Source organism: Vibrio sp. NFR, assembly GCF_027587095.1.
In the GTDB taxonomy this organism is placed as follows: domain Bacteria; phylum Pseudomonadota; class Gammaproteobacteria; order Enterobacterales; family Vibrionaceae; genus Vibrio; species Vibrio harveyi.
Window position 1 is genome coordinate 230,687 of sequence record NZ_JAPPTN010000003.1, and the last position, 114,805, is coordinate 345,491.

Here is a 114,805-nt window from a genome sequence, read left to right on the forward strand (position 1 = left end):
GAAAACTTCGACACATTCAAACGTCTACATCCTGCATTTGCAAACCTGAAGAAAGAAGACATGGTGAAAGCTGGTCTTTCTATCCCTCTTCACCCAGGTGCAGTGAAATACTACAAAGAAGTAGGTCTGCTTAAGTAAGCAACTACTGACTTCAAGCTCAGGCAGAAACGGATCGCTTTCTGCCTGATTGAGTATGCTGGCGGGACAGCCCCATCAGCATACTTTGTTCAATTTGCTTTATGCAATCTGCCGATTTCTTTCGGAAGTCGCGCTCATACCTAAGAAAAAGAAAACGCACCTTTACCACTCTCATCGTTCAATGAGTTTAAGGGTTATCGCGGTTCAATCGAAAGCAAACTTCGCTCTATTCACTACACTGTTATAGCGAAGCGAGGTTCTCGAAACACAAAACAGACAGGACCATCAATAATAAGGAAAAAGTACATGGCGACGAACAACACTCCGTCACAAGATGTGCAAGAGATGGTGGCTCAGGCAGACACAGGTGCGCGTAGCCCAATGGGCTTGCAAGGTCGAATCCTATGGTTCGTACCACTGTGCTGGTCGCTATTTCAATTATGGTATGCCTCTCCGCTACCATTTATTTTTAATTTTGGCGTACTCAATGACACTGAAGCGCGAGCAATTCATTTAACTTTTGCTACTTTTCTCGCTTTCACTGCTTATCCAGCAATGAAAAACTCTCCGCGTGATCATATCCCTTTGATTGACTGGATATTGGCACTAGCGGGCAGTTTTGCGGCAGCTTACATTTATATTTTCTACACTGAGCTTGCCGGCCGTTCAGGCGCACCAACCACTGTCGATATCGTGGTATCAGTCACTGGTATGGCATTGTTGCTTGAAGCAACACGTCGTGCACTTGGTCCCCCTTTGATGGTCGTTGCAGCCGTATTCCTGACTTACACCTTCGCTGGGCCATACATGCCAGATGTTATTGCTCATAAAGGCGCAAGCTTAAACAAAGCGATGTCGCATCTGTGGTTAACAACAGAGGGTGTATTCGGCGTGGCGCTTGGCGTATCAACGTCTTTCGTATTCTTGTTCGTACTGTTTGGTGCCATGCTAGAGCGCGCAGGTGCTGGTGCTTACTTCATCAAAGTTGCTTTCTCACTGCTTGGTCACATGAAAGGTGGTCCAGCGAAAGCCGCAGTGGTTGCATCAGGTCTATCCGGTCTAGTTTCAGGTTCATCCATCGCTAACGTAGTAACAACAGGTACGTTTACGATTCCATTGATGAAGCGAGTTGGCTTCCCTGGAACAAAAGCGGGTGCTGTTGAAGTTGCAGCCTCTACTAACGGTCAGCTCACACCACCTATCATGGGTGCAGCGGCATTCTTGATGGTAGAGTACGTCGGTATCTCTTACGTTGAAGTCATCAAAGCTGCTCTACTTCCAGCACTGATTTCTTACATCGCCTTGATTTACATTGTTCACCTAGAAGCATGTAAAGCTGGCATGACAGGGCTTCCTCGTCGCCACAACCCAACAATGCTACAAAGCCTATTGTCATTTACTGGCACTATTCTCGGTTTGTGCGTTATCAGTGCCTTGGTTTACTACGGTGTGGGTTGGACTAAAGACGTATTTGGCGATGCTGCTACAACCATCGTAACCATCGCGTTATTAATTGCTTACGTCGGTCTGGTGAAGATTTCAGCCAACCACGCCAAAGATGGTGCAATCGAAATTGATGCGGAACTCACTGAGGTCCCAGATCCAGGTCCAACAATTAAATCTGGCTTACATTTCCTATTGCCTATCGTCGTACTGGTTTGGTGTTTGACCGTTGAACGCTTTTCTCCGGGTCTATCGGCATTCTGGGCAACGGTATTCATGATCTTTATCTTGCTGACGCAACGCCCATTGATCGCATTACTGTCAAAACAAGGTGACTTGGTTGAACAAACTAAAGACGGCTTTGTTGACCTCGCAGAGAGCTTGGTGTCAGGCGCACGTAACATGATCGGTATCGGTGTCGCAACAGCAGCGGCAGGCACTGTAGTTGGTGTGGTCACCCTTACTGGTATTGGCTTGGTGATGACAGACTTCGTCGAGTTCATCTCTGGCGGTAGTGTCATACTCATGCTGCTGTTTACTGCGGTTATCAGTTTGATTCTGGGTATGGGTCTGCCAACAACTGCCAACTACATCGTTGTATCAACACTAATGGCACCGGTTATCGTAACTCTGGGGGCAGCTCATGGCTTGATCATCCCACTGATTGCGGTGCACTTATTCGTGTTCTACTTCGGTATATTGGCTGACGATACCCCTCCAGTAGGTTTGGCTGCATTTGCAGCTGCTGCAATTGCCAAGTCAGATCCGATTCGTACTGGTATTCAAGGCTTTACCTACGATATTCGGACTGCGATCCTGCCATTTATGTTCGTCTTCAACACTCAACTTCTATTGATGGGGATCGACACTTGGTGGCACTTAGCGCTGACCGTAATCTCTTCAATCATTGCCATGTTGATTTTCTCTGCGGCGACGCAAGGTTGGTGGTTCACACGTAACAAATGGTGGGAAACGGTCCTACTATTAGTATTAACGTTCTCTTTCTTCCGCCCTGGTTTCTGGTGGGACATGCTCTACCCAGCGAAAGTTCTTTCCCCTGGTGTTGAGATAGCTCAAATCACAGAAGGGCTAAATGTAGGAGAATCCCTAGAGTTACGTGTCGCTGGTGAAAACTTAGAAGGCGATTACATAGAGAAAACGGTACGTCTTCCGTTCGAAGATAAAGCGGCAACCGCTGAAGAACGTATTTCTTCAATGGGTCTAATGCTGACCGAGAACGACGGCAAAATGATCGTAGACATGGTTGAATTTGGCAGCCCGGCAGAATCTTCTGGTATCGACTTCGATTGGGAGATCAAATGGGTAGTTCAAGACGCCGATCGACCGATGAAAGAGTGGGTATTTATCCCTTGTTTGATGATTTTGCTGGTACTTGCCCTGAACCAAAAACGTCGTGCTCGTAAGGAACAGTTGAGCGCATAACCGATTTGGCCTCGAGGATACGGGGCCTTAATGAGAGACATTGAATGTACAAACAAATTCTTGTTCCGGTTGATCTAAATGACCAAGGCTTTTCTGACCGCGCCGTTGAATTGGCGGTATGGCAGGCGAAGCAAGCCAATGCTGAAGTGCACCTGCTGACAGTATTGCCAGGCATCCATATGTCAATGGTCGCGAGTTACTTTCCGAAAGATGCCGCTGCAAAAATGAAGCAAGACGTAAAGCAGCAGCTAAAAGCGTTTGCTGATCAGCATATGGACGACGAAGTGATTTACAAAGTGCATGTTGCGGAAGGTAAAGCTTACGCAACCATCTTAGATTACGCAGAACGTTTAGGTGCAGACCTTATCATTATGCCAAGCCACAAACGTTCGAAGATCAACAAAGTGATGCTGGGCTCTGTAGCGAGTAAAGTAGTAGAGAACTCACCAATCAACGTTATGGTGGTGAAGCCTCAAGGCTAACGCGCTCATTCAAACTCAAAATGAAAGAAAAGGTTGATGCTCGCATCAACCTTTTTTCTGTCTTGGGCTAATTATCTCGCTGCTTTGACAAAAGCCTTCAATGCTTCGCTGCAATGTTGAGCATTGAGTTCGCGAATTTTACCCGACGCTTCTACCTGACCACCAGCAACAAAAGCAAAGTGGCTGGCGATGGCTCTGGCATCACTCAAATGGTGCGTGACCATCAATACCGTAATGCCGCGTTCAGCAGCCAACTGTTTAACCAGTGTCAGCATCTCTTCACGCAGCACTGGGTCTAGTGCAGAAAAAGGTTCGTCGAGTAACCACATTGGATGCGGTTGAACAAAACAACGCGCAAGAGCAACACGCTGGCGTTGACCGCCAGAAAGATGTTCAGGTAAACGGTCCAGATACTCAGCAACACCCACTTGCATTGCTGCTTGCTCCACAAGAAGCTTTTGGTCTGTCGTGAGCTTTAACCCCGGATGCAAACCCAAACCGATGTTGTCTCTTACTGAAAGATGAGCGAACAGATTGTGTTCTTGAAACAACATTGAAAACGGACGCAGATACGGCTCTTTACTCACGATAGATGTGCCATCAACCAAGATATCGCCTAGGTCAGGATTAATGAATCCAGCAACCAAAGCGAGCAACGTTGATTTACCTGCACCGCTCGGTCCCATCAGCGACACGATTTGTCCGCGTTTAATCTCTAAATCAAAGCGAAATAGCTCACGTTGATAGGTGTACTGAACATCATCCAACACTAACATTATGCTTTCCCCTTTGTTTTTAATACTTTTTCAATCAAAGCAAAACAACCTACGCTGAGTAACAATAAAGTAACGGATACTACCGCTGCCGCATCCATTTGATAACTGCCCAGTAGTTGGAATAGATACAGCGGTAAAGTTCTAAACTCTTGCCCACCAAACAAGGCAATCGCACTTAAGTCACCAATCGCAAACATAAAGCTGATGGCAAAAGCATGTGCAAATGGCTTGCGCAGTGCTTGCCACTCCACGACTTTAAAACGCTGCCAACCGCGCATCCCCAAACTGGCGCACACGTACTGATATTGCTGCTCAATGTGCAACATGGGTTGAGATAAAGTTTTAATGACATAAGGCAATGCCATCAAGCCGTTAACCAAAATAACGACAAAAAACGCTAAGCTGAATACATCGGTAAACGATCGTAGTAACAGGAACAATCCCGTACTGATCACCAATCCCGGCGTTACTAAGATAATGGTTCCGATAAGCTCGATTTGGTCGGCGCGAGTGTTTTTGCACTGCAATCGCCAACGTCGGCTGGTCAGTAAAATCGACACGCCAGCAGCAACAGCAAGAGAGCTAGCGAGAACAGCGACTTTGATTGAATTAAGCAACGCGGACCAAAAACGCTCATCGGTCAATACCGTCCCAACTTGTTGGTTGATCCCACTGAACACCACCATCAAAAGTGGCGGTATTACTAGTAAAAAGGCACCTATGATCCAAAAGCTATCCCAAGCTTTTGACCACCCATGATCCTTCGTTAAATATTGCTGTACTGATGTACTGCCAGCGCTTACTGATACTGGCTTCGTCAACTTCTGTACGCCAATTGCTAACAAGCCACATAACAGCATTTGCCATAGTGCCAAAAGTGCCCCTGCCTGCAGATCAAAATCGAACTTAATTGCCTGATAAATGGCAAGCTCAATAGTGGTCGATTTCGGTCCACCACCCAGCGCCATCACGGTGGCAAAGCTGGTAAAGCAAAGCATGAACACTAAGCCGCTTACGTGTGGTAATTGCTGCCTTAGGCGTGACCATTCTACCCAGCGGAATTTGTCCCAATGGCTCATTCCAAGGTGCGCACACAGTTTATGTTGCTCTGCGGGGATCGACTCTAATGCTTGCAAAAGTAGGCGCGCCGCATAGGGCATATTGAAGAACACATGCGCAAGTAAAATTCCGTTCAGACCATAGATGGAAAACGGCAGCTCAGCGTCGATACTTTTTAGCCATTGAGCCAATAAGCCGCTATTACCGTAAATCGCCAATAAGCCAAATACACCGACCAACACAGGCAGAACTAAGGTAGACGCAAACAACTTTAATAGTAGAGACTTACCATAGAACTTACGTCGAGAAAGCGCGTGCGCCACAGGGATCGCCAAACCGACACTCAAAATCGTAGAGAGGAAAGCTTGGTAGAAGCTGAACTTGGTGACGTGCTGATAGTATGGATCTCCCCACACTATAGACACATCAAGAGAAGGCGCTTGGACAATCAAAGCACCTAGGGCAGAAATAACAAAGGTCGCGATAATCATCGCGACCCCTAACCCTATTTTCGGAACAGAATTCAAAAGTAGAACCTATCTTAGAACGTCAATGCGCTTTGCCATTCACGAATCCAAGTCTTGCGCATTTTTGCTACTTCGTCTGCACTAAAGCTCAATGGTTTACTTGGTATGCTTAAGGTTTCAAAGCCTTTTGGTAATTCAACGTCAGTCACTGGGTACATCCAGTTGCCTGTTGGCATTGCCGATTGGAACTCATCACTCAAGATGAAATTCATAAACTCATCAGCAAGTTCCGCATTCTTTGAGCCTTTAACCTTAGCCGCTACTTCTACTTGCATGTAGTGACCTTCAGAAAAATCTGCGCTCGTATATTTCGCATCATCTTCTGCAATCAAATGGTACGCGGGAGAAGTCGTGTAAGACAGCACGAGATCGGACTCACCGTTCAAAAACATCGAGTAAGCTTCTGACCAGCCTTTCGTAACCGTAACTGTTTTCGTTGCCAGTTGCTTCCACGCTTGAGTCGCATCATCGCCGTAGATGGACTTCATCCACAGCATCAAACCTTGACCCGGCGTCGAAGTACGAGGGTCTTGGTAAATCACTTTCAGATCATCACGCTCTTCCACTAGCTCTTTCATGCTTTTTGGAGGATTCGCCAACTTCTCCTTGTTGTACACAAACGCAAAGTAGCCGTAATCGTACGGTACGAAGGTCTTATCATCCCAACCATTAGGCAAGGTCGTCTTCGATGTATCAACATTGTGCTCAGCCAGAAGCCCAGTCTTTTTCGCTTCCGCCATCAGGTTGTTATCCAAACCTAACACGATATCCGCTTTGCTATTGTTTCCTTCCAAGCGAAGGCGGTTAAGGATTGAAACACCGTCATCCAGAGCAACGAAATTAACGTCGCAACCGCATTTGGCTTCGAACGCTTTTTCAACTTTAGGACCAGGTCCCCAATCGGCAGCGAAAGAGTCGTAAGTGTAGACAGTTAGGGTGTTTTCAGCGGCAAACGCTGAAGTAGAAGTGATGGCTGCAAGGGCAATCAGACTAAGAGTGGTTTTCACTGCTCGCTCTCCATTTGCATTAGTAAACATGAGTTGAGCGGCACAGGGTTGAGGCGGTATCTAGGACTTCCAATATCCAGACTCAATTCCTACGCCAGCATTATCTGGTTCAGGTAATACGGGTCCCTGTTTGCTCAACAACGTTAAGCGATTAGGTCTCAGCACCCAATGGTATTGATAAGGTCAATGCCAAATGGGTTTGCTCCCCGATGAGTTGGATGGATTGTAAAGGTCTTTTATTGATTACACAATCAACGTTGGTCATAACCCCAACGTGGCACCAAGCCTTGCTCAATGCCCAAGTGATCAAGAATTCTCGCCACCATAAAATCCACTAAGTCTTCAATACTCTTTGGTTGATGATAAAAACCAGGAGCCGCAGGCATAATGGTGACGCCCATCTGAGAGAGCTTGTGCATGTTTTCAAGATGCAGCGTAGAGAAAGGCGTTTCACGCACCACAAGTAATAACTGTCCGCGCTCTTTCATTACCACATCCGCAGCGCGTTCAATCAAGTTATCCGACATGCCATGTGCAATGGCCGCAACACTCCCCGCAGAACATGGGCACACTACCATTTGCTTTGGTGCAGCAGAGCCCGATGCTACCGGAGAGAACCAATCGTCTTTGCCACAAACGGTGATGTTATCTGGATTGCAGTTGAGATGCTCGACTAACGCCTTTTGCGCCGATTCAGGGCCACTTGGCAATTTCAGGTCATGTTCGGTCGCCATTACCACTCGCGCAGCCGAAGAGATCAGCACATACACGTGATAATCCGCGGCAACCAAGCATTCAAGAAGACGAAGCCCATACGGAGCACCAGAGGCGCCCGTTAGTGCTAATGTGATGGCTTTTTTAGGGGTTACTTTTTGCTGCATAGATGTCATTAAGCTTTATGTTTCAGTTGTTCTAGAAGCTTGCCGTGGATACCACCAAAGCCACCGTTACTCATTACGAGGATTTGATCACCCGGCTGCGCTTGCTCTACGATTTTTGCGACAAAGCTGTCCATCTCTGCGTCAACAAAAGCAGGTTGTTTACACTGGTCTGCAATCTCTTGTACCGACCAATCAATGTTGTCTGGTTGGAAGAGGAACACCTCATCAGCACTGTGCAATGAAGCCGCCAAAGTATTTTTATGAACGCCGCGCTTCATCGTCGCAGAGCGAGGCTCTAAAACGGCAAGGATACGTTTTTCGCCAACCTTGTTACGTAAACCACCCAATGTCAGTTCAATCGCCGTTGGATGATGAGCAAAATCATCATAAACCGTCACGCCTTGCTCTTCTCCTTTGAGCTCCAAGCGACGTTTGGTGTTAATAAAGCGACCGAGAGCCTGACAAGCCAGTTCTGGTGCCACACCGACATGGCGAGCAGCTGCGATGGCCATCAAAGCGTTATCCACGTTGTGGTCACCAACAAGCTCCCAATCTACAACGCCTACTTTCTCGCCTTGCAGCGACACTTCAAATTTCGAGCCATCAACAACCAGTTTGCGTGCTTGCCAATCACCATCGACACCAGAGAACTGCTTTTCTGTCCAACAACCACGCTCGATCACATCTTGCAGCGACTGATCTTGCTTCGGAGCCAAGATCAAACCGTTCCCCGGAACAGTACGCACCAAATGATGGAATTGACGCTTTATCGCCTCTAGATCGTCAAAGATGTCTGCATGATCGAACTCAAGATTATTCATGATCAGTGTGCGTGGGTGGTAATGAACAAACTTAGATCGTTTGTCGAAAAAAGCACTGTCATATTCGTCTGCTTCGACGACGAAGAACATGCTTTCACCCAAGCGAGCTGACACACCGAAGTTACCTAACACACCACCAACAAGAAAACCTGGTTGGTAACCGCAATCTTCTAAGATCCACGCCAACATACTTGAAGTGGTGGTTTTACCATGGGTACCCGATACCGCTAGAACCCAGCGATCGTGCAATAAGAACTCTTGTAACCATTGTGGGCCAGAGGTGTAACGCATATTGGTATTCAGCACATGCTCAACACATGGGTTGCCACGGCTCATCGCGTTACCAATCACCACAAGATCTGGTTGAGGGTCAAGTTGAGAAGGGTCAAAGCCTTCAATAATTTCAATACCTTGAGACTCCAACAGGGTACTCATTGGTGGATAAACATTGGCATCCGAACCCGTCACTTTATGACCTAGCTGACGCGCTAAAATTGCCGCACCGCCCATAAACGTGCCGCAGATACCCAAGATATGAATGTGCATAAACTTAACCTTGTAATGCGTTCTTTAATCCTTTCATTATCGTGATAACCACCAGAAAAGCGAGAGCCTTTCGCTGTGTTCTTGCAGTCTCTTTCACAAATCTGACAGGGCTTAGCACTGACTGACCAAGCATTAACCAAGTGACAGACTTCTTATGCAATAAGACAAATAAATTGAGATCTCAGTCGGTTACTTCATTACCATTAATAAGATCCACGTCATAAACTTACATCTAGCGCAATCGTTTAACATCCATAAAGAGATGACCCCATTGCGCGACACCCCCAACGAAATGAAAAATGTAAGGATAAACCATGTCAGGACTGCGCACCCTAGGCGAATTCATTGTTGAGAAACAAGCGGATTTCCCCCACGCTAGCGGTGATCTTTCATCTCTCTTAGCTTCCATTCGTTTAGCTGCAAAAATTGTTAACCGTGAAATTAACGCGGCAGGTCTTGGTGATATCACCGGCGCTGTAGGTACGGAAAACGTACAAGGCGAAGATCAGCAAAAGCTTGATGTATACGCGAACGACAAGTTCAAAGCAGCACTCGAAGCACGTGACCAAGTGTGTGGCGTTGCAAGTGAAGAAGAAGATGAAGCGGTTGCGTTCAACAAAGAACTCAACCAAAACGCAAAATACGTTGTACTAATGGACCCACTCGATGGCTCATCAAACATCGATGTGAACGTATCAGTCGGTACGATTTTCTCTATTTACCGTCGAGTTTCTCCTATTGGTACCCCACCAACAGAAGAAGACTTCCTACAGCCTGGTCACAAACAAGTGGCAGCGGGCTACGTGATTTACGGCTCATCTACTATGTTGGTTTACACCACAGGTAATGGCGTAAACGGCTTCACTTACGATCCATCGATTGGCAGCTTCTGTCTTTCTCATGAAAACATGATGATCCCAGAAGACGGCAACATCTACTCGATCAACGAAGGTAACTACATCCGCTTCCCGCAGGGCGTGAAGAAGTACATCAAGTACTGTCAGGAGAATGTGCCTGAAGATGGTCGCCCATACACTTCTCGCTACATAGGCTCACTGGTTGCGGACTTCCATCGTAACTTGCTTAAAGGCGGCATTTACTTGTACCCAAGCACGCAAAGCCACCCTCAAGGCAAACTGCGTCTGTTGTACGAGTGCAACCCAATGGCATTCTTGATTGAGCAAGCTGGCGGTCTGGCATCTGACGGTGTAAACCGCATTATGGATTTGAAACCTACCGAACTGCACCAGCGTGTGCCTTTCTTTGTGGGTTCAAAGAACATGGTCAACAAAGTCGAAGAGTTTCTTGAGCTGAATCGCGAAGAAGACTAATTTCAGACCTTTGTCCAACGCGGCAGGTGTTTACCTGCCGCGTTTTTGTCGTTAAAGTGAACTGCGTAAATGTTAGCCAGATTAAGCCTCTCAACGCTTAATCCTCAATGAAAAGGAATATTCAAATGAGCTTAAACAACGTACCAGCAGGTAAATCTTTGCCTGAAGATATCTATGTCGTTATTGAAATCCCAGCTAATGCGGATCCAATCAAATACGAAGTAGATAAAGACACTGGTGCTGTATTTGTCGACCGTTTCATGTCTGCGCCAATGTTCTACCCATGTAACTACGGCTATGTGAACAACACCCTTTCTCTAGATGGCGACCCAGTGGACGTACTGGTTCCGACCCCTTACCCATTAATGCCAGGTTCTGTGATTCGCTGCCGTCCAGTCGGTGTATTGAAGATGACGGATGAATCTGGTGAAGACGCGAAAGTCTTCGCTGTACCGCACTCTAAAATCTCAAAAGAGTACGAAGGCATTCAAGATGTTGACGATATTCCAGAGCTACTCAAAGCCCAAATCACACAGTTTTTTGAACGTTACAAAGAGCTTGAAGCAGGTAAGTGGGTGAAAGTGGATGGTTGGGCAGATGTGGCTGCCGCAAAAGCAGAAATCCTAGAATCTTACGAGCGTGCGCAAAACAAGTAATTGCGAACGCCAGAAAGCAAAAGAGCTGCAAATTAGCAGCTCTTTTTTGTTATATCATTTTGACTAATACTCGCCAGCGGTAGAAGTTCGACCCGATTCATAATTTTGTTTGAAAAACGGGTCAATATCATCACAAATGCCAAAGTAAGGCATATCTCGTACGCCAAGCATATAAGCACTTTGCTCACAGTACTCTTTTTTACCTTCTTGGTAACCAGATTGATAAGCCATGATCAATTCCGGTGTAGCACGATTTGTATCATCAAGCTTGACGATACGGTCTTCCGATAATTCAATCAGACCATCGAGAGCAGATTGCTTACCGAAGTCCTGCCAATCTGTTACGTTCACTGAATCTGGCAACCTTGTTTGCGCACAAGCGGTGAGAAAAAGCAGCATGGCGCCGATGATGATGGATCTCATAAGTTCTCCTTAGGCTTATACAAAAGACCGTCGGAAACTCACTTTCATACCCCTTTATCGAGTACTCATTCGACAGTCATACACTTTCACTACAAATGCTTACGCGTACTCGCGGAGTATGGTTCACACTCTCTGACACCAATCACCAGATGCAATCTCTTCACTCAACTGCTCAGTGTCTTGATACAAGTAGATCCAAGCTTGGCCAAAAGGTGTAGTAATGCTTTCTCGACGATACTCAACCGGTACGTCTTCTAACTTATCAAGTTCCTGCAGCGTGTCATTATCAATCAAATAAACTTCGCCCTGTATCGCATTTTGTCCGACCGACAAAGCCGGGTAAGGACCTAAATCATACAGAGCGAATTGGGCATCTGTTTCATGGTGACCAAGAAACTCAGCAGTGCTTAAAAAGTGATGATTGCACTCTCCTTTGCGCAAAGTTCCATACACAAACACTAAATGTTGCATAGCCGCTCCTTCTGCTTACAAGCTAAGTTTAGTTGAATTCGAATTGATAGAGCAGGTCAACAGCACTATCAACACCTGAAACTGCCTCTAGGTACAAGTCTTTCATCAAACGATAACGCACTGTGAACTCACCTAATGAGGTAAAGATACCCACACCATATTTCACCTGTAAACCAGGAAGAATATAGCCGCTCACCGTTACTTGAGAGTCGTCACCTGAACCTGCAGTATCCAGTTGCAGATCTTGTACGCCAAAGGCTTCGCCGATTTCACCTACGACTTTACCGCTCTTCGCTAAACTCAAGCCAATAAGGGTCGTCGTCATCGCATTACCGCCCGATTCTGCATCGATATCTTGACCTCGCAACAGGTAAGAAAGTGCATTCGCTTGCGGCATTGCCGGATCAGAGAAGATTTCCACCGTAGGATCACTTGCAGGACCAGTCACACGTACACCCGCTGTCACATCATCTTGCGTGTTGTCCGGATTACGAATCGCTTTGATCGAGACATAAGGCTGATCCGCTGGTCCATTCATCATGATCTTACCTTCTTGGATGACCAAGTCTTGCCCAAATGAGCGATAAGAACCGTCAATGATGTTCACCTCACCGACAATAAACGGACCTTTGTCTTTTTGCGTCACGTTGAGGTTACCTTGCAAGTCACCTTTTAGACCAAACGCAGACAACTGGAAATCATCGCCGATTTTGATGTTAATGTTGGTTTCAACGTTAAACGGCAACGCTTGCTCACCATCAACAGGCTGCATGTCTTTGTTCAAAATGACTGTGTCGCTTGAAACACCAACCGCACTTGGTGGCAGTTCATCAATTAAGATACGTCCCCAAGGTAGATTAATACTGCCTTCGACCTTGGCAAGTTGAGGCGTCACATCAATAGTCATATCCGGTTTGACTTTGATTCTCACCATCGGTGGCATATCCACTTTAAGCTCTTCAGCGAACACACGAGCCTTAGTGTGCCAATTTTCTAGGTCACGCCAATCAGCATCGCCTTTAATCTCTAGCTTGCCATCTGGCGTAATGATCCCAGCATCTAAATCAGCTTGATGACCTTTAAAGTTAATCGCCACTTGTCCTGAATTGATATCAATTGGCGTGACTTCACCTTGCAGTTTCATTTGATCAATCAAGAACTGACCATTCACCTTTGGATGCATCACATCACCAGATAGAGCAAGGTCAGTGTTCATGTTGGCTTTAAACAGGCTGTATTCGCCAATCAGGGGCGCTAAAAAGTCCAAGTGGAATGTCGATAGCGACACCTTACCGTCAATCGTCGGCTTCTCGGACGACACATCATTCAGGGCGACTTTACCAGACAAATCACCGTTATCCGTTACATCAAGCAACCACTCAGCATCTAGCTTATCTTGTGCCAACTTGGCTTTAAAACTCACACTTTCCCAACCGACTTTCACTGGTTGTTCTAGCGTTTGTTCTACCTGACCTTTTGGCATATCGACATTCACCGTGACTTCCGGTTTCATGTCTGGCGCCCATTTCGCGAAAGCATTCGCGTTCACAGAACCTTGCAGTTTGGTTTCTGGCGGTAAGAATTGTTTGATTTGGTCGAAGTCAAAGTTAGTGATGGCTAACTTCGCTTCACCGCTTTTACCAACGCTGATGTCTTCACTTAAGCACACGCTTGATTTTGACTGTAACCAACAGTGTGCTTGCACATCAGCAATCTGCTTGTCGATGTTCACTTTGACTGCCGTCGACTTTTGCAATGCCCATGGACCTTGAGGCGTGCTCAGTGTTAAGCGGCGTAGTGCACCATCCCAAATCATTTCTGGCTTTTGCTTAAAGGTGCCTTCGATCTCTAAACTGCTCGAAACAATGTCTGAAACCACGTCGAGTGTCAGTTGGTGTAGCTTTTCATCGCCACTCACTTCCAAATCTGCACTGTCAATTTTAATGTCGTCGTAAGTGATGTTCTTCGCAATTAGGCTAACATCGGCTTTTGGCGCAGGCAGTGGTGTAACATCCCCTTTTAGAGTGATGGTTTCCACCTTGGCTTGCTGCTGCCAATTCAACTGGTTCAGCGCGAGATCTAAATTAATGTCCGGCTGTTTCAAACTGCCGCGAAGAGCAACCGTACCATTCATCTTACCAGCAAGATCCGGTACGCTTTTCGCAAAATCAGGGAAATTAACATCAACATCCATCAAGATTTGTTTGTCGATTTTACCCTTTGCTCGCAAAGAGTTGGGACCATGTGACAAAGCTAAACCTTGCGTGTTCAATTGAATATCTTCACCTTTACCGTTCTTATCTGAGGCTTCTAATTGACCTTCGATATGCAAAGGGTAGCCACGTAAAATACCGTCAATATCCAATTTAGGTAGACTCACTTGCCAGCCACCTTGTGCGGTTAATGACCCCGACGTCGACAAGCTACCACTGATATCGCCTTCCGCTTCTTCCCACTGTAAGCCCGGTTGAATATTTTTTAAGTTCAGATCGGCTTGCCAGTTGATAGGTGCAGCCCAATTCGCCATGACTTTACCTGCAAGCTCACCCCCCAGCGTTTTGACAACTAAGCTGTCTAAGTCAATCTGTTCTAAAGTACCTTTACCGTTTAACGCCACATCAACTGCTGGAATATCTTTACCAGACGCCTTAGTTTCCAAGGCAACCGTGTAACCTTGTAAAGAGCCTTTCGCTGCAAGACTCGGGACCGATACTTGGTAATCACTCTTACCACTCAATGGCCATTGCGCCTCAACATCTTTCAATTTGATATCAAACGGCAACTCGGACTTAAGGGGTTGAATTTGCCCCTGAATCTTGGCTTTCACCAAATCAGATAACGTGGCATCCAGTGATAAATCACCAACCGAGCCAGATGCCGTCAGTGATAATTTCTGACCTTTTACATCCGCTTGTTTAACCAATGCGTCAATTTGGGCTTGAATTGGGTAATCACCTGATAATGTCACTTGAGTGCTTAACTGACCTTTCACTTCCGGCATGTCAAGCTCAAGGGTTTTGACATCGACTTGGTCACCACCCGCTTTGGCTTCTAACCCTAAATGATGAACGATAACCGGTGTGTCACCAGCCAACTTAAAGTCATGAATATCGAGGCGCTGTGCTTCAATAGTGAGCGGAATCCAGACTTCAGGTAGAGCGATACCATTTGATTCAGGCTTAACGTCTAACTTCTGTTCATCAGACTTTGAACCTTTGTTAGCAGCAACATTTTCTGCGCCTTGCTGCGATGGCTTTTTAGACGCGTCTGAATTGAGCGATGTTGACGACTGGACTTCCGCGTCTTGCTCAACTTTAGCTTGAGCTTGATGGTTCGTTTTAGTGTCTTGAACTGGTGGCTGTTCCACACCCTCTTCACTTGGCGCAAGTACCACATTAATGGTTTTCAATGCCGTAGGGGCAATCACCAAACGATCACCTTGCATTGATAATGCGGTTGAAAAATCTTGCCAATCAATCTTATTCCCCAAGATATTCAGATTGATACCATTAAAGCTGACTTTATTGACAAAAATAGGCACTGGCGTACTGATAGAGCGCAATGGTGGCGTTTCTTCTTCAGGCTCGTCAGATGCCGGAGGGAGCTCTGGCATCTGAAAGTTCACCCCTTGCAGTGCCAACTCATCGACACACACTTTCGGATCGAAGAAGCAACGGAAGTTGATAGCAAGCGTTACGCTTTCAACCTTAGCATCGACATGTAAGGATTCATCGACAAAGCTGACGTTACGTAAAGCAAAACGCGGAAAAAGCGAACCTTGAACTTCTTCCACTTTGAGTTGCGGTAAGGCTTTCTCTGCCCCCCACAGCGCAAGTTTTAAACCCGGATGGGTGAAAAGCAATGTGCCAACAAAAACCGTCAGCAGCAATAATAGACTCAGCAGACCGATTGAGAGCCATTTCGTCCACTTCAGAGTTGTTTTGATCATAGTTCAGGTCCCAACGAGAAGTGAATGCGGAATTCTGGATCAGGCTCGGAGTCGAGCCCCCAAGCAAAGTCAAAGCTCACCGGACCAACCGGTGACGCCCAGCGGATACCAACACCCGCACCAGCCTTCCATTCTGGGGTTTCATTAAATGCATCACCAATATCGTAGAAAGCAGCGCCCCACCAGTTGCCGTAGACACGGTATTGATATTCAAGGGTGCTGGTCACCATATACTTAGCACCCGTCAATGCACCACTGGCATCTTTTGGTGAGATAGACTCATAGCCATAACCACGAATGTTGTTATCACCACCAGCAAAGAAACGTAGTGATGGCGATAGTTTTTCAAATTCATCCGTAATGTTGGCACCGCCCTCTAAACGGAACAAACCACGGTGGTTTTGGCCAATACCGCGAATCCAAGATGTGCGTCCTAACAAGCGCAGTACTCGTGTTTCTGACAGCAAAGCAGTATCGCCATATTCAACGGTCACACTCTGCTTATCCCCCCACATTGGCATATTGCCACCACGGGTTCGGGTTCGAGAAAAAGAAGCACCAGGCAAGACAAATTGCACACCATCTTCTTGCAAACCTTGCGAGAAGTTTTCGTACAGGTGGCGAACATACAAAGTCTTATGCCAGCCACCGTCGGTGATCCAGTGGCGTTCTACCGCAAGATTCGATTCCAAACTTTCGGTATCTCGGTTATCAAGATGCTTGAGACCAAACTGCAATTGGTAGTATTCGTGTAGAACGTCATCAAGAGGGATTTTGTAGCCTGCTGTGATAGTTTGTTCAGGCTTGGAAAGAGAAAGAGCAGTATCAAAACTATGACCGCGTGCGCTTACCCACGGTTTTTTCCATTTCAGCGTACCGCGAACACCCGTGTCGGTCGAATAACCAATACCAGTCTCAAGTTGGTTTTTCGCTGCGGGGGCAAGTGAGACTTTGATTGGCAGCTCGCGACCATCGTCTAGCTTACTTAAATCTGGCTCAACAAATACTGACGAAAACCAATCGGTATTAGACAGGTTTTGGTTGTATTCCCCAACTTCTGAAACCAAATAAGGTTCACCAGTTTTAAATGGACGCAGAGACTCAACACGGTCTTCCCAAATCTGACTTCCAAAAATCTCCACCGAACCAAAGTGATAACGAATACCACTGTCATAATGAAGACGCACATTCGCTTCGTTAAGTTCGGGAACAACCTCAAGACGGCTTAAAGTGAAATCTCCATTAAAGTAACCACGTTGCAACGCTAAATTACGAATACTTGATTTCAAGCTGTCGTATTCACCTTGATTTAAGATGCGTCCTACCTTCAATGGTGATTTTTCAAGAAGCTTAACGAATGCTTCGTCTTGGTTTGCCTCACCTGAAATCACCACATCCATCAGTTTCACCCTTACAGGCTCACCCGGTTGGACATTGACGATCAATTCATCATTATCTTTCGTAATAGTGTATGAAATTTTCGCATGATAATAGCCGAGCGCATTGAGCGCTTCAGTGATACTTTGTTCCAATCGCGCCTGAAAACGCAGAGACGTGGAATAATCGTCTTCAGGAATGGAAGACAAATAAGCGTTCACATTATCTTCTAGCGCACCATCGATCCCTTTAATTTTTAAGGAAACATCGGCATAAGCGCTATGAGAAAAGGCAAGTAGGCTGACAATGATCGGAGTAGCTTTTCTTATCATGCTTTTTAGCTGGACGAGGTTAAATAAACGTAAACAATAATAACGCCAAATAAAGGCTAAGTCTGTAATATTAATAGGTTTAACACGGTCTATGTCATCACAACATCATATTCAGACTGAATAGATTTTTTCGCAAAATTAAGACACGTATTAAAGGACAAATACCATGCTCAACAAACAGACAATGATCAGTATAGAAGATGCACTGCCCGGTAGAGAGGCATCAATGCAGATCGACGACACTCATTTTGTCAATCAATCGAGTTTAACGGCGCAGCCACAAGCTAACCAGCAACAGATTTTGTTTGGCATGGGATGCTTTTGGGGAGCTGAACGCCTGTTTTGGCAACTCGATGGCGTGATCTCAACATCGGTCGGTTACGCTGGCGGTTATACTCCGAATCCAACTTACGAAGAAGTCTGCTCTGGAAAAACCGGACACACAGAAGTTGTTCGTGTCGTATTCGATGAAGCGGTAATTTCTATAGAGCAGTTACTTGCGGCATTCTGGGAAAAACACGACCCAACTCAAGGTATGCGTCAAGGCAACGATTTGGGTACTCAATACCGCTCAGCGATCTACACCTATTCTCAAGAACAACAAGATGCCGCTGAAAAATCAAAAGCTCAATATCAGCAAGCACTGCAAGAAGATCAACGTTCAGCAATCACTACAGAGATCCAAGCAGCAGGCCCTTATTACTTTGCTGAAACTTACCACCAGCAATACCTAGCGAAGAACCCTAACGGTTATTGTGGTTTAGGTGGTACGGGTGTGTGCTTCCCACCAAGCCTACAAAGTTAACCACAACGAAAAAGAGCGACAAAAGTCGCTCTTTTACAATTCTTGTCATCACACTGGAAGAGATAAAATCGCTTGGTTTACTTCTCTAAATACAGAGAGTTGCTTAGGATTTTTGACATCAGGTAGTAGCACTTTTCCATTGTCAAAACGGAACTCACCAATACCTGCAATTGAGAATTGACCTTTGAATAAAGTCTTAACGAAACGCGCCACCTGACGTGGACGGTACACAGCAAACTCACGTAGCATAACCAACCTCAACATCCTTTTGAGAAAACACCGATTGCTCTTTCCTTGGCAACCTTTATGCGCAATTTGCGACGAACTTCATTCTATCAAATTCCAACGTGAACGCAACATTATTAGATGGCATACGTTAAATAATTGTTATTACAGGTTCTACATTTTTATGCACCGTACGTATATACTTGGTGAGTCTCACAACCCATATGGAACATAACAACATGAAAACTAAGACTCTCCTCCCTCTTCTACTCGCTCTTGCTCCGGGTCTGGCTCTGGCTCATAACCTATCTGTTGGTGAGAGTGTACCCGCAGCAAAAGTCGATGCTTATGGTGAAATCGTACTGCAAGGCGAAGGTGTCGCTTACCAGCCTTGGGCAACTCAAAACATGCTGGGTAAAGTTCGTGTTATTCATGCAATTGCAGGACGCAGCAGCTCAAAAGCGATGAACGCACCACTAATGACAGCGCTAACTGAAGCGAAATTCCCAGAAGACGCTTACCAAACGACTACCATCATTAACCAAGATGATGCTGTTTGGGGAACAGGTTCATTTGTAAAATCATCGGCGCAAGACAGCAAACAAGAATTCCCTTGGTCTTCAATGGTTCTGGATGAAAACGGTGTTGTGGCAAACACATGGGCACTGCAAGAAGAAAGCTCAGCAATCGTAGTCCAAGATAAGCAAGGTAAGATTTTGTTTGTAAAAGAGGGCGCATTAACCCCTGATGAAATCACTCAAGTGCTTGGCTTAATCAAACAAAATATTTAGAACTGTTGATATATGCCCAAGCAACCTTGAGATGCTTGGGTATACAGCTCTCTGCTCATTGTACTCTTTCAACAAAGAGCCCCCTATTTTCCTGAGCGTAAGCTCTTATTTCACCTAGATAATTTACCCAAAACGAACAAAAGTGTGAACTTTTAACGAAAATGGGTGTTATATTATAACACTAGGTATCGTTTCAGGTTTTAAGATGCATTCTCGTTGGCAAGTCACCACACATCATTGGCGTCGCACTGTCATATTACTCAGTGTTGCGCTGCTGCTTACCTGGAACTTTGCAACCATCGCGCATCAACTTGATCTCATCCCAGAACATCATAGCCATCATCATTGCCAGCTGTTTGCTGGTGCACAACATGGTTTGGTCAAGCAGTTACCGGAGATAATCCCTCCAACCTACCAGCGCGCCGCACACTCTGATGTCATAGAACGGCAGTTCAGCCTTAGCGACGTGCGTTATACTGCGCGTGCACCTCCTATTTTTGCTTAAGCTTAAGAAGTCCCCTTATAAGAAATTAAGGTTGCTAGTCGCACGATTTGAACTGCAACCACATCAGAAAATTAAGCAAAATTAGGATAAGAAAATGCCATCTAAACACGCTCTAGCTCTTGTTATCGGTATATCACTAACCGCTACTGCTAACGCTGAAGAATACCGTCAACATGAAGCACACGTGCACGGTCACGTAGAATTCAATATTGCTCAAGACGGTAAAGACCTACTGATCGAAATCACGTCTCCAGGTGCTGACGTAGTGGGCTTTGAGCACGCACCAGAAAACGCAGAACAAGAAAATGCACTGAATAATGCTATTGCTGCTCTAAAAGACACGAACAAACTGTTTGCTATCAACCAGCAAGCAAAGTGTGTAATTGAAGATGTACATGTAGCTCACACGCTAGGAGAAGAGTCACACGAAGGTCATGATCACCACGACCATGGAGGTCACGATCGTGATAAACATGACCACGAAGGGCATGATCACGATAAACATGACCATGACAAGCATAAAGACCATGATCATGATGAGCATGATGACCACCACGATCATGACGGTCACGAGCATCACGAAGGTCATGACCATGAACATGGTGGTCATGGTGAATTCACCGTAGAGTACCGCTACCACTGTGATTCAGTTGCAGACCTAAACAGCATAGATACGACTTGGTTTAAGCAATTCCCAGCAACGGAATCTATCAGTGTGAACCTGTTCACTGACACCACTCAGTCTGCGACTAACCTAAGCAAAGACAACGCAAAGATCGCAATTAAATAACTCATATGGCGTGTAAGTACCCACTTACACGCCATTGCTTTGGTGATTTACTATGACTGAAACCACGTCAAACGTTGTTGAGCTATCTAACGCCCAGTTTGTCTGGCCCGGCTCAGAAAACGCGACCATTAACATCCCGCAACTTCACATTGCTCAAGGCGAGCATGTCTTTATCAAAGGTCCTAGCGGCTGTGGTAAATCGACTCTGCTTGCTTTGTTAACTGGCATCAACACACTCACATCTGGCTCACTGTCGGTATTGAACACTGATATCGCCAGCCTAAGAGCAAGCCAAAGAGACAAATTTCGTGCCGATCACATTGGCTATATCTTCCAACAATTCAATTTGTTGCCTTACCTAAATGTGATTGAGAATGTCCTAATTCCATGCCAATTCAGCAGAATTCGCCGCGACCGCGTTGCTCCAAATGCTTCTACGGCATCACTGGAGCAACAAGCAACAACGCTATTAGAGCGCTTACGTTTACCAAAAGCACTGCATGACAAGCCGGTATCAGAACTCAGCATTGGTCAGCAACAACGTGTCGCAGCCGCACGCGCTTTGATCGGTCAGCCTGAATTGGTGATTGCCGATGAACCGACATCTGCATTGGATCATGACAACCGTAAGGCTTTCATTGAACTATTAATGGAACAAGCCAACCTTGCTAACGCGACACTGATTTTTGTCAGCCATGACCCGACGCTAGAGTCCTTGTTTGACCGAACACTCAATCTGCCTGAAATCAATCAAGCGCAAACCCTAGGAGCCGCATCATGAGTGCAGTTGTAAAGCTCGCTTGGAAAAGCCTGATGAACCGCAAGGCGACTGCTATTCTCACCATCATGACAGTCGCTATTTCTGTTGTTCTACTATTGGGTGTAGAACGCATTCGAACCCAAGCAAAAGACAGCTTCGCTAACACCATTTCTGGTACAGACTTAATTGTCGGAGGTCGCTCAGGGCAAGTGAACCTGTTGTTGTACTCGGTATTCAGAATTGGTAATGCCACAAACAACATTGACTGGAAGAGCTACCAAGAGTTTGCTAACCACCGCGCTGTAGATTGGGCGATTCCAATCTCGCTGGGTGATTCACACAAAGGCTTTCGAGTCATGGGGACCAACCACAGCTATTTCGAACATTATAAGTACGGAAGTAAGCAACCACTAACCTTCTCTGAAGGTAGAGAATTCAATGGCTTGTTTGAAACCGTACTTGGCTCTGATGTAGCGAAACAACTTGGCTATAAGATTGGTAGCGAGATCATCATTGCTCATGGCATCAGTGATGTCGGCTTCAGTCGACACGATAACTTGCCATTTAAAGTGGTGGGGATTCTTGCGCCTACTGGCACTCCGGTGGACAAAACTGTCCATGTATCTCTAGAAGCGATTGAAGCGATTCACGTCGGTTGGGAAAGCGGGGCTCGCTTAGGTCCGACACCAAGTGCGGCTGAGCTCAAAGCCAGAGACTTCCAACCTAAACAGATCACTGCCATGTTGGTTGGCTTGAAATCACGCATTCAGACTTTTGCTCTGCAAAGACAAATTAATACTTACCCGAAAGAGCCGCTTAGCGCCATCATGCCGGGCGTCGCTCTGCATGAATTATGGGGCATGATGTCGGTTGCAGAACAAGCACTGATGGCAGTCTCAGGCTTCGTAGTCGTTGCAGGTTTATTGGGTATGTTGAGTAGCTTGCTAACCAGCTTACAAGAACGCCGCCGTGAAATGGCAATTCTGCGTGCGATGGGGGCAAGACCTAAACACGTCTTCTCATTACTGATCAGTGAAGCGAGTTTACTGACGTTTGCAGGCATCATTACTGGTGTTGCGGGCTTGTATTCCATTCTTGCCCTCTTGCAACCAATAATCCAACAAAGTTATGGTATACACCTAACCTTAACGGCACTGTCGCCGTATGAATGGATGTTGCTTGGCTTTGTACAGTGTGCAGGTATTGTGATTGGCTTCATCCCAGCATTCCGCGCTTACCGACAATCGCTCAGTGATGGAATGACAATTAGGATTTAGTAAAAATGTGGAAAAAGATACTCGCTAGCTGTTTGCTACTGATTTCCTTCACTGCGCCAGTAATGGCAAGTGATGAACCATTAACGCTCGATTGGATTGATCTTGTGCCAGAGAATGAGCGCAAGATGTTCGACAGTGTTGGCATGCCAGCCACTGACCACAATGGTGGTGCGGCACTTCAATCTAAGATTGGTAATGTTCGCCCTGAGCTTAACGGCAGCAAAGTGAAAATCCCGGGCTTTGTCATCCCATTAGAAGGTGATGCGAATACGGTGACGGAATTCCTACTGGTGCCATATTTTGGCGCTTGCATCCATGTTCCGCCACCACCACCAAATCAGATCATCTATGTAAAATTCCCGAAAGGAGCCCCAGTGCAGGAGCTTTGGGATGTCATTTATGTGGTGGGAACGTTAAAAACCGAGACCATTGAACATGAGTTGGCAGAAACTGCCTACGTGATTGAAGGCTCATCAATCGAACCCTACGATGACATGTAATGTCTGCTTGATTAAATAAATACACTAGGCGTCGGTTCGGCGCCTTTTTTATGCCTGCTGTTTATACGATGTAACGAGATAAATACGCTAACACGCCAACATACAAAACCAAAAGTAGCGCTATCGACAGGTGTTTTCTCAGTTTGCTTGCGTCTGAATATTTCATCACCCCTCCAAAATAACGATAACAATTTTAACAACTCATTATCATTTTGAATAGTCCTTATTCTGTCAAAATCCGGACATGCCTCTCTGGTCGAGAAAACAGGAAAGGTGTAAATTTAAGCAAGCGCTAATCGCCAGTCTTGGTAGGAAATGAAATGGCAGAACCAACAAAGCAACCTGTTGTTATCGAACACGAACCCACACAACAAAAACATACTCATCATGAAAAGAAGTCTGGCTACATTAAAGACAGTGCAAGCCGTGTTCAAAGCATTGCTCAAATCTACGGGTTAGACGCATTGTTGCAAAGTGATCCTCCAGCTAAAACCGCACTAGAACGCGCTCAATTGCGTGAACAACGCCGCCAAGAGCAAAGACAAAAGAACTTAGAGCAGATCCTAAAACTGGCGCACAGCTCATGTCGAGATGAGACCGCAGGTGAACCTGACCAAGACTGGTTGTATCGTTTTTTCGATATGGCTCAGGACATCCACAACAGCTCAATGCAAAAGTTGTGGGCACAAGTCATGAAGCGCGAAGTGACCAACCCCGGCTCAACATCGATGAAAGCGCTTAAAGTCCTTAAAGATATGTCGCCGAGAGAAGCACAGACTCTGCAACGGGCAGCCACACTGGCATGCAGCTTCGGTGGAGATACCAGTCGCAAACTGCTGATTGGCTACAAAGCGCATGGCGGGATGTTCAGCTTTGGCAAACGCGATACCACTAGCAATCTTAATATGGGCAGCTTCCAGCTTCCTTATTCAAGCTTGTTAGTGTTGATTGAATTGGGACTGCTGCACAGCACTGAATTAGAGTCCGGAGAAATTGGCATTGAAACGCCTTTGATGCTCACCTATCAAGGTAAAAACTTATCACTGCAGGTAAATACGAAAGGCGTGCGCCTGTTGTACTACCGCTTTACCCCAACAGGTAATGAGTTGTGTAAACTGCTCGGAAATAAACCTAACAACCAGTATTACGATCAGATGTTAGCGCTTTTAAATCAGAGATTTAGCGTTCATAGTGAAGCAAAACCTACGGTGAATCACACCGTTTAGTACAGATAAAAGAGCTTTTGGTCACCTATGATCCAAAAGCTCTTTTATCTGCTCAATGACTTTTTGGCCACCTATGATCCAAATGCTTTTTTATCGGATCACGCCACGTTGTTTAAGGTCGATTAAACACAACTCCACCAGCTCTTCGACACTCTTTTCGCCCGCAGGCAAATCAATTTCTGGGTTTGCTGGTGCTTGGTATTCTGAGTCAATACCGGTGAAATTTGGGATTTCACCTGCGCGTGCTTTTTTGTACAAACCTTTTGGATCGCGACCTTCACATACTTCTAGAGACGCATTGACGAACACTTCAATAAACTCCCCCTCAGGCAGTAGATCACGCACCAATTGACGCTCAGCGCGGTGAGGAGAAATAAACGCTGACAAAACAATCAACCCCGCATCTGCCATCAGTTTTGCTAACTCACCAATACGGCGAATGTTCTCGCGACGGTCTTGCTCAGAAAAGCCTAAATCGCTGCACAAGCCATGGCGCACATTGTCGCCATCGAGCAAATAAGTGTGATAACCCAATTCGGCTAAGCGATTTTCCAATGCGCCCGCCACCGTTGATTTACCTGCACCTGATAGCCCAGTAAACCAAAGTACCGCAGGCTTCTGCTTTTTTAATCCAGCACGAAACTGTTTATCAACCGAGTGCTGATGCCAAACGATGTTTTCATCTTTTACCGGAGTTTCGGCAGTCATAACGTATCCTTGTAAATTTACAGATTAAAACGGAAAGAAGACCGGAATCAGCGTCAGTACTAGCACTGAATACACAATGGAAATCGGCACGCCAATTCGCACATAATCGGTCAATTTGTAATTCCCTACGCTGTATACCAACAAGTTGGTTTGGTATCCGTAAGGAGAGATAAAACTGGCACTGGCACCAAACAGCACCGCCATAATGAAAGGCATTGGGTCAACGCCATAGCCTACCGCCATGCTATAGCCAATAGGGAAAGACAGCGCCGCCGCCGCATTATTGGTGACAAGTTCCGTTAGCACCAGAGTCATGATGTAAGTTGCAACTAAAGCGCCAAACACGCCCCAGCCATTAAAGGCTTCGATAAACATATTGCCCATACGCACCGACAAGCCGGATGAAATCATCAATTGCGCAATAGATAACGCAGAGCCAACAATCACCACGATATCAATTGGGAAGCGACGACGAAGTTCAGAAAGTTGAATCACACCAAAGGCAAGTAGCGCAATCAAATACGCCGCCAGACCTTTGATAATAGGTACGAGTTCCAACAACGCACAGCCAATCACTGCAGCAAAGCCAAACAACACCAAGGCCGATTTATTCGCATCCAAACGTGCGCTCGAATCTAAATCGTTCACCAACACGAACTCTTTACGATGCGCGCGGCGTTCTGCTTCAAAGCGCTTACCGGGAACTAAAACTAACGTATCACCTGCGGCTAAAGTGATATTGCCTAAGCCACCTTCAAGACGCTCATGACCACGGCGAATCGCCACGACCACCGCATCAAATCGATCTCGAAAACGGCTCTCTTTAAGCGTTTTATGGCAGAAGGTCGCCGATGAGCTCACCACCACTTCCATAAAATTTTGTCCGTTGAGGTGTTGATGACCAAACAACGTTAAACCTGGGATCTCTTGTAGCGTCGCAACACTCTCTACATCACCACAAAATAGTAATCGGTCTTTAGCATTAAGCACAAAATCAGGACCAACAGAAGGCACACTGACACCATCGCGTATCACTTCAGCCAAAAATAGTTTTCTCAGTGCGCGTAAGTTATTTTCCGTAATAGTACGTCCAACCAGTGGCGAGCCCGGTTCGACACGAGACTCTAAGAAGTAAGGTAAGTCCTCTTGGTTTTGGTCATCGTAATTAGGTAATAGATAGCTCAGCGGGATGAGAATAAGCACACCGCCCACCAACACCGCTAAGCCAATCATGGTTGGAGTAAAGAAGCTCAAGCTTGGCAGGCCGGCATCTTCGACAAAGCTGTTGATGATTAAGTTGGTCGAGGTTCCAATCAGAGTCAGCGTGCCACCAAAAATCGCCGCATAAGAAAGGGGAATTAAAAGCTTAGAAGGCGCGTGTTGTTGATTACGTTTTATCGCACCAATTAATGACACCACAACAGCAGTATTATTAGTAAAAGAAGAAAGCAAAGCAGTAGAAAAACCCAACTTAGCGATCACACTGCCAAGGTGCCCTTCAGAAATACTGCGACTGACCCAACTGATTAATAGCGTTTTTTCTAATGCGCTCGATGCAAGAATCAACAACACTAAGGTCAGAAGTGAAGAATTAGTAAAGTTTGCCGCAATGGTATTGAGCTCAATCATCCCCGCCATAAACGCAATGAAAGCTGCCCCAGCAAATACGTAGCTTGGTTTGATTTTGGTTACGAGCAAACAAGTGATAATGCCAAGCAAAATCGCTAATACAAATCCTTGTTCCCACATAGCCAATCCTTACCAATAAACCCGATACGGGCACAACAACGACTCGTGCAAACTTAGCTGCACGGAGTGACAAACGAGTAACCAGACAAAAAAGCAAAGCAAGCGAAAAAGAACGCCAGAATGCTCGGTTTCTTGGGCTTCCGGAGCATTCTGGATTCGGGGGAAATCAGCCTGACGGGTTTCGCAATCCAGTCAGGCTAAATGAACCAATTACTTCTTCAATAACTGGCTCAGGTCTTTAGCTTCCCAATGCGGGAAATGCTTACGAACCAAAGCATTGAGTTCAAGTTCGAACGCTGAAACATCCGCAAGACCACGCTCAACAGCCGCTAGGCTTTCTTTCACCATACCTGCACCAACCGTTACATTGGTCAGACGATCGATGATGATGAAGCCGCCGGTATCGGCACAATCTTGGTAGTTATCCAATGCGACAGATTCGTTCAGCGACCACTCACACAAACCGATGCCGTTGAGTGGCAATTCAGCTGCACCGTGAGTAGAAAGATTGTTGATGTCGTACTGGTGACGAATAGCTTCAACGTGACCAACCGTCTTCTTACCAGCAATCTTAATGTCGTAATCACGACCTGGTTGCAGCGGTTGCTCTGTCATCCACACTACGTCCGCCCACAAGTGGTTGGTTGATTCCACTTGCGCATTTTCCAGCACCAGCAAATCACCACGACTGATGTCGATTTCGTCATTCAGCGTCAAGGTCACAGCCAGACCGGCTTGTGCTTCCTGTACATCGCCATCAAAAGTCACGATACGTGCAACGGTTGAGGTTTTGCCTGATGGCAGCGCCTTAATCGCATCACCTACTTTCACAGAGCCCGATGAAATCGTGCCAGCAAAGCCGCGGAAGTCGAGGTTAGGACGGTTTACATACTGAACAGGGAAACGGAAGTCGCCTTCGCCTTTCTCGTGGTCAACATCCACAGTCTCAAGTAACTCAAGCAAAGACGGACCTTCAAACCAGCTTAGGTTCTGTCCTTTCTCTACTACGTTGTCGCCTTCTAGCGCTGACAACGGAATGATTTGGATATCCGTCTCACCCGCTAGGTTTTCTGAGAACTGCAGGTACTCATCGCGAATCTCTTCAAAACGTTCTTGTGAGTAATCCACCAAGTCCATTTTGTTGATAGCAACGACGAAGTGTTTCAAACCCAGTAGGTTAGAAATGAATGAGTGGCGACGCGTTTGGTCCAACACACCTTTACGTGCATCAACCAGAATCACAGCTAAATCACAGGTCGATGCACCTGTTGCCATGTTACGCGTGTACTGCTCATGTCCTGGCGTATCAGCAATGATGAACTTACGTTTCTGCGTCGAGAAATAACGGTAAGCCACATCAATGGTGATGCCCTGCTCGCGTTCTGCTTGTAGACCATCTACCAGCAATGCCAAATCTGGCTTTTCACCCGTGGTGCCTACGCGTTGGCTATCCGAGTGAACCGCAGCTAGCTGATCTTCATAAATTTGTTTTGAGTCGTGGAGTAAGCGACCGATTAGGGTACTTTTACCGTCATCTACCGAGCCACAAGTCAGGAATCTAAGTAACGACTTGTACTGGTGTTGTTTTAAATAGCCTTCAATACCAAGCTCGGCTAACTGAGCTTCAACTGCACTGTTCATTATCTTTCCTTAGATCCTTTAGAAGTAACCTTGACGTTTCTTAAGCTCCATCGATCCTGACTGATCGTGGTCGATCGCACGACCTTGGCGCTCACTTGAGGTTGCCACCAGCATTTCTTCGATGATGCCTGTTAGCGTGTTTGCTTCAGACTCAATCGCGCCAGTCAGTGGGTAACAACCCAAAGTACGGAAACGAACACTCTTCTCTTCAATCACTTCACCTGGTTCTAGCTCCATGCGGTCATCGTCTACCATGATCAGCATGCCATCACGCTCAACAACCGGTCGCTTGTCTGCAAGGTACAGAGGCACAATCTCGATGTTTTCTAGGTAGATGTATTGCCAGATATCCAGCTCAGTCCAGTTTGAAAGTGGGAACACACGAATGCTTTCCCCTTTGTTTACTTGACCGTTGTATGTTTTCCAAAGCTCCGGACGTTGGTTTTTCGGATCCCAGGTATGGTTCTTATCGCGGAATGAGTACACGCGCTCTTTTGCACGTGACTTCTCTTCATCACGACGTGCACCACCGAATGCCGCATCAAAACCATACTTGTTCAGAGCTTGCTTCAAACCTTGAGTCTTCATGATGTCAGTATGCTTTGAAGAGCCGTGCACAAATGGGCTACAACCCATTGCTAGACCTTCTGGGTTCTTATGAACCAAAAGCTCAAAGCCGTATTTCTCAGCGGTACGATCACGAAACTCGATCATCTCGCGGAATTTCCAATCCGTATCTACGTGCAGCAGTGGGAATGGAATTTTGCCTGGGTAGAAGGCTTTACGCGCAAGATGCAACATGACTGATGAATCTTTACCAATCGAATACATCATGACTGGGTTATCGAACTCAGCCGCAACTTCGCGGATGATATGAATACTCTCCGCTTCGAGTTGTTTAAGGTGAGTTAAACGTTGTTGGTCCATGTTTTGTCTTTCCTTTTTAAGCTTGAAGGCTCATTAGTCCCTAATCTTTGGTCTGAAATTATATGGAGCTGGCAATAGCACTTTTGTTGAATTCAGTACTAGACAAAAACCAGTCCAACTTTTGAGACAGACGCACAACTTCGCCGACAACAATCAAAGACGGAGCTTGAGCTTCTTTAGATAATTCAGATAGTTGAGAAAGTTCTCCGGTGAAAACTTTTTGCTGGATTTGCGTACCGCGCTCGATGATGGCGATAGGGGTTGAGGCTGCCCTACCATGTTTGATGAGCTGATTCTGAATATAGTGTGATTTCATCAGTCCCATGTAGATCACTAAAGTCTGATTCCCGCGCGCTAATGTCGACCAGTCCATGTCGTCACTTTCTTCTTTAAGATGACCCGTAACAAACAGTGCTGACTGCGCGTAATCACGATGCGTCAGCGGGATCCCTGCATAAGCAGTCGCACCCGCAGCGGCAGTAATGCCCGGAACTACTTGGAAACGAACACCGGCATCAGCCAAAACTTCCAATTCTTCACCACCGCGACCAAACACAAATGGATCGCCACCTTTAATGCGCACCACTTTGTAGCCTTGCTTGGCAAAGTCCACCAGCAATTGGTTAGTCTTTTCTTGCGGCACACTGTGGTGACCAGCACGTTTACCCACGCACACCAAAATGGTTTCGCTTGGAATTAGCGTCATGATCTCGTCAGACACTAGGTAGTCGTAAAGCACGACGTCAGCCTGTTGTAGGCAGTTAAGTGCTTTCAGTGTTAACAGCTCAGGGTCGCCGGGACCGGCACCAACAAGGGCAACTTCACCTGGTTGAAGAGATTGCTTGCTAAAACGCGGAAGATCGGCAGCTCGGTTATTCGAAACCAGCCGAGGCTTGTTGATTGGAAAATTCGTTACTGAATCGTTAACTGCCATGTGCTTGCTCATCATCCATTGATATCGTTATGGATGGCATTATGGCGGTGGGTTTATATTACCGGAAATTCTAAAATTTCATTTTTTATTCAAAAAACTGCTAAGAAGCTTTTGTTAGGTCTCATTCAAAATGGTGAAAAAGGCATCACTTTGACACTTTCCTCCGCATTTAATTGCCTAATGTTCACAGTTTTCTGCATCTTAGCCTGAGCTTGCACTAATATTTGTTACATTACGCTGTACGACCTCTCTATCCCATTTAATTGGAGCACCTCATGAAAATGGCAGTTAATCCCGTATCCGTCGCAGTTTTAAGCGGTATGTTGACGCTTGCAGGTCCAGCAATGGCGGACACTATTAAGCTACGTATTATCGAAACCACCGATATTCACACCAATGTGATGGATTACGACTACTACAAAGATCAGCCCTCTCAACAAATCGGTCTTAGCCGTGCGGCGACACTGGTTAAGCAAGCTCGTGAAGAAGCTGTAAACAGTGTATTGGTCGACAATGGCGACTTGATTCAAGGCAGCCCGATGGGCGATTACATGGCAGCGAAAGGGATTAACGCTGGCGAAATCCACCCGGTATACAAAGCGATGAACCAGTTGGATTACGATGTAGGTAACATTGGTAACCATGAATTCAACTACGGTCTTGAGTTCCTGAAAAACTCTATCGACGGTGCGAACTTCCCTTATGTTAGTGCTAACGTTTTCGACAAGAAGACAGGTGAGCACTACTTCAAACCTTATCTCATTAAAACGCACACGTTTAAAGACACCGACGGTCAAAGCCACGAAATCAAAGTGGGCTACATCGGCTTCGTACCACCGCAAATCATGGTGTGGGATAAGAAAAACCTAGAAGGTAAAGTTTTCGCTGAAGACATCACTGAGACTGCGAAAAAGCTGGTTCCTCAGATGAAGAAAGAAGGTGCTGACGTAATTGTGGCGATTCCACACTCGGGCATTTCGACTGACCCATACAAGCTCGGCGCTGAAAACTCGGTTTACTATCTCACAGAAGTTGAAGGCATTGATGCGATTGCATTTGGTCACTCTCACGCCGTGTTCCCAGGTAAAGACTTTGCCAAGCTGCAAGGTGTCGACAACGCAAAAGGCACAATTAATGGCGTAACCGCAGTCATGCCAGGTCGCTGGGGTAGCCACGTTGGCGTAATGGACTTGATGTTGAAAGAAAAAGACGGCAAATGGCAAGTTGTTGAGGGTCAATCTGAAGCTCGCCCTATCTTCGACAAAGCCAACAAAAAGTCGTTGGCGGAAGCCGATAAAGGCATCGTGGATGCACTTGTTGATGACCACAAAGGCACACGTGAATTCGTCAATCAGCCAATCGGTAAAGCAAATGATGTGATGTACAGCTTCCTAGCGCTTGTACAAGATGATCCAACGATTCAAATCGTAAACCTTGCTCAAAAAGATTACGTGGAACGCTTTATCCAAGGCGACCCAGATCTTGCAGACATTCCAGTACTAAGCGCAGCTGCACCATTTAAAGTGGGCGGACGTAAAGACGATCCAAATGGCTTCACGGAAGTAGAGTCCGGCCAGCTGACTTTCCGTAATGCCGCGGATCTTTACTTATACCCGAATACGCTGGTAGCAATGAAGGTTAAAGGCAAAGAAGTTCACGAATGGCTAGAGTGTAGCGCGGGTCAGTTCAACCAGATTGATGTCAACAGCACCAAACCTCAGTCTTTGTTGAATTGGGATAACTTCCGCACTTATAACTTCGACGTGATTGATGGTGTGAACTACCAAATCGATGTCACTCAACCACCGAAGTACGACGCAAGTTGTAACGTGATCAACCCAGACTCACAACGTATCGTGAACCTGACTTATAACGGAAAACCGGTGGATCCGAAGCAAGACTTCATCATTGCAACCAACAACTACCGTGCTTACAGCGCGACTTTCCCAGGCACTGGTCCGGATTTCATCGCATTTGATTCTCCAGATGAGAACCGCTCAGTAGTTGCTGCTTACATCTCTCGCATCAGTAAAGAGCAAGGTGAAGTAACACCAAGTGCAGATAACAACTGGTCTTTCGCGTCAATCAAATCGGATAACAAACTTGATGTTCGCTTTGAAACCTCACCAAGTGATAAAGCTGCCCAGTTCATCAAAGAGAAAGGGCAATACCCGATGAAACGTGTCGCAACTGACGAAGTTGGTTTCGCGATTTACCAAATCGACCTGAATAAATAAGGGGTATGCCCAAGTAACCTCGAGATGCTAGGTTCAGCGAGAATGACTTGGGTATACTTGACAATGATTTCAAGCGGCTCTCATGAGCCGCTTTTTTGTTATCAGTAAAAACCGTTAGAATGAGAAAAACCGTTTCTGAGTTATCACATGCACAGCGATCTTTTTTCAGACTTAATCAATCATGGTTTCCTCAAAAATGAGGCAAATCAGCTTATTGAACATGGGCAACAGCTTGAACTGCCAACACGCCATATTCTCAATCACCAAGGTGAATTCAGCTCGCACATCTACTTTGTATTAGAGGGATTGTGTCACGCCAGTTATCTGACCGACAAAGGGAAGGAATTCAGTAAAGAGTTCTACTGGGAAAAAGATTGGGTGATTGGCTTTGAAGGGCTTATCAAAAATCAGCCTTCGCCGTATTTATTGGAAACGCTGACACCTTGTCATCTGTTTTGCTTACCGGTTGAAGTGCTACATCAGTGGCGTGAAGAAAAGCATCCTATCTACTTAAAGCTGCTCGAAGCGCAACTGATGCATAAAGAAAACAAAGAACGTTTTATGTTGCTTTACTCACCAGAAGAACGTTACCAACTGTTTTGTCAACACTATCCAGACTTAGAACAGCGCATTACCGATAGCCAGATTGCCGCTTACTTGGGGATTACCGCGATCAGTCTTAGCCGAATTAAGTCGCGCTTAAAGAAAGGCAATGAATAAGGTCAGATAGGCTGGAAAAAACAAAGGCGCTCAATGTCGAGCGCCTTTGCATTAAATGAGGTTCTGCTTACTTCAGAATACGAGCACGGAATTGACGACCTTTCATCTTACCGTTACTGATAGTTTGCAGTGCTTTCTTCGCCACAGATTTCTCTACCGCAACGTAAGAGCGCATCGCCATTAACTGGATCTTACCCACTTGTGCACCCGTGATACCATTTTTACCAGTCAAACAGCCAAGGATGTCACCCGCACGTACTTTCTGTTTCTTACCGCCATCGATATTAATCGTCACCATCTTCGCTTGGTATGGCTGCTGAGTTGATTTCGCTGGCAGTGTTGCTGGTACCACATCCATATCTAGGTACTCTTCAATACGAGCTACACGTAGACCATCTTTCTCACCAAAGAAGCTGAACGCCAGACCTTTGCTGCCCGCACGACCAGTACGACCAATACGGTGAACGTGTACTTCAGGGTCACGAGACAGTTCGAAGTTAAATACTGCATCAAGGTTGTCGACGTCTAAACCACGCGCCGCCACGTCTGTTGCAACAAGGATAGACACACTCTTGTTAGCAAACTGTACCAGAGCTTGGTCGCGTTCACGTTGTTCTAGATCGCCATGAAGGTCCACCACACTGAAGCCTTTGTGATGCAGTTCATCTGCCACATTCTGTACTTCTTTCTTGGTATTACAGAACACTACTGCTGACTCTGGCTGGTGCGTCAGTAGTAGGTTTGCCAGAGCTTCATCGCGTGCTTCTGAACCTTCAACGTTGTAAAAGTATTGCGCGATGCTCGACGTATCATGTGTCGATTCTACTTTGATCATCTCTGGTGATTGCATAATACGTTGAGCAATCTGTTCGATCTTCTCTGGGAAAGTCGCACTGAATAGCAGTGTTTGACGTTGCTTCGGTGCTGCATCAATGATCGCATCGAGTGCGTCTTGGAAGCCCATTTCCAGCATGCGGTCTGCTTCATCTAGAACCAGCGTGTTTAGCTCTTCTAGGTTAATGCGACCTTTCTCTAGGTGATCAAGGATACGACCTGGCGTACCTACCAGAATATGCGCGCCATGCTCTAATGAACCGATTTGCGGTCCCATTGGCATACCACCACACAGTGTCAGTACTTTAATGTTGTGAATACCACGACCTAACGTACGGATCTCTTTCGCCACCTGATCAGCCAGTTCACGCGTTGGGCACAACACCAAAGATTGTACACGGAAGCGCTTCACGTTTAGGTTGGACAATACGCCCAGACCAAATGCCGCGGTTTTACCTGAGCCAGTTTTGCCCTGACCAATCACATCACGCTGATTCAAAATCGCAGGTAAGCTCAACGCTTGAATTGGCGTCATATGGGTGTAGTTCAATGATTCAAGCGTCTCTAGTAGCGCTGGATTAAGCCCTACTTGGTCAAAAGTTTGTTTGCTCACAGGGAAATATCCTCAGGTGGGATGAAAAAGAGGGCACATTATCGCCAGATTTGTCACGAAGACCAGTGAAAATTAACCATTGTTAATGAGTAATAGCAGAAAACGACGTAAAGTCAGCTGCATTCGCTCATTAATGGATATTGAAAATGATCAACTGGACTGCCCTACCTTTCTCTCAACTGACGACGACACAACTCTACGAGATGCTGCGCTTGCGCGTTGATGTCTTTGTGGTGGAGCAAACCTGTCCTTATCCAGAGCTAGATGGAAAAGATACACTGGAAGGCGTTTTTCACCTATTAGGTTACAAAGGAGATGAACTGGTTGCCTGTGCTCGCCTATTGCCTGCAGGTACCACCTACGACAATGTCAGTATTGGTCGTGTAGTAACCAAGCAAAGCGCTCGTGGTGGTGGTCTTGGACATGAACTGCTTGAGCAAGCCCTGCAACATTGCCAACAGCTTTGGGCAGGTAAAACGATAGATATCGGCGCACAGGAACACCTGATGGCTTTCTATGCGAGTCATGGTTTTGAAGTTATTTCCGAAAGCTACCTTGAGGATGGTATCCCTCATGTGGATATGCGCCGAATAAGCTAAATGTCACCCCATCATCTGGCGTTACTATTACTGGTTATCGGCAACTTGGCGGCGTCACTCTCCGATGTCGCCGTTAAACTGATTGAAGGCGGCATTAGCCCGTTCCAATATATGTTTGTGCGCCAGTTGGCTTCACTGCTGCTCATCCTACCTTTCTATCTCAGACAACAACCGGATAAACGTAGCCTAAAACAAGCACCCATTACCTTGTTGCGAGCGCATCTAATATTAATTGGTAGCGGATGTATGATGGTTGCGGTGACTCACCTCCCTCTGGCAACTGCAAACGCGGTTTTTTACGCAGCGCCGATTTTAATGTTGCCGCTGTCGATATTGTTCCTCAAAGAGCATCCTCCACTAAGTAAAATCTTGCTCACTTGCTTCGGGTTCCTTGGTGTCTTAGTGGTACTCAGACCGGATCATTTTCATTGGGCTGCATTGTTTGCACTCGGCACGGCGACCACATTGGCGATGTTTAATATATTGGTAAGAAAGCTACCCAGTGAACAGTCTGTGGTCACCACACTTTGGTGGACCACGCTGTTCTCGTTGCCTATATCGGCGATAATGGCTTGGTTTTATTGGCAGCCGATTAGTTGGCAAGAACTGACACTAGTTATCGCAAGTGCAGTGTGCATCTTAAGCTATAACGGCTTGGCAGTAATGGCATATCAAAAAGCTCCAGCCGGAGAAATTGCTTTAGCAGAATACTCTGGCTTAGTATTCGTAACACTCTTTGGGATATGGTGGTTTGACGAGATTCCAGATTGGCTGACTGCAATAGGGATCCTGATGATCGTATTACCGCTATTACCATGGAATAAGAGAAGACAACATGCCAATCAACAGGCACAAGATTGAGCTCCAGCAGCAAGTAAGCTGACAGACATAAAAAAGACGCGAATCATCGCGCCTTTATAATGCTTGCTAGTGAACGTTATTTATTACGTCCGAATGTCCCGTCAGATAAACGGAAGAACATCACCGACTCACCACTTTTCTCAAGTTGAAGCATATCTAATTTGCCATCGTCAGCGAGCTTGAAGCGCACCAATTGACCTTGCTTGATTCGACTTAAAGGCTTGTCGCTACCTTCAATTTTAACTAGGGCGTTTAAGTCCGCCATTGGCAGTTGATTACTGCGGAATACTTGGGCCAGTGTATCGCCGTTCTTTACCGTGTACTCTTTCCATTGCTCAGACTTTGGTTCTGAGTTTTGTGCAGAACGCTGCTCACTCAAGCTTTGTGCATTCAATTGAATGGCAACACGTTGATTCTCAACTTGAGTATCATCGATAAGTGCTTCAGTATCTTTTGGCACTGGAATGATCAGAAGCACCAACACCACAGGCACCAATACCATTAGTGCACGTTGATGTAGTTTTGGAAGACGGTGCCAAAACTGAGTGACAGGCTCGATCCTCTCCTGCCACTTCTCTTTGCTAAACGGCTGCTTCCAATCGATAGCAGCGAACTTTTGTTTCATCAATTCGACGTGGTCGACTTGCTGCTTTTTCTTTCTGCGACGATTCATTCTGATGAGTCCCTTAATGCTTCTAATCTCAGTATAAAAATACCAGCGCGGAGAGTATATGTTTTTCGCCAAAGTAAAATGTAATTTGGCGTAAATTAGCAGAAATTTCACTTGGAGTAAGAGATAAGTCACACCCTCTGCTCCAGAATGCGACATTCGAGCTCAATCATTTAAACCGAGGCTCGAACCTGATATCCTGTGCCTTTATCACTCCTAACAAGAGCGACATTCATGTCTGAAATTAAATTTGAAACTGCAGAACAGAAAGCTAGCTACGGTATTGGTCTGCAAATGGGTCAGCAACTAGCTGGTTCTGGTCTAGAAGGTCTTAGCGTTGACGCTATCGCTGCTGGTATTGCAACTGCACTAACTGGTGACATGCCATCTATCGAAATCGATGAGATTAACAACGCGCTTCAAGAGCTACACACTCGTGCAGAAGCAGCTCGTCAAGAAGCAGCTAAAGCAGCAGCAGCTGACGGCGAAGCGTTCCTAAAAGATAACGCTCTACGTCCAGAAGTAAACGTTCTTGAGTCTGGTCTTCAGTACGAAATCATCACTGAAGGCACTGGTGAAATCCCAACAGCGGCGTCTCAAGTACGTGTTCACTACCACGGTGAGCTAACTGACGGCACTGTATTCGACAGCTCTGTATCTCGCGGTCAACCTGCTGAGTTCCCAGTAACTGGCGTAATCAAAGGCTGGGTTGAAGCACTTCAACTAATGCCTGTTGGCTCTAAGTGGAAACTATACATCCCACAAGACCTAGCATACGGTGAGCGTGGCGCAGGTGCTGCAATCCCTCCATTTGCTGCTCTAGTATTCGAAGTAGAACTACTAGACATCCTATAATTGAGACCATTCTCAATAGCAAATTCGAAGCGGCGCACACTAGCGCCGCTTTTTTTGTCTAGAATAAACAGACTTGAGCTCAATAACCTTACGTCTCAGTAATCTCAAGAAGTAAACAAACAATAATAATCGCAAGCCACATGGAGGTATTATGCGTAAAACACTCCTCACCTTAGCTCTGCTGTCAATGAATATTGGTACAGCTCACGCTTTTCTTGATGCCGTGACCGACAAAGATAACCAAGAAGGTTTAATGGACATGGTTAGCCAAGGTATGAATGCGGAGTCCTCTCCAATCACAGATTTACTAACGAGCCAATTACCAGTTTCGACTGAACAAGCCGCTGGCGGCACAAGTGCATTATTAGCTTTGGCACAAAGCCAACTGTCAGATCAAAATAGCAGTGAACTAAAATCTCTGATCCCAGGGATGTCGAGTTTGGATAGCGCACAAAGCTTGCTAGGTAATATCGAAAGTTTAAGCGCGGTACAGAGCACTTTTGACAAATTGGGGTTAGACCCTTCAATGATCAGTCAATTTGCGCCGGTGATACTGGGCTATTTGGGCGACCAAGGGGCAAGCGAGGGCTTACTCAAGTCACTAAGTGGATTGTGGGGTTCAGGCAGCTAAGAAGTTTCGCCTAAACATAAATTAAGACTAAAGATTCAATTATCAAAGATTAGTTTGAGAGGGGAGACGGAAAACTCAATTTGTTTCGCTTTCAAATACGACAGATACAAAAAAGCCGAGCTAATGCTCGGCTTTTTTTGTTCTTACGAACTGAGATTACTCAGCAGCTTCTTCAGCAGCTGGGCGATCTACAAGCTCAATGTAAGCCATTGGAGCTTTATCACCAGCACGGAAGCCAGCTTTTAGGATACGAGTGTAACCGCCCTGACGAGCAGCAAAACGTGGACCTAGTTCGTTAAACAGTTTTGCAACTACTTCGTTGTCACGAGTACGTGCAAATGCTAGACGACGGTTAGCAACACTGTCAGTCTTAGCTAGTGTAATCAAAGGCTCAACTACGCGACGTAGCTCTTTTGCTTTTGGCAAAGTAGTCTTGATAACTTCATGACGTACTAGAGAGCTAGCCATGTTGCTGAACATCGCTTTACGATGTGAGCTGTTGCGGTTGAGTTGACGACCACTCTTACGATGGCGCATGACCTAATCCTTCTAACTAGTATCGATTAATCTTCAGCGATTGATGCAGGTGGCCAGTTTTCTAGGCGCATGCCCAGAGACAGACCACGTGACGCAAGTACGTCTTTAATCTCAGTAAGAGATTTTTTACCAAGGTTAGGCGTTTTAAGTAGCTCAACCTCAGTACGTTGTACTAGATCACCGATGTAGTGAATCGCTTCTGCTTTCAGACAGTTAGCAGAGCGAACTGTTAGTTCAAGATCGTCTACAGGACGCAGTAGGATCGGATCGAATTCTGGCTTCTCTTCCTTCTCCTCAGGTACACGTACATCACGAAGATCTACGAACGCATCCAATTGTTCAGCTAGGATAGTAGCTGCACGACGGATTGCTTCCTCAGGTTCTAGAGTACCGTTTGTTTCCATATCGATAACAAGCTTGTCTAGATCAGTGCGCTGTTCTACACGAGCTGCTTCTACAGCGTAGGCAATTTTGTCTACTGGGCTGTAAGTAGCATCTACTAGTAGGCGACCGATTGGACGCTCGTCTTCTTCGTTATGGATACGCGCAGAAGCTGGAACATAACCACGACCACGTTCAACTTTGATACGCATTGCGATCTCAGCGTTGTCATCCGTTAGGTGACAAATAACGTGTTCAGGGTTAGCGATCTCTACATCACCGTCATGGGTGATGTCACCTGCAACCACAGGGCCCGAGCCTGATTTGTTCAAAGTAATGAACACTTCATCTTTGCCTTCAGCTACGCGCACTGCCAAACCTTTAAGGTTTAGAAGGATTTCAAGAATATCTTCTTGTACGCCTTCTTTAGTGCTGTACTCATGAAGTACGCCTTCGATTTCTACTTCTGTCACTGCACAACCAGGCATAGAAGATAGAAGAATGCGGCGAAGTGCATTACCTAGAGTATGACCAAAGCCACGCTCTAATGGCTCAAGAGTTACTTTTGCGTGAGTCGAGCTGATTTGTTCGATGTCAACTAGACGTGGCTTAAGAAATTCTGTTACAGAACCCTGCATTGTGTCCTCTCTTTAGTTTAAACCTTACTTAGAGTAAAGCTCGACGATCAATTGTTCGTTGATGTCAGCTGATAGATCAGAACGCTCAGGCATACGCTTGAATGTACCTTCCATCTTGCCACCATCTACTTCAATCCAAGTTGGTTTTTCACGTTGTTCAGCAACTTCTAGAGCTGCTTTGATACGAGCTTGCTGTTTAGCTTTCTCGCGGATAGAAACAACGTCATTAGCCGCTACTTTGAAAGAAGGAACGTTTACAACTTTACCGTTAACTAGGATAGCTTTGTGGCTAACTAGCTGACGTGCTTCTGCGCGAGTTGCGCCAAAGCCCATGCGGTAAACTACGTTATCAAGACGACCTTCAAGAAGCTGAAGTAGGTTTTCACCTGTGTTGCCTTTAAGACGCGCAGCTTCTTTGTAGTAGTTACGGAATTGTTTTTCTAGAACGCCGTACATACGACGAACTTTTTGCTTCTCACGAAGCTGAACGCCATACTCAGATAGACGACCGCGACGAGCGCCGTGTACACCTGGTGCGTTATCAATTTTACACTTGGTATCGATCGCGCGAACACCAGACTTAAGGAATAAGTCAGTGCCTTCACGACGGCTAAGCTTCAGCTTAGGACCCAAATATCTTGCCATGATCTTTCTCCAGTAATCTAAAAAACGTTATACGCGACGTTTCTTAGGTGGACGACAACCGTTATGAGGGATTGGTGTAGCATCAACGATGTTTGTGATGCGGAAACCAGCAGCGTTCAGAGCGCGAACAGTAGATTCACGACCTGGACCAGGACCCTTAACCATAACTTCCAAGTTCTTTAGACCGTATTCTTTAGCCATTTCAGCACAACGCTCAGCAGCAACCTGTGCAGCGAACGGAGTAGACTTACGAGAACCACGGAAACCAGAACCACCTGCAGTAGCCCAAGCTAGAGCGTTACCTTGACGGTCAGTAATGGTTACGATTGTGTTATTGAAAGAAGCATGGATGTGCGCAACGCCATCTGCAACTTGCTTGCGTACGCGCTTACGAGCGCGAGTTGGTTGTTTAGCCATTGTACTCTACCTTCCCGATTATTTCTTGATCGGCTTACGCGGACCCTTACGGGTGCGAGCGTTGGTTTTAGTACGCTGTCCACGTAGTGGTAGACTGCGACGATGACGAAGACCACGGTAACAGCCAAGGTCCATAAGACGCTTGATGTTCATAGATACTTCACGACGTAGATCACCTTCTACAGTGTACTTAGCTACACCATCACGCAGTTGATCGATCTGCTCTTCAGTTAGTTCACTGATCTTAACATCTTCAGCAATACCCACTTCAGCTAGGATAGCTTGAGAGCGAGTTTTACCGATGCCGTAGATCGCCGTTAGAGCGATTACAGCGTGTTTCTGATCAGGAATGTTAATGCCTGCTATACGGGCCATTATTCACTCCTAAGTGTTTCTATAAAAGAATTAGCCGCAGCAAAGCCCGTTATGGATACGCTGCGGAGTACTACTTCTTTTGCACGCAAAAGGTAGGCCGAGGAATATACTCGACCTAACCTTCATTTTCAAGTAAAAATTTCTGCTAATTAGCCTTGGCGCTGTTTGTGCTTTGGCTCACTGCAAATCACGCGAACAACACCGTTGCGCTTGATTACTTTACAGTTACGGCAGATTTTTTTAACGGAAGCACGAACTTTCATTGCTAAACTCCGTAATTGAAACTGAGTCTACCGTCGAATTAACGACCGTAGCCTTTCAGATTCGCTTTCTTCAACACAGAATCATACTGTTGAGACATCAGATGAGTCTGTACCTGTGCCATAAAGTCCATGATAACAACTACTACGATAAGTAGTGATGTACCGCCGAAGTAGAAACGTACGTTCCACGCGACCATCATGAACTCGGGAATCAGACAGATAAAGGTAATGTACAGTGCACCCGCTAGGGTTAAACGTGTCATCACTTTATCAATGTACTTAGCTGTCTGCTCACCTGGGCGGATACCGGGTACGAATGCACCGGACTTCTTCAAGTTATCTGCTGTTTCACGCGGGTTGAATACCAACGCCGTGTAGAAGAAACAGAAGAAAATAATCGCTGCTGCATAAAGCATTACATACAGCGGTTGACCTGGGCTAAGAGCCAAAGACACGTCAGTTAACCAACCGAACGCGCTGCTCTCACCGTTCTGACCAAACCACTGAGCCAGTGTTCCTGGGAACAGGATAATACTTGATGCAAAAATCGCTGGAATAACACCCGCCATATTAATTTTAAGTGGCAAGTGCGAGCTTTGCGCAGCAAATACTTTACGACCTTGTTGACGCTTAGCGTAGTTAACGACGATTCGGCGTTGACCACGTTCCATGAAAACAACGAAGTAAATTACTGCAAAAGCTAATACCGCGATTAGCAACAGAAGAAGTACATGCAATTCACCTTGACGCGCTTGCTCGATTGTTTGACCGATTGCAGAAGGCAATCCAGCAACAATACCTGCAAAAATCAGAATGGAAATACCATTACCGATTCCTCGCTCTGTAATTTGTTCACCTAACCACATTAGGAACATGGTACCAGTTACTAAACTTACGGTAGCAATTAGCGTAAACATGGTTTGGTTCATAACAACCAGATTATCGACCATGTTTGGTAAGCCTGTTGCAATACCAATAGCTTGGAATGTTGCAAGTACAAGCGTGCCGTAGCGTGTATATTGGCTGATCTTACGACGGCCTGCTTCACCCTCTTTTTTGAGTTCCGCTAACGCTGGATGAACTACAGTTAGCAATTGGACAACAATAGAAGCCGAAATATACGGCATGATGCCCAACGCTAATATAGATGCACGCTCAAGAGCACCACCGGAGAACATGTTAAACATTTCAACGATGGTACCTTTTTGCTGTTCGAACAAATCGGCAAGTACAGCAGCGTCAATACCAGGAATCGGCACAAAAGAGCCGGCTCGGAATACTAAAAGTGCACCAATTACGAATAACAAGCGCGACTTTAGTTCACTTAAGCCGCTCTGAGCACTACGAAAATCTTGTCCTGGTTTCTTAGCCATCTGTACCTCGTTCCTCGAGATTATTCCTCGATTTTACCGCCTGCAGCTTCGATTGCAGCTTTAGCGCCTTTAGTCACACGTAGACCTTTAACAGTCACTGCTTTGTTAATCTCACCAGAAAGAACAACTTTTACAAATTCGATGTTCTTAGTGATGATGTTAGCAGCTTTAAGGCTGTTTAGATCAACCACGTCACCAGAAACTTTCGCTAGCTCAGCTAGACGAACTTCAGCAGACACTAGGCTCTTACGAGAAGTGAAACCGAATTTTGGTAGACGTTGTTTCAGAGGCATTTGACCGCCTTCGAAACCTGGACGAACTTTACCGCCAGAACGTGATTTTTGACCTTTGTGACCACGGCCACCAGTTTTACCTAGGCCAGAACCGATACCACGACCTACACGCTTGGGAGCGTGCTTAGAGCCAGCAGCCGGTGCAAGAGTATTCAAACGCATTCTGATTACTCCTCAACTTTAACCATGTAGAAAACCTTGTTGATCATACCGCGTACACACGGAGTATCTTCAAGTTCTACTGTATGGTTGATTTTACGAAGACCTAGACCACGCAAAGTAGCTTTGTGCTTTGGTAGGCGGCCAATTGAGCTTTTAGTTTGAGTTACTTTAATAGTTGCCATGGTGTTCTTACTCCGAAATAGCTTCAACAGTTAGACCACGTTTAGCAGCAACCATTTCTGGCGACTTCATGCTACCTAGTGCATCGATCGTTGCACGAACGATGTTGATAGGGTTCGTAGAACCGTATGCTTTAGATAGTACGTTGTGTACGCCAGCAACTTCTAGTACTGCACGCATCGCACCACCTGCGATAACACCAGTACCTTCTGCAGCAGGCTGCATGTAAACTTTAGAGCCCGAATGGCGACCTTTCACTGGGTGGTGAAGAGTGCCTTCGTTTAGCGCGATAGTAGTCATGTTACGACGCGCTTTTTCCATTGCTTTTTGAATCGCTGCAGGTACTTCACGAGCTTTGCCGTAACCGAAACCTACACGACCGTTACCGTCACCAACTACTGTTAGTGCAGTGAAGCTCATGATTCGACCGCCTTTAACCGTTTTAGAAACACGGTTAACTGCGATTAGCTTTTCTTGCAAATCATTCGCTTGAACTTGTTGTTCTTTAGCCATCTTCCAACCCTACCTTAGAATTTCAGACCAGCTTCGCGAGCAGATTCTGCTAGCGCCGCTACTCGACCGTGGTATTGGAAACCAGAACGATCAAATGCAACTGCAGTTACGCCTTTTTCAAGAGCGCGCTCAGCAACAGCTTTACCTACTGCTTTAGCTGCATCAACGTTACCAGTGTATTTCACTTGCTCACGGATCGCTTTTTCTACAGTAGAAGCTGCTGCGATAACCTCAGAGCCATTAGCCGCGATAACCTGTGCGTACACGTGACGAGGAGTACGGTGTACAACTAGGCGAGTCGCACCCAGTTCTGCAATCTTACGACGTGCACGTGTAGCACGACGGATGCGAGATGCTTTCTTATCCATAGTGTTACCTTACTTCTTCTTAGCTTCTTTAGTACGCACATTTTCATCTGCGTAACGAACACCTTTACCTTTGTAAGGCTCAGGTTGACGGTAAGAACGAATGTCAGCCGCAACTTGACCAACTAGTTGCTTATCACAACCAGTGATGATGATTTCAGTTTGGCTTGGACATTCAGCTTTAATACCCGCTGGCAACTCGTGCTCAACTGGGTGAGAGAAGCCTAGTGTTAGACCTACAGCGTTGCCTTTGATAGCAGCACGGTAACCAACACCTTTAAGAGTTAGCTTCTTAGTAAAGCCTTCAGTAACACCAACAACCATGTTGTTAACTAGAGCGCGAGCTGTACCAGCTTGTGCCCATGCGTTAGCAACACCTTCTTTAGGACCGAAAGTTAGGTTGTTTTCTTCCTGAGCGATTACTACAGCGTTGTTAAGAACGCGAGATAGTTCGCCCTTAGCACCTTTTACAGTGATTTCTTGGCCGTTTAGTTTCACCTCTACGCCAGCTGGAATAGCGACAGGTGCTTTAGCAACACGAGACATATTCTACTCCTATTAAGCTACGTAGCAGATGATTTCACCACCAAGACCTGCTTTACGTGCAGCGCGGTCTGACATAAGACCCTTGGAAGTAGAAACGATAGCAATACCAAGACCACCCATTACAGAAGGAAGTTGATCTTTCTTCTTGTAAACACGTAGACCTGGACGAGAAACACGTTTAAGTTGCTCGATTACTGGTTTAGCTTGGAAGTACTTAAGAGTAACTTCTAGCTCAGGTTTTGCTTCGCCTTCAACAGCGAAGTCAACGATGTAACCTTCAGCTTTTAGTAGTGCAGCGATTGCAACTTTAAGCTTTGAAGAAGGCATTTTAACAGCAACTTTGTTTGCTGCCTGACCGTTACGAACACGGGTCAGCATATCCGAAATCGGATCTTGCATGCTCATATGATTTACTCCAAATGATTAAGTGGCAATTACCAGCTAGCCTTACGAAGACCCGGAATCTCGCCTTTCATGCAAGCTTCACGAACCTTAATACGGCTTAGACCGAACTTACGTAGGTAACCGTGTGGACGACCAGTTTGGTTACAACGGTTGCGCTGACGTGATGCACTTGAATCACGTGGAAGAGATTGCAGTGTAAGAACCGCATTCCAACGATCTTCTTCAGATGCGTTTACATCGCTGATGATAGCTTTTAGCGCTGCACGCTTTTCAGCGAACTTAGCTACTAGCTTCGCACGTTTTGCTTCACGTGCTTTCATTGAATTTTTAGCCATAACAGTAACCCTTCACCTTACTTACGGAATGGGAAGTTAAAGGCAGCCAGCAGAGCACGGCCTTCCTCATCAGTACCAGCAGACGTCGTAATAGTGATGTCTAGACCGCGTACTCGATCAACTTTATCAAAGTCGATTTCCGGGAAGATGATTTGCTCGCGAACGCCCATGCTGTAGTTACCGCGACCGTCAAAAGACTTAGCGCTAACACCACGGAAGTCACGTACTCGTGGAAGAGCGATCGAAATTAGACGCTCAAGAAAATCCCACATACGTTCGCCACGCAAGGTTACTTTACAACCGATAGGGTAGCCTTCACGGATTTTGAAACCTGCAACAGATTTACGAGCTTTAGTGATAAGTGGCTTTTGACCAGAGATCGTTGCCATATCAGCAGCTGCGTTTTCTAGCAGTTTCTTATCGTTGATTGCTTCACCAACACCCATGTTTAGGGTGATTTTCTCGATTCTAGGGACTTGCATGACGCTTGTGTAGCTAAACTGTTTGGTCAGTTCAGCGACTACAGACGACTTGTAGTAATCATGCAGTTTCGCCATAGTAGAACTCCAAATTACTTCTATTAGTTAGAAACGATTTCGTTGTTAGACTTAAAGAAACGAACTTTCTTACCATCTTCAAAACGGAAACCGATACGGTCAGCTTTACCAGTAGCTGCGTTAAAGATCGCCACGTTAGAAACGTCGATTGCTGCTTCTTGCTCTACGATACCGCCTTGGATACCTAGTGCAGGAACAGGTTTCTGGTGTTTCTTAACAAGGTTGATACCTTCAACGATAACTTTACCAGTTGCTAGGACCTTAGTTACTTTACCTTTCTTGCCTTTGTCTTTACCAGCAAGAACGATTACTTCGTCATTACGACGGATTTTAGCTGCCATTTCTACGTGCTCCTTACAGAACTTCTGGAGCCAGTGAAACGATCTTCATGAACTTATCGCCACGAAGTTCGCGTGTCACAGGACCAAAGATACGTGTACCGATTGGTTGCTCAGTGTTGTCGTTCAACAATACACAAGCATTTCGGTCGAAGCGAATGACAGAACCGTCAGGACGACGTACGCCTTTACGGGTGCGCACTACCACCGCCTTCAGAACGTCACCTTTTTTAACTTTACCGCGAGGAATTGCTTCCTTAACAGTAACTTTGATAACGTCACCGATATGTGCATAACGGCGGTGAGAGCCACCCAGAACCTTAATACACATTACGCTGCGTGCGCCTGAGTTATCAGCTGCGTCCAGCATACTTTGCATTTGGATCATGTTAGTGCTCCGCTAAATAATAAAAAAACTAGACCCTCTCGGGTCGGGCTGCCTCTTTAAAAGGGACGCGAATTGTACCACCCTTTTTTGTGATTGGGTAGTCAAAAAATAAACGGCTCCAAAAATAATTTTTGGAGCCGTTTGTCAATCATAGATTGGGGAAGATTACATCTTCGCCTTTTCTACAACTTTAACCAAAGTCCAAGACTTAGTCTTAGACAGTGGACGACACTCTGCGATTTCAACTTTGTCGCCTAGGCCACATTCGTTGTTCTCGTCGTGTGCGTGTACTTTAGTCGTGCGCTTTACGAATTTACCGTAAATTGGGTGTTTAACCATGCGCTCGATAGCAACTACGATAGACTTGTCCATCTTGTCGCTAACAACACGACCTTGTTGAGTACGTTTTACTTCGCTCATTATGCGCCTGCCTTCTCAGTCAAAACAGTTTTCACACGTGCGATATCACGGCGTACAGCTTTCAGAGTATGAGTTTGCTGTAGCTGACCAGTTGCAGCTTGCATGCGCAAGTTGAACTGTTCACGTAGCAAATTCAATAGCTCAGCGTTAAGCTCTTCAACGCTTTTCTCGCGTAGATCTTGTGCTTTCATCACATCACCTGCTTAGTTACAAATGTAGTTTTGAATGGCAGTTTACGAGCCGCTAGGCGGAACGCTTCACGAGCCAATTCTTCAGGTACACCACCCATTTCGTACATAACCTTACCAGGTTGGATTTGGGCTACCCAGTACTCAACGTTACCTTTACCCTTACCTTGACGAACTTCAAGTGGTTTTTCTGTGATTGGTTTGTCTGGGAACACACGGATCCAGATTTTACCTTGACGCTTAACGTGACGTGTCATTGCACGACGTGCCGCTTCAATTTGACGAGCAGTTAGACGACCACGGCCAACAGCTTTAAGACCGAATTCGCCGAAGCTTACATCAGTACCTTTAGCTAGACCACGGTTACGACCTGTCTGAACCTTACGGAACTTAGTACGTTTAGGTTGTAGCATCTGTCGACTCCTTACTTACGGCCTTTACGCTGCTTCTTAGGCTTGTCGCCTTTAGGCTCTACAGCGTTAGCTGCTGGCATACCACCTAGGATCTCACCTTTGAAGATCCAAGTTTTAATGCCGATCACACCGTATTGAGTGTGAGCCGAAGAAGTTGCGTAATCAATGTCTGCACGTAGAGTGTGTAGAGGTACACGACCTTCACGGTACCACTCAGAACGTGCGATTTCAGCGCCGCCTAGACGACCGCTTACTTCTACTTTGATGCCTTTAGCACCTAGACGCATTGCGTTTTGTACCGCGCGCTTCATAGCACGACGGAACATAACACGACGCTCTAGTTGAGACGCGATGCTGTCACCAACAAGTTGTGCATCAAGTTCAGGCTTACGTACTTCAGCGATGTTAATTTGCGCTGGTACACCTGCAATTTTTGCTACAGCTGCGCGTAGTTTCTCAACGTCTTCACCTTTCTTACCGATTACAACGCCTGGACGAGCAGTGTGAATAGTCACACGGATGCTCTTAGCAGGACGCTCGATAACGATGCGTGAAAGAGACGCTTTTTGTAGTTCCTTAGTTAGGAACTGACGTACCTTGAAGTCGCCGTCTAGGTTGTCAGCGAAATCTTTGGTGTTAGCAAACCATGTAGCATTCCAAGGCTTAACGATGCCAAGACGAATACCATTAGGATGTACTTTTTGACCCATTGCTTACTCTCCTAGTCTCTAGCGATCTGCTACAACAACAGTGATGTGGCTTGAACGCTTCAAGATACGATCCGCACGACCTTTAGCACGAGGCATAATACGCTTCATGGTTGGGCCTTCATCTACAAAGATTTTTGCGACATTCAGATCGTCAATATCTGCACCTTCGTTGTGCTCCGCGTTAGCGATAGCAGACTCTAGAACTTTCTTAACTAGAGCAGCAGCTTTTTTGTTGCTGAACGTTAGAATTTCTAGAGCTTGGTCAACAGATTTACCACGAATTAGATCCGCAACTAAGCGAGCTTTCTGAGGCGAAATGCGAGCAAAGTTATGTTTAGCAATAGCTTCCATTATTTACTCCTTAACGCTTCTTAGCTTTCTTATCCGCAGCGTGACCGCGGTAAGTACGTGTTGGTGCGAATTCACCTAGTTTGTGACCGATCATTTCTTCGGTTACGAAAACAGGTACGTGCTGACGACCATTATGGACAGCGATGGTCAAACCGATCATCGATGGGATGATCATTGAACGACGGGACCAAGTCTTAAGTGGCTTTTTGTCTCCGCTTTCCACCGCTTTCTCTACCTTCTTCAGCAAGTGTAGGTCAATAAATGGACCTTTCTTGAGAGAACGTGGCATGGCGATTCCTCTTTATATAGATTACTTGTTACGACGACGTACGATGTACTTGTCAGTGCGTTTGTTCTTACGAGTCTTGAAGCCTTTAGTTGGCATACCCCAAGGAGATACTGGATGACGGCCACCAGAAGTACGACCTTCACCACCACCGTGTGGGTGATCAACCGGGTTCATTACTACACCACGTACGGTTGGACGTACGCCGCGCCAGCGTGAAGCACCAGCTTTACCAAGTTCACGTAGCATGTGCTCAGAGTTACCAACTTCACCGATTGTTGCACGGCCTTCAGAAAGAACTTTGCGCATTTCGCCAGAACGTAGACGGATAGTTACGTACGCACCGTCGCGAGCAACGATTTGAGCGTAAGCACCAGCCGAACGAGCTAGCTGACCACCTTTACCAGGTTTTAGTTCAACGTTGTGTACAGTTGAACCTACTGGGATGTTACGCATTGGTAGAGTGTTACCAGCTTTAATCGGTGCATCAACACCAGATTGGATAACATCACCAGCTTGAACACCTTTAGGTGCTAGGATGTAGCGACGCTCACCGTCTTTGTAAAGAACTAGAGCAATGTTTGCGCTACGGTTTGGATCGTATTCTAGACGCTCAACTGTCGCTGGGATACCGTCTTTAGTACGTTTGAAGTCAACTACACGGTAGTGGTGCTTGTGACCACCGCCGATGTGACGTACTGTGATACGACCGTTGTTGTTACGACCACCGTTCTTAGAGTTTTTCTCTAGAAGTGGTGCGTATGGCTTGCCCTTGTGTAGGTCAGCGTTAACAACTTTAACAACGTGACGACGACCAGGGGAAGTCGGCTTACATTTAACAATAGCCATTCTTAACTACTCCTGTTATTCCGCGCCGCCAACAAAGTCAAGATCTTGACCTTCTTTCAAAGTAACGTACGCTTTCTTAACGTCGCTGCGGCGACCTTGGCGTAGACCTTGACGTTTGGTCTTACCCTTAGTGATAAGAGTATTTACAGACTTAACTTCAACTTCAAAAAGCTTTTCTACAGCTGCTTTGATCTCTTTTTTAGTTGCATCTTTAGCTACTTTGAAAACGATAGTGTTCGCTTTCTCAGCTGCCATAGTTGCTTTTTCAGAGATGTGCGGAGCACGTAGAACTTTTAGGATACGCTCTTCAGTGATCATGCTAGCATCTCCTCAACTTGCTTAACTGCTTCAGCAGTCATTACAACTTTGTCGAACGCGATTAGTGAAACTGGGTCGATACCAGCAACGTCACGTGCGTCAACTTTGTATAGGTTACGAGCAGCTAGGAATAGATTCTCATCTACTTCGCTAGTCACGATTAGAGCGTCAGTTAGCTCAAGCTCTTTAAGCTTAGCAACTAGCTCTTTAGTCTTTGGCGCTTCAACTGAGAAGTTATCAACAACGATTAGACGCTCTTGACGAACTAGCTCAGAAAGAATGCTCTTCATAGCACCGCGGTACATTTTTTTGTTTACTTTTTGGCTGTGATCTTGTGGTTTCGCAGCAAAAGTAACACCACCTGTACGCCAGATTGGGCTACGGATTGTACCAGCACGCGCACGGCCAGTACCTTTTTGACGCCATGGCTTAGCGCCACCGCCAGAAACTTCTGAACGTGTTTTTTGAGCACGTGTACCTTGACGAGCACCTGCTGCAAACGCAACAACTACTTGGTGTACAAGAGCTTCGTTAAACTCACGTCCGAAAGTAGTTTCGGAAACAGTTAGTGCATCAGCACCTTTAACCATTAGTTCCATTACTTACTCCTGAGACGTTATGCTTTAACAGCTGGTTTAACGATCACGTTGCCACCTGTTGAGCCTGGTACTGCACCTTTGATAAGAAGCAGATTGCGCTCAGCGTCAACACGTACGATCTCTAGGTTTTGAGTCGTTACACGCTCAGCCCCCATGTGACCTGCCATTTTCTTGCCTTTAAATACGCGACCTGGAGTTTGACATTGGCCAATTGAACCCGGTGCACGGTGAGACAATGAGTTACCGTGAGTCATATCTTGAGTACGGAAGTTCCAACGCTTAACAGCGCCTTGGAAACCTTTACCCTTAGATGTACCAGTAACGTCTACTTTCTTAGTTTCGTTGAATAGTTCAACTGTTAGCTCAGCGCCAACTGCGAACTCTTCACCGTTTTCCAAACGGAATTCCCAAAGACCACGACCAGCTTCAACGCCAGCTTTAGCAAAGTGACCTGCTTCAGCTTTGTTTACGCGGTTAGCTTTCTTAGAACCAGCAGTTACCTGGATTGCAGCGTAGCCATCTGTCTCAAGAGTTTTAACTTGAGAAACACGGTTTGCTTCAACTTCAACAACTGTTACTGGAATAGAAACGCCGTCTTCAGTAAATACGCGGGTCATGCCCACTTTACGACCGATTAGACCAATCATTCTTCTAATCTCCCTTAACCTAGGCTAATTTGAACGTCAACGCCCGCAGCAAGGTCTAGACGCATTAGAGCATCAACAGTTTTGTCTGTTGGCTCAACGATGTCGATTAGACGCTTGTGAGTACGGATTTCGTACTGGTCACGTGCTTTCTTGTTAACGTGTGGAGAGATAAGAACTGTGAAACGCTCTTTACGAGTTGGTAGTGGGATTGGACCACGAACCTGTGCGCCAGTGCGCTTAGCTGTTTCAACGATTTCCGCTGTAGAAGCGTCGATTAGTTTGTAATCGAATGCTTTTAGGCGGATACGGATACGTTGGTTCTGCATGAGACAGAGCTCCAATATTAAAAATTACACAAACAATATCGCCACTCAGACTCGTAAAGACGAGAGAATGCCGATTGATTTATGTGAAACCGTAGCATCCAAGATTAGGACGCATTGTCAGTTAATTTTCGATTAACTACCCCTACATACCAGAGTCACCTCTGGGGATAGTTTTTCCGAAGAAAAGATAGCTAATTGTATTAACCGCGAACATAAGCTGAGTCTACATTACCTCGTAAATCCGAAGATTTACTCGCTCCTCATTGCTCATTGGTTCACAACTGGCTTAACCAGTGCGCTGCATTATACAGATCACACTTTAGGATGCAATAGCCGAGTGAAAAATAATCGAACAAATTTTAGTCGCTCGATTCTCCCCTACTTTTGCACTAGCCAATAAACAAAAAGGACGCCGAAGCGTCCTTTTTTAAACTGTAATCGTAATAGCGTCTGCTATTATTTCTTACCGCTTGATAGTGCACCGAAACGCTTGTTGAAGCGATCAACACGGCCGCCTGTATCAACGATACGTTGCTTACCAGTGTAGAATGGGTGACACTTGTCACATACGTCTAGGTGGATAGATTCCTTCGCTAGAGTAGATTTGAACTCGAAAGAGTTGCCGCAAGAACAAGTAGCAGTGATTGCTTTGTATTCTGGGTGGATACCAGCTTTCATGGGATAACCTCAATTGTAGGCCGTGTCGCTATACGAGTCTAAGCCGCACACCACACGTAATTAATAATAAAAGTGCGATACCGCATCGACCAATCGCCGAAGCCATATCTCAAGGCGCAGTATAGTAATGAATCACTAAGCTAGGATCAACACATTTGGCAACTTTTTCGCCACTTTTTTCACCAGTACTTTAGTACTGAGAGGAATCTACCCTCATTAAATACCGATCACTCGAATTTCTTAGTGCGTTTTAATAGACTATAGCCCTCTTCCCTCTTTTATATAGTAAAGATTCTATGCGTCCATCCATAGCCAGAGTGGCACTGCCAGTCCCTCTCGACAAACAGTTTGATTATGCCATTCCCGGGCATCTGTTTCCGATCATTGGTGGGCGAGTTTCTGTACCTTTTGGGCGTCAAACTTTAGTTGGAATTGTCACCGCGATGGTTAATCACTCTGACTTTCCCAAAGAACAACTTAAGCCACTTAAAGCTGTATTAGACACCCAACCCATTTGGTCAGAGAAGCTCTATTCTTTGCTTACTTGGTGTAGTCAGTTCTATCAGTATCCTCTTGGCGACACCTTGCACAATGCTATGCCTGCCGCCCTAAGAAAAGGCAAACCTGCTGACTTCTCAACCTTATACGAGTGGCAAATTACCACTTCAGGCAAAGATAAACTTATGCAGGGGCTTGGTCGCGCGGTTAAACAGCAGCGTGCTCTGCAGATGTTGATTGACGGTCCCATTCCACATCAAGAGTTTAGTGATCAAGAAATACCATCTTCAGTGCTCAAGTCTTTAGAGGAAAAAGGCTGGATTGAACGTATTGAAAAGAAACCAGAGATCACCAAGTGGGGAGAGCAAGTTGAGCGTGAAGTTGAGAAGCCCAAGCTTAACCATGAACAAGCTCTGGCAATCGCCAGTGTGAATAGCCAAACCGGATTTGCCTGCTATTTATTAGAGGGCGTTACCGGTTCGGGGAAAACCGAAGTCTACTTAAACCTGATCAAGCCAGTGCTCGAGAAAGGCAAACAAGCGTTGGTTTTAGTGCCCGAGATCGGCTTAACACCGCAAACCATCAATCGCTTTAAGCATCGCTTCAATGTTCCTGTGGACGTGATTCATTCTGGTTTGAATGATACTGAGCGACTCAATGCTTGGCTTTCAGCGCGAGACAAAGCAGCTGGCATCATCATCGGAACACGCTCTGCTCTGCTTACCCCTTTTGCTGACCTTGGCATTATTATTGTCGATGAGGAGCATGACTCTTCATACAAACAGCAAGACAGCCTGCGCTACCACGCTCGCGATGTCGCTGTAATGCGAGCACATAAAGAACAAGTACCCATCGTACTTGGTTCTGCGACACCTGCTTTAGAAACACTGTACAACGCACTTTCTGGTAAGTATCACCACTTAACGCTCACCCAACGCGCAGGCTCTGCGGTACCAACAACGAATAAAGTACTGGATGTTAAAGGGCTTTACCTAGACAGTGGCTTATCTGCCCCTCTGATCGCTGAAATGCGTAAGCACCTCGATTCTGGCAACCAAGTCATGCTGTTCCTAAACCGCCGCGGTTTTTCTCCTGCGTTGATGTGTCATGAGTGTGGTTGGACAGCCGAGTGTAAGCGCTGCGATGCCTACTATACCTTCCACCAGTACAGCAATGAGATCCGGTGCCACCATTGCGGGTCTCAACAACCCGTGATTCATCAATGCCAAGGTTGCGGCTCCACTCAACTAGTAACCGTTGGAGTTGGGACAGAGCAACTGGAGCTTCAACTTGCCAAGCTCTTTCCTGAATACAAAGCGATTCGTATTGATAGAGACAGCACTCGCCGTAAAGGCAGCTTGGAAGATGCTCTCGAATCGATTCGTAAAGGCGAATATCAAATCCTGATTGGTACGCAAATGCTGGCGAAAGGTCACCACTTCCCGAACGTGACACTCGTGGCGCTACTGGACGTGGACGGATCTCTATATAGTAGTGACTTTCGGGCTTCGGAAAGGCTGGCGCAATTGTTCGTTCAAGTTGCGGGGCGTGCTGGTCGTGCAAGCAAACCTGGCGAAGTGATTTTACAGACTCACCACCCTGAGCACAGCTTACTTCAGTCTCTATTACAGAAAGACTATCGTGACTTTGCCATGACAGCACTAGAGGAACGTAAGTTAGCTCAGCTTCCACCTTACAGCTTCTTAACCCTATTTAAAGCGGAAGCTAACCAAAGCGAGTTGGTCGAAGACTTTTTGCGTCAGGTTCGCTTCACTCTTGAGTCACACCCATTATTTGATGGTTCCTGCATGGTTTTGGGTCCGACTCCATCACCATTAGCTAAGCGTGCTGGGAAATATCGTTGGCAGTTGTTACTGCAAACTCAGCATCGCTCATTGATGCAAAAGTTATTAACCAGTGCAAAACCTGCTATTGAGTTGTTGCCAAATGCCAAGAAAGTTCGCTGGAATTTAGACATAGAACCACAGGATCTCAGCTAGCAAACGTTTAACTATGTAATGAATTACCTTCTAATGTGAGTCAAATCACATTAGGATTGCAATTTTTGTTAAACAGACCGTAACTTTCCCTTTAGAAATGAATAGACTATTCAAATTAGTAAAGTCTAAAGTGGATCAGTCACATAGGCTTCAATTAGAACAATGACTCACGTCATCTTGGCGAATATTTTAAGAGGGTAAAAACTATGGCGACAATGAAGGATGTTGCCCAGCTTGCAGGGGTATCTACTGCTACGGTATCGCGAGCATTAATGAATCCAGAAAAAGTCTCTTCATCAACAAGAAAGAGAGTGGAAGATGCCGTACTTGAAGCTGGTTATTCACCGAATTCATTAGCTCGTAATTTACGTAGAAATGAATCAAAGACCATTGTCACTATCGTACCGGACATATGCGATCCGTATTTCTCTGAAATCATTCGCGGTATCGAAGATGCAGCAATGGAACACGGTTACCTAGTTCTTCTTGGCGATAGCGGTCAGCAGAAAAAGCGCGAAAGCTCATTCGTAAACTTAGTATTCACCAAGCAAGCTGATGGCATGTTACTACTGGGTACCGACTTACCATTCGATGTCAGCAAGCCAGAGCAGAAAAACCTACCACCAATGGTCATGGCGTGCGAATTCGCTCCTGAGCTGGAACTACCAACGGTGCATATCGATAACTTGACCTCTGCATTTGAAGCCGTGAACTACCTGACGCAACTTGGTCACAAGCGTATTGCTCAGATCTCTGGTCCAGATACTGCGGTGCTGTGCCAGTTCCGCCAACAAGGTTACCAACAAGCACTTCGCCGTGCTGGTATTAGTAAAGAAGAGCAATACAGCATTGTGGCTGACTTCTCTTTCGAAGGTGGCGTTCAAGCCGTACGCAAACTTCTCGAATTGCCTGAACCACCAACCGCTCTATTCTGTCACTGCGACACCATGGCGATTGGTGCTATCCAAGAAGCGAAACGTCTTGGTCTGCGTATTCCGCAGGATTTATCGGTTGTCGGCTTTGATGATATTCAATTCGCGCAATACTGCGATCCACCGTTAACCACCATCTCTCAACCACGTTATGAGATTGGTCGCCAAGCAATGTTAATGATGCTAGAGCTACTGAAAGGTCACGACGTGCACTCAGGCTCTCGCTTGCTTGAAACTAAATTAGTTGTGCGTGGTAGTGCAGCGCCACCACCTTTGCGCTAATCAGTAAGCGAATCCACAACATAAATAGAAACGAAAGCGACGCATCTAGCGTCGTTTTTTTACGCCTATCCTGTACGTAGCTAACAAGATTACGTGAATAGGGTGTTTTCTCGTCGCGTTCTGGATTAACATATTTGCCAGAATCCTTGATGACCAGAAGTAACCGTGGCAAATAGAGATTATGTAAGACGCGGACGCGGCGCTCCGAAGAAGTCGACAAAAAAACAACCTTCCAGAAAGAAACCTTGGCGTAGTGGTCTGCTAGCAATTCTGCTTGTGGGCGGTTTTGGCTACGGCTTATATCTACTCAGCAATGATCCTGAACCGAAACAACCCGTTGCGAAACAGGAACCAGTGACCACCAGCAAACCAAAGCCGAAGAAAGAGTTACCGCCCCCACCAGAAGAAAAGTGGGAATACGTGGAATCTCTACCGAAGCGTGAAGTGGAAGTCGTTGCCAAAGAAGTTGAAGTATCAAAAGTCCCTTATGTGATGCAATGTGGCGCTTACAAAAAACAGAGCCAAGCTGAAGAACGTAAGCTAGCGATTGCTTTCCAAGGTATTACGAGCCGTGTCATTAAGAAAGACGGAAGCTCTTGGTACCGTGTTGTTCTTGGTCCATACAAGTTCAAACGAGACGCAGAGAAAGATCGCCACAAGTTGCAACGCGCGAAGATCGAGCCGTGTGCAATTTGGAAAGAGAATCTTTAATTCTTATTCGATACATTAATGCAGAGACCAACCGAGTGAACGGTTGGTCTTTTCTTTTATTGGAGAGTGCTGCTCATTCTCACGCTAGGGAATGACTCAAGATCATTCATCACCACGAATCCAGTTCAGTTTCACTATATAGGGTATATACCCAACTCATTCGTATAAACCAGCGCCCTCGCCAAACACCCTGCTCTCTTCCTTGTTCAAAATGACAATACGTAATGTCTGCAATCGAAAAACACCTTCCCCTTGAATCCCCGAATCCCTTACCCCATATACTTAATTAAATCCAAAGAGAAATAATTAAGAGGTCGACTGTGACTACCATTGTATCTGTACGTCGAAACAATAAAGTCGTCATCGCGGGTGATGGCCAAGTGTCGCTAGGCAATACCGTAATGAAAGGCAACGCACGTAAAGTTCGCCGCCTATACAACAACCAAGTTCTTGCTGGTTTTGCTGGCGGTACTGCGGATGCCTTTACCCTATTCGAGCGCTTTGAAAGCAAGCTGCAAATGCACCAAGGTCACCTTACTAAGGCTGCCGTTGAGTTAGCAAAAGATTGGCGTAGCGACCGCGCACTTCGCAAACTAGAAGCACTACTGGCCGTTGCGGATGAAACTGCTTCACTGATCATCACTGGTAACGGTGATGTCGTTCAGCCAGAAAACGATCTTATCGCCATTGGCTCTGGCGGCGCATACGCGCAAGCAGCAGCAACCGCATTATTAGAAAACACAGATCTAGACGCGCGAGAAATCGCAGAAAAAGCACTGAACATTGCTGGTGACATCTGTGTATTCACCAACCATCATCACACTGTAGAAGAGCTAGAATCTACAGCAGAGCTTCCTAAGCCAACGGCTTAAGCGTAATCGTAACGAAGTAAGGAAAGAATATGTCTGAAATGACTCCTCGCGAAATCGTTCATGAACTGAACCGCCACATTATTGGTCAAGACAAAGCAAAACGTTCGGTTGCGATTGCACTACGTAACCGCTGGCGTCGTATGCAGCTTGAAGAAAGCTTGCGTGTCGAAGTAACGCCAAAAAATATCCTTATGATTGGTCCAACTGGTGTTGGTAAGACAGAGATCGCTCGTCGTCTTGCTAAGCTAGCAAACGCACCTTTCATCAAAGTCGAAGCAACAAAGTTCACCGAAGTGGGTTATGTAGGTAAAGAAGTGGAAACCATCATCCGCGATCTGACCGATGTTGCTGTGAAGATGACTCACCAACAAGCGATGGAAAAAGTAAAATTCCGCGCTGAAGAGCAAGCCGAAGAGCGTATTCTTGATGCCCTTCTGCCACCAGCACGTGATGCTTGGGGTCAAACAGAGCAGAAAGAAGATACATCGAACACTCGCCAAGTCTTCCGCAAGAAACTGCGCGAAGGTCAGCTAGACGACAAAGAAATCGAAATCGATGTAGCTGCACCGCAAATGGGTGTCGAGATCATGGCGCCTCCTGGTATGGAAGAAATGACCAACCAGCTACAAGGTATGTTCCAAAACCTCGCTGGCGATACCAAGAAAAAACGCAAGCTGAAAATCAAAGACGCGATGAAAGCATTGGCGGAAGAAGAAGCAGCGAAACTGGTGAACCAAGAAGAGCTGAAAGAGTCTGCCATCTTCAACGTAGAGAACAACGGCATCGTATTCATCGATGAGATCGATAAGATTTGTAAGCGCGGTGAAAGCTCTGGCCCTGACGTTTCTCGCGAAGGTGTTCAGCGTGACCTATTACCTCTTATTGAAGGTAGCACGGTATCAACGAAGCACGGTATGGTGAAAACAGACCACATCCTATTCGTCGCTTCTGGCGCATTCCAAGTAGCGAAACCTTCTGACCTGATCCCAGAATTGCAAGGTCGTCTACCAATTCGCGTTGAGCTTGAAGCACTGACCAGCAACGATTTCAAACGTATCCTAACTGAGCCAAAAGCATCTCTGACAGAACAGTACGTTGCGCTGATGAAAACAGAAAACGTGGATGTAGAATTCACAGAAGATGGCATCACGCAAATCGCAGAAGCAGCATGGACAGTAAACGAAACCACTGAAAACATCGGTGCACGTCGTCTGCATACTGTGATGGAGCGTTTGATGGATGAGATTTCTTACGACGCAGCAGAGCAATCAGGTGCGAAGTTCGTGATTAACGCGGCTTACGTGAAAGATCGTCTAGGCGATACGATTGAAGATGAAGATCTAAGCCGCTTTATTCTTTAATCGCAATCTATCATGCCAAAGCCCAGAACCTTCTTTCTGGGCTTTTTCGTTTAGAATGATGGTGACTTTAACAAGCTCTAGACCAAAAGAGTTCATCATCCTAGCGAACTCAGGCGTGGCTATGGATCTAATCATCGCGTGCATCGCCCTCTTCTCTTCATGAAAGAGCGCAGTTTTATTGCCTCAAATATGGAAACTGTGTTCCTTCTCTATAAGTCTTTGAGTCTTAATTGAGTTGTTTCAAGTCAATAGCGCATCGAGCGCTTTGTGCTTATACTGGGCACATTGGTTACTAGCACGAAATATCCATGAAACAATCATTGCAGATCTGGCTTGAAGCCGCTCGTCCAAAAACTTTACCTCTCGCACTGGTGTCTATTTTAACTGGTAGCGTACTTGCATACTCTGCTGGTCACTTCTCGCTGACCATCGCAGTGATGGCATTTGTCACAGCAACACTGCTGCAGATTCTATCTAACCTTGCGAACGATTATGGCGACGCAGTGAAAGGCACAGATAACGACAATCGCTTAGGTCCTCAGCGGGCGATGCAGTCTGGCGCAGTCACAGCGGATCAAATGAAAAAAGCGATCATCTTCAACATCATTCTGACTGCCATTGCCGGTCTGACATTGGTGTTTTACGCACTGAGCTCGTTTGAAAGTATCATTACCTTTATTGGCTTAGGCATTCTTGCCATCCTTGCGGCGATTGCGTACACCATGGGCAGTAAGCCTTACGGCTATGTTGGTCTAGGTGACTTGTCAGTATTCCTTTTCTTTGGCTTACTTGGTGTATCTGGCACTTACTTCCTGCACACGGGTCATGTTGATGCGACATTATTCTTACCAGCGCTAGGCTGTGGTTTGCTGGCGGTAGCAGTACTGAACATCAATAATATGCGTGATATCGAAAATGACAGCGAATGTGGCAAACGCACCATGGCAGTTCGACTAGGACAACGTAAAGCCAAGCAGTATCACTTTATTTTGCTTGGTGGTGCGCTACTGGCTTTTGCCGCTTACCTGCTCATTCAAGACAAGCCGGTATGGATCAGCTTACCCTTCTTGCTCAGCATCTACGTAGTAGCCCACCACGGAAAAGCCGTTTGGGATACTGAGAAACCAGCACAAATTGCACCTATGATGCCAGTTGTCGTGAAGTGCTCACTGGTGACTAACGTTTTATTTGCAACAATTGTGGTAGCTCAAACTCTGATGAGTTAAAAAAGGATTGTCATTGCATTGACTTAATGCCTAGATATACTCAAAGACAACAGTTTCTGTTTAGAAAGGTACGCTATGGAATACAATACCTCAGCACTCTGTGATATCTATCTTGATCAGGTAGATGTAGTTGAACCGATGTTCAGTAACTTTGGCGGTCGAGCGTCGTTTGCCGGGCAAGTGACGACGATTAAGTGTTTTGAAGACAACGCACTGATCCGTGAAACGTTAGAACAAGATGGTATCGGGCGAGTATTGCTGATTGATGGTGGCGGTTCCTTGCGCAGAGCCTTAATCGATGCAGAAATCGCAACACTAGCAGAAGAAAACGAATGGGAAGGGATTGTGGTTTACGGTTGTGTTCGCGAAGTGGACGAACTGGAAGACATGAACCTTGGCATTCAGGCTCTCGCTTCAATTCCTGTTGGGGCCGCAAATCAAGGCATTGGTGAAATCGACGTACCAGTGAACTTTGGTGGTGTTAGCTTCCTACCTGAAGATTACATCTATGCCGATAGCACAGGCATCATTCTTTCACCTGAGCCACTCAATGTAGACTTAGAGCTCGATGAAGAAGACGAAGATGAAGCAGAGTTAAATTAATCTTTTATTAGCAACTAGCCACATCGCTAAAAAAATATCGCCAAATACGCAAACACCCGCCGAAGCGGGTGTTTTTGATTCTGGATACTTAAGTGGATTATTCCACTTCGTCCATCTTGCCAAGTAGTGCACGAATGCGCTCTTGCCATTGTGCGTGCTCTTGTTGAGCTTGCTGAGATTTTTGCTCTAGCTCTTCACGTTGAGAACGAAGCTCGTTAGCTTCTGTTTCAAGTTTTACTTTATCTTCTTTCAGCTCTTCGACTTCCATCTGAAGAAGAGTGATTGTGTCAACTGCAGTTTGAATTTTCGCTTCTAGTTGTTCTAGTACTTCAAAAGACATCTTGGCCTACCTATTGTTATTCCGTTGGGACGATGCGCGAGCGTTCGCTTGCACCTTACCGATAAGGTTCATTCTACTCAGCGTAGCGACGAGAAACACTCACTATATTCGATATTTCGCATCATTCGGTTAAAAAATCAGCGCAATCTCACTAAACGCTGACTTTTCTTATCCTAGAGGCATTTTTGAACAATGCAATTTGCTCTCTCAACGCCAAAAACTCACCCAAGTATTGATCAAATTCAACTTAGTTAAAGTAAAAGCTCAGCAAAAAGGCAAACGTTTAACTTACGATGTGATAGAATCGCCGCGCAAATTCTTCTTCCCTCTTGTTACTTGGAGACATCATGAAACGCGATTTAGCAATGGCATTTTCCCGTGTTACTGAAGGTGCCGCTCTGGCTGGCTATAAATGGCTTGGTCGTGGCGACAAAAACGCAGCGGACGGTGCTGCTGTTGAAGTTATGCGCACCTTGCTGAACAAAACAGACATCAGTGGTGAAATCGTTATTGGTGAAGGCGAAATCGATGATGCGCCAATGCTATACATTGGTGAGCAAGTGGGCATCGGTGGCGATGAAGTAGATATCGCCGTTGACCCGATTGAAGGCACACGTATGACGGCAATGGGTCAATCTAACGCATTAGCAGTGCTAGCAGCTGGCGAGAAAGGCAGCTTCCTTAAAGCGCCGGACATGTACATGGAAAAATTGGTTGTTGGCCCTGGTGCAAAAGGCGTTATCGACTTAGGTAAACCTCTAAAAGAAAACCTAGAAAACGTTGCTAAAGCACTGAACAAGACTCTTGATACGCTTGTTGTGATTACGCTTGCTAAGCCACGTCACGATGAAGTGATCGCAGAGATGCAAGCAATGGGCGTTCGTGTGTTCGCAGTGCCAGACGGTGATGTAGCCGCTTCAATCCTAACTTGTATGCCAGATAGCGAAGTAGACGTGATGTATTGCATCGGCGGCGCTCCAGAAGGCGTAGTATCGGCAGCAGTGATTCGCGCACTAGACGGTGACATGCATGGTCGTCTTCTTCCTCGTCACGAAGTAAAAGGCGATACTGAAGAAAACCGCATCTACGGCGCTGCTGAACTTCAACGCTGTGAAGAGATGGGCGTTCAAGCGAACGTGGTTCTAAAGATGGAAGACATGGCACGCAGCGACAACGTAGTATTCTCTGCAACGGGTATTACCAAGGGTGACCTACTGGAAGGTATCTCTCGTCAAGGTAACATCGCAACAACAGAAACCCTATTGATTCGCGGTCGCTGTCGTACTATTCGCCGCATCAAGTCTACGCACTACCTAGAGCGTAAAGACCCTGAAGTGCGCGATATCATTCTTTAAGCAGTATTCGAGGCTCCCACTCACTCTGAGTTGGAGCCTTTCTTTTCGGGTAAGTCATTTAAACTTCGTTTTTAATCGCGAGACTGAGAATCTAATTCCAGCAAGCTCTTAAGCTTTATTCCTCCTCCAGACCACAGAATCAAAGGATAATAGATTCTGAATCACACTCGTTCCTCGTTGTTCAGAATGACGATTACTTTAACAAGCCATAAACCAAAGGAGTTCGTCATCCTAGCGAGCTCAGCGAGACTAAGGATCGAGTAACAGCGCCCCCAAACTCTTCTTCATTCACCTTAAATCACAGCACAAACGGACAATAGATTCTGAATCACACTCGTTCCTCGTTGTTCAGAATGACGATTACTTTAACAAGCTAAAAACCAAAAGAGTTCGTCATCCTAGCGAGCTCAAGCGAGACTAAGGATCTAGTAACAGCGCCCCCAAACTCCTCCTCATTCACCTCAAGTCACAGCACAAACGGATAATAGATTCTGAATCACACTCGTTCCTCGATGTTCAGAATGACGATTACTTAAACAAGCTATAAACCAAAAGAGTTCGTCATCCTAGCGAGCTCAAGCGAGACTAAGGATCTAGTAACAGCGCCCCCAAACTCTTCTTCATTCACCTTAAATCACAGCACAAACGGATAATAGATTCTGAATCACACTCGTTCCTCGTTGTTCAGAATGACAATTACTTTAACAAGCTATAAACCAAAAGAGTTCGTCATCCTAGCGAGCTCAAGCGAGACTAAGGATCTAGTAACAGCGCCCCCAAACTCTTCTTCATTCACCTTAAATCGCAGCACAAACGGATAATAGATTCTGAATCACACTCGTTCCTCGTTGTTCAGAATGACGATTACTTTAACAAGCTATAAACCAAAAGAGTTCGTCATCCTAGCGAGCTCAAGCGAGACTAAGGATCTAGTAGCAGCGCCCCCAAACTCTTCCTCATTCACCTTAAATCGCAGCACAAATGGATAATAGATTCTGCATCACACTTGTTCCTTGTTGTTTAGAATGACGACATATACCCAACAAATCCACACACAAATTAAGTCAACACTTTTCTTTACTAACCCTATCGAGCATAATATGTACTGATGTATAGATGGTGGGTATATGAAGACCGTAGATAGGATTTTGCAAATCGTTAAGCGTGATGGCTCTGTCACTGCGAAACAACTCTCTTCTGAACTGGGTATGACAACCATGGGTGCGCGTCAGCATCTACAAGGTTTAGAAGATGACGGCATCCTGTCGATTCATGATGTAAAGGTCAAAGTTGGGCGCCCAACCCGTCATTGGTCCCTTACGCAAAAAGGTCATGAGCAATTTGCTGATCGCCACGGCGAACTGACCATTCAGTTTATTGAAGCGGTAGAGCACATCTTCGGTAAAGACGGATTGGAGAAAGTCACGTCTGAGCGCGAGAAACTCACCCTACAAAACTACCAGCAACACCTTGAGCAGTGCGACTCTCTGGAAAGCAAGTTACAGACACTTGTTACTCTGCGTGAGCAAGAAGGCTACATGGCAGAACTAGAGAAAGATGAACATGGGTTTATTCTCATCGAAAACCACTGCCCTATTTGCAAAGCAGCCACTCGCTGCCCAAGTTTGTGCCAATCTGAACTCAATGTCTTCCAATCACTTTTAGGTAGCGAAACCAAAATCGAACGAGATGAGCACATCATCAGTGGTCAACGTCGCTGCGTGTACCGAATCCAGCAATAAATCTTCGATCAAACCAACCGCTATTATGAACATACTCTCTTATAAATGAGACTATGACGCAATTCATCCGCTCTCATCCTCTATGTGGATTAAGCTTTTAGTAACTAGGAGCAACATCCAATGGATTTGGAGCGGCTATGCCGAACAGCTACACACCTCAAGTTTTGCCCTCATTCGATGAAATGGTAAAAATGGCAGAACAAGACCCCGAAGCCTTTGAGCAATTTCGTCACGATATGGCGAAAGAAATGATTGAAGGTGCTTCAGAGCAGATGCAACCACGATTGTGGGCGCAGCAAAGTCACATAGATAGAGTCATTCATAACTGCAAAAATCCCAACCACACTAATGTCGTATTGATGAACGAGCTGCAGAAACAGGTCGTGAAATTCAGAGAGGCATTACAAGGGGAAACCGCCCCAACTAAAAAAGCCGATGTGGTTGAGTTGAAAACGTTTAAAGATAGGGATGATTTTTACTAAAACTCGTTGGATAAATCGAGAAAGTCAGGATTCGTTTTTCTCACTAAATCTAACTTCCACTCTCGCTTCCATTGTTTCAACTGCTTTTCTCGGTTTATGGCAGTTGCCATATCTTCAAACAGCTCAAAGTAAACGAGCTTGTGAACGTGATATTTCTTGGTAAAACCCTCAACGACTCCGTTTTTATGCTGCCATATTCTTTGGGCTAGTTGGCTGGTAACACCAATGTAGAGAACTGAGTTATTTTTTGAAGTTAGGATGTAAACGCAAGGTATCTTGTCGATGGTTCATTCTCCTTAATGATCTGTGGCTACTTTTCCATTGTAATTCACTAGCTCGGTCGTTTACTGCAAACTCGGAGCACTCGGTGAGTAGATTCTGAATCACGCTCGTCCCTCGCTGTTCAGAATGACAGTTAATTTAACTTGCTATTAAATAAAAGGAATCCGTCATTCTAGCGAGCCTCAGCGAGACTAAGAATCTACTTTCAGCAAGTACAAGGACTTAGAAAGAACACCCTCTCGTAGTTACTTTAAGTCACTCTTAAATAAAGGAACCCATCATTCTAGCGAGCCTCAGCGAAACTAAGAATCTACTTTCAGCAAATACAAGGACTTAGAAAGAACACCCTCTCATAGTTACTTTAAGTCACTCTTAAATAAAGGAATCCGTCATTCTAGCGAGCTTCAGCGAAACTAAGAATCTACTTTCAGCAAGTACAACACCTTAGAAAGAACACCCTCTCACAGCTACTTTAAGTCACTCTTAAATAAAAGGAATCCGTCATTCTAGCGAGCACTAGCGAGACTAAGAATCTACTTTCAGCAAGTACAACACCTTAGAAAGAACGCCTCTCATAGTTACTTTAAGCCACTCTTAAATAATAGAAGCCCGTCATTCTAGCGAGCCTCAACGAAATTAAGAATCTACTTTCAGCAAATACAATACCTTAGAAAGAACACCCTCTCATAGTTACTTTAAGTCACTCTTACACAAAAGGAATCCGTCATTCTATTGAGCCTCAGCGAAACTAAGAATCTACTTTCAGCAAGTACAACACCTTAGAAAGAACACCCTCTCGTAGTTACTTTAAGTCACTCTTAAATAAAGGAATCCGTCATTCTAGCGAGCCTCAGCGAGACTAAGAATCTACTTTCAGCAAGTACGAGCCCTTAGAAAGAACGCCCTCTCATAGTTACTTTAAGTCACTCTTAAATAAAAGGAATCCGTCATTCTAGCGAGCACTAGCGAGACTAAGAATCTACTGCCAGCAAATTCGATACCTAAAGACCTTACTCCGGCTCAGGACCGTATTTGTTCTGACCGGCAGAACCTTTCAAGAAACCACACTCGATAAGAATCCATAGACCACATAGCAGAGAGACCGAAGCAATCAGCATTTGCGGTGCAGATGGGTCCTGTGCGGCTGGGTTAGTCATTGGAGTGGCAACTCGACCAATGATCAATGGGATGTTCAACGCTAGCCAGTAAATCGACTTATTACGGTCATGCCAACGCTTAGTGGTTATCGCCAAATCTGGGATCAGAAGAATCAATAAGAAGATAGGCAGAAGAATATAAGAAAATGCTGGGAACAACTTACTGATGCCCGCACCAAAACCTAAGATTAGGATGTAGTAGATGATGTTCCACATCCAGTAAGTTTTACGACCTATACGCCCTTGGAAAGAAAACAATAACTCTTTAATCGACATCGACTTTTACCCTAATTTTGAAAGGCTATAGATTAGCCGAGTCAGCATGGTTTGAAAAGTTCATCCCCCCAGAGGAAAACATCACCAGATTTCAAACTGTAGGTCTGCACATTTAGAGCCTTCAGCTTGTCGACTCTAAATGTCTAAATGAGGCAGTTTGGACTTTAACCCGAGCAATAGAGCTAGTTCACCACCTTCTGGAAGCAATCAATATCCATATCGCGCACATTCACCGTTAAGCTACGAACATGACTCGCTTGTTCCTGTAAAACAACCATCAGTGCTCTTGATAACTCGCGTTTTTGTTCTGCACTTCTACCTGCTAGCAAATCAAAGTTGATGTGAACGAAATCAACACTATCGCCCTCTTCTCCCACCAACCAATTGTGGCAACGAAGCGCACGTGATTTGACGGACGCAAGCTCGAACAAACCACTCTCCAAGGTGACTCTGTGTAGATCTTCTAGTAATCCCTGGACATTTACACGCTCATCGACTGAGTTGGAATATTCTAAAACTAAGTTTGGCATTTTGATTCCTTTCTTATTACGGCGAACTTTTAACCCACAGTAATACCAATCTAAGGCGCATTTTCCGAGGAATGGACTATCATTCTGTCTACGCGATCACCAATCGATTGCTTTTGACAAAAATAACAGAACTAATGCAGCACCGACCAGATGAAGAAAGCCGAATAAGACATGACGCCAATCATGATCTGTTCACATTATTCTGTTATATTCCTACGTAGATTTTTTACATTAATAGACTATTTACATTAAAGATAAGGGAGATATTCCTATGCGTCGTCCTGTAGTGATGGGTAACTGGAAACTAAACGGTAGCAAAGCAATGGTAACTGAGCTGCTAACTGGTATTAACGCTGAACTTGAAGGCGTTGAAGGTGTTGACGTAGCAGTAGCTCCACCAGCTCTTTACATCGATCTAGCTGAGCGCGTAATCGCTGAAGGCGGTAACAAAGTTATCCTAGGTGCACAAAACACTGACCTAAACAACAGCGGTGCTTTCACTGGCGATATGTCTCCAGAAATGCTGAAAGACTTCGGTGCTTCTCACATCATCATCGGTCACTCAGAGCGTCGTGAATACCACAACGAATCTGACGAGTTCATCGCTAAGAAATTCAACTTCCTAAAAGAAAACGGTCTAACGCCTGTTTTCTGTATCGGTGAATCTGAAGCTCAAAACGAAGCTGGCGAAACTGAAGCAGTATGTGCACGTCAAATCAACGCAGTTATCGACACTTACGGTGTTGAAGCTCTAAACGGCGCAATCATCGCTTACGAGCCAATCTGGGCTATCGGTACTGGTAAAGCAGCAACAGCTGAAGATGCACAACGCATCCACGCTTCTATCCGCGCACTAATCGCAGCGAAAGACGAAGCAGTTGCAGCACAAGTAATCATCCAATACGGCGGTTCTGTTAAGCCAGAAAACGCTGAAGCTTACTTCTCACAACCAGACATCGACGGTGCTCTAGTTGGCGGCGCTTCTCTAGACGCTAAGAGTTTCGTAGCTATCGCTAAAGCAGCGGCAGCAGCTAAAGCTTAATTTCGCTTTTTATTAAGCAGAAATAACAAAGGGATGCATCACGCATCCCTTTTTGTTTGCCTACGATCTAATGAGTTTTGTCATTCCGAGGAGTCTAAGCGACATCAGGAATCTACCCTCCGCACACCCCCAAATCAAACCAGCAAAACAACAGACACAACCTATAAGACTCCCGTCATTCCGAGGAGCTTAAGCGACATCAGGAATCTACTAACCGCATGTGTCAAACCCAAAGTTAAGTAACGAAAAACGCCTTACATCAAAACAAAGAACCTAATCGCACTTCCGATTATTCCCACTCAATTCCATCCAACCAACGAACTCTATTCACTTACCCTGCCCTCAAGATTTAGTATTGACCTATGCTTGTTCAAGGAGGAGCAATCGACATGACAACACCAATATCAGACATCGCCAGTGTGATTCACCATGGTGGGAAACATACCGTCACAGGCTCTTGTCATGAATTGAAACTGCCACACGGTAGCATCTTGATCGATTGCGGACTCTTTCAAGGCAAAGACATCCATTTTGGTAATCGCAAGGCATCACTGGATATTGAATTTCCGGTTAAACACATCAAAGCATTAGTCCTGACTCATGCTCATATCGACCATATTGGACGCCTACCTTGGTTACTGGCTGCTGGATTTAAAGGTCCCATCTACTGCACCAAAGCAACAGCCGAACTGGTACCGCTCATGCTAGAAGATGGATTAAAGCTGCAACTGGGTTTGAACTTCCACCAGCGTCAACAAGTCCTCAATGTTATTAAAAAACAGCTAAGACCCCATGACTACCAACAATGGCTGCCACTTGGCAAACAATGTTACCTACGCTTTCAGCCTGCGGGGCACATTCTTGGTTCCGCTTACGTGGAATTCAAACTCCCCAATCATGAAATCATCGTATTTTCCGGCGATCTAGGTCCGTCCAATACCCCGCTCTTACCCGATCCAAAGCCGCCAAAGCGTGCCGACTATTTGTTCATCGAGTCCACATACGGCAACAAAGAGCATGAAGACATTGCAACTCGAACTAAGCGCTTGAACGCCATTATCGATCACGCACTGCAAGACGGTGGTGTAATTCTGATCCCAGCTTTCAGCGTAGGACGTACGCAGGAACTGTTATTCGATATTGAGCAACTGATTCACCAACGCGACTTGTCGTCTTCTTTGCCAATTATCCTAGACTCACCGCTTGCGAAAAGAGTCACGAAGACCTACCGGCGTTTCAAAAAACTGTGGGGAAAAGAAGCAAAGCAAAAGCTCAACAATCATCGTCATCCCCTCGCCTTTGAACAATGCATTACTGTAGAAAACCATCGAGAACATCAAGCATTAGTAAATCGACTAGCCTCCACCGACGAGCCTGCAATTGTCGTCGCGGCATCCGGTATGTGCGAAGGAGGAAGAATCGTCAATTACTTAAAAGCACTCTTACCAGACGAAAAAAATGATGTGCTGTTTGCGGGCTATCAAGCACAAGGAACCTTAGGGCGAGAAATCCAATCAGGCAGCCACACGGTGGATATCGATAACCAACCAATCGAAGCCAACGCACAGATCCATACCATCTCTGGATATTCTGCACATGCAGACCAAAGCGATTTATTGAAGTTTGTTACTGGGACTCCAACACAACCAAAAGCCGTGCATTTGATACATGGAGAGAAAGAAGCAAAAAAAGAGTTAGGAGAGAAGTTGGAAGCTGAGGGAATTGAGGTGGTTTATTGATTAGAGCGAAGTGAATACTTTAGTAAAAGCAAAGAAGGTCCTAGCAAACTAGGACCTTACCAGAAATTGATCAGTCGCTACCAAACAAGTCACGCGTGTAAACTTTATCCGCTACGTCAGCTAACTCTTCCACCATGCGGTTAGAAACAATCACATCCGCACTTTGTTTGAACTCATTCAGGTCTTTAAGCACTCGAGAGTTAAAGAAATCTTCTTCTTTGAGCACGGGTTCGTAAACTACGACCTCAACACCTTTCGCCTTGATACGCTTCATGATGCCCTGAATAGAAGAAGCACGGAAATTGTCCGATCCCGCCTTCATGATTAAACGGTAAATACCGACAACTTTTGGTTCGCGCTTAAGAATAGCTTCAGCCACAAAATCTTTACGAGTACGGTTAGCATCAACAATCGCACCAATGATGTTGTTTGGTACATCTTGGTAATTGGCTAAAAGCTGTTTCGTGTCTTTTGGTAAACAGTAACCACCGTAACCAAATGATGGATTGTTGTAATGATTACCGATACGAGGATCTAAGCCAACTCCTTCAATGATCTGACGAGCATCCAAGCCATGAGCTTCTGCATAAGAGTCCAGCTCATTAAAGTATGCTACACGCATAGCAAGGTAGGTGTTGGAGAAAAGTTTCACTGCCTCAGCTTCTGTCGAATCAGTAAAAAGAACTTGAATATCGTCTTTTACTGCCCCTTCCACTAGCAAGCTAGCAAATACTTCCGCACGTTCACTGCGTTCACCAACGATGATACGTGATGGGTGAAGGTTATCATAAAGCGCTTTGCCTTCACGCAAGAACTCAGGGGAGAAGATGACATTCTCACATCCCAACTCTTCTTTGATTCGAGCAGTATAGCCAACAGGAACAGTAGACTTAATCACCATTACTGCATCAGTGTTGATAGACATAACATCTTTAATCACCGCTTCAACAGAAGAAGTATTAAAGTAATGCGTGACTGAGTCATAATCCGTTGGCGTTGCGATCACAACATATTCTGCATCTTGATAAGCTTTCTGCTTATCGGTTGTTGCGATGAAGTTTAGTTCCCTGTTTTCAAGGAAGTGTTCAATCTCAGCATCAACAATTGGAGATTGTTTTTTGTTTAGCAATTCAACTTTTTCAGGAACAATATCTAGTGCAACCACTTCATGGTTTTGAGCTAACAGCATAGCGTTAGAAAGCCCAACATAACCGGTACCAGCAACAGCAATTTTCATAAGGAAACCCCTTAATTTATTCCCTAGAAGGATAACAAAAGTGAAGACGAGGTACTATGTGAAGTGCAATACAAAAACGTATTATCGCTATTTCTAACAAGAATTTAAGTAGAGTGACACCTGTGTTTTGCTTACTATTGAGCGCCCCAAAAGTCAACTTTGACTATTTGGGATATAAATTCACCTATAAATAAACTATACTTCCGTGGTTATCAGTAATTGGCTAGTCTAACATTTAAAACTTTACCTATGACAGACACTATCGACACAACGCTTCAAAAGAGAGAAGCGAAAGAGCTACCTGACAATAACTCTCTTAGCACTCAGGTATCATCAGAAGACTTAAAAGCAGAAGCTAGGGATACTTGCGTTTATATCTATTGCCCAGATTCAGATGAAGAAACCATTTCTTCCGTCTTAGAAAGACATCCTGAAATCAATGCTCAAGTGAATAACTATTCTATCAGAGACTTCAAAAACAAAACTCTTTGTCATTTTAGAAGCTCTCACCTAGATAGCAGTCAACAGGCATATCTCGTCGCTGCTACAGAGCTTGGGGCTTGGGTGGAACCTTTAGTAAGTTATTTTGATAGACGTTTGGGGTACACAGAAACTGAACTACTCCATAGTGGCTATTTCCTTCACCAAAAAGCTTTTTCAATCTTATCTAACCGGAAGAACAGTTGGCAAAAAAGAGCGATTGATTTGCTTTTTGTTTTTATGCTGGCTTGGATAGCAATTCCTGTGGGCCTAATTACAGCTCTTTTAATCAAGCTTGAGTCTCCAGGTCCCGTATTCTTTAAACAAAGGCGTACAGGGCAATATAATGAGGAGTTCGATGTCATTAAGTTCCGTTCAATGCGAAATGACGCAGAGAAAGATGGGGCGAAATGGGCAACGAAAAACGATGCACGGGTAACACGAGTCGGAAAGTTTATTCGTAAGACACGTATTGACGAACTACCACAACTAATTAATGTATTAAAAAACGAAATGTCGATGGTGGGTCCACGCCCAGAGCGAGAAGTGTTTATTTCGGAATTAGAAAAAGAGATTCCTTATTATCGATTTCGTCACGCTGTAAAGCCAGGCGTTACAGGACTAGCTCAGGTAAAATACCCTTATGGTGCATCTATTGATGATGCAGTTTGGAAGCACAAATACGATATCTATTACATTAAACATCAAAACTGGAAAATGGAAGTGAAGATTTTACTCCTTACGGTGAAAACTGTTTTGTTTGGAATGGGGAGGTGATTTTTATGGACTTAATTGATTTTTCATAGCCTTGCACGACTAATATTATATATCTAGAACAAGCTAAATTATTGTAAAGTCTATAGAAAATAACACCTTGTAATTTTATTGTCTGATTTATATATTAGTCAAAATGTCTCAAAGTGATTGCACTTTGAGACAGTCCGATTAAATTAAACATTTAAAATAATAAAGTATTATTTCTCACACCACACATTTAGTCATCCGTTACTATCTAAATAACTAAGGAAAAACATCAAATCATTTTTAATCGTAAAATCAGAGTTAATATAGCTCCAATTTATAAGGATATGAGTTGTTAGCTACGAGTCTTTACTTCTAATTATTCGGTAAATTTTACCGAGTGCTTTCGTTGGCAGAATACGTAAAGGGAAACGAAGTAAAGAGTTTTTAATCGCATGCCTTTTTTGCATAATTCCTTCTTGCGAACTGCGTTTTAAAAAAGCAATTTCAAAAAGTGCGTAGTTAAACCCTCCCCTTCTTGAAAGTTGCCCTATACCTGCTCGCATTGCAATTAAAGGTTCCTGGATATTGTAAAACCTATAGCCTCGGTCAATCAGCTTCAACCAAAGATGATAATCTTCAAAAAATAAAACATCATCATATCCACCAACATCTAATATAGCATCCTTTCGATACATAACTGACGGATGGTTTAGCGGGTTTCTCAATTTTGAAATGGTTACGATTTCAGAGTGGTGTTCTGGTGGCTTTCTATAAGCAGTTATTATTTCGCAACTTGATTCAAACTCTGAAACCCAACTACCACATATATCTATTCTTGAGTCATTCAGGATGGACAATTGTTTTTCAAATCGTGAAGGTGCACAAACATCATCTGTATCCATACGAGCGATGATATCGTAGTTACAGAACTTTAGACCTTGATTCAACGCTTTGCCAAGTCCTACGTTATTTTCAAGCTTAACCCTGATTATAGGCAACTTATTTTCCCAAAAATTTAATGTTTCATATAAAGCATCAGTTAAAGGTCCATCTTCGACGATTACTAACTCGTCAGGTGTAAAAGTTTGAGCTTGGATACTTTCTAAACATTCATGTAGAAATAAAGATTCTTCTTTATAGTACAACGACATTAATACTGAAAACTTCATTTATGACTCTTTTTTAAAAATAAAACACATCAAAAAGATAAAGATGGCTATATTAGCCTAGAGAATTTTTATTAGCATGAGAAGTCAAGAGTTTATCAAAAGGAGTTCATTCTAAGAAAACAGGCTCTTTAAAAACATAGAATCATAAAGATACCAACACCTTTTATTAATCTATCTTCACTCATTCACTGTACAATCATCTATTATCTTATAAAACCTAAGGGGCGGATAAATCTATATTACAACAGAAATATTATTAGACTTAAACATTGTCAACGTTAAGAAAAAAGTCATTATTAATATTTAAGAACTTCCTGTCTAAAATATCGCTTACATTAAAACTTGGTATCACATTATAGAGTTCAAACCAAAATCCATATTTTTCATGCATTTTTTCGTCGACAATAAAGTTAACTCTACCTCCCAAAGAGTTAATCTCAAGCCCCATATAAGAAAAGTTAGAGAAGAAGGTCGAGTCTGATGCTACTGACAAGCAGTCTTCGAAAGATTCAAGTAGAATAGAATTATTTGGACTTAAAAATGGGTAATTTTCCAGACTGTCTCTTGGATGTATTTTAACATAAATCTTTTCACCAGCACTAAGGCTCTCTATACACTTATTCAATAACTTGACTTGAAAATCTTGGCTTTCTAGATCACCGTGATAAATATGAGCCCCTGTTAAAAAAACAATATTTTCAGGTTGCTTCAAATTTACAATAGAACAATAACGATTAAAATGAGGTGCTTTTACTTTGATTATATTAGACTGCTCGCCAAATCTTTTTTCTATTTGAGCCAATGAAGAATGGTTAGACACTATATACCTTTGCGCATAGTATTGGCTTAAAAGGCGGAGTCGTGGTGAGATTGAACCAATATTATGAAGTACATTATACACTGGTCGATTAATAAAAGTAACAGGACATCGATAATAAGATGTTATGTTAAGCCCTAAAAGCATTGCAACAAATCTAATTTCAAAAAAAGTAAAGCCACATAATATCTCGTGTTTTTTATATTTTCTAAGACAAGAAAACAGCTTATAAATGACCAAAGCTTTAGATTCTCTTACCGAAAATCTTGTTACTTTATCCGTATAAATGTCAACCCCATCTAGAGATACATTACAATCTAATAATATGTGTGCATTCTCATTAATTAAGCCAATTTCAAGTATATCTTTCAGCTCTTGTAAGTTAGTACAAATAACCACGTTATACTGCTTCATTTTTAAAGTAACCTCGATATCTAATTAATAAAAACACCCTGAGCAAACTCATTAAGGAGAAGGTGATTAACGTTGCATACGCACACCCATATATCCCATATCGAAAATACAACACTCCTCCCAAGGCTACATTTAAGAAAAACCCAGAAAACTCGATCCAACTGTTATATTTTTGTTTTCCAGATAAGAAAAATAGATGACCAACAATGCAACATGAAACTACAAATGATTGACCTAAAACAAGAATTTTAAGCAAATCATCATAATTAGTATAATTTTCTCCCCATAACATCAAGATATCATGTGAAAAATAAATGATGAATGAAGTTTGAGCAACTACTAATAATGAAATAACAACGGTAGTTTTCAATGTATAGTTTATTGCCTCTAGAGAAGTAGAACGAGTCAAAGTAGTATTTAATTTATACGGTATTACTAGAGTAGCGACTGAAGCTACAATACCGATAATCATAGAAACTCGCTGTGATATAGCATATCCAGCTATATCCGCGCTATCTGCATCAAAGAAGCCTAGAAGCAATATATCTAGTTGGGAATGAAAGTATAATAAAACATTGACTGTTGCTATTGGAACTAGATTTTTAATATATTTCATTGTACTGCGATGAAAAAATATTTTTTTTAAAGGTAGAAATATTGAGGAATATCTACAATTTAGTCCGCAGAATAAAATCGGAATACTGAGCGCACATGTTTGAATTACCAAAATATGAGACAAATCAATGCTTCCAAAAGCAAAAAATAAAATAGTCAACATCACTATTCTTATTATATTGGGCAGTATTTCATATTGAATTAATGCGCTTTTTTGCCGATTTACAGCGCGATTAAAACAAAAAATACTTAATTGAATAGTTGTAAGTAGAGCTATAACAAATATTGATAAAACGGGTAGATCAAGAAATACGATAACCGGAATCAAAAAAGGTATAGTGGTGGTTAATATCTTAGCCTTAATAATAATTAGACGAGCTATGACTCTTGTCTTAGCAGAGCTAAAACCGAGAATGTTAAATTTAGATATAGATTTAAAGAAGTAGGTATTACAGCCCCAGTCCCATAATAGACTTATAACACCAGCCCAGGACAGAATTAAGCTGTAAACACCAAAATCATCAGGTTTAGATACTCTCGCTAAAATCACAGAGCTAATAAAGACAAGACCGATTGAACAAACTCTCAGCGCAAATGTTGTAAAAAATCTAGAATACATTTCAAAGCGACCTAATGTAAGTCCTAATCGGATCGTCAATCTTTCTATCTACTCTCTTGACTGCATACAGTTCAGAGCCGTCAACTTGAATAACGTTGATATCTTCCAATGTGACTGACAAATTATTTTTCCAATTTAAAAAGCAGTAGTTACTATACGGCATTTTACTTAATGGATAGTCTTTAAAGATTAAAGATGGGAATATTACTTCTTCACTTGCAATTCTAAACATTGGAAAACAAGATGGTATAATTCCATTTAAAAACGATAACCTTCTGGTAACAATTCGTTTTGCAATATTATTATACAAAGTCCTTAGTTCTGATTTTCTCTTACATAAATAAAAAGACAAAAATTTATTATAGTAGTCAACAACTGGTTTAGTGAATAAAATACCCATCAGCTCTCGAGGATACAAAACACCTTCAGGAGGAATTTTATGGATTGTTTTAATATTAAGCTTATGGAACAATCTCTTTATTGGTTTACAGTATTGAAGATTAAATAACTGATTGTCGTTTTTTATGGTTTTAACCTCATATTCTGCTTTCTTCATTAACCCAGTAACTTTTTGATAGTTTAATTCTTTTACAAAAAGTTGATTACTACCTACAATAGAAAAGTATTTATATTTAATACCTTCTCTCTCTATCAGTAATAAGTTACTGTAATGAACAAAAAATAAAGTTTGATCTGATAGACCTGTACGAAGACTTATTTCATTTACAATCACATTCCTATATTGAGATTTAATAAGTTGAATAAAGTCTTGTTTTCTTTGGAAAGAATGGCTTAAATGAACAATTATAAAACAATTTGGAACAAAATGATTAGTGTTTTCGATTAAATCTAGTGCACTTTCAAAATCATCATGTATAGCAATACTAAATAAAAAATCAACGTCTTGCATAAAAAACAATCCAAATTAAAATATAGAAAAAACTGAGTATACACAGAGCCCAAAATAAAGATGGAAAAAGGCTAGATAAGCTTGAACGAGGAAGCATTATTATCTTTGTAAAAATCGCATAGAAAATAGCTCTAACATATATATTCCTCTTGCCAAAAGCTTCAAAACCAACAATAAACCCACAAAGAAAATATGACAAAATCGCAAATAGAACATAATTTCCTATTGATAGATAATAGAGATCTCCTAATACACTCCATCCTAACCCCATACCTTGAGAGTAGAGATCCGAATTTACTTTGTTAGAGAAATGATGAGCAAGAGACAAATCTTGTAGAGGGACGTAATCAAATATATTTGCTACATGCCCGTATGCTGGAATAAAGAGAGAGAGCAAAGCATCGACAGGAACAGACTCGAGTGACGTCACTGCTATATTAAACAGTAAAAATGTACTTCCTTGAGAAGCTAAGAAGAGACCTAATATGTCTTTAATACTAGTCAGATCGAACTTAATACCAGCTCTAGTCGCTGCTACATATTGAGCTAAGAATATTAAAAAACCAACTAAAACTGTTAGAATAATAATTGACTTGGGCTTTAATCCTTTTCCATCACGCGAATACCTTACATAAACTAACAGGATTACGATCATAAAGAAAAGACCTCTAACCCCAAGAATAAGATAAAATACAGATATGGAAATAAGCGAAATATAGCTTAATTTAACTAAGAATTTCCTTTTTGAAACAGAAAGTAGTCCAAACGCCATAAACAGCATTAATTGAAAGTAAACTTTTATATTGGAACTATATTCAGCCACATTCTGGTCAGAGTATAGCTCAAGAAAGTTTCCTCCTATTAACCCACGCAATTTATACATATCATAGGCATAATATACCAAACATGATAATAGTATTATAAGACCAATTACATCTGTTCTTGATGTGCTTTTTAGACAAGCATCCTGAGAATTAAAATTATATCGAGAAATTTGATGCCATGTAAAACTAAGCACACTAATGAATATAATAAGATACAAGGATGTTGCACGTAACTGTTCAAAAGTGACGGTCTCGTACACCATATAAGTTGTACGAAACACAGAATCGTTCAGGAGCAGTATGTAAGCAAAGAACCTACCACAAAGAAAGACAGAAATGGTCAACATCAATATGACATAGATGTTAATTTTTCTATATGAACTTCTGACTGCATCTAGAGAAAATATTAACGTATGACAAATTACAAATAACGATATGGCTAGGTAAGAAGAAATTTCAAAACCAAAGAATAGCAAAAAGTATAATAAAATAGCCATTATGCTATATAGTAATAATTTCATTTTCTAATCATCTTTGACATAGTATGTTTAATATATTTGAATGAGTTTTTTATATTTAACTTAGTAAGTTCAAGGTAAAAAGGAAACTTAGCTCGTTCCAAATAGTACTTTAAAAGCTCATTTGATGACCAGAGATGGATTGTTTTAAATTTGCTGTCGAATACTCCATACCCAGAAAAAAACTTTTCCTTAAGAGAAAATGCAATCCTTGCATTTGATATAGTATCGACATTGTAGACAAAACCAGTTTCATGGTTGTAGATTTTCTTGTGCATTCCGAGTATATCTGAAAGCTCATAGATCACTCTATTCTCTGCGAAATATCTAGAAGCATCATACGAAAGGCAGGGTAATATTGTTTCATTATAAATATTTTTTGCTATCGACTTTGCAAATCTATTACTTACTATATAAATATTCCCATAGATGTAGTCGGATTCTCCTTTATATGAAACTCTAGTTCCGATTAAATCATGGTTTGCCAAGAAGCCATTATTTATTAGCGGCTTGACAAACAAAGTATCAGAATCAACTTTGGCGCAAAACTCTGACGAGCTATCGTCCATAGCGTATAACATAGCTTTTGCCTGAGCTGCAATTGTATCAATTCCATTACCGTTTTTAGGAGATTGACCTAGAGGATGCTTTTCAACTTTACAGCCTAATGAAGTCAACGCCATTCTTTCTTCTTTACAAAAAGTACTTTCAGGATCTTCAAAAATATAGATATTTTTATGGTCCAATTCAGTGTCAATAATAGACTTGACACTAGCAACGAGAAGATTGTAGTCTTTTGAATAGGAAAAATATACGTAACACCAATTTTTTACTCTAGACGTCATAATTTTTTTTGAGATCCATGAATCTTTTTTGTTTGTTTGTTTGCCAAATCTTACTGTCATTGATAGCGCGAATGAAATTTTCGTCGCTAGATCCATCGCCAAATTCTTTCACAGGCTCACATTTAATATTAGGTAACTCTTGAATAGCCTTTAGGATATCTTCTTTTTTCTCTATTACATTTTTTATTGACTGAGCATTAGATCTATTATTTTGACGAGAACCAAGGTTAATTGATGGTTTTCCATAAAAAGGAACTTCCCTTACGCCAGCACTTGAGTTTCCTATCATAAACTCTGACATTTTTAATAATGTTAAAAAATACTCAAACCTAATGCTAGGAAAAATGCAGAACCTGTTATTATCTTCTAGTCTAGATAATTCATCTATTATTATCTGAGAACCATGATCATTATTTGGGTATATTACAACATAATTCTTTTGACTTTCAATTAACGCATCAACTGTGTTAGATATATTAACATTTAAATCGTTAATTTCCGTAGTCACTGGATGATACATAAATACAGAGTACGTTTCGAAAGGGATATTATACCTTTCCTTCACTTCTTTTAGACTCGGTAAGTTTGAAGAAATCATTATATCTAGATCTGGCGATCCGATCGTATATATTGTCGACTCACACTCACCAAGTTGTATAAGTCGGTTTTTTGCTTCTTCATTAGCAACAAAGTGGAGGTGGGACATCTTTGATACCGAGTGACGAATTAATTCATCGATAGTACCCGACACCTCTCCTCCTTCAACGTGAGCTACTAAGATGTTATTTAGAGCACCGACAATAGCCCCAGCCATAGCCTCAACACGATCTCCGTGTATAACGATCATATCAGGACCAAGTTCTTTTACATAATCAGATAGACCTTGGATAGTTTTCGACAGTACCACATCCATTGAATCAAAACCATTTTGGTTGATATACCGATACGTCGATTTAAAGCCAGCTTTGTCTACCTCATTAGCAGTCATGCCATATTTAGCCATCATATGCATGCCAGTAATAAATATGTGAGCTTCAAGCGCAGGGTTCTCTTCTACTTTTGAAATTAAACTCTTTAATTTACCAAAATCAGCGCGAGTTCCCGTAAGGAATAACATTTTTTTCATTTAAGTAACATGCTCTTTTTTAACTGAACGTCTGCCGGAATTGTGGTCTTCGCAGTTCTACCGAGAAGAGATTCATAGTCTTCGGCCAAGAAATCCCCAGTACCAGGGCGCTTAACCCAAAGGTTTTCACGAGTCAAAAGCTCCCCTTCTTTAATTTCTTCTACCGTGACCACACTTGCATAGGCGAAGTCAATTGTCACTTGCTCTTCCTTTGCAGCCTCTTTTTTCCCACCACGCATCTGTGCCATTCGTTTTGATTGCTTAATTAACTCGGCACATTCTCTTGCATCCATAGAACAAACTATATCCGGACCAGGTCGACTTTTACAATCAGTAAAATGACGCTCCAATACAGAAGCTCCAGCAGCAACGGCTCCTAAACAGGCTAGATTATCAATACTATGATCTGATAGTCCGACAACCGCGTCTGAAAAGGCTTCTTGTAATTGCTCCATCGCACCAATACGAATTAGATGGTCAGGAGTAGGATACAAATTGGTAGTATGCAATAAGCAGAAAGGCGTATTGTGTTTTCGGAAAATATTGACTGCTTTCTCTATAGATGGAATATCATTCATTCCAGTACTAAGAATGATTGGCTTACCAAAACTAGCAATAAGATCTAACAATGGGTAGTTATTACATTCCCCCGAGCCAATTTTATATGCTGGAACATTCATTCTTTCTAGGCGAAGTGCTGCCGCTCGAGAGAATGGTGTACTAATAAATATAGCCCCTTTGGACTCTACATAGTCTTTCAGCTTAGTCTCATCCTCTTCATTTAATGCGCAACGTTCCATAATTTCATAAATTGAGACATCCGCATTACCAGGGATAACTTTCTTAGCCTCTCCACTCATTTCATCTTCTACTACATGGGTTTGATGTTTAATTACTTCAGCCCCCCCCTCAATTGCAGCGTCGACCATTTCAAAAGCAACTTTCAGAGAACCTTCATGGTTAATACCAATTTCTGCAATTACTAAAGGGTCATAATCTAAACCAATTTTACGGCCGGATATTTCAAACACTGGATTATTCATTTTCTTTTTCCTTCATAATATTTTCTGCGTATTTTAGTTCAGCGATAGTATCGATGTCGATAGAATCCTCTTTCGACATAATGTAGGGATAGACCTTGCTTGTTGGAAACGTATTATTTTCTTTAAATGCTATCGTGGAAAATGCGTATATAGCACCATTGGGCTGATAAGCAACTGGGAGATCCTGCCGCCTCATATAAGGAGCTTCATCGTGATATAAACCTCTGATAGAGCCGTCTTTATTCTCAACATAAGACTTAAAAGGCGTATGTTCTGGCTCAAAGACACTAATTATCAAGTTTGCATTGTTTTCTTCAAAATTTTTTAGTGCTTCGTCTAAGTGACCCGAGTTCCGCAATGGTGAAGTTGGTTGCAATAAGACCATATTATCGCAAAATACATTATTTTTACTAAACCAACTAATCGCATGATTTATAACTTCGATACTACTCGAGTTATCTAAAGCTAGTTCTTTAGGTCTATTTATAATTTCAGCTCCATAAGCCCTACTAATTCTTGATATTTCCTCATCATCTGTTGATACAAAAACCCTTTCTATTTTAGAGCATTCAACCGCAGCTTTGATAGTCCAAGCAATCAACGGTTTACCATTCAAATCAAGAATATTCTTTCTTGGCAAACCTTTAGAGCCACCACGTGCGGTAATTAAAGCAACAAAACCTTTCATTTATTTAATTTTCACTATAGCTTGTTAAAAATAAAATCAAAAACAACATATTATAATGTTAAGTTTCATTTAACAACTCAAAAACCAATAATCATTAATTTTGAGATTATATAATGAACCAAGATTCCTATATTAATAGAATTTAATATAAATAACATTAGCAATTTAATTGAAAATACTAAAATAAATCGACTACCAAGTGGTAACACTGATCAGTAAGAAATAAAAATAATTTATTCACTTATCCACAGAATGTCATATAAGAGTTATCTGACGTTTTGTGTGGCAGCCTTAAGTTAATTATAATATGTAGATAGAGTATATTATCGTTTCGAACAACATCAAAATGAAATATTATCAGTCTGTTTTAGTCATCAAACAAATGACTAAGTGTTTCACTATCACGCTCTAAATTAATTGCAACGGCTGACGGATAAGGGTTAGTAGCTGAGTAATCGTTAATTAAATAACGTCGAGTGTGTGGCAGGCCAAACAAACAACGATCGACTCGAACACCAAATTTAGCAAGCTCGTTAACTGTGTATTCTATCGCACTTTCTGGACGAGAGGAGGTTAAGATTAAGAATAAGCCTCCGTCTTTTTGGAGCTCAGCGATTTTTAATAAATTTGCTTCAAGACCAGAAGTTTTCCAGCCGCTTTTCGCAAACTTACTACCATTTTTAAGTAGCACTCCATCTACATCACAAAAGACGGTAAGGTGTTTTTTACAATAGTGGCGATATTCGCGCAACGTCCCCCAATCTAAATAGTCAGTTGCCGTTTTACGAATAAACTCCTCATTCGACATTAGCATTTTGTAAATGACATGTGAGATGTAGACCTCACTCTCAGAGGTAATACTCTCAAACGTTTTACAAAAATCATTCGCTGAGCGGAAACTATAACCGCCACAACAAAAATAGTTACTAATAACTTCTTTTTCCACAATGTTAGAAATAACATCAAGAGAATCTACTTCGACATAGCTCTTGTTCTTTGCATCGACCAACTCAATATCATTGAGATCGATAGTGGCAACGGAGTTGATTGGCTCAGGTGAACAAGTGAAAAGGTTGTCGCAATCTTTGATAAAGATAGCGCCTTCAATATTGCCTCGCTTAATCGCTTGATAAATTGTGTCAGATTGAGATGACGTGGGCTCATCTAGAATAACAAGCTCGGGTTTAATACCACTACTTTTAAAGAAGCTTTCTAATACCATCTCCTCAGATGTATATTTTTCAAGGTGCTCTTTTAGACATACGATGACAACGCGATCAAATACATCTAAATCGATATTCTCAATTGATTTCTCAATCATGAGTTTGCCATCAGGCATAGTTAATAGCCACTTAGGACGCATATTAGGGAATCGTGAAGAGCGTCCGGCGACGGGAAGAATTAACGTAAACATAGTTATCCTTTTATCTTGCGCATGGTTTTGATCATTACGTTGTTGAACCAATCAATGGTAACATTGTCTTGTTCCTGAATATAAGGAGCAATTCGCAATATAGTTAAAGTCTCTATAATTCTCATTTCATAATAGAAAAGTCGATTTAACGTCTTTAAAAAAGAAGGCATTGCATGCTCACAAAATATCTCACCCTTAATGCGAACACTGGTTTTTTCTTTTCTAAAGCTCCATCCATATTCAAAGTCCTGTATAAGCTTAGCTGCATCTTGGAGGGGACTATTAATTTCACAAGTAAGAAAATCAAATAATACAAGTTCATTTTCTTCTGTGACTTTGAGGTTAGATAGCGTCAAATCTCCATGGCACTCTCCCATAGGCATTACGAGGTCATTACGACAGTATTGTTTAAAATCCATGATATGGGATTTAAGATCAGGAAAAATGTGCCACTTACCAGTCAAATTTGTTGAAATTTGCTCTATTTTATCAATCACATTTTTAACGGGATAGCATTGATCTTCACTTGCCGTAACACTTTTAATTAGATAAAAATCCAATGCCGTTTTCAAGTTCCTCGCAACAACTTTTGACCCTTTGTAAGCAACTTGTTCCCCACCTAACCCTTCAATATAAGGCATTGTAATAGATAGCTCATTCGGGCTATGTATAATATCAGTAACAGGAATAGCTATAATGTTATAACTCGGGGTTTTAATTGGTTTGAAATAACTTTGTTTTTGTATCGCACTATGATTTTTTTCTATCGCAGCATTTATTTTTTTTCTAACAAAATAATTACCATCACTTTGGAAAACCTGTAACGTAGCCCCAGAATGTGATGCAGCTTGTATTTTTTGCGTTATATCTATCATTAGCCTAGCCCACTTAAAATATACTTACGTCTCTACTATTGAATTATACCTAAAATATAATTGATACTTTCGGGACGACCAAAGATAGTCGCCTATTTTGACCAACTTTGTCTAATAAATTTCTTAGTATCCACCGAGAATCTAACGCTTAGTATTCCCCTTTCTAAATGCAAACAGAACGAACACTATTGATAGTCCTAGCATACCGCCAAGAGTGGTACCCAACACACAAATCATTGCTCGTTTGGGGCCATCTTTAAGCTCCGGCACCACTGCAGGGTCTACTACCTTAAAGATGAACTCTTCTTGCACTTCAGCTAACATCAAGCTTTTAGTTTGCTCTTCAATCAGCTTGTAGAAGGTACTTTGCATATCTGCAACAGCCGTTTTTTGCAACTGAGTATTCAGGTAAGTCAAGTTTTGTGATGTTTCTTTAATTGTACGCTCACGCATAACTTTATTGATATCATCAATAAGCCAATTTACCCATTGTTGAGCAACATAAGGCGAATAGTGTTTCACTGACACTGTGTATAAACCGCTGTCTTTATCTTGACTGATGTTTAGTACTTCTTTTCTAAACACTTCAAATGCTTCTTGCGCAGTTGGCTTTGCTCCCCTTAACCCATCTGGTTTTCGCAACCAAACACTTGTACCAGAGTTATAAACCTCATCATCAAGAATAAGTTTATTATTTGCCAGATCCCAACCTTTTGCGGCCATCAACGGAACGAGTAAATTATGCTTTTTGATGAACACTTCAATAAATTGGCGCGATTTCATTACTTGTACAGCTAACTCAGTTTGAGAAGACTCACTTCCCCCAAGATTAACACCCGCCAAAGCAGCTAACCCGCCAAGCTGACCTGCCATTTTTGATAATCCACCACCGTTTGAGCTTTCTGCTGGAGCAAGAAGCGCATCCGCTTTGTAGATATTCGGAAGGCTCATAGCATAAAGCACAGAGCCAATAGCAAAAATAAATGTTGTTGCGATAACTATCCATTTGCCTTTCCATAGAGCTTTGAACAGTTCACGCAAATCGATTTCATCATCGGAGGATTGGGGTTGAGGTGGGTATGGTAGATAATTTGGATTGGGTTCTTTTTGTGGTTCCATTGGTCTTTAATCCTAAGCTCTGAGGTTCGTTATACTGGACTCAGAGATTGGTGAAATTTGATAGATTGTACTCCGACTTTCAAAACACAACCGCGTTGTGACAAGATTCCTAGTCTCGCTTCGGCTCGCTGGAATGACGGGCTACGGCTGGATAATGCCACTATTGGTGTTCAGAGTAGTATTTGCCGTTTTGATTAATAATGTTCATAAAACTGAGCTTATGTAACTTCAATCGTTACATAAGCTCTTGCTATTATTGCATTTCTAATCTTGTTTTAAGCTGATTGGAATGACCTTGTCGTTCCTTATTTCAACGCGTTGATCGCTACACCTGTTTGGTAAAGGATTTGCGTAGCCGCAGTCCAAGTGCTCAATGCATCGCGGTAGTCAGTATCGATTGGGACAACGATCGTATCGCCAGCTTTTAGCTCTTCATGATTATTACCAAACCAGTAACCTGATGTTGGTTTATAAACCGAGCCGTCTGCACGTACTACGAAGATACGGTCTTCGTCTGCTTGTTTTTTCGCGCCACCAGCTTTGTTCAAGTAATCATCCACATCTAGCTTGTTATCCAGTAGGTATGTAATAGGAACTTGAACTTCACCCATAATGGAAACCGTATTACGGAAGGTCGGAACAAATAGGAAGTCACCATCTTCTAACATAAAGTCCGCAGAACGCTCGTCTTTTAGAATGCGATTAAGCTGTACGACCATACGACCAAGAGCTTTGCTGCGACTTGCTTCTTCAACAAACTTCAGTGTCTTATCTGGGTCAGAGATCACCGACCCCATATTACTATCAGCGCGGAAGGTTTTCTTCGCAGTTTCTGCTCGCATATCTGCAGCATATTGGTTTAGTAGCTTTTGCTCTTGAAGGCGTAAAGCCTCACGAGTGAAGATAGCCCCTTGCGGATGTGCGAATTCGGTTAAACCACCAGCACGTTCTAATAGTTCACCCAAGGTTTCGCCCTGACGGACAGTATAAGTACCAGGGAAGCGAACTTCACCTTGCAACGTTACCGTGCTTTGCAATTTGACGTTTGGCTTCTCAAGAATATTTAAACGGTCTCTGCCAACAATAATGGCATCGTCAGCGGTACTGCCCTTGATGGCTTGGCGCAAATCAATACGCTCAACATCAATAGAAGCGCGCTCATCTTTACTGTTGATCACTGTGCGAGCTAACTCGGCATTGATAGTAAATGCGTTATAAGTTAAGCCACCCGCAGCTTCAATTAACGTAGAAATCGTCATACGTGGAGTTATTGGGTAACGCCCAGGATGTTTTACCTCACCGAAGACTTCCGCAATTTGCGGAGCCAAACCCAAACGCGATTGCTGTTGAAGTTGCAGCAATACAGGAGCAAGCAACGTACGACGCGTATTTTGTTTTAATGCTTCAAAATCGTCTTTAGTGATTTCTTTGCCACGGAACACGATCTTTGGTTGTTTTAAATCTTTTTCTAGTGGCGCTGCAGAAGAAACAGCCACTGACGAGCTCATCACTTCTTGCTCTTTTAACTGCTCTTGTTGTGCTTGAAGTTGAGCTTGCTCTAAGGTTTTCGCTTTGGTAACGGTTTCTTGATCCGCTAATGTATCCAAATCTTCGTTATTGAAGCGGTTAAATACCAAGACTCGATCGCGAGAGTTGAGCTTCAAGTTATCCTTACTCGTTGGAGAAAGAATCGCATTTGCAAGGTTAACTTGGTAAACCTCGATATCGCGTTGAGGGTTAATCTCACGTACAACAATGGCGTAGCTTACATCTGCCGTAGAATTAAATGAGGTATCAACGGATTGGAATAAATCTGCAATACGTAGACCGCTCCTCCACTCTATAAAGCCCGGATGACGAACATCACCTTCAATTTGTACGTAACGGGTCAGCTCTTCATTTTTCTTAAGCACATTAACCGCATCACCATCTTTGACTTTGGTTTGTTGGTCATGTGACTGGCTAAAGTTCAGTGTTAAGGCATCACGAGCACCTTTAGCGGCGTAACGCTTCACCTCGATTTGATCGCTATAAGCATTAGCCGTAAAACCGCCAGCCATTTGAATCGCTTGCTTATAGGTTTCACCTGGTTTGATTTCATAGATTGCAGGGCGGTTTACTTCACCATCGATTGAAATCGTGTTACCCAATGCACCGATGAAGACCACGTCTCCTGGTAGCAAGCGGATGTCATTACGCGCATCGCCTTTGAGTAGCAGGTCGTACATATCCAGTTTACGAATTACCTGACCATTGCGCTTAAGTTGCACGTTACGAAGGGCGCCACTCTCACTAAAGCCACCACTGTAATAAATAGCTTGAGAGATCGTAGTTAGGGCACTCACCGTGTAAGCGCCAGGCTTGTAGGCATCACCCATCACAAAAACTTGCATGGTGCGCATTTCACCCAACGAAATATCACTACGAACCCCGATCATTTGCTCTTTTACACGCTGGTTTAAAGAATCGCGCACGTCAGAGAATGTCATCCCCGCCACTTGAACAGGACCAAGAGAAGGGAAATTAATGATACCAGCGCGATTAACACGAAGACGATGCGTCGTGTTCTCTTTACCAAACAGTTGGATAACGATTTCATCACCAGCTCCTACCGTGTAGTCAGCCGGAACAGGCACATCACTGATTGGTGCAAACGTCGTAGGTGAACCTGCAAACAAATCTAAACCAAAACGCTTTAGACCTTGCTCGTCTTTTTCGGCGTCGTTTACTTTTGCTTCAGTCGCGCTGCTAGCAACCGGACGTTGTTCAATCACTTGAGGATTTTGGTAACTGCTTGGCTGAGACGAAGCGCCGGATGGAATAGAGATACCATACTTACTCGCCAGTGCTTGTTGCTGGTCAGCAGGTAAGTTCTGAAACATCTGAATTTGTTCTGGGGTTGGAGTCTGCGCATTAGTAAGCGGCGCAAATAGGCTTGCCAGAATACAAGCACCTATCAAGAAATATCCTTTGAGCATGATAATTCGCTATTTAAAGTCAGGAGTTAAAAATCCTAGCCACAAAACTAGGCGCTAGGTCTTTAATTAAAATCGGTGTTGGAAACCAAGAGTAAGTGCGTTCAAGCGAACCTGATCTTCAGATGTACTGTCAACAAACTCAAAGACAACCGCATTCTGCTTGTCTAAAGCGTAATGCATCCCTAAACCAAAGCTAAAACCTTGATCTTTATTTGAGCCTGCATTTTGTTGGTCGATCTGAACGCTCGAATAACCGGCAAGTCCGTAAAGTGCGATACGTTCAGAGACGGGCATGTTCAACTTGATAAAACCACTCGCGAGGCTGTCTACTGCCAGTCCGCTGTCTCGTTGTACAGAGGTTCCATAGCGCGCTTCAAAAGCAAGGTAATCATTGAAAAAGTAACCAGCTTGCGCTTGAAGAAGGAAAGGGTTTCCCTCGGTTACCGAAGAAGAGGAATAATGAAATTCGGCGTTAGAGTAACTGACTAACGCACCAGCATAAAAGTCTGCTGAGGCAGAAAATGAGCACAAGCCTAAGCTGATTGCACTCAACGCTCCTACCCATGGTCGTTTATTAATCACGTAAGTGTTCCTTGAGTGTCGACTGTTCGCTGCACATTATGAATGACGCGCGCAGTGAGTGTCTGTTAACTTTTGTCAATTTCGTTTGTGCGTTTCCACGCTACCGCCCGGCGGCATTAAGCGTTAGCCACTGTTCGCTGATTCCCGATTCGTTCGGTTATTGATATAACTATTCTTTTTAAGCCTCACTTTTGCGACTAATCGTTCAAAAAAATAGTCTTGATAAACGCTACACAAAAGCTGGCAAATTATGCATGGATTAGCGCAAAACGGCAAGAGGGTGGAACCTACTCAAAACTCTGTTTATGGTTAGCTAATTCTTACGGATGAGAAAATCATTGGCTGTCAGCGACTTAAAACAAGATATAACGGGAGTTGCGTTAAATAAAAATCGTGAACGTTTGCGTGAACTCTGAGGTGGCTTAAACTTAAGTAGTAGAATACGCATTTTTATTAAATACGATAATCACAACTGAGCAACCTTCAATTCTTCCACGTTCTTTCTTTAGCGTTAGGTAAATTCGCATAGGAAACTATTTACATGCTGATTGTTTTTTAACTAAAATGAGAAATGGTGTGTGATAAACAGACCAAACATCGATGTTTTAAAATCTGAAATACAAGGATTAATAATGAAGAACACAGCTCTAGCTATTCTTATGGCTCTAAGCGCATCAACTGCATTTGCAGCGACTGAAGCTGGTACTACTGGTACAGCAGCAGCATCAGCAACTGGTACAACTGCAGTAGCAGTAGGTGCAGCAGCAGCAGTAACTGTAGTAGCAGTTGCAGCGTCAGATAGTGACTCAACGACAACTACGACTACTAGTGTTAAAAAATAAGCAAGCCTAGCTTGACTTATATATCGCCCTGATTTCTCAGGGCGATTTTATTTGTAATGAGGGAATGATGAACACCTTTCTATCGCTAAAATGGATGCGCTTACTTATTGCCCTACCTTTACTGAGCTCAATCTTTGGCTGTACACAAAAATTTAATGACGTATCCGCGACAGTCCAAGAAGCTTATGGCAACTACATCGATGTCGAGCTAACTCCAGAAGAAATTGAAGCAGTTCCTTATGCTAGTGCTTACTTAAAAATTGGTGACCAAAAACAGGTATTCGTAGTGTTGGCCTTTGCTGAGCTAAACCCATTAACTGGCAATACCCAATTAAAGTGGGTAAGTGCGGACAAGGCAATGGTGGTAACAGAGAACGGTCATATTGTTAAAACTATTGGTTTGCAAACCACCAATCTAGCAGGCATTTATGGCAACGTTCCTGCCTACTCAGCGCCCTCTGCACAATATTCTCTTTCTTACGATTGGTCTGACAAATACCGTTATGGATTCCCGGCTAAAGTCCAGCGTTCTCGTCAAGGTAAAGAAACCGTCATCACCCCTATTTCATCTACCTCTACTGATGTTTATAGCGAGGTTGTAACGTTTACCAGCTTAGAAAAAAGTGTAGAGAACCAATACTGGGTAAACGGTAAAGGAGAAGTAGTGAAAACACGTCAACACTTAGGTCCAAACATGGTGCCCGTTGAATTGACGATTCTGAAAGGGTACAGCAAATCATGAATAAGCGACTGCTATCTTTATTAAGCCTAAGTTTAACGGCAACGATTCTGGCGACACCTACTACTGTTCAAGCTCAAAACCACCCCTCTTCACCGCTTAATGTTGAACTTGTCGGAACGGGCAAAGCATTGCAGTTCCAACAAGCGGCGCGTTTAGAGAGCGTACTTAAGCATGCACAAGAACAACAAATCGCCCTACAATACCCTTTAGCTGTGACTCTATTTGATAATTCCGAAACTGCAGTGCAAAGAAGTACTGCCTTAAAAAATTCGGTGTTGAACCAAATGATTCAACATAATTTAGTTGCGCACCCATTTTACAAGTTTATCCAACGAAGCCAGTTTGCACCTCGCGTGCTGTCGGCCATTGATGTTGATCGCATCCGTCTGGATAAATTTGATAACCCTCTTTTACAAGGTCAACTTGCGTTAAGTGCACCAAAACGCAAAGAGAAAGTGCTGTATGTGGGTAACTTGAAAAAAGTCTACGCAGTAGAAAACCAAGGAGGTATCGCTCTGCATGAACAGGTCGATAATCTACGTTCAGGTGATATTGGTGAGCTCGCCTATCCGCCAGTCCTGATTTACCCGGATGGCAAGGTCGTTCATCCTCACCATGGCAGTTGGTTAACCACTCAATATTACTTGCCACCACTTACCATGGTGTACATCCCATTTGATGAGTTCGAAACATCACAAATGGATAAAGACATTGTCGCTCTGCTTGCACAACGTAAACCAACCTCATCGAAGAACTAAACATGAATCTGATCAGAACCAGTTTATCCCTTTCTTTAATGGGTCCAGCGTTGGTGTGGGCTCAAGACATGCCTTTCGAAGCACCACCATTGCAACCATCACAAATGGACTTTGGTGGTGTCGGCTTAATGCAGATGCCAACAGGTCGTATGGCACCTGAAGGCGAGTTTAACTTTGCTGTTACCGGCAGCGATGAGTACCTTTTCTATAATGTCACACTACAAGTGATGCCATGGTTAGAAACGACCATCCGCTACACCATGGTGAATGATCTCTTTTATAGTGATGATCCAAGCTTCTCGGGTGATACCAAATACACTGACAAAGGCATCGATTTTAAAGTTCGACTTTTGCAAGAGTCAGAGTACTTGCCAGAGCTTTCTGTGGGTGTGCGTGACTTTGCAGGCACCGGTCTTTTTGATGGTGAGTTTGTTGCTGCAACAAAACGTTACTCTAACCCAAACCTTGGTACCTTTGATTTCACTTTAGGTATGGGCTGGGGCTACTTAGGTACGCGCGACAACATCAGCAACCCAGCTTGTAAGCTGTCCGATAGTTTCTGTGAACGTCCTTCAGATTTCAAAAATAACGGCGGAAGTGTGGATTTTGAACGTTGGTTCAAAGGTCCTGCAGCACTCTTTGGTGGTGTAGAGTATCAAACTTTGCACGCACCACTGCGCTTTAAGCTTGAATACGATAGCAACGATTACAGCGAAGATTTCCCTGTAGTACGCGGTGGTGTAGACATGACACCTCATACACCTTGGAACTTTGGTGTTTTGTATCGTTTAGGACATATGGCAGATTTTCGTTTGAGCTACGAGCGCGGTGATACGTTAGTTGCAGGCGTAAGCCTTTACACAAACTTCAATGATATGCCGTCTTTCTGGCGTGATGCTCCAACTCCAGAAGTTGAAGACAAACAACCAGAGCAACTGTCTGATGTAGATTGGGAACGCGTTACCGAGGAGCTGGATAAGATTGCTGGCTACCAAAATACCCAACTCTATGTTGAAGACAATACCGTCTCGATTGTTGGCGAACAGAAAAAGTATCGTGATCGCAACGAAGCTCATGAAAAAGCGGCGGCAATCCTTTACAACGAAATGCCAAACAACATTGATACCTTTACTATTAATGAACGTAGTGGTGGATTAATCGGTGATCAAACGGCTATCTCGAAAGAGAAATTCCGAGACTTCACTGAAGTAAACTACCTCACTCCTAGCATTGAAGATGCAACTTCAAAAGGAAATGAAAAACCACAAGGTAATCCTATCTACGACGGTTTTGAGCGTTTCGATTATGGTTTTTCCCCGCAACTGGTTCAAACACTGGGTGCTGCTGAAACATTTTACTTCTTTAGTGTGGGACTTAAAGGTGAAGCCTCTTATTGGCTGACAGATGACTTAGAAATAGGCGGTGCTCTTTATTGGGATTGGTACAACAACTACGACAAGTTTAACTACGTCACTCCGCCGGATGGCACTTCGATACCTCGTGTACGCACGATGTTTAGGGCCTATAGAGATGAATATCCTGTAACTATGCAGAATCTTCAATTAACTTGGTTCAAAGAGTACTCAGATACCATGGACCAACAGTTCTACGCTGGTTATCTAGAAAGTATGTTCGCGGGTGTGGGTACCGAATTCTTGTACCGACCGAAAGGCGCAAACTGGGCGATCGGTGCGGATGTTAACTTGATCTCTCAACGCGACCCGCAAAGTTACTTCGGTGTGTACGATGAAAAGTGGCAGTATGTTCCAGAATACGGAGATCCTTTCCAAGTTATTGATAAAGGCTTCACAGGTTTCGTTTCTGCGTATTACTACCCCCAATGGGATTTTCTATCCAATTTGATGGTACAAGTAGATGTGGGGCAGTTCCTCGGTGGTGACGTCGGTACTCAAATAAACATAGCTAAGCAGTTTGACAGTGGCGTAATCGCCGGTGCTTACGCTTCGTTTACGAATTTAACTGCAGAAGAGTTTGGTGAAGGCAGTTTTACTAAAGGTCTCTACATTTCGATTCCATACGATATCATGACAGTGAAACCAAGTAACAATAGAGCAAACTTCTCTTGGCAACCAATCACTCGTGATGGTGGTCAGAAGCTAAATAGAAAATACGAACTTATTCAATTAACAGACGAGCGCAACCCTTGGTACCAAAGACCAAACGCGTCAAACGCTGAATAACAACACTATTTAAGGGAGCTTCGGCTCCCTTTTGTTTATACCCAAGCGCTCTATACCTTTCTTTTCCTTCCAATAGCGCTAATTTCTGTTTCTTGCTAGAATTCCTGAGAAAATTTTAATCTATGGTGGAAGTCTTATGATCATCGTAACTGGTGGTGCTGGCATGATCGGCAGCAACATTGTTAAAGCACTGAACGAAGCAGGTATTAACGATATTCTGGTTGTCGACAACCTAAAAAATGGCAAGAAGTTTAAAAACTTAGTTGATCTTGATATCACAGATTACATGGATCGTGATGACTTCCTTACTCAAATCATGGCAGGTGACGACTTCGGCCCTATCGAAGCTATCTTCCATGAAGGCGCTTGTTCTGCGACAACCGAGTGGGACGGCAAATACATGATGCTAAACAACTATGAGTACTCAAAAGAGTTGCTTCATTACTGTCTAGATCGTGAAATTCCATTCCTGTACGCGTCATCAGCAGCAACATACGGCGAGACAGAAACGTTTGTTGAAGAACGTGAATACGAAGGCGCACTCAATGTATACGGCTACTCAAAGCAGCAATTTGATAACTATGTGCGTCGCCTATGGCAAGATGCTCAAGAGCATGGTGAACAGCTTTCTCAAATCACTGGTTTCCGCTACTTCAATGTGTACGGTCCGCGTGAAGATCACAAAGGTAGCATGGCATCGGTAGCCTTCCACCTAAATAACCAAATCAATGCAGGTGAAAACCCTAAACTATTTGCTGGTAGCGAATCATTCAAACGCGACTTCGTTTACGTTGGTGATGTGTGCAAAGTTAACCTTTGGTTCCTAGAAAATGGTGTTTCTGGCATCTTCAACTGCGGTACTGGTCGTGCAGAATCTTTTGAAGAAGTGGCAAAAGCAGTGGTCAAACACCACAACAAAGGTGAAATCCAAACCATTCCGTTCCCTGATCACCTAAAAGGCGCTTACCAAGAATTCACTCAAGCGGACCTAACTAAGCTTCGTGCAGCTGGTTGTGATGTAGAATTCAAAACGGTAGCAGAAGGTGTTGCTGAATACCTAGCGATTCAAAACCGTTAATTCCCTTCAAAGGTGGTAGTTAACTCTCTACCACCTTTACTCTGATACGATTACTAGTATCATTTCTACAGACCCCCAATCGCCTTTCTTCAAAAATATAGGTACTTAAAACTTCATGACTAATCAACGTGATGATTTCGATCCTAAAGCTTATAACCCTGAATTTGAGCGCCACTTTTTAGCGCCGAAGTATTGGGGTACGTGGATAGGCGTTGTCCTTTCTTTGCCGCTTGCTTTATTACCTTTAGGGGTTCAAAAATGGCTAGCAAAAACCATCGCGAAGAAACTGGCTAAATCGCACAAAGGTCCGGCTCACCGAGCTCGAGTCAACTTTGAGCTGTGCTTCCCAGAGAAATCATTTGAAGAGCGCGAAGTACTGATTGAAAAAACACTTTATACCGCAGCATTGTTCTTTTTCCGTTTCAGCTTACTTAGCTTACGTTCATCTAAATGGTTACAGCAGCGTTGCCAGATCCGAGGTTTAGACATCCTTCAAAAACACATCGACAATGATGAGAAAGTCATTTTGATGGTTCCACACTCATGGGCGATTGATATTCCTGCGGTGTTACTTGCTTCGATGGGAATGCCCGTCTCTGCGATGGCAAAAAAGCAGAAAAATGAAGTTGCAGATTGGCTAATGCACGAACAACGCGTGCAATATGGCGGTCGCGTTTATGAACGCTCTGGTGGTGTTAAGCCGTTTTTGAAATCAGTTCGTGACGGTTACATTGGCTATTACTTACCCGATCAGGATCATGGTCCTGAACACAGCGTTTTTGTCGATTTCTTTGCAACCAGAAAAGCAACGCTCCCAGGCTTAGGTAAAATTGCCAAACTATCACGCGCTAAAGTGTTACCTATGTTTGCTTCTATGAATACAGAAGATGGTACGTTTGATATCGAAATCTTACCGGCGTTTGAATTAGACAAGGGCGAAGAACAAGATGCTCGCACTTGTAACCAAGCGATTGAGTACTTTGTAGCAAATAAGCCTGAACAATACATGTGGGTGTTGCAGCTTTTACACTCTCAAGAAGATGGCAATAATTATTACAATTTGTTTAAACCAAGATATAACAGCGACTGGAAAGTGCAGTGAAAGTATTTGTCGTAAGCTTGGCGAGATCACTGGATCGCCGAGAACGTATTGAAGAAAAGTTAAAACAACAGGGCATTGAGTTTGAATTTTTTGATGCCGTAGATGGATCTATTGACGGTTTTCTTCATTCAGAAAAAAGCCGTCCAGCCATAACTCAGCGCCGCAAAGGGTATCAATTAAAAACCAGTGAAGTTGCTTGCTTCTCAAGCCATTACGAGTTGTGGGTTCGCTGTACTGAGCTCGATGAACCGATCATTATCTTAGAAGATAACGTCGACCCTGTAGAAGGATTAAAGCAAGTACTCACGCATACCCTTCCGCTGACTTCTACTTATGACTACATCAAGCTGTCTGCCACTCAGAAGCGTGCATTCACTCCAATCATACCGATTGATGATAGTCATATGCTAGGAGGCTACTCTGCTGGGACTTGTGGTACCACCGCTTATATTGTCACACCGAAAGCAGCCTCTAAGTTTGTTAAGCATGCTCAAGAGTTTATCGAACCGGTAGATGACTACATGGAAAAACCATGGCGTCATAATGTTCAGACTTACAGTGTTGCCCCAGATCTTTTCACTAGAGCTCAAATCGCTTCAACGATTGGCGCTAAAAGAAAAGACAAGTCGAAGATGACCGTACCTAATAAGATCTACGCAGAACTCTTCAGAACCTACGAATCCATTCTTAAGTTTATGTACTGGAAGAACAAAGCATGAAAATACTCATCATCGGACCGTCTTGGGTTGGTGATATGGTGATGTCACAGTCACTGTACATCGTTTTAAAGCAACTTCATCCAGAAAGCCAAATTGATGTAATTGCACCTGGTTGGTGTAAACCAATTCTTGAGCGCATGCCAGAGATCCACCAAGCCATTGAAATGCCTATTGGTCATGGTGAGTTCAACTTATTGGGTCGTCGAGAAATTGGTAAATCACTACGAGAAAAACAGTACGACCACGCCTACATCCTGCCGAAGTCTGCAAAGTCAGCACTGATTCCTTGGTTTGCTAATATCCCACTCCGCACTGGTTGGAAAGGTGAAATGCGCTACGGTCTACTCAATGACTTGCGTCCAAATATGAAATCTTTCCAGTTTATGGTTGAGCGCTATGTTGCATTAGCCTATTCACAAGCGGAGATGATCGACTCTTCTTCTCTGGGCGGTTTAGAAACATTGCCTCGCCCTAGCCTGTTTATTGATAAACAAGAACAAAGCGCTACGATTTCTAAGTTTAATCTCAACCAAGAATCTCCTGTTGTTGGTCTATGCCCTGGAGCGGAATTCGGTCCCGCGAAAAAATGGCCCGAAGCGCACTATGCAGAAGTGGCAATTCAAATGGCGAAATCAGGGCATCAGGTATGGTTGTTTGGCTCTCAAAAAGATCTCGAAACCTGCAACAACATCAAGCAATTAGTACCTCAAGAACATCAGCATCAGATTCACGTTCTAGCAGGGCAAACAAGCCTGATTGAAGCGGTTGATCTTCTGGCGGCTTGCCAGACCGTTGTTGCGAACGACTCAGGTCTGATGCACGTGGCAGCGGCCGTTGGCTGTAATGTCGTGGCGGTCTATGGCTCCACCTCACCGAAATACACGCCACCACTTGCAGAGAAGGTAGAGATTGTTCATACGGACATTGACTGCCGTCCATGCTTTAAGCGCGAGTGTCAGTTTAAGCATTTGAAGTGCTTAACTGAGTTATCGCCAAAGCAAGTTTTGGATAGTATTCAAAAACTAGAAGCGATCGCTGTTGGCTCATGTTAATTCGTATTCTCTATACTCTCTTGCTCACAATCGCATCGCCTTTCCTATTGTTTGGCTTATACAAAAGTAAGCCAAACAAACCCAAATTTGGTCAACGTTGGAAAGAGCACTTTGGTATTACTCCGAAATTAACAAGCGACGAAAAGCCGATTTGGATACATGCAGTCTCTGTCGGCGAAAGCATTGCTGCTACGCCTTTTATTAAGGCGCTTAAAGAGCAAAACCCTGAGCAGCCTATTCTGGTTACGACCACGACGAGTACCGGAGCGGAACAGATTGCTAAGCTGGGTGATTTAGTTGAGCACCGCTATATGCCAATTGACTTCGCCTTTGCGGTAAAACGCTTCCTGAAGACAACACAACCGAAGCAAATGCTGATCATCGAGACGGAGCTATGGCCAAATACGTTAAACGAGGTCCATAAAGCCGGTATCCCTATCAGCGTGATCAATGCCCGCTTATCGGAAAAATCATGTAGCAACTACGCCAAAGTTCAGCCTTTGTTTAACCTGATGTTGCCATGCCTAACTCAAGTTCTTTGTCAGACAGAGTCAGACGCAAACCGTTTTGAACGACTGGGGGTTGATAAAGACAAACTGAAAGTCACTGGCTCTATTAAGTTTGATATTCAAATCTCGGATGATGTGAAAGAAAAGAGCAAAATACTAAGGCAAGAGCTAGGTCAAAATCGCCCTGTGTGGATTGCAGCAAGTACTCATAAGGGCGAAGACGAACAAGTCTTGGCAGCACATAAAAGAGTGTTAGAGTCACACCCAGGTGCACTTTTGATCCTTGTACCTCGTCACCCAGAACGTTTTGATGATATGTACGACCTCTGCCAACAACAAGGCTTTGAAACCGTACGTAGAACCACACAAGAGAACGTGGCTAATTCAACTCAAGTCTATCTCGGCGATACAATGGGAGAAATGCTTCTATTGTTAGGGGCTGCAGATATCTGCTTTATGGGTGGCAGCTTGGTTGGAGATAAGGTTGGTGGACACAATGTATTGGAGCCTGCAATACTAAAAAAAGTCGTCATCACCGGCCCTAGCTATTTCAACTTTAAAGACATAGTAAATGATCTGATACAGGCAAATGGGATGTTAGTATCCAAAGATTCTGCTGGCATTGGGAATCACCTAACACATCTTATTTCTGAACCACATTCACAACATGTTTATGGTCAAAATGCCTACGAATATGCCGTTAAAAATCAGGGGGCATTAGCCCGGACGATTAAGCACGTGACAATCTAGCTCTAAAAAAGCCAGCATAATTGCTGGCTTTTACATAACAACGAAGCTGATTAGGTCAGAATTACTCTTCTGTCTGATCGCTTCGTAGAGAAACTAAAGTTTCGTTGATTAAAGTGCTCGATGTACCTTCCGTGTACGGAAAGTAAATAACCTTACACCCAACAGCTTCTAAATCTTTCTCATGCTCTTGCCATTTTGGCGTTTCATACCAGTCATCACCTACGAATAAGTAGCTTGCGTGGTTCTTTTTCGCAGCCGCAGCTTTGTCCATGTTCTTTTGAGGAATAGCAACATCAACATATTTGCAAGAGCGTACAACTTCAATACGCTCATGGTAAGGGATTACTGATTGTTTTCCTTTATAAGAAACCAGTTCATCCACTGTAACACCTACGACTAGTTTATCGCACATAGCTTTAGCATTACGCAGAAGGTTAACGTGACCAACATGGAAGAGGTCGAAAACACCGCTCGTGTAACCAATAATCATTTCAATAGAACCTTTAAATTTTCTTCAAACCACAATTCATATGATGATAACGATCGCGGGTTATCAAATACTTTTGTTAGATCAACTGGAAAACCAACTTTTTTCTCATAGGCAAACTCATCACCTTTTAATGGTGCGATCAAACCACGTAACGGTAACTTACCTAAGGAACCATTCATCAATTGACTAGCACTAAATTTAATTGCTGCCTCAAATACGTGATGGTTGGCTATCGGATCTCGACCTTCAATTCCCGCAGCCATTAATGCGAAATCTAAGCGCCTGAAAAGCACTGGCATGTGATACTTGATAAAGAAGTAGCGAACCTTCTCAAATGGAGAAAGATGCTCTAGCTCATCAAATAACATCGAAAAGTGCTTGTAAGTTTTTGTGCCTTTATCTGGCACTTTGTAGCAATAGAAATTCAAGAAGGTATCAAGATCAAACGAATCACAAGTTGCTGCCCAATTGAATACTCTGTCATAACCACCAAAGAACTCATCAGCACCTTCACCAGAGAGAAGTACTTTCACGCCATCTGAAGCGGCAACTTTTGAGATCCTGTATAAAAGGACTTCGTTTGGCACTGACATTGGCTCACCACGTAAAGCGATTAGCTCGTCAAAACACTGTTTGTACTCAGCAGGGTCACATTCATAGATAGTAAGGTTGGGAATATTTTGAGACTTAAGAAAAGTAATATCCTCATCGCCTTTAAAACCAATTGTGTATAGCTTTTCGATATCAGAGAGTTGATGTATTAGATTACTGTCGATCCCTCTGCTCATCAAAAGACCGACTTTGGCATCAGCAACCAGTCGGCTGTTGATACCATCTTTGACATGCCTTTCCAGTTCATCTTGCGATACTTCTGTGTACTTTTGAAAATAATCTAAGCTTTCAAAATAGCATCCGTTAACAAAACATGAGCCCGGTTCAACAACAGAAACACCGTCAAAATATGAGCCACTGAAAATGGGAGCTCGAGCAGCATGATATTCTTCAACTGCTTGAGGGTTAACAGGTAAGTCAAAGAGCTCTTTGAGAACATTAGGTTCCGAAGAAAAAGATATGCCGTCATCTGATTCAAAGTAAAAAAGTGGTTTTACACCAAACTTGTCTCTACATGCATGTTGGAGAGTACCTTCAGGGTTGACATATACAAATGCAAAAAAACCATCTAGTTCATTCTCTAGAAGCTTACCTGAAACGATAAGATCACTTAAAAGCGTAGTATCACTCGTATACTCTCGTTCAAAGTACTTAAAACCTAACTCTTTGTAGTTAAGAATCTCACCATTAAAAACTAACATTCCACCCTTTCCATCAATGACTGGCTGGTTACTGCCTGAGCCAAGTTCAATGATAGAGAGTCGAGAGTGATAAGCTTTCCAGCCAGAGTGCTCTACTAAACCAGAAGAACAATCAGGCCCTCTAAAACGCAAGCAATCTTCAATGATCTTACTATGCTCTTGCGTTACTTGAGGTTCATTAGAGATAAAAATACCGCACATGTTATGCCTTACTTCAAATTGAGGTAGATTTGGCTGTACCGAGATGCCATCATCCTCTATGATCCCACCATCTCGGCTAGAGCCTAAATATTGCTCCATAGTTTACACTAGAACGACTCAAGGTTATAGAATGGGGCTGCTTTCTGCGGTAAAAGACTTCAAGGTTCACAACATGTCATTAAAAACACTTTTCAAGACGCTAAAAAAACAGATTAAGTATCAAAAAAAGATTATCCAAGACAACCAACGGGTCAAAAGAATAAAGAGAAAAGACAAGATCAAAGTTGGATTTTTTGTTTTACATCATAGTGTATGGAAAAGTGACCCAGTTTTCAAAGCAATGTTAGAAGATGATTATTTCGAACCATTTATTTTCATCTGCCCTGTAAATAATATTGAAGATAATCAAGCGATCGAAGATATAAAAACGAATGTTAGCTTTTTTGAAAAGAAAGGATATCCTGTCGTAAGTTCTTATGATGAAAATAGTTCGAACTGGGTAGATATAGATTCATTAGGTATTGATCTTATATTTTTCTCTAACCCTCATAAACTAACTAAAAAAGAATACTACGCAAAAGCATATAGTAAATACCTATCAGTTTATATTCCTTACGCCCACCAAGTATCTAAATACAATAATTATAAATCACAGTACAATCAAGATTTTCACAATATGATGTGGGCTATCTATGCACCTCACTTCGATGACATGGATATATTCAAAGAATACGCTATTCAAAAAGGAAAAAACGTCATTGTGACAGGTTACCCTTCCATGGAGCCTTTGCTTGAAGATAACCAGCCTAACGAGAGCCCTTGGAAGCAACAAGAGAATACAAAACGAAAAGTTATCTTTGCTCCACATCACACTATCGACACACCTGAACTTCCATATAGTACTTTCATCAAGTTTTCTGATGTTATTAAAGAGCTTTCTGAAAAGCACAAAGATGATATTCAATGGGCTTTTAAACCACACCCATTATTAAAAGAAAAACTGTACCATCATACTGATTGGGGCAAAGAAAAAACCGACGAATATTATGATTACTGGAAAAACTCCCAGCACTGTCAACTGGAAGAAGGGGATTATTACGATCTATTTAAATCTTCAGATGCAATGATTCATGATAGTGGCTCTTTCTTGGCAGAGTATCTCTATGTTAAAAAACCTGTATTATACTTATCTCTTAGTGAAGACATTCGAAATTATCAAAATGCGTTTGGTAACAAAGCCTACGATTGTTGTACAAAAGGTCATTCTGAAAAGGATATCAATCAATTTATAAGTGAAGTTATTGATGGAACAGCAAAAGTTGATAATACATTTTTAGAAAATGATATTTTGGTTCACTTTGCTGACAAGACACCAACTCAAAAAATAATATCTCACATAAAAGAAAAACTAATGGATAGCCCCAATTAGGGGCTACTTCATTCTTCGCAAGACTTTAAATGCATTATGAAAATCACCAGTTTTCAAAAGGTAAGTCAGAGTATATATATATAGCTTTGACTTATTGTATGGAATTCCCATCATAAACTTAGCTATCTTCACTCTTTTTTCTATTGCGCTTACTACTTGTGCATTTGGCTTACTGTTAACATCGACTAAATTCATTTCGAGGTCTTTCAGTTCTCTTTCAGCATTGACAACTATATTTCTATACTTATCTTCGTATGTTGTCTTACTAAAATCAGAAACCCCACCGACTCGGTACTTCAACCATAGCTTGTGTTCATAATGGGTTCCATTTAAAAGAAAAGCTCGAATGACATTAATTCTGTCTTCGTTTATCAAACCAAAATCATACGGCTCAAACAAGTCCAAAATTTCTGCGCTATACGCGGCACAACAACCATTAACTATGCACTTTCTATTGATTATGTTGTCTAGGGAGTACGGTTTAATAGAAACGCCTTCTGATTTAAAGCTTTCGATAACTTCGCCACACTCAGAGATTTTCTCAAAGCCACCAATAATCAAAGACGGTTTATTATTGTTGACCCAAGCAGAGTATGTTTGCTCTACTCTCTCCGGATAAGCAATGTCGTCACCAGCTTGAACAATTATCAGCTTTTCGGAAAACTTTCCTCTCAGGGAATTAATTTGGCTAACAAGACCAATATTTTTCTCATTGTGTCGATATTCGACATTCAAGCCTTCTGGCGCAGCATCGATCTCTTGAAGTATAAGATCGTGACTCTTATCGGGAGAGCAATCATCTAATACTAAAACCAAGCCTGGCCAAGCTGTTTGGTTGAATATCGATCTTAGACTCTCTCTTATATACTCTTCTTGCTTATAGCAAAATAATACATAAACAACATCATCTAGAATCTTCACATTACCTTTCCTCATCAATCGATTTGAAAGCTATTGATTGCATCGACAACAAGTGCTTTTTCTTCGTCAGTCAAACACGGAGACATCGGCAATGATAATACTTCGGTCTGCAATTTCTCAGTAATAGGCAAAACAAGATGGTTGTATTGTTTGTACGCCTGCTGCTTATGAGGTGCTATAGGGTAATGTACTTGCGTTTGAATTCCGTTATCCGCAAGGTGAGCTACTAACTCATCGCGGTATTTCGTTCGTATAACGAACAAGTGCCAAACATGAGATTCTGGTTCATCGATTAATGGTAATTCGATGAGAGGATTCGTCATATTTGACAAATAAAACTCAGCTAGATTACGTCTTGCTTGCGTTTGTTTTTCCAAATATTTCAACTTAACCCGGAGCATCGCTGCTTGGATTTCATCAAGGCGGCTATTTTGCCCAGGATAGATGTTTTGATACTTAACATGAGAGCCATAGTTTCTTAGAGCTTTCAAGGTATCTGCAAGCGTATCGTCATTGGTTGTGATAGCACCACCATCACCTAATGCACCTAGGTTTTTTCCTGGATAAAAGCTAAAACCGGATGCATCACCAAATGCTCCAGATCGAGTATCTTCTAAGCTTGCACCATGAGATTGAGCACTATCTTCTAAAACGAGTAAGTCGTACTTTTTAGCGATATCAAGAATTACTGGCATATCCGCTAATTGACCATATAAGTGGACTGGCAAAATAACTTTGGTCTTATCCGTAATCGCTGCTTCAATTGCAAGTGGACAGATATTGTGAGTCTTCTCATCCGGTTCAACAAATACAGGAGTTAGTCGAGCTTCAGTAATTGCTAGAACAGAGGCAATATATGTATTTGCTGGAACGATAACTTCATCACCATCCTTGATTTTTCCTAGCTCTCGCCATGCTTTCAAGGTTAAAGTTAATGCATCAAGCCCATTTGCTACTCCAATACAGTGCTTAACACCGCAGAACTTCGCAAATTCACTTTCAAAACTTTCCGTCTCAGAACCAAGAATATACCAACCAGAATCGATAACCCTGTTGCAAGCCTCTTTAAGCTCTTGCTTATATTCATCGTTTAGTGTTTTAAGGTCGAGAAAATTAACCATTTATATTAATCTCATAAAAGTCATGAACAACAGCTCTTGCACCAAAAGCTTCTTTTTGAAAAATAAGACCTGTATTTAAATACTTACCATTGTCTTCGTTGGAGTTACCAAAATCAAAATAGCTTTTTTCTGGATACACTTCAGTAATCAAGTGATGAATAACCAAATCCAACGCACCTAGTTTTCGTCCTAGATCATTTGACGCAAGATATTGACAGTGAACGATATTTTCATTCTCAAATACGACTGAACCAGCCAGAACTTCATCTTCATGATAAGCTAAGTAACATTTAATATTATCTTTAAAAATAGAACCAAGATGGGTAATTTCATCCAAAGTATGAACTGGATTTACACCATGTTGTTTCGACAATACATCATTTAGCAACTTCCAGTATGCATCAAAGCTATCAACTTCTTTAATGGTTACACCATTTTTGATTGCTTTTTTGAAGCTACGACTTCTATGGTATGGCAACCTGTTGCTCATAAAGATAGTTGAACTTACATCTCTTCGGTATAACTCAGCATTGATTCTAAAAAGTGCGTACAAATCTTCTTCACAAGCATTATCTGAATATATGTATGGCATCTTTTTGTAGATTAACTTATCCATTCCTTGAGACTTGTAGTACTCGAGAACGACAGAAAAAACTTGCAACATTTTCTCCGTTGTCATTAACCCACAACTCAAAAAACCACCAAAAGTTAAGCCTTGATGAGTGAAAATGGTAGTGCCAGATTCATTTGCAGGAAGCAAAGATATAATTCTATTTTTATCATCAAATATCATCAATGAATGATCATTGAATCTATCCTTGTGATACTCCATGTAATCTCTATTAAACATGAAGTGTTTATTTCTACATTTAGATAAGTATAAATCCCAATCGCTCTTAAACTCATCTGAATATCTTGTAACTCTCATCGAAAATGACCTGGTTTAAACACTGTTAAAATCAATCTGAAACTCTAATATTGTTAACGTTTTCAACTGCTAACAAAAAATCACTATAATTTCGAATATAATCGGCTTCATCATAGAAGTCGCTTGCAACAACCATCAACACACAATCTTCTGAAAAGTCGTGCATCTCTCGCCATTTAAGCCCTTTGATATGCAGACCGACATCCGGAGAAGATAACGTCACCCGCTCCTTCGTTGTCCCGTCATCAATCAAGAACGTAACACTACCTTTCATACAAATTGCAACTTGCTCTAAATCGTAGTGAGCGTGAAAACCTCTTGATAACCCACTTTGAGTATCAAAAATGTAGTAAATACGCTTGATATCAAACGGAATGTTTTTATTTTGCTCTAATGAGATCAAAGAGCCTCGCTCATCACCCATTTTTTGGAAAGAAATCAGCTGTATATTAGACATTTATTCTTCCAATAACTCTAGAAGGTAGCGCCCATAATCATTTTTGGACAACGCTTTACCCGCCTTCTGGATTTGCTCTTTCGTTAACCACCCATGGCGATAGGCAATTTCTTCAAGACATGCCACTTTATAGCCTTGACGTTTTTCGATCGTTTCAACAAAGTGCGAAGCTTCAAGCAAACTGCCATGTGTCCCGGTATCTAACCACGCAAAGCCTCGCCCTAAAATATCAACGGTTAACTTTCCTTTCTCTAGATAAGCTTGGTTGATACTTGTGATCTCAAGCTCTCCTCGGTGAGAAGGCTCAATGGTCTTTGCGATTTTAACGACATCATTGTCGTAAAAATATAAGCCTGTCACCGCATAGTTTGATTTCGGTTCAACTGGCTTTTCTTCAATTGAAAGAGCTCGCATTTGATCATCAAATTCAACGACACCAAAACGCTCAGCGTCTTTTACTTTATAACCAAAAACAGTTGCTCCTTCACTTAAAGCCGCTGCTTGCTGAAGTTTTGGCGAAAAACCCTGTCCATAAAAGATATTGTCGCCTAGAACCAAACACACAGAGTCATCACCGATAAACTCTTCACCAATAATGAATGCTTGAGCTAGACCATCTGGCGTGGGTTGGATTGCGTATTGCAGTTCGATACCAAAGTCAGAGCCACCACCAAGCAAGCGCTGAAAACCTTCTTGGTCTTCAGGAGTGGTAATCACCAAAATCTCACGAATACCAGCAAGCATAAGTACTGACAGTGGGTAGTAGATCATTGGCTTATCGTATACAGGCAGTAACTGCTTAGAAACGCCTCGTGTGATTGGGTATAAACGCGTACCAGAACCACCAGCAAGAATAATACCTTTCATTATTCACCCGCTCCTAATCGTTCAAGACTGTATGAGCCATCAAGCACACGTTGCCACCATTGCTGGTTATTTAGATACCATTCAACGGTTTTTCGAATGCCACTTTCGAATGTTTCTTCAGGCGTCCAGTTCAGCTCTCGAGCAATTTTTGTTGCATCAATTGCATAGCGTACATCATGACCTGGTCGATCTTTCACATACGTGATCAACGATTCATAAGATTCAACACCTGCAGGTTTGTTTGGTCGAAACTCTTCAAGTAACGAGCAAATGGTTTTCACTACTTCAATGTTCGCTTTTTCATTGTGACCACCGATGTTGTATGTCTCGCCAATTTCACCTTCTGTCACGACTTTGTAGAGTGCGCGAGCATGATCTTCGACGAACAGCCAATCACGGATTTGCATACCATCACCGTACACAGGTAACGGCTTGCCATCCAAGGCATTCAAAATCATCAGTGGGATCAGTTTCTCTGGGAAATGGTAAGGTCCATAGTTGTTCGAGCAGTTGGTCACCAACGTAGGAAAACCGTAAGTGCGTTGCCACGCTCGAACAAGATGATCGCTGGACGCTTTAGAAGCAGAGTACGGGCTACTCGGCGCATAGGATGTAGTTTCAGTAAACAAATCATCCGTACCTTCTAGGTCACCATACACTTCATCAGTAGAAATATGATGGAAACGGAAAGCGGCTTTGCGTGTCTCATCCAGTGTCGACCAATATTGACGAGCCGATTCAAGAAGGTGATACGTCCCCATGACATTGGTTTCAATAAATGCCGCAGGTCCATCAATGGAACGATCTACGTGCGATTCAGCCGCAAGGTGCATCACGAGATCAGGTTGATGCTTTGCAAATACGCGATCAAGCTCGTCACGTTGACAGATATCAACATGCTCAAAATGGTAACGTTCACTATCCGATACTTCCGCTAAGGACTCTAAATTGCCAGCGTAAGTCAATTTATCTAGGTTAATGACGGTATCTTGGGTATCACGAATGATGTGTCTTATGACTGCAGAGCCAATAAAACCAGCACCACCAGTTACTAGTATTTTCATTATGAACGTTACCTGCTTAATATTGTGCTCACGTAAAGCACGAGAAATCTTGTTTAATTGTAGTTAAATGTGCGCTTAAACTACGCCACTTGGCTTACCTTAATAAGATAGCCAAGTCTAAATTTTTGATTGTTCGTCGTTGGCACCTAACGACTTAAAGAGTACGCCTTTTCAAGCACAGCGAAGTCGCTTTCTTGCCAATGTATTTGACGTTTGTTCAGCTCTTTCAGAAACGAGCGCTTCAAACGCTCTAAGTTGCCTTGCTTCCAATCACCATCCGGTTGCTGAGAGCATTTATCAAAATCGATGATCCATACCTTTTCTTGCTCATCAATTAAGATGTTATGAATGTTCAGATCGGTATGGTTCACGTTGACGTTGTGCATCTTGGCAATTTCTTGCCCTACCTTCTGGTACATCGCTTCCGGTAATGGGTTTTCTTGCAAAATACTGACCAAGTCTTTGGCGTTGGGAATTCTTTCGCTCAAAAGATCCGCTTGGTAAGTTAAGCCCGTTTTAACTGCGCGCGCAGCAATCGGTCGAGGGACATTCACACCAGACTCAATCAGCACTCTGAGCAGATTAAACTCTTGTAGGCTACGAGTCTGCTCCCATCCAGTAAACCAATAGTGATCTTCAACCAACTTGCCAAATAAACCACCACGGCGGTAATGACGCAAAGCAGCTTGCATAGTATCAAGTTGAACAAACCATGTGGTTCCACGTCCGGATGCGCTGCCCACCACTTTATCTTGCTCTTGCCAATATTGGGCATCAAACAACGCTTGGCTTGGGTCAGTGATGATTTCATCATCAAACCACACCATGCTATTGCCTTGTTGATAACTCTGAGTCATGTCGAAAGTTGCCGTTAGATTTTATTAAAAGTAGTGGCTGATAAGAATATACAGCCATGTAAAGCCAGCAAAAAATAGCGCAACCATCACTGCGGCTGAGCCAATGTCTTTTGCTCGCCCACTCAGTTCATGATGCTCGACACCAATTCTATCAACAACGGCTTCAATGGCAGAGTTAATCAGTTCAACGATAAACACTAACACTACAACGCCTAACATGAGAATGCGTTCTACAACACTTAAATCAAATACACACACCAATGCAATCGCAAGTACCAGCATGGCTAATTCTTGCCTGATGGCTGCTTCATGTTTAAACGCTGCTTTCAGCCCTTTTGCAGAATATCCAGCCGCTTTGATGACGCGCGTCAAACCCGTGTTTCCAGGTTTACCTGAGTTCAATGATTGGTGTTGTTTTGTCTTTGACATTAAGAGGGGCTCGTCAGTACTCATTATAGAAGCGGTGTATTTTACATTTATTGGGGATGTCTGCATAATTTACCTGCATCTATTTATCTTATCAGACAATAACTATGTTCACTTCTGCCCCTTCTTCACTCTGTATATTGCGTTTATCCGCCATCGGCGACGTTTGTAATACCATTGCGACGGTTCAAGCGATTCAAAAACAATGGCCTGATACCCATATCACTTGGATTACTGGCAAGCTTGAAGCTCAGTTGCTGCAAGCGATAGATGGTGTTGAAGTGATTGTGTTTGATAAAAAAGCAGGTCTTGATGGTTATAAGTCATTGTGGAAGCAGCTCAAAGGACGCAAGTTCGATGCTTTGCTTCATATGCAATATGCCATTCGAGCGAGCGTGGCGACGTTAGGTATTAAAGCGAAGTACAAACTTGGGTTCTCTTCTGACCGTAGCCAAGACTTTCAAACTTTGTTCACCAATGTCAAAGTTCCTTCACCAAGCTCTTTGCATGTTGCGGATGGTTTAATGGCGTTTGCCCATCAAATTGGTGTGCCTCAGTCAGAACTTACTTGGTCATTGTCGTACTCAGAGCAAGATGCTCTCTGGGCAGAAACTAAGATTTCAGAAACTAAGGTCTCGAAAACTCAGCGCCAAGCTGGTAAGCCGAATCTATTGTTGGTCCCGGGGGCAAGCAAAGCTTATAAGAACTGGAATGCAGAAGGTTATGTTGATGTTATCAACCACGCTCGAGAGAAAGGCTGGAATGTCATCTTAGCGGGTAGCCCAGCGAAAGTGGAAGTCGACTTAGCTGAGCGCATTCAATCTTTACTTACAGAGCCTTGCTTAAACTTGGTTGGAGAAAGCTCCATCATGCAAATGCTGGCACTGATTGATAAGGTTGAGATGGTGATTGCACCAGATACTGGTCCTGCCCACATGGCAAGTGCAATGCAAACTCCAATTATTGGCTTGTATGCTCACCATAACCCTGTCCGTGTTGGTCCTTATAACTATTTGAAATACGCCGTTTCAGTGTATGAAGAGACCATTTTTGCAGAGACTGGAAAAACCAGCCAAGAGCTTAGCTGGCGAACGCGAGCAAAAGATGAAAAAGCGATGAATCGTATCACGAGTGATCGTGTAATGGTTATGTTTGATCAAGTCGTAGAAGATTTGTATCCCCAATATCAGTAAACTCCCCCTATATAAGATTGTTTAAGAAGGAAACCAACTTGTCTAAACCCACTTTAGCCGTTGCCTTAATCGTGAAAAATGAAGAGAAGCATCTACAAGCTTGTCTAGACACAGTGAAAGATTGGGCTGATGAGATTGTCCTTCTTGATTCAGGCAGTACTGATCGCACTGAAGAAATCGCCAGACAATATACCGACAAGTTTTACACCAACTTGGAGTGGCCAGGATTTGGCAAACAGCGCCAACTTGCTCAGCAATACGTAACCGCAGATTATGTGCTTTGGTTGGATGCCGACGAACAAGTCACGCCAGAGCTGAAAGAAAGCATTTTAAAAGCCGTTGAGAATGACGAGCCAAACACACTGTACAAAGTGAATCGTCTGAGTGCCGCGTTTGGTAAATTTATCTACCACTCAGGATGGTCACCAGATTGGATCGTTCGTCTCTACCGCACCAGTTATACCCACTACAATGATGCTTTAGTGCATGAAAAAGTCGAAGATAAAGGCTTTGCAATCAAGAAACTGGATGGCAGATTACACCACTATACGTACGAACACCTCCATCATTACATCAACAAAACCACAGGTTACCTCAAAGCTTGGACAGACGAGCGAGAAGGCAGGAAAAAATCCGGTCTCAGCACGGCAATCATCCATGCATTAGCCAGCTTTTTGAAGATGTACATTCTTAAGCGTGGTTTTCTTGATGGTAAGCATGGCTTCATCCTTGCGTGGTTAAGCATGCATTCTACCTTCGTTAAATACATCGACTTATACTTACGCGAACAGGCGAAAAAACAATGAAAACGACTTTAATTATTACCACTTATAACTGGAAAGAAGCCTTAAAATCCGTGTTAGAAAGTGTAAAGCGCCAAACCGTTTTGCCTGATGAAGTTATTGTGGCAGATGATGGTTCTCGTGAAGATACCAAAGCAATGATTGACCAAATGCGTGAAGGTTTTCCGGTTCCACTGGTACACAGTTGGCATGAAGACAATGGCTTCCAGCTTTCTATGAGTCGAAACCGTGCAATCGCTAAAGCATCAGGCGATTACCTAATCATGATCGATGGCGACATGGTATTGTCACAAACCTTTATTGAGTCCCACAAACGCGTGGCAAAACCAAATTGGTTTGTTCAAGGTGGTCGAGTTCTGACTGACGAAGCGTGCAGCCGTGAAATTATGGAAAACGGATTGGTTCCTTCTGTATTTAGCAAAGGGATCCGTAACCGTAAGAACTGCATCACAAACTCATTGCTATCGAACTGGTTCTCATACGAACGCAACAACGATAAGGCGACTCGCGGCTGTAATATGGCGTTTTGGCGACAAGATGTTATCGAGGTGAATGGCTTCAACCAAGATTTTGTCGGTTGGGGACGTGAAGACAGCGAATTTGTTCATCGCATGCTTAACTCAAACAAGTCACGTCTTTACCTAAAATTCGCCGGTGTGGGTTACCACTTATATCACGTAGAAAACTCTCGTGCGTCATTGGGTCAAAACGATGAGATCTTAGATAACACCATTAAAAACAAACTTAAGCGTTGCGAAAACGGTGTTGACCAATTTCTAGAAGCGTAAAAACTTTAGAAGCTTATAAAAATATGAAAGGGGCGTTTCGCCCCTTTTTTATTGTTGTTGAGATAAGGTGAAGTACTTATCGGCAACCATCAATGAGATCAAACGCTCTTTACGTTTATCTTTAAACTGCTCAACCCATTGGTGCGCATTCTCAATGATCGCTAATGCTTCTTGCTCATTCGCTAAGTAATAGTCCATCTTTTCAGGCAAATCCGAATAATCATCTTTCACTTCAACATAGTGGATGCCAGCTTCTAGCTTACCTTCCATAAACCATGTTTCGTACTTAGGCTTTGACATAATAACCAATGAGTTCGAGGACATTGCCCACTTCAGGTTGGTTGCGACATCATTGCCTTCAATACACAACAAGAACTTGTATTGAAGCTGCTCCTCAATACTCATAAAGCCTTTTTCCCAAGGCTGTCCTTCTTGTGGTCGAGTCTGACCAATATTGCACTGCGGATGATCGTAGAAAGCATGAATTACCGTTTGACGGTGAGGCTGAAAACCGACGCCTCGCCACGCCACCATGTCTTTCTTATCTCGGTAGCTCATTTCGTCATCCACAAATTTAAAGTGACGAATTTGATTCAGCTTTAAAACGATAGAATTCTGATTGTCACCATGGATAGGACGACTTTTAATAAAGCTCGGCACATTAGGAATATGCGTCACATCACCATTGATGTAGTTAAACGTAAACTCAGATGGGAAATAGCGTATAACTTGGCGCGTATCGAAAAAATAAGTCCAACCTTTTGTTTTTTTGAACTCACCAATCTTAGCGTAACTCTGCTCTCGGCTATCGACCGAAAACAACTGTTCACACTTGTTGTAATAATTCACTCGCTCAAGACAGTACTGCTTCTCCGCTTCAGTCAGAGTCGAAAGTAAACGTTTTGCTTGCTCTCGATAGACAAAACGAGGGATCAGCATCGAGAGAGCGTTTGAGAAATAATAAGGAAACTTACTGTCTTTCATTTACTTTCTTCTCGATAGCCTTAGCCACTGCCGCAGGAACAAATTGTTCAATACTGCCACCATGGATGGCAACCTCACGTACGATGGTCGACGATAAAAAAGCAAACTCTTCTTCAGGGGTCAAAAATACACTCTCAATCCCAGGCAATAACTTGCGATACATGTTGGTCAAACCAAACTCATACTCAAAATCGACCGTTGTTCTTAACCCACGAATCAATACTTTAGCCTGCTCTTGACGAGCAAAGTCCACCAGTAACCCAGAAAAGCCTTTCACTGTTACACCAGGTAAATGCGCCACTACCTCTTCCATCAAAGCAACGCGTTCTTCCAATGTGAACATCGTATTCTTTGAAGGGCTTGCTGCGACTCCGATAACGACTTCATCGAACATTTCATGGGTGCGCTCGATAAGATTTAAGTGACCATTGGTAACTGGGTCAAATGTTCCTGGGTAAATGACTTTCATAGGATGTACTGATTTATTCAAAACTGTATGAATTATTGAAGGAAAGGTCGGCGATTACAACTGCTTGATAGAAATACACCGGAGACGATCTTATTTCTACTGCTGACACACATTGCAAAAGAAGGTATTACGTTGCCCTATTTTCTGCTCTTGGAGAGCTTCACCGCACTCTGGACATGGCTCTCCGGCTTTTCCGTAAACTAATAACTCTTGTGCAAAGTAACCAGGTTTGCCGTCCGCTTGGGCGAAGTCTTTAAGTGTAGTTCCACCTTGCTGAATCGCGATTTCTAACGTAGCTTTGATGTTCTCCACCAGTAATCGCCACTCTTTCTTAGTTAGTTTTCCTGCTGGGCGAGTTGGGTGAATGCGGGTTTTAAATAAAGACTCATTGGCGTAAATATTCCCAACGCCAACCACCACTTTATTGTCCATAATGAACTGTTTAACCGCAACACGCTTACCTTTGGCTTTGTCTGCCATATATTCAGCGTTGAACTCCTCGGTTAAAGGCTCAGGTCCCATATGATCTAACACGGTGTGAGACTCATTAGGAGCGCTCCAAAGCCAAGCACCAAAACGACGCGGGTCGTTGTAGCGTAGCACTTTGCCATTGGTGAGTTTAAGGTCAACATGATCGTGCTTTGCCGCAGGGAAGTCAGCGTCGAGTACACGCAATGATCCAGACATGCCAAGGTGAACAATCGCTGTACCTTGGTCAGTATCAATCAATAAGTACTTGGCACGACGACGAATATTACGAATAACCTGCCCTTCCAAAAGCTTAAGCTCTTGAGGAATATCCCAACGTAGCTTCGGAGTACGAAAAACAAATGCCTTGATCGTCTGCCCAATCATATGAGGGCTGATCCCCATTCGGCTTACTTCAACTTCTGGTAATTCAGGCATTTGACTCTCCTTAACAGCGTCAGAAACAACATTAGTGAGCGCTTAGCATAATAGAAAAGCAGCATGACAAACACAGTTTCAGCGAAAGGTTATTACGCAACTTTTACTTAGGCATGATGTAGTTACCATCAACAGAAATGGCGATCCACTTGTCTTGCCAATTTTTAAATAGCCAAAAATCGTCAAGGCGGTAAAAGGTGATACGTTGTGGCTCTTCCAAACCTTGATACCAGACTTCGATGCTTTCCGGCGATGAAAGACGAGGCTTTAACTGTTCATACTGCTGAGAGTTGAGTTCTGTGCCTTCAAGTGATTGCCAGCGAGTCACTATTTCTTGTACGGGGATATTGGCTTTAATGTTGGATTGCCACT

Annotated in this window: 123 protein-coding genes and 1 pseudogene (2 of these 124 cut by a window edge); 45 read left to right on the forward strand and 79 right to left on the reverse strand. The window is 43.4% G+C overall.

Annotation, left to right across the window (positions count from 1 at the left end; translation table 11 throughout):
* The 3 genes from OH463_RS07500 to OH463_RS07510 all read left to right on the forward strand — a co-directional run.
* Positions 1-138, forward strand: partial view of a TAXI family TRAP transporter solute-binding subunit gene (locus OH463_RS07500; protein ID WP_009698854.1) — the 3' portion only. 831 nt of this gene lie to the left of the window's left edge; only the last 138 of its 969 coding nucleotides appear in the window; its start codon lies off the left edge, out of view; it ends in the stop codon at positions 136-138.
* 306 nt (positions 139-444) lie between these two features.
* Positions 445-3,024, forward strand: a complete 2,580-nt coding sequence (locus OH463_RS07505; protein ID WP_005450496.1) for a TRAP transporter permease — start codon at positions 445-447, stop codon at positions 3,022-3,024.
* A 44-nt stretch (positions 3,025-3,068) separates the two neighbouring features.
* A complete protein-coding gene (locus OH463_RS07510; protein WP_005450497.1) occupies positions 3,069-3,506 on the forward strand; it encodes a universal stress protein in 438 nt (145 codons plus the stop codon).
* Between the two features lie 71 nt (positions 3,507-3,577).
* Here OH463_RS07510 and thiQ read toward each other — a convergent pair whose 3' ends face one another.
* The 5 genes from thiQ to mpl form a co-directional block, all read right to left on the reverse strand.
* On the reverse strand, positions 3,578-4,282 hold the full coding sequence (gene thiQ / locus OH463_RS07515) for a thiamine ABC transporter ATP-binding protein (protein WP_269990941.1): 705 nt from the start codon (positions 4,280-4,282) through the stop codon (positions 3,578-3,580).
* Positions 4,282-5,868, reverse strand: a complete 1,587-nt coding sequence (gene thiP / locus OH463_RS07520) for a thiamine/thiamine pyrophosphate ABC transporter permease ThiP (protein ID WP_269990942.1) — start codon at positions 5,866-5,868, stop codon at positions 4,282-4,284. Before thiP ends, thiQ begins: the two co-directional genes overlap by 1 nt.
* A gap of 14 nt (positions 5,869-5,882) precedes the next feature.
* Positions 5,883-6,875, reverse strand: a complete 993-nt coding sequence (gene thiB, locus OH463_RS07525; protein ID WP_269990943.1) for a thiamine ABC transporter substrate binding subunit — start codon at positions 6,873-6,875, stop codon at positions 5,883-5,885.
* A gap of 251 nt (positions 6,876-7,126) precedes the next feature.
* Complete coding sequence (locus tag OH463_RS07530; RefSeq protein WP_017817249.1) at positions 7,127-7,765, reverse strand: flavin prenyltransferase UbiX; 639 nt, start codon at positions 7,763-7,765, stop codon at positions 7,127-7,129.
* Entirely contained in the window at positions 7,765-9,123 is a 1,359-nt protein-coding gene (mpl, locus tag OH463_RS07535) for a UDP-N-acetylmuramate:L-alanyl-gamma-D-glutamyl-meso-diaminopimelate ligase (protein WP_269990944.1), read from the reverse strand. The genes OH463_RS07530 and mpl overlap by 1 nt, the downstream gene beginning before the upstream one ends.
* A gap of 314 nt (positions 9,124-9,437) precedes the next feature.
* Between mpl and fbp the strand changes: the two genes are divergently transcribed.
* Positions 9,438-10,454 carry a class 1 fructose-bisphosphatase gene (gene fbp / locus OH463_RS07540; RefSeq protein ID WP_005450509.1) on the forward strand — a complete coding sequence of 339 codons (1,017 nt, stop codon included), beginning with the start codon at positions 9,438-9,440 and terminating at the stop codon, positions 10,452-10,454.
* A gap of 125 nt (positions 10,455-10,579) precedes the next feature.
* On the forward strand, positions 10,580-11,110 hold the full coding sequence (ppa, locus tag OH463_RS07545) for an inorganic diphosphatase (RefSeq protein WP_009698861.1): 531 nt from the start codon (positions 10,580-10,582) through the stop codon (positions 11,108-11,110).
* Between the two features lie 63 nt (positions 11,111-11,173).
* Here ppa and OH463_RS07550 read toward each other — a convergent pair whose 3' ends face one another.
* The 4 genes from OH463_RS07550 to tamA form a co-directional block, all read right to left on the reverse strand.
* Positions 11,174-11,533 carry a DUF2799 domain-containing protein gene (locus OH463_RS07550; protein WP_005450511.1) on the reverse strand — a complete coding sequence of 120 codons (360 nt, stop codon included), beginning with the start codon at positions 11,531-11,533 and terminating at the stop codon, positions 11,174-11,176.
* A gap of 123 nt (positions 11,534-11,656) precedes the next feature.
* Positions 11,657-12,004, reverse strand: coding sequence for a gamma-glutamylcyclotransferase family protein (locus OH463_RS07555; RefSeq protein ID WP_005450512.1), 348 nt, complete (start codon positions 12,002-12,004; stop codon positions 11,657-11,659).
* 28 nt (positions 12,005-12,032) lie between these two features.
* Positions 12,033-15,953, reverse strand: a complete 3,921-nt coding sequence (gene tamB, locus OH463_RS07560; protein ID WP_269990945.1) for an autotransporter assembly complex protein TamB — start codon at positions 15,951-15,953, stop codon at positions 12,033-12,035.
* Positions 15,950-17,662, reverse strand: coding sequence for an autotransporter assembly complex protein TamA (gene tamA / locus OH463_RS07565; RefSeq protein ID WP_009698863.1), 1,713 nt, complete (start codon positions 17,660-17,662; stop codon positions 15,950-15,952). The genes tamB and tamA overlap by 4 nt, the downstream gene beginning before the upstream one ends.
* Positions 17,663-17,828: 166 nt before the next feature.
* Between tamA and msrA the strand changes: the two genes are divergently transcribed.
* The gene (msrA, locus tag OH463_RS07570) at positions 17,829-18,467 is read left to right on the forward strand and encodes a peptide-methionine (S)-S-oxide reductase MsrA (RefSeq protein ID WP_009698864.1); all 639 of its coding nucleotides are present in this window, start codon (positions 17,829-17,831) and stop codon (positions 18,465-18,467) included.
* 48 nt (positions 18,468-18,515) lie between these two features.
* On the opposite strand, the gene OH463_RS07575 is transcribed toward msrA, so the two are convergent.
* On the reverse strand, positions 18,516-18,716 hold the full coding sequence (locus OH463_RS07575; protein WP_005450516.1) for a DUF1107 domain-containing protein: 201 nt from the start codon (positions 18,714-18,716) through the stop codon (positions 18,516-18,518).
* A gap of 215 nt (positions 18,717-18,931) precedes the next feature.
* On the opposite strand from OH463_RS07575, the gene OH463_RS07580 reads away from it, so the two are divergent.
* From OH463_RS07580 to OH463_RS07610, 7 genes are all read left to right on the forward strand, one after another.
* Positions 18,932-19,483: a YtfJ family protein gene (locus OH463_RS07580; protein ID WP_005450518.1), complete on the forward strand. Its 552-nt coding sequence runs from the start codon at positions 18,932-18,934 to the stop codon at positions 19,481-19,483.
* 205 nt (positions 19,484-19,688) lie between these two features.
* Positions 19,689-19,988, forward strand: coding sequence for a DUF2607 family protein (locus OH463_RS07585; protein WP_005450520.1), 300 nt, complete (start codon positions 19,689-19,691; stop codon positions 19,986-19,988).
* 94 nt (positions 19,989-20,082) lie between these two features.
* Entirely contained in the window at positions 20,083-20,778 is a 696-nt protein-coding gene (zrgA, locus tag OH463_RS07590) for a zinc uptake protein ZrgA (protein ID WP_269990946.1), read from the forward strand.
* A gap of 52 nt (positions 20,779-20,830) precedes the next feature.
* Complete coding sequence (locus OH463_RS07595) at positions 20,831-21,559, forward strand: ABC transporter ATP-binding protein (protein WP_269990947.1); 729 nt, start codon at positions 20,831-20,833, stop codon at positions 21,557-21,559.
* The gene (locus OH463_RS07600) at positions 21,556-22,815 is read left to right on the forward strand and encodes an ABC transporter permease (protein ID WP_005450526.1); all 1,260 of its coding nucleotides are present in this window, start codon (positions 21,556-21,558) and stop codon (positions 22,813-22,815) included. The genes OH463_RS07595 and OH463_RS07600 overlap by 4 nt, the downstream gene beginning before the upstream one ends.
* Before the next feature lie 5 nt (positions 22,816-22,820).
* Positions 22,821-23,315, forward strand: a complete 495-nt coding sequence (locus tag OH463_RS07605) for a DUF3299 domain-containing protein (protein WP_005450528.1) — start codon at positions 22,821-22,823, stop codon at positions 23,313-23,315.
* 320 nt (positions 23,316-23,635) lie between these two features.
* Positions 23,636-24,541: a TIGR03899 family protein gene (locus tag OH463_RS07610; protein ID WP_009698869.1), complete on the forward strand. Its 906-nt coding sequence runs from the start codon at positions 23,636-23,638 to the stop codon at positions 24,539-24,541.
* Between the two features lie 90 nt (positions 24,542-24,631).
* Here OH463_RS07610 and cysC read toward each other — a convergent pair whose 3' ends face one another.
* From cysC to cobA, 5 genes are all read right to left on the reverse strand, one after another.
* Positions 24,632-25,249: an adenylyl-sulfate kinase gene (gene cysC, locus OH463_RS07615; protein WP_005450533.1), complete on the reverse strand. Its 618-nt coding sequence runs from the start codon at positions 25,247-25,249 to the stop codon at positions 24,632-24,634.
* A gap of 24 nt (positions 25,250-25,273) precedes the next feature.
* Positions 25,274-26,998 carry an SLC13 family permease gene (locus tag OH463_RS07620; protein WP_009698870.1) on the reverse strand — a complete coding sequence of 575 codons (1,725 nt, stop codon included), beginning with the start codon at positions 26,996-26,998 and terminating at the stop codon, positions 25,274-25,276.
* 210 nt (positions 26,999-27,208) lie between these two features.
* Positions 27,209-28,639, reverse strand: a complete 1,431-nt coding sequence (cysN, locus tag OH463_RS07625; RefSeq protein ID WP_269990948.1) for a sulfate adenylyltransferase subunit CysN — start codon at positions 28,637-28,639, stop codon at positions 27,209-27,211.
* Between the two features lie 18 nt (positions 28,640-28,657).
* The gene (cysD, locus tag OH463_RS07630; protein WP_005450539.1) at positions 28,658-29,566 is read right to left on the reverse strand and encodes a sulfate adenylyltransferase subunit CysD; all 909 of its coding nucleotides are present in this window, start codon (positions 29,564-29,566) and stop codon (positions 28,658-28,660) included.
* A 58-nt stretch (positions 29,567-29,624) separates the two neighbouring features.
* Positions 29,625-30,500: a uroporphyrinogen-III C-methyltransferase gene (gene cobA / locus OH463_RS07635; protein ID WP_050935616.1), complete on the reverse strand. Its 876-nt coding sequence runs from the start codon at positions 30,498-30,500 to the stop codon at positions 29,625-29,627.
* Positions 30,501-30,775: 275 nt separating this feature from the next.
* Here cobA and cpdB point away from each other — a divergent pair, with 275 nt between their 5' ends.
* Together cpdB and OH463_RS07645 are read left to right on the forward strand one after the other, a co-directional pair.
* A complete protein-coding gene (gene cpdB, locus OH463_RS07640; protein ID WP_269990949.1) occupies positions 30,776-32,737 on the forward strand; it encodes a 2',3'-cyclic-nucleotide 2'-phosphodiesterase in 1,962 nt (653 codons plus the stop codon).
* Between the two features lie 147 nt (positions 32,738-32,884).
* A complete protein-coding gene (locus OH463_RS07645) occupies positions 32,885-33,457 on the forward strand; it encodes a Crp/Fnr family transcriptional regulator (protein ID WP_005450545.1) in 573 nt (190 codons plus the stop codon).
* Positions 33,458-33,524: 67 nt separating this feature from the next.
* Here the strand turns inward: OH463_RS07645 and dbpA are convergent, their stop codons facing one another.
* Positions 33,525-34,904, reverse strand: a complete 1,380-nt coding sequence (dbpA, locus tag OH463_RS07650; protein ID WP_005430562.1) for an ATP-dependent RNA helicase DbpA — start codon at positions 34,902-34,904, stop codon at positions 33,525-33,527.
* A gap of 146 nt (positions 34,905-35,050) precedes the next feature.
* Between dbpA and OH463_RS07655 the strand changes: the two genes are divergently transcribed.
* Together OH463_RS07655 and OH463_RS07660 are read left to right on the forward strand one after the other, a co-directional pair.
* Entirely contained in the window at positions 35,051-35,503 is a 453-nt protein-coding gene (locus OH463_RS07655; RefSeq protein ID WP_269990950.1) for a GNAT family N-acetyltransferase, read from the forward strand.
* Entirely contained in the window at positions 35,504-36,364 is an 861-nt protein-coding gene (locus OH463_RS07660; protein ID WP_269990951.1) for a DMT family transporter, read from the forward strand.
* A gap of 76 nt (positions 36,365-36,440) precedes the next feature.
* On the opposite strand, the gene OH463_RS07665 is transcribed toward OH463_RS07660, so the two are convergent.
* The gene (locus OH463_RS07665; RefSeq protein ID WP_005450551.1) at positions 36,441-37,037 is read right to left on the reverse strand and encodes a LysM-like peptidoglycan-binding domain-containing protein; all 597 of its coding nucleotides are present in this window, start codon (positions 37,035-37,037) and stop codon (positions 36,441-36,443) included.
* A gap of 231 nt (positions 37,038-37,268) precedes the next feature.
* Between OH463_RS07665 and OH463_RS07670 the strand changes: the two genes are divergently transcribed.
* Positions 37,269-37,889, forward strand: a complete 621-nt coding sequence (locus tag OH463_RS07670) for an FKBP-type peptidyl-prolyl cis-trans isomerase (protein ID WP_005450553.1) — start codon at positions 37,269-37,271, stop codon at positions 37,887-37,889.
* A 151-nt stretch (positions 37,890-38,040) separates the two neighbouring features.
* Positions 38,041-38,520: a DUF2780 domain-containing protein gene (locus tag OH463_RS07675; protein ID WP_269990952.1), complete on the forward strand. Its 480-nt coding sequence runs from the start codon at positions 38,041-38,043 to the stop codon at positions 38,518-38,520.
* 156 nt (positions 38,521-38,676) lie between these two features.
* On the opposite strand, the gene rplQ is transcribed toward OH463_RS07675, so the two are convergent.
* The 29 genes from rplQ to rpmE form a co-directional block, all read right to left on the reverse strand.
* Positions 38,677-39,057, reverse strand: a complete 381-nt coding sequence (gene rplQ, locus OH463_RS07680; protein ID WP_005383141.1) for a 50S ribosomal protein L17 — start codon at positions 39,055-39,057, stop codon at positions 38,677-38,679.
* Positions 39,058-39,083: 26 nt separating this feature from the next.
* Entirely contained in the window at positions 39,084-40,076 is a 993-nt protein-coding gene (locus OH463_RS07685; protein WP_005383143.1) for a DNA-directed RNA polymerase subunit alpha, read from the reverse strand.
* A gap of 24 nt (positions 40,077-40,100) precedes the next feature.
* Positions 40,101-40,721 carry a 30S ribosomal protein S4 gene (gene rpsD / locus OH463_RS07690; protein ID WP_005383146.1) on the reverse strand — a complete coding sequence of 207 codons (621 nt, stop codon included), beginning with the start codon at positions 40,719-40,721 and terminating at the stop codon, positions 40,101-40,103.
* 27 nt (positions 40,722-40,748) lie between these two features.
* The gene (rpsK, locus tag OH463_RS07695; RefSeq protein WP_001118870.1) at positions 40,749-41,138 is read right to left on the reverse strand and encodes a 30S ribosomal protein S11; all 390 of its coding nucleotides are present in this window, start codon (positions 41,136-41,138) and stop codon (positions 40,749-40,751) included.
* 18 nt (positions 41,139-41,156) lie between these two features.
* Positions 41,157-41,513 (reverse strand): 30S ribosomal protein S13, encoded by a 357-nt coding sequence (gene rpsM / locus OH463_RS07700; RefSeq protein ID WP_005450559.1) that lies wholly within the window; start codon positions 41,511-41,513, stop codon positions 41,157-41,159.
* A 149-nt stretch (positions 41,514-41,662) separates the two neighbouring features.
* Positions 41,663-41,776 (reverse strand): 50S ribosomal protein L36, encoded by a 114-nt coding sequence (gene rpmJ / locus OH463_RS07705; RefSeq protein ID WP_000868186.1) that lies wholly within the window; start codon positions 41,774-41,776, stop codon positions 41,663-41,665.
* 38 nt (positions 41,777-41,814) lie between these two features.
* The gene (gene secY / locus OH463_RS07710) at positions 41,815-43,149 is read right to left on the reverse strand and encodes a preprotein translocase subunit SecY (RefSeq protein ID WP_005435093.1); all 1,335 of its coding nucleotides are present in this window, start codon (positions 43,147-43,149) and stop codon (positions 41,815-41,817) included.
* 20 nt (positions 43,150-43,169) lie between these two features.
* Complete coding sequence (gene rplO / locus OH463_RS07715) at positions 43,170-43,604, reverse strand: 50S ribosomal protein L15 (RefSeq protein WP_005450562.1); 435 nt, start codon at positions 43,602-43,604, stop codon at positions 43,170-43,172.
* Positions 43,605-43,609: 5 nt separating this feature from the next.
* Positions 43,610-43,786, reverse strand: coding sequence for a 50S ribosomal protein L30 (gene rpmD, locus OH463_RS07720; protein WP_005450564.1), 177 nt, complete (start codon positions 43,784-43,786; stop codon positions 43,610-43,612).
* 7 nt (positions 43,787-43,793) lie between these two features.
* Positions 43,794-44,297 (reverse strand): 30S ribosomal protein S5, encoded by a 504-nt coding sequence (rpsE, locus tag OH463_RS07725; RefSeq protein ID WP_005435090.1) that lies wholly within the window; start codon positions 44,295-44,297, stop codon positions 43,794-43,796.
* 14 nt (positions 44,298-44,311) lie between these two features.
* Entirely contained in the window at positions 44,312-44,665 is a 354-nt protein-coding gene (gene rplR, locus OH463_RS07730) for a 50S ribosomal protein L18 (RefSeq protein ID WP_005435088.1), read from the reverse strand.
* 9 nt (positions 44,666-44,674) lie between these two features.
* Complete coding sequence (rplF, locus tag OH463_RS07735) at positions 44,675-45,208, reverse strand: 50S ribosomal protein L6 (RefSeq protein ID WP_005450565.1); 534 nt, start codon at positions 45,206-45,208, stop codon at positions 44,675-44,677.
* Positions 45,209-45,220: 12 nt separating this feature from the next.
* Positions 45,221-45,613 carry a 30S ribosomal protein S8 gene (rpsH, locus tag OH463_RS07740; RefSeq protein ID WP_005450567.1) on the reverse strand — a complete coding sequence of 131 codons (393 nt, stop codon included), beginning with the start codon at positions 45,611-45,613 and terminating at the stop codon, positions 45,221-45,223.
* A gap of 29 nt (positions 45,614-45,642) precedes the next feature.
* Complete coding sequence (gene rpsN / locus OH463_RS07745) at positions 45,643-45,948, reverse strand: 30S ribosomal protein S14 (protein ID WP_004410442.1); 306 nt, start codon at positions 45,946-45,948, stop codon at positions 45,643-45,645.
* Positions 45,949-45,965: 17 nt separating this feature from the next.
* Positions 45,966-46,505, reverse strand: coding sequence for a 50S ribosomal protein L5 (gene rplE, locus OH463_RS07750; RefSeq protein WP_005450569.1), 540 nt, complete (start codon positions 46,503-46,505; stop codon positions 45,966-45,968).
* Positions 46,506-46,528: 23 nt separating this feature from the next.
* Entirely contained in the window at positions 46,529-46,846 is a 318-nt protein-coding gene (gene rplX / locus OH463_RS07755) for a 50S ribosomal protein L24 (RefSeq protein WP_005435084.1), read from the reverse strand.
* Positions 46,847-46,859: 13 nt separating this feature from the next.
* Positions 46,860-47,231, reverse strand: a complete 372-nt coding sequence (gene rplN, locus OH463_RS07760) for a 50S ribosomal protein L14 (RefSeq protein WP_004410450.1) — start codon at positions 47,229-47,231, stop codon at positions 46,860-46,862.
* Between the two features lie 165 nt (positions 47,232-47,396).
* Positions 47,397-47,651: a 30S ribosomal protein S17 gene (rpsQ, locus tag OH463_RS07765; RefSeq protein WP_005450571.1), complete on the reverse strand. Its 255-nt coding sequence runs from the start codon at positions 47,649-47,651 to the stop codon at positions 47,397-47,399.
* Positions 47,651-47,842 carry a 50S ribosomal protein L29 gene (gene rpmC, locus OH463_RS07770; RefSeq protein WP_004410456.1) on the reverse strand — a complete coding sequence of 64 codons (192 nt, stop codon included), beginning with the start codon at positions 47,840-47,842 and terminating at the stop codon, positions 47,651-47,653. The genes rpsQ and rpmC overlap by 1 nt, the downstream gene beginning before the upstream one ends.
* Positions 47,842-48,252: a 50S ribosomal protein L16 gene (gene rplP / locus OH463_RS07775; RefSeq protein ID WP_005379577.1), complete on the reverse strand. Its 411-nt coding sequence runs from the start codon at positions 48,250-48,252 to the stop codon at positions 47,842-47,844. Before rplP ends, rpmC begins: the two co-directional genes overlap by 1 nt.
* 11 nt (positions 48,253-48,263) lie before the next feature.
* Positions 48,264-48,962 carry a 30S ribosomal protein S3 gene (gene rpsC / locus OH463_RS07780; protein ID WP_005435080.1) on the reverse strand — a complete coding sequence of 233 codons (699 nt, stop codon included), beginning with the start codon at positions 48,960-48,962 and terminating at the stop codon, positions 48,264-48,266.
* Between the two features lie 18 nt (positions 48,963-48,980).
* Positions 48,981-49,313, reverse strand: a complete 333-nt coding sequence (gene rplV, locus OH463_RS07785; RefSeq protein WP_005383164.1) for a 50S ribosomal protein L22 — start codon at positions 49,311-49,313, stop codon at positions 48,981-48,983.
* 10 nt (positions 49,314-49,323) lie between these two features.
* Entirely contained in the window at positions 49,324-49,602 is a 279-nt protein-coding gene (gene rpsS / locus OH463_RS07790; RefSeq protein WP_005431614.1) for a 30S ribosomal protein S19, read from the reverse strand.
* 21 nt (positions 49,603-49,623) lie between these two features.
* Complete coding sequence (rplB, locus tag OH463_RS07795) at positions 49,624-50,448, reverse strand: 50S ribosomal protein L2 (protein WP_005450574.1); 825 nt, start codon at positions 50,446-50,448, stop codon at positions 49,624-49,626.
* Positions 50,449-50,463: 15 nt separating this feature from the next.
* Positions 50,464-50,766: a 50S ribosomal protein L23 gene (rplW, locus tag OH463_RS07800; protein WP_004398471.1), complete on the reverse strand. Its 303-nt coding sequence runs from the start codon at positions 50,764-50,766 to the stop codon at positions 50,464-50,466.
* The gene (gene rplD, locus OH463_RS07805; protein WP_005435074.1) at positions 50,763-51,365 is read right to left on the reverse strand and encodes a 50S ribosomal protein L4; all 603 of its coding nucleotides are present in this window, start codon (positions 51,363-51,365) and stop codon (positions 50,763-50,765) included. Before rplD ends, rplW begins: the two co-directional genes overlap by 4 nt.
* A gap of 17 nt (positions 51,366-51,382) precedes the next feature.
* Complete coding sequence (rplC, locus tag OH463_RS07810) at positions 51,383-52,012, reverse strand: 50S ribosomal protein L3 (protein ID WP_005435072.1); 630 nt, start codon at positions 52,010-52,012, stop codon at positions 51,383-51,385.
* 14 nt (positions 52,013-52,026) lie between these two features.
* The gene (gene rpsJ / locus OH463_RS07815) at positions 52,027-52,338 is read right to left on the reverse strand and encodes a 30S ribosomal protein S10 (protein ID WP_004410492.1); all 312 of its coding nucleotides are present in this window, start codon (positions 52,336-52,338) and stop codon (positions 52,027-52,029) included.
* 456 nt (positions 52,339-52,794) lie between these two features.
* Positions 52,795-53,016, reverse strand: coding sequence for a 50S ribosomal protein L31 (rpmE, locus tag OH463_RS07820; protein ID WP_005450576.1), 222 nt, complete (start codon positions 53,014-53,016; stop codon positions 52,795-52,797).
* Positions 53,017-53,312: 296 nt separating this feature from the next.
* Here rpmE and priA point away from each other — a divergent pair, with 296 nt between their 5' ends.
* The 7 genes and pseudogenes from priA to rraA all read left to right on the forward strand — a co-directional run bounded on the left by priA (position 53,313) and on the right by rraA (position 61,501).
* Positions 53,313-55,514 carry a primosomal protein N' gene (gene priA, locus OH463_RS07825; RefSeq protein ID WP_269990953.1) on the forward strand — a complete coding sequence of 734 codons (2,202 nt, stop codon included), beginning with the start codon at positions 53,313-53,315 and terminating at the stop codon, positions 55,512-55,514.
* A gap of 203 nt (positions 55,515-55,717) precedes the next feature.
* Positions 55,718-56,728, forward strand: a pseudogene (gene cytR / locus OH463_RS07830) (DNA-binding transcriptional regulator CytR); the annotation flags it as partial.
* A gap of 165 nt (positions 56,729-56,893) precedes the next feature.
* Entirely contained in the window at positions 56,894-57,439 is a 546-nt protein-coding gene (locus OH463_RS07835; protein ID WP_005450581.1) for an SPOR domain-containing protein, read from the forward strand.
* A 320-nt stretch (positions 57,440-57,759) separates the two neighbouring features.
* Positions 57,760-58,311, forward strand: a complete 552-nt coding sequence (gene hslV, locus OH463_RS07840) for an ATP-dependent protease subunit HslV (protein WP_009698878.1) — start codon at positions 57,760-57,762, stop codon at positions 58,309-58,311.
* 29 nt (positions 58,312-58,340) lie between these two features.
* Complete coding sequence (hslU, locus tag OH463_RS07845) at positions 58,341-59,672, forward strand: HslU--HslV peptidase ATPase subunit (protein WP_009698879.1); 1,332 nt, start codon at positions 58,341-58,343, stop codon at positions 59,670-59,672.
* A 308-nt stretch (positions 59,673-59,980) separates the two neighbouring features.
* Positions 59,981-60,898, forward strand: a complete 918-nt coding sequence (locus OH463_RS07850) for a 1,4-dihydroxy-2-naphthoate polyprenyltransferase (RefSeq protein WP_005450584.1) — start codon at positions 59,981-59,983, stop codon at positions 60,896-60,898.
* Between the two features lie 75 nt (positions 60,899-60,973).
* Entirely contained in the window at positions 60,974-61,501 is a 528-nt protein-coding gene (gene rraA / locus OH463_RS07855; protein ID WP_005450585.1) for a ribonuclease E activity regulator RraA, read from the forward strand.
* A gap of 97 nt (positions 61,502-61,598) precedes the next feature.
* Here the strand turns inward: rraA and zapB are convergent, their stop codons facing one another.
* On the reverse strand, positions 61,599-61,841 hold the full coding sequence (zapB, locus tag OH463_RS07860) for a cell division protein ZapB (protein ID WP_005450586.1): 243 nt from the start codon (positions 61,839-61,841) through the stop codon (positions 61,599-61,601).
* Positions 61,842-62,188: 347 nt separating this feature from the next.
* Here zapB and glpX point away from each other — a divergent pair, with 347 nt between their 5' ends.
* The 3 genes from glpX to OH463_RS07875 all read left to right on the forward strand — a co-directional run bounded on the left by glpX (position 62,189) and on the right by OH463_RS07875 (position 65,420).
* Positions 62,189-63,196, forward strand: a complete 1,008-nt coding sequence (gene glpX, locus OH463_RS07865; RefSeq protein WP_005450587.1) for a class II fructose-bisphosphatase — start codon at positions 62,189-62,191, stop codon at positions 63,194-63,196.
* Positions 63,197-64,323: 1,127 nt separating this feature from the next.
* The gene (locus OH463_RS07870; RefSeq protein ID WP_005446749.1) at positions 64,324-64,938 is read left to right on the forward strand and encodes a helix-turn-helix transcriptional regulator; all 615 of its coding nucleotides are present in this window, start codon (positions 64,324-64,326) and stop codon (positions 64,936-64,938) included.
* Positions 64,939-65,075: 137 nt separating this feature from the next.
* Positions 65,076-65,420, forward strand: a complete 345-nt coding sequence (locus OH463_RS07875) for a DUF3135 domain-containing protein (protein WP_017190019.1) — start codon at positions 65,076-65,078, stop codon at positions 65,418-65,420.
* On the opposite strand, the gene OH463_RS07880 is transcribed toward OH463_RS07875, so the two are convergent.
* From OH463_RS07880 to OH463_RS07890, 3 genes are all read right to left on the reverse strand, one after another.
* Positions 65,417-65,704 carry a GIY-YIG nuclease family protein gene (locus OH463_RS07880; protein WP_080992333.1) on the reverse strand — a complete coding sequence of 96 codons (288 nt, stop codon included), beginning with the start codon at positions 65,702-65,704 and terminating at the stop codon, positions 65,417-65,419. The genes OH463_RS07875 and OH463_RS07880 overlap by 4 nt on opposite strands.
* A 1,008-nt stretch (positions 65,705-66,712) precedes the next feature.
* Positions 66,713-67,135: a DUF805 domain-containing protein gene (locus OH463_RS07885; protein WP_038897742.1), complete on the reverse strand. Its 423-nt coding sequence runs from the start codon at positions 67,133-67,135 to the stop codon at positions 66,713-66,715.
* Positions 67,136-67,317: 182 nt separating this feature from the next.
* The gene (locus tag OH463_RS07890) at positions 67,318-67,665 is read right to left on the reverse strand and encodes a 5-carboxymethyl-2-hydroxymuconate Delta-isomerase (protein ID WP_269990954.1); all 348 of its coding nucleotides are present in this window, start codon (positions 67,663-67,665) and stop codon (positions 67,318-67,320) included.
* 271 nt (positions 67,666-67,936) lie between these two features.
* Here OH463_RS07890 and tpiA point away from each other — a divergent pair, with 271 nt between their 5' ends.
* Together tpiA and OH463_RS07900 are read left to right on the forward strand one after the other, a co-directional pair.
* Positions 67,937-68,707 (forward strand): triose-phosphate isomerase, encoded by a 771-nt coding sequence (gene tpiA / locus OH463_RS07895; protein WP_005428123.1) that lies wholly within the window; start codon positions 67,937-67,939, stop codon positions 68,705-68,707.
* Between the two features lie 389 nt (positions 68,708-69,096).
* Positions 69,097-70,446, forward strand: a complete 1,350-nt coding sequence (locus tag OH463_RS07900; RefSeq protein WP_269990955.1) for an MBL fold metallo-hydrolase RNA specificity domain-containing protein — start codon at positions 69,097-69,099, stop codon at positions 70,444-70,446.
* A gap of 70 nt (positions 70,447-70,516) precedes the next feature.
* On the opposite strand, the gene OH463_RS07905 is transcribed toward OH463_RS07900, so the two are convergent.
* The gene (locus tag OH463_RS07905) at positions 70,517-71,683 is read right to left on the reverse strand and encodes a nucleotide sugar dehydrogenase (protein ID WP_085319884.1); all 1,167 of its coding nucleotides are present in this window, start codon (positions 71,681-71,683) and stop codon (positions 70,517-70,519) included.
* A gap of 249 nt (positions 71,684-71,932) precedes the next feature.
* Between OH463_RS07905 and OH463_RS07910 the strand changes: the two genes are divergently transcribed.
* Positions 71,933-72,940: a sugar transferase gene (locus tag OH463_RS07910; protein WP_269990956.1), complete on the forward strand. Its 1,008-nt coding sequence runs from the start codon at positions 71,933-71,935 to the stop codon at positions 72,938-72,940.
* A gap of 323 nt (positions 72,941-73,263) precedes the next feature.
* On the opposite strand, the gene OH463_RS07915 is transcribed toward OH463_RS07910, so the two are convergent.
* From OH463_RS07915 to OH463_RS07980, 14 genes are all read right to left on the reverse strand, one after another.
* Complete coding sequence (locus OH463_RS07915) at positions 73,264-74,076, reverse strand: glycosyltransferase (RefSeq protein WP_225463573.1); 813 nt, start codon at positions 74,074-74,076, stop codon at positions 73,264-73,266.
* 262 nt (positions 74,077-74,338) lie between these two features.
* Complete coding sequence (locus tag OH463_RS07920; protein WP_069545020.1) at positions 74,339-75,307, reverse strand: hypothetical protein; 969 nt, start codon at positions 75,305-75,307, stop codon at positions 74,339-74,341.
* On the reverse strand, positions 75,294-76,541 hold the full coding sequence (locus tag OH463_RS07925; RefSeq protein WP_269990957.1) for an oligosaccharide flippase family protein: 1,248 nt from the start codon (positions 76,539-76,541) through the stop codon (positions 75,294-75,296). Before OH463_RS07925 ends, OH463_RS07920 begins: the two co-directional genes overlap by 14 nt.
* Before the next feature lies 1 nt (position 76,542).
* Positions 76,543-77,451: a hypothetical protein gene (locus OH463_RS07930; protein WP_269990958.1), complete on the reverse strand. Its 909-nt coding sequence runs from the start codon at positions 77,449-77,451 to the stop codon at positions 76,543-76,545.
* Positions 77,438-78,796, reverse strand: a complete 1,359-nt coding sequence (gene wzy / locus OH463_RS07935) for an O-antigen polysaccharide polymerase Wzy (protein WP_310957475.1) — start codon at positions 78,794-78,796, stop codon at positions 77,438-77,440. Before wzy ends, OH463_RS07930 begins: the two co-directional genes overlap by 14 nt.
* Positions 78,793-79,734, reverse strand: a complete 942-nt coding sequence (locus tag OH463_RS07940) for a hypothetical protein (RefSeq protein WP_269991005.1) — start codon at positions 79,732-79,734, stop codon at positions 78,793-78,795. Before OH463_RS07940 ends, wzy begins: the two co-directional genes overlap by 4 nt.
* A complete protein-coding gene (gene neuC / locus OH463_RS07945) occupies positions 79,628-80,764 on the reverse strand; it encodes a UDP-N-acetylglucosamine 2-epimerase (RefSeq protein ID WP_232658354.1) in 1,137 nt (378 codons plus the stop codon). Before neuC ends, OH463_RS07940 begins: the two co-directional genes overlap by 107 nt.
* The gene (locus OH463_RS07950) at positions 80,761-81,807 is read right to left on the reverse strand and encodes an N-acetylneuraminate synthase family protein (RefSeq protein WP_225463578.1); all 1,047 of its coding nucleotides are present in this window, start codon (positions 81,805-81,807) and stop codon (positions 80,761-80,763) included. Before OH463_RS07950 ends, neuC begins: the two co-directional genes overlap by 4 nt.
* Positions 81,800-82,495: an acylneuraminate cytidylyltransferase family protein gene (locus OH463_RS07955; protein ID WP_269990959.1), complete on the reverse strand. Its 696-nt coding sequence runs from the start codon at positions 82,493-82,495 to the stop codon at positions 81,800-81,802. Before OH463_RS07955 ends, OH463_RS07950 begins: the two co-directional genes overlap by 8 nt.
* 367 nt (positions 82,496-82,862) lie before the next feature.
* Positions 82,863-83,909, reverse strand: a complete 1,047-nt coding sequence (locus tag OH463_RS07960) for a hypothetical protein (protein ID WP_069545012.1) — start codon at positions 83,907-83,909, stop codon at positions 82,863-82,865.
* 2 nt (positions 83,910-83,911) lie between these two features.
* Positions 83,912-84,784, reverse strand: a complete 873-nt coding sequence (locus OH463_RS07965; protein ID WP_232658351.1) for a phosphotransferase — start codon at positions 84,782-84,784, stop codon at positions 83,912-83,914.
* 141 nt (positions 84,785-84,925) lie between these two features.
* The gene (locus tag OH463_RS07970; RefSeq protein ID WP_269990960.1) at positions 84,926-85,903 is read right to left on the reverse strand and encodes a Wzz/FepE/Etk N-terminal domain-containing protein; all 978 of its coding nucleotides are present in this window, start codon (positions 85,901-85,903) and stop codon (positions 84,926-84,928) included.
* Positions 85,904-86,208: 305 nt separating this feature from the next.
* The gene (locus OH463_RS07975; RefSeq protein ID WP_269990961.1) at positions 86,209-88,881 is read right to left on the reverse strand and encodes an SLBB domain-containing protein; all 2,673 of its coding nucleotides are present in this window, start codon (positions 88,879-88,881) and stop codon (positions 86,209-86,211) included.
* A gap of 66 nt (positions 88,882-88,947) precedes the next feature.
* Positions 88,948-89,463 (reverse strand): porin family protein, encoded by a 516-nt coding sequence (locus OH463_RS07980; RefSeq protein ID WP_269990962.1) that lies wholly within the window; start codon positions 89,461-89,463, stop codon positions 88,948-88,950.
* Positions 89,464-90,095: 632 nt separating this feature from the next.
* Between OH463_RS07980 and OH463_RS07985 the strand changes: the two genes are divergently transcribed.
* From OH463_RS07985 to waaA, 9 genes are all read left to right on the forward strand, one after another.
* A complete protein-coding gene (locus OH463_RS07985; RefSeq protein WP_005489730.1) occupies positions 90,096-90,305 on the forward strand; it encodes a hypothetical protein in 210 nt (69 codons plus the stop codon).
* A gap of 67 nt (positions 90,306-90,372) precedes the next feature.
* A complete protein-coding gene (locus tag OH463_RS07990) occupies positions 90,373-91,047 on the forward strand; it encodes a YjbF family lipoprotein (protein WP_269991001.1) in 675 nt (224 codons plus the stop codon).
* On the forward strand, positions 91,044-91,805 hold the full coding sequence (locus OH463_RS07995; RefSeq protein WP_269990963.1) for a capsule biosynthesis GfcC family protein: 762 nt from the start codon (positions 91,044-91,046) through the stop codon (positions 91,803-91,805). The genes OH463_RS07990 and OH463_RS07995 overlap by 4 nt, the downstream gene beginning before the upstream one ends.
* Positions 91,806-91,807: 2 nt before the next feature.
* Positions 91,808-94,006 (forward strand): YjbH domain-containing protein, encoded by a 2,199-nt coding sequence (locus OH463_RS08000; RefSeq protein WP_269990964.1) that lies wholly within the window; start codon positions 91,808-91,810, stop codon positions 94,004-94,006.
* A 136-nt stretch (positions 94,007-94,142) separates the two neighbouring features.
* Entirely contained in the window at positions 94,143-95,084 is a 942-nt protein-coding gene (gene rfaD / locus OH463_RS08005) for an ADP-glyceromanno-heptose 6-epimerase (protein ID WP_005449311.1), read from the forward strand.
* 115 nt (positions 95,085-95,199) lie between these two features.
* Positions 95,200-96,186: a lauroyl-Kdo(2)-lipid IV(A) myristoyltransferase gene (lpxM, locus tag OH463_RS08010; RefSeq protein WP_269990965.1), complete on the forward strand. Its 987-nt coding sequence runs from the start codon at positions 95,200-95,202 to the stop codon at positions 96,184-96,186.
* Positions 96,183-96,905, forward strand: a complete 723-nt coding sequence (locus tag OH463_RS08015; RefSeq protein ID WP_009698936.1) for a glycosyltransferase family 25 protein — start codon at positions 96,183-96,185, stop codon at positions 96,903-96,905. Before lpxM ends, OH463_RS08015 begins: the two co-directional genes overlap by 4 nt.
* Positions 96,902-97,957: a lipopolysaccharide heptosyltransferase II gene (gene waaF, locus OH463_RS08020; protein WP_009698937.1), complete on the forward strand. Its 1,056-nt coding sequence runs from the start codon at positions 96,902-96,904 to the stop codon at positions 97,955-97,957. The genes OH463_RS08015 and waaF overlap by 4 nt, the downstream gene beginning before the upstream one ends.
* A complete protein-coding gene (waaA, locus tag OH463_RS08025; RefSeq protein ID WP_269990966.1) occupies positions 97,951-99,216 on the forward strand; it encodes a lipid IV(A) 3-deoxy-D-manno-octulosonic acid transferase in 1,266 nt (421 codons plus the stop codon). Before waaF ends, waaA begins: the two co-directional genes overlap by 7 nt.
* 61 nt (positions 99,217-99,277) lie before the next feature.
* Here the strand turns inward: waaA and OH463_RS08030 are convergent, their stop codons facing one another.
* Both OH463_RS08030 and OH463_RS08035 read right to left on the reverse strand, forming a co-directional pair.
* Positions 99,278-99,706 carry an adenylyltransferase/cytidyltransferase family protein gene (locus OH463_RS08030; protein WP_069218240.1) on the reverse strand — a complete coding sequence of 143 codons (429 nt, stop codon included), beginning with the start codon at positions 99,704-99,706 and terminating at the stop codon, positions 99,278-99,280.
* Entirely contained in the window at positions 99,703-101,319 is a 1,617-nt protein-coding gene (locus OH463_RS08035) for an asparagine synthetase B family protein (protein WP_239210496.1), read from the reverse strand. Before OH463_RS08035 ends, OH463_RS08030 begins: the two co-directional genes overlap by 4 nt.
* A gap of 73 nt (positions 101,320-101,392) precedes the next feature.
* Here OH463_RS08035 and OH463_RS08040 point away from each other — a divergent pair, with 73 nt between their 5' ends.
* The gene (locus OH463_RS08040; RefSeq protein WP_033008834.1) at positions 101,393-102,649 is read left to right on the forward strand and encodes a CDP-glycerol glycerophosphotransferase family protein; all 1,257 of its coding nucleotides are present in this window, start codon (positions 101,393-101,395) and stop codon (positions 102,647-102,649) included.
* A 3-nt stretch (positions 102,650-102,652) separates the two neighbouring features.
* Here OH463_RS08040 and OH463_RS08045 read toward each other — a convergent pair whose 3' ends face one another.
* The 8 genes from OH463_RS08045 to OH463_RS08080 all read right to left on the reverse strand — a co-directional run bounded on the left by OH463_RS08045 (position 102,653) and on the right by OH463_RS08080 (position 109,293).
* Positions 102,653-103,570: a glycosyltransferase gene (locus tag OH463_RS08045; protein ID WP_009698942.1), complete on the reverse strand. Its 918-nt coding sequence runs from the start codon at positions 103,568-103,570 to the stop codon at positions 102,653-102,655.
* 14 nt (positions 103,571-103,584) lie between these two features.
* A complete protein-coding gene (locus OH463_RS08050) occupies positions 103,585-104,691 on the reverse strand; it encodes a DegT/DnrJ/EryC1/StrS family aminotransferase (RefSeq protein WP_009698943.1) in 1,107 nt (368 codons plus the stop codon).
* Complete coding sequence (locus tag OH463_RS08055) at positions 104,684-105,523, reverse strand: GNAT family N-acetyltransferase (protein ID WP_234331555.1); 840 nt, start codon at positions 105,521-105,523, stop codon at positions 104,684-104,686. The genes OH463_RS08050 and OH463_RS08055 overlap by 8 nt, the downstream gene beginning before the upstream one ends.
* Before the next feature lie 127 nt (positions 105,524-105,650).
* Complete coding sequence (locus tag OH463_RS08060; protein ID WP_009698945.1) at positions 105,651-106,076, reverse strand: sugar 3,4-ketoisomerase; 426 nt, start codon at positions 106,074-106,076, stop codon at positions 105,651-105,653.
* Positions 106,077-106,943 (reverse strand): glucose-1-phosphate thymidylyltransferase RfbA, encoded by an 867-nt coding sequence (gene rfbA, locus OH463_RS08065; protein ID WP_269990967.1) that lies wholly within the window; start codon positions 106,941-106,943, stop codon positions 106,077-106,079.
* Positions 106,943-108,007, reverse strand: a complete 1,065-nt coding sequence (rfbB, locus tag OH463_RS08070; protein ID WP_009698947.1) for a dTDP-glucose 4,6-dehydratase — start codon at positions 108,005-108,007, stop codon at positions 106,943-106,945. The genes rfbA and rfbB overlap by 1 nt, the downstream gene beginning before the upstream one ends.
* Before the next feature lie 146 nt (positions 108,008-108,153).
* Positions 108,154-108,864, reverse strand: coding sequence for a 3-deoxy-D-manno-octulosonic acid kinase (locus OH463_RS08075; protein ID WP_009698948.1), 711 nt, complete (start codon positions 108,862-108,864; stop codon positions 108,154-108,156).
* Between the two features lie 24 nt (positions 108,865-108,888).
* The gene (locus tag OH463_RS08080; RefSeq protein WP_005449346.1) at positions 108,889-109,293 is read right to left on the reverse strand and encodes a diacylglycerol kinase; all 405 of its coding nucleotides are present in this window, start codon (positions 109,291-109,293) and stop codon (positions 108,889-108,891) included.
* 104 nt (positions 109,294-109,397) lie between these two features.
* On the opposite strand from OH463_RS08080, the gene OH463_RS08085 reads away from it, so the two are divergent.
* Genes OH463_RS08085 through OH463_RS08095 form a run of 3 tightly spaced genes read left to right on the forward strand, consistent with a single transcriptional unit; the run spans position 109,398 to position 112,074 of the window.
* Complete coding sequence (locus OH463_RS08085) at positions 109,398-110,483, forward strand: glycosyltransferase family 9 protein (RefSeq protein ID WP_017189984.1); 1,086 nt, start codon at positions 109,398-109,400, stop codon at positions 110,481-110,483.
* A gap of 38 nt (positions 110,484-110,521) precedes the next feature.
* Positions 110,522-111,289, forward strand: coding sequence for a glycosyltransferase family 2 protein (locus OH463_RS08090; protein ID WP_009698950.1), 768 nt, complete (start codon positions 110,522-110,524; stop codon positions 111,287-111,289).
* Positions 111,286-112,074 (forward strand): glycosyltransferase family 2 protein, encoded by a 789-nt coding sequence (locus OH463_RS08095; RefSeq protein WP_005535598.1) that lies wholly within the window; start codon positions 111,286-111,288, stop codon positions 112,072-112,074. Before OH463_RS08090 ends, OH463_RS08095 begins: the two co-directional genes overlap by 4 nt.
* Positions 112,075-112,122: 48 nt before the next feature.
* On the opposite strand, the gene OH463_RS08100 is transcribed toward OH463_RS08095, so the two are convergent.
* The 4 genes from OH463_RS08100 to OH463_RS08115 form a co-directional block, all read right to left on the reverse strand.
* Positions 112,123-113,058, reverse strand: coding sequence for a glycosyl transferase family 90 (locus OH463_RS08100; protein WP_045490674.1), 936 nt, complete (start codon positions 113,056-113,058; stop codon positions 112,123-112,125).
* Entirely contained in the window at positions 113,045-113,527 is a 483-nt protein-coding gene (gene coaD / locus OH463_RS08105; protein ID WP_005449352.1) for a pantetheine-phosphate adenylyltransferase, read from the reverse strand. Before coaD ends, OH463_RS08100 begins: the two co-directional genes overlap by 14 nt.
* A 96-nt stretch (positions 113,528-113,623) precedes the next feature.
* Positions 113,624-114,433 (reverse strand): bifunctional DNA-formamidopyrimidine glycosylase/DNA-(apurinic or apyrimidinic site) lyase, encoded by an 810-nt coding sequence (gene mutM / locus OH463_RS08110; protein WP_005449353.1) that lies wholly within the window; start codon positions 114,431-114,433, stop codon positions 113,624-113,626.
* 103 nt (positions 114,434-114,536) lie between these two features.
* Positions 114,537-114,805, reverse strand: partial view of a hypothetical protein gene (locus tag OH463_RS08115; protein WP_005449354.1) — the 3' portion only. It continues 208 nt past the right edge of the window; 269 of the gene's 477 nt are visible here — the last part of the coding sequence; its start codon lies beyond the right edge, outside the window; the stop codon is at positions 114,537-114,539.

Excerpts from the sequence above, each read along its gene's own strand:
- OH463_RS07505 (WP_005450496.1), top strand. The coding sequence starts at position 445 with ATGGCGACGAACAACACTCCGTCACAAGATGTGCAAGAGATGGTGGCT.
- OH463_RS07510 (WP_005450497.1), top strand. The coding sequence starts at position 3,069 with ATGTACAAACAAATTCTTGTTCCGGTTGATCTAAATGACCAAGGCTTT.
- thiQ (WP_269990941.1), bottom strand. The coding sequence starts at position 4,282 with ATGTTAGTGTTGGATGATGTTCAGTACACCTATCAACGTGAGCTATTT.
- OH463_RS07530 (WP_017817249.1), bottom strand. The coding sequence starts at position 7,765 with ATGACATCTATGCAGCAAAAAGTAACCCCTAAAAAAGCCATCACATTA.
- mpl (WP_269990944.1), bottom strand. The coding sequence starts at position 9,123 with ATGCACATTCATATCTTGGGTATCTGCGGCACGTTTATGGGCGGTGCG.
- fbp (WP_005450509.1), top strand. The coding sequence starts at position 9,438 with ATGTCAGGACTGCGCACCCTAGGCGAATTCATTGTTGAGAAACAAGCG.
- ppa (WP_009698861.1), top strand. The coding sequence starts at position 10,580 with ATGAGCTTAAACAACGTACCAGCAGGTAAATCTTTGCCTGAAGATATC.
- OH463_RS07550 (WP_005450511.1), bottom strand. The coding sequence starts at position 11,533 with ATGAGATCCATCATCATCGGCGCCATGCTGCTTTTTCTCACCGCTTGT.
- OH463_RS07555 (WP_005450512.1), bottom strand. The coding sequence starts at position 12,004 with ATGCAACATTTAGTGTTTGTGTATGGAACTTTGCGCAAAGGAGAGTGC.
- tamB (WP_269990945.1), bottom strand. The coding sequence starts at position 15,953 with ATGATCAAAACAACTCTGAAGTGGACGAAATGGCTCTCAATCGGTCTG.
- tamA (WP_009698863.1), bottom strand. The coding sequence starts at position 17,662 with ATGATAAGAAAAGCTACTCCGATCATTGTCAGCCTACTTGCCTTTTCT.
- msrA (WP_009698864.1), top strand. The coding sequence starts at position 17,829 with ATGCTCAACAAACAGACAATGATCAGTATAGAAGATGCACTGCCCGGT.
- OH463_RS07575 (WP_005450516.1), bottom strand. The coding sequence starts at position 18,716 with ATGCTACGTGAGTTTGCTGTGTACCGTCCACGTCAGGTGGCGCGTTTC.
- OH463_RS07580 (WP_005450518.1), top strand. The coding sequence starts at position 18,932 with ATGAAAACTAAGACTCTCCTCCCTCTTCTACTCGCTCTTGCTCCGGGT.
- OH463_RS07585 (WP_005450520.1), top strand. The coding sequence starts at position 19,689 with ATGCATTCTCGTTGGCAAGTCACCACACATCATTGGCGTCGCACTGTC.
- zrgA (WP_269990946.1), top strand. The coding sequence starts at position 20,083 with ATGCCATCTAAACACGCTCTAGCTCTTGTTATCGGTATATCACTAACC.
- OH463_RS07595 (WP_269990947.1), top strand. The coding sequence starts at position 20,831 with ATGACTGAAACCACGTCAAACGTTGTTGAGCTATCTAACGCCCAGTTT.
- OH463_RS07600 (WP_005450526.1), top strand. The coding sequence starts at position 21,556 with ATGAGTGCAGTTGTAAAGCTCGCTTGGAAAAGCCTGATGAACCGCAAG.
- OH463_RS07605 (WP_005450528.1), top strand. The coding sequence starts at position 22,821 with ATGTGGAAAAAGATACTCGCTAGCTGTTTGCTACTGATTTCCTTCACT.
- OH463_RS07610 (WP_009698869.1), top strand. The coding sequence starts at position 23,636 with ATGGCAGAACCAACAAAGCAACCTGTTGTTATCGAACACGAACCCACA.
- cysC (WP_005450533.1), bottom strand. The coding sequence starts at position 25,249 with ATGACTGCCGAAACTCCGGTAAAAGATGAAAACATCGTTTGGCATCAG.
- OH463_RS07620 (WP_009698870.1), bottom strand. The coding sequence starts at position 26,998 with ATGTGGGAACAAGGATTTGTATTAGCGATTTTGCTTGGCATTATCACT.
- cysN (WP_269990948.1), bottom strand. The coding sequence starts at position 28,639 with ATGAACAGTGCAGTTGAAGCTCAGTTAGCCGAGCTTGGTATTGAAGGC.
- cysD (WP_005450539.1), bottom strand. The coding sequence starts at position 29,566 with ATGGACCAACAACGTTTAACTCACCTTAAACAACTCGAAGCGGAGAGT.
- cobA (WP_050935616.1), bottom strand. The coding sequence starts at position 30,500 with ATGGCAGTTAACGATTCAGTAACGAATTTTCCAATCAACAAGCCTCGG.
- cpdB (WP_269990949.1), top strand. The coding sequence starts at position 30,776 with ATGAAAATGGCAGTTAATCCCGTATCCGTCGCAGTTTTAAGCGGTATG.
- OH463_RS07645 (WP_005450545.1), top strand. The coding sequence starts at position 32,885 with ATGCACAGCGATCTTTTTTCAGACTTAATCAATCATGGTTTCCTCAAA.
- OH463_RS07655 (WP_269990950.1), top strand. The coding sequence starts at position 35,051 with ATGATCAACTGGACTGCCCTACCTTTCTCTCAACTGACGACGACACAA.
- OH463_RS07660 (WP_269990951.1), top strand. The coding sequence starts at position 35,504 with ATGTCACCCCATCATCTGGCGTTACTATTACTGGTTATCGGCAACTTG.
- OH463_RS07665 (WP_005450551.1), bottom strand. The coding sequence starts at position 37,037 with ATGAATCGTCGCAGAAAGAAAAAGCAGCAAGTCGACCACGTCGAATTG.
- OH463_RS07670 (WP_005450553.1), top strand. The coding sequence starts at position 37,269 with ATGTCTGAAATTAAATTTGAAACTGCAGAACAGAAAGCTAGCTACGGT.
- OH463_RS07675 (WP_269990952.1), top strand. The coding sequence starts at position 38,041 with ATGCGTAAAACACTCCTCACCTTAGCTCTGCTGTCAATGAATATTGGT.
- rplQ (WP_005383141.1), bottom strand. The coding sequence starts at position 39,057 with ATGCGCCATCGTAAGAGTGGTCGTCAACTCAACCGCAACAGCTCACAT.
- OH463_RS07685 (WP_005383143.1), bottom strand. The coding sequence starts at position 40,076 with ATGCAGGGTTCTGTAACAGAATTTCTTAAGCCACGTCTAGTTGACATC.
- rpsD (WP_005383146.1), bottom strand. The coding sequence starts at position 40,721 with ATGGCAAGATATTTGGGTCCTAAGCTGAAGCTTAGCCGTCGTGAAGGC.
- rpsK (WP_001118870.1), bottom strand. The coding sequence starts at position 41,138 with ATGGCTAAACAACCAACTCGCGCTCGTAAGCGCGTACGCAAGCAAGTT.
- rpsM (WP_005450559.1), bottom strand. The coding sequence starts at position 41,513 with ATGGCCCGTATAGCAGGCATTAACATTCCTGATCAGAAACACGCTGTA.
- rpmJ (WP_000868186.1), bottom strand. The coding sequence starts at position 41,776 with ATGAAAGTTCGTGCTTCCGTTAAAAAAATCTGCCGTAACTGTAAAGTA.
- secY (WP_005435093.1), bottom strand. The coding sequence starts at position 43,149 with ATGGCTAAGAAACCAGGACAAGATTTTCGTAGTGCTCAGAGCGGCTTA.
- rplO (WP_005450562.1), bottom strand. The coding sequence starts at position 43,604 with ATGCGTTTGAATACTCTTGCACCGGCTGCTGGCTCTAAGCACGCTCCC.
- rpmD (WP_005450564.1), bottom strand. The coding sequence starts at position 43,786 with ATGGCAACTATTAAAGTAACTCAAACTAAAAGCTCAATTGGCCGCCTA.
- rpsE (WP_005435090.1), bottom strand. The coding sequence starts at position 44,297 with ATGGCTAAAGAACAACAAGTTCAAGCGAATGATTTGCAAGAAAAGCTA.
- rplR (WP_005435088.1), bottom strand. The coding sequence starts at position 44,665 with ATGGATAAGAAAGCATCTCGCATCCGTCGTGCTACACGTGCACGTCGT.
- rplF (WP_005450565.1), bottom strand. The coding sequence starts at position 45,208 with ATGTCTCGTGTTGCTAAAGCACCTGTCGCTATTCCAGCTGGCGTAGAG.
- rpsH (WP_005450567.1), bottom strand. The coding sequence starts at position 45,613 with ATGAGCATGCAAGATCCGATTTCGGATATGCTGACCCGTGTTCGTAAC.
- rpsN (WP_004410442.1), bottom strand. The coding sequence starts at position 45,948 with ATGGCTAAAAATTCAATGAAAGCACGTGAAGCAAAACGTGCGAAGCTA.
- rplE (WP_005450569.1), bottom strand. The coding sequence starts at position 46,505 with ATGGCGAAACTGCATGATTACTACAAGTCGTCTGTAGTCGCTGAACTG.
- rplX (WP_005435084.1), bottom strand. The coding sequence starts at position 46,846 with ATGGCAGCTAAAATCCGTCGTAATGACGAAGTAATCGTTCTTGCTGGT.
- rplN (WP_004410450.1), bottom strand. The coding sequence starts at position 47,231 with ATGATCCAAATGCAAAGTATGCTGGACGCAGCTGATAACTCAGGCGCA.
- rpsQ (WP_005450571.1), bottom strand. The coding sequence starts at position 47,651 with ATGAGCGAAGTAAAACGTACTCAACAAGGTCGTGTTGTTAGCGACAAG.
- rpmC (WP_004410456.1), bottom strand. The coding sequence starts at position 47,842 with ATGAAAGCACAAGATCTACGCGAGAAAAGCGTTGAAGAGCTTAACGCT.
- rplP (WP_005379577.1), bottom strand. The coding sequence starts at position 48,252 with ATGCTACAACCTAAACGTACTAAGTTCCGTAAGGTTCAGACAGGTCGT.
- rpsC (WP_005435080.1), bottom strand. The coding sequence starts at position 48,962 with ATGGGTCAAAAAGTACATCCTAATGGTATTCGTCTTGGCATCGTTAAG.
- rplV (WP_005383164.1), bottom strand. The coding sequence starts at position 49,313 with ATGGAAGCTATTGCTAAACATAACTTTGCTCGCATTTCGCCTCAGAAA.
- rpsS (WP_005431614.1), bottom strand. The coding sequence starts at position 49,602 with ATGCCACGTTCTCTCAAGAAAGGTCCATTTATTGACCTACACTTGCTG.
- rplB (WP_005450574.1), bottom strand. The coding sequence starts at position 50,448 with ATGGCTATTGTTAAATGTAAGCCGACTTCCCCTGGTCGTCGTCACGTT.
- rplW (WP_004398471.1), bottom strand. The coding sequence starts at position 50,766 with ATGATCACTGAAGAGCGTATCCTAAAAGTTCTACGTGCTCCGCACATC.
- rplD (WP_005435074.1), bottom strand. The coding sequence starts at position 51,365 with ATGGAACTAATGGTTAAAGGTGCTGATGCACTAACTGTTTCCGAAACT.
- rplC (WP_005435072.1), bottom strand. The coding sequence starts at position 52,012 with ATGATTGGTCTAATCGGTCGTAAAGTGGGCATGACCCGCGTATTTACT.
- rpsJ (WP_004410492.1), bottom strand. The coding sequence starts at position 52,338 with ATGCAGAACCAACGTATCCGTATCCGCCTAAAAGCATTCGATTACAAA.
- rpmE (WP_005450576.1), bottom strand. The coding sequence starts at position 53,016 with ATGAAAGCTGGTATCCACCCAGAATACAAAGCAATCACTGCTACTTGT.
- priA (WP_269990953.1), top strand. The coding sequence starts at position 53,313 with ATGCGTCCATCCATAGCCAGAGTGGCACTGCCAGTCCCTCTCGACAAA.
- hslU (WP_009698879.1), top strand. The coding sequence starts at position 58,341 with ATGTCTGAAATGACTCCTCGCGAAATCGTTCATGAACTGAACCGCCAC.
- OH463_RS07850 (WP_005450584.1), top strand. The coding sequence starts at position 59,981 with ATGAAACAATCATTGCAGATCTGGCTTGAAGCCGCTCGTCCAAAAACT.
- rraA (WP_005450585.1), top strand. The coding sequence starts at position 60,974 with ATGGAATACAATACCTCAGCACTCTGTGATATCTATCTTGATCAGGTA.
- zapB (WP_005450586.1), bottom strand. The coding sequence starts at position 61,841 with ATGTCTTTTGAAGTACTAGAACAACTAGAAGCGAAAATTCAAACTGCA.
- glpX (WP_005450587.1), top strand. The coding sequence starts at position 62,189 with ATGAAACGCGATTTAGCAATGGCATTTTCCCGTGTTACTGAAGGTGCC.
- OH463_RS07870 (WP_005446749.1), top strand. The coding sequence starts at position 64,324 with ATGAAGACCGTAGATAGGATTTTGCAAATCGTTAAGCGTGATGGCTCT.
- OH463_RS07875 (WP_017190019.1), top strand. The coding sequence starts at position 65,076 with ATGCCGAACAGCTACACACCTCAAGTTTTGCCCTCATTCGATGAAATG.
- OH463_RS07885 (WP_038897742.1), bottom strand. The coding sequence starts at position 67,135 with ATGTCGATTAAAGAGTTATTGTTTTCTTTCCAAGGGCGTATAGGTCGT.
- OH463_RS07890 (WP_269990954.1), bottom strand. The coding sequence starts at position 67,665 with ATGCCAAACTTAGTTTTAGAATATTCCAACTCAGTCGATGAGCGTGTA.
- tpiA (WP_005428123.1), top strand. The coding sequence starts at position 67,937 with ATGCGTCGTCCTGTAGTGATGGGTAACTGGAAACTAAACGGTAGCAAA.
- OH463_RS07900 (WP_269990955.1), top strand. The coding sequence starts at position 69,097 with ATGACAACACCAATATCAGACATCGCCAGTGTGATTCACCATGGTGGG.
- OH463_RS07905 (WP_085319884.1), bottom strand. The coding sequence starts at position 71,683 with ATGAAAATTGCTGTTGCTGGTACCGGTTATGTTGGGCTTTCTAACGCT.
- OH463_RS07910 (WP_269990956.1), top strand. The coding sequence starts at position 71,933 with ATGACAGACACTATCGACACAACGCTTCAAAAGAGAGAAGCGAAAGAG.
- OH463_RS07915 (WP_225463573.1), bottom strand. The coding sequence starts at position 74,076 with ATGAAGTTTTCAGTATTAATGTCGTTGTACTATAAAGAAGAATCTTTA.
- OH463_RS07920 (WP_069545020.1), bottom strand. The coding sequence starts at position 75,307 with ATGAAGCAGTATAACGTGGTTATTTGTACTAACTTACAAGAGCTGAAA.
- OH463_RS07925 (WP_269990957.1), bottom strand. The coding sequence starts at position 76,541 with ATGTATTCTAGATTTTTTACAACATTTGCGCTGAGAGTTTGTTCAATC.
- OH463_RS07930 (WP_269990958.1), bottom strand. The coding sequence starts at position 77,451 with ATGCAAGACGTTGATTTTTTATTTAGTATTGCTATACATGATGATTTT.
- wzy (WP_310957475.1), bottom strand. The coding sequence starts at position 78,796 with ATGAAATTATTACTATATAGCATAATGGCTATTTTATTATACTTTTTG.
- OH463_RS07940 (WP_269991005.1), bottom strand. The coding sequence starts at position 79,734 with ATGGATCTAGCGACGAAAATTTCATTCGCGCTATCAATGACAGTAAGA.
- neuC (WP_232658354.1), bottom strand. The coding sequence starts at position 80,764 with ATGAAAAAAATGTTATTCCTTACGGGAACTCGCGCTGATTTTGGTAAA.
- OH463_RS07950 (WP_225463578.1), bottom strand. The coding sequence starts at position 81,807 with ATGAATAATCCAGTGTTTGAAATATCCGGCCGTAAAATTGGTTTAGAT.
- OH463_RS07955 (WP_269990959.1), bottom strand. The coding sequence starts at position 82,495 with ATGAAAGGTTTTGTTGCTTTAATTACCGCACGTGGTGGCTCTAAAGGT.
- OH463_RS07960 (WP_069545012.1), bottom strand. The coding sequence starts at position 83,909 with ATGTTTACGTTAATTCTTCCCGTCGCCGGACGCTCTTCACGATTCCCT.
- OH463_RS07965 (WP_232658351.1), bottom strand. The coding sequence starts at position 84,784 with ATGATAGATATAACGCAAAAAATACAAGCTGCATCACATTCTGGGGCT.
- OH463_RS07970 (WP_269990960.1), bottom strand. The coding sequence starts at position 85,903 with ATGGAACCACAAAAAGAACCCAATCCAAATTATCTACCATACCCACCT.
- OH463_RS07975 (WP_269990961.1), bottom strand. The coding sequence starts at position 88,881 with ATGCTCAAAGGATATTTCTTGATAGGTGCTTGTATTCTGGCAAGCCTA.
- OH463_RS07985 (WP_005489730.1), top strand. The coding sequence starts at position 90,096 with ATGAAGAACACAGCTCTAGCTATTCTTATGGCTCTAAGCGCATCAACT.
- OH463_RS07990 (WP_269991001.1), top strand. The coding sequence starts at position 90,373 with ATGAACACCTTTCTATCGCTAAAATGGATGCGCTTACTTATTGCCCTA.
- OH463_RS07995 (WP_269990963.1), top strand. The coding sequence starts at position 91,044 with ATGAATAAGCGACTGCTATCTTTATTAAGCCTAAGTTTAACGGCAACG.
- OH463_RS08000 (WP_269990964.1), top strand. The coding sequence starts at position 91,808 with ATGAATCTGATCAGAACCAGTTTATCCCTTTCTTTAATGGGTCCAGCG.
- rfaD (WP_005449311.1), top strand. The coding sequence starts at position 94,143 with ATGATCATCGTAACTGGTGGTGCTGGCATGATCGGCAGCAACATTGTT.
- lpxM (WP_269990965.1), top strand. The coding sequence starts at position 95,200 with ATGACTAATCAACGTGATGATTTCGATCCTAAAGCTTATAACCCTGAA.
- waaF (WP_009698937.1), top strand. The coding sequence starts at position 96,902 with ATGAAAATACTCATCATCGGACCGTCTTGGGTTGGTGATATGGTGATG.
- waaA (WP_269990966.1), top strand. The coding sequence starts at position 97,951 with ATGTTAATTCGTATTCTCTATACTCTCTTGCTCACAATCGCATCGCCT.
- OH463_RS08030 (WP_069218240.1), bottom strand. The coding sequence starts at position 99,706 with ATGATTATTGGTTACACGAGCGGTGTTTTCGACCTCTTCCATGTTGGT.
- OH463_RS08035 (WP_239210496.1), bottom strand. The coding sequence starts at position 101,319 with ATGGAGCAATATTTAGGCTCTAGCCGAGATGGTGGGATCATAGAGGAT.
- OH463_RS08040 (WP_033008834.1), top strand. The coding sequence starts at position 101,393 with ATGTCATTAAAAACACTTTTCAAGACGCTAAAAAAACAGATTAAGTAT.
- OH463_RS08050 (WP_009698943.1), bottom strand. The coding sequence starts at position 104,691 with ATGGTTAATTTTCTCGACCTTAAAACACTAAACGATGAATATAAGCAA.
- OH463_RS08055 (WP_234331555.1), bottom strand. The coding sequence starts at position 105,523 with ATGGAGTATCACAAGGATAGATTCAATGATCATTCATTGATGATATTT.
- OH463_RS08060 (WP_009698945.1), bottom strand. The coding sequence starts at position 106,076 with ATGTCTAATATACAGCTGATTTCTTTCCAAAAAATGGGTGATGAGCGA.
- rfbA (WP_269990967.1), bottom strand. The coding sequence starts at position 106,943 with ATGAAAGGTATTATTCTTGCTGGTGGTTCTGGTACGCGTTTATACCCA.
- rfbB (WP_009698947.1), bottom strand. The coding sequence starts at position 108,007 with ATGAAAATACTAGTAACTGGTGGTGCTGGTTTTATTGGCTCTGCAGTC.
- OH463_RS08075 (WP_009698948.1), bottom strand. The coding sequence starts at position 108,864 with ATGACTCAGAGTTATCAACAAGGCAATAGCATGGTGTGGTTTGATGAT.
- OH463_RS08080 (WP_005449346.1), bottom strand. The coding sequence starts at position 109,293 with ATGTCAAAGACAAAACAACACCAATCATTGAACTCAGGTAAACCTGGA.
- OH463_RS08085 (WP_017189984.1), top strand. The coding sequence starts at position 109,398 with ATGTTCACTTCTGCCCCTTCTTCACTCTGTATATTGCGTTTATCCGCC.
- OH463_RS08095 (WP_005535598.1), top strand. The coding sequence starts at position 111,286 with ATGAAAACGACTTTAATTATTACCACTTATAACTGGAAAGAAGCCTTA.
- OH463_RS08100 (WP_045490674.1), bottom strand. The coding sequence starts at position 113,058 with ATGAAAGACAGTAAGTTTCCTTATTATTTCTCAAACGCTCTCTCGATG.
- coaD (WP_005449352.1), bottom strand. The coding sequence starts at position 113,527 with ATGAAAGTCATTTACCCAGGAACATTTGACCCAGTTACCAATGGTCAC.
- mutM (WP_005449353.1), bottom strand. The coding sequence starts at position 114,433 with ATGCCTGAATTACCAGAAGTTGAAGTAAGCCGAATGGGGATCAGCCCT.